Here is a 113,428-nt window from a genome sequence, read left to right as displayed (position 1 = left end):
ATCTGGGCATGAAATGGGGAACCGCCCTGCTGGACCCCTCCGTGCAGCCGATTATCGCCACGCTTGCGAATGACGCCAACCCAAACCAGTCGATTGAAGCCCGCTACGCCAATCGCCCGGTATCCTATCAGGACACCGAAACGCTGAAGGTCATCGTGATGATGACCGATGGTCAAAACACCGCACAATATTACATCAAGAACGACTACCGCGAAGGTTTGACGCCGGTTTGGTACAACTCTGAAGAGAATGTATATTCCACCTACGACCCCAACCGGTACGGAAGCGATAAGTATTATTGGCACGATACTGGACAGTGGGAAGACCACCCCTTTGGCAATGGCACCTATGAAGAGACGTATTGCGACGGCAACTTGTATTACGGCAGATGTTATTACGGCTCTTGGAAGACAAGGACCGTCGAAGAACCCGGTGAAGCCCTGCAACTCAGCTATGCAGACCTCTTTGCCGAGACCTCTTTGCGATATCTCTACAGAGACCTCTTTGGCGATTGGATGAGCAACGCCAGTTGGTACTGGTACAACCGCCTCTACAGCTACGTCGGCGACAGCACCAAAGACTCCCGCACATTGGCGGTCTGTGATGCCGCTAAAGAGAAGGGGATTGTGGTCTTCACCATCGGTTTCGAAGCCCCCTGGAGAGGTCAGCAAGTCCTGCAATCCTGTGCGAGCTCCGCGTCCCACTACTATGATGTGGACGGGCTGGAGATCTCCGACGCCTTCGCATCGATCGCCTCTGCGATCCGCCAACTGAGGCTGACAGAATGATCTATCGAACCTCTATACCTGCACTGGTCCAAAAGTTCCGCCGCAACGAGGATGGCAATGCGACCATCGAGTTTGCTATTCTCTTCCCGCTGATGCTGATGGTGCTGTTTGCCGCGGTTGAGTTGGGTATGATCAACTACCGCCAGATCATGCTGGATCGCGCCATGGATATGACGGTGCGAGACATCCGGCTCGGCACCGGTGGCGATATGCAGCATGACGATATCCGCGACACCATTTGTGCCCGCTCGGGTTTTATCAAAATGGCGGAATGCAATGTGTCGCTGAAACTGGAGATGGTGCGTCTGGATCCCTTCAACTGGGGTGGCATTCCGCCACAAGCCGACTGCGTGGATAGCGTCGAGGAAGCCGATCCGTTGATCAACTTCACCAATGGTGGCTCTAACGACCTGATGTTCCTGCGCGCCTGTGCCAGTGTCGATGTGCTCTTCCCGAATTGGGGTCTTGGTGACGCGTTGCAGAAAGACGACGGCGGGCGCGTGAACCTCTACGCGTCCAGTGCCTTTGTTCAGGAGCCTCAGTGACCCATGTTCAGAAAAATCACACATAAGTTACAAGAGTTTCGCCGCAAAGAAGATGGCAATATCGCCCTTGAGGCCGCGCTGTATCTGCCGCTTTTGCTTGGGGTCTTTGCAGCGACCTACACGCTGTTTGACCTGTTCCGGCAGGAAACCGTCAACACCAAAGCCGCCTATACCGTATCGGACCTGATTTCCCGAGAGACGGCCGCGCTGAACGATGACTACATCGACAGTATCTACACGCTGGGCAAGCTGATGGCGCGGGCGGGTTCTGATATGTCGATGCGGGTCTCGGTGATCCGCTGGGATGCGGACGATGATCGCTATTATGTGGATTGGTCGGTGGAACGTGGCGATCAGATGGAGATCTGGACCGACGCCAATGTGACCGCACTCAACAACAAATTGCCCCTCATGCCCGATCAGGAACGGGTCATCGTGGTGGAAACGTGGAATGATGTGGAGCCTGCCTTCAGGCTTGAGGCGATCGGGGTCGGCAAGCGCGAGATCTATAACCTCGTCTTCACCCGCCCCCGCTTTGCATCCCAGGTGGCGTTTGAAGGCTCCGTGGTCAGCGATGGCTCCGTACATGACGACGACGACGACGCCGGCACGTGAGGTGATCTGTTGACGCGGCCTGTTTCGTCGGGCTGAGGCCGCCGCTCCTTATGGAGCGGCGGCCTTGCGTTTCAGTGCCCAGTTTAGCGTTCTGTTTGTGCCCTGTGTGTCCGCCGTAGACCTCCAGCACCAGATGCGGCACCCCGTCAGAGGTCTTTTCCCGACTGTAGCCCTCTGGCCCCACAACGGCCCTGACCCGGTGGCGCAGGTTTGAAAACCGCTCGGATGTGACCACGTCGACAGGGTGATCCAGTTCAAGCTCCACCTGCACCCAACCGGGATGCCCCTCGGCGGGGGTGGCGCGCAGGATACGGGCGGTAAACGGCTGCGACAGGTAGTGGCCGCTCACGTGATCACCCGTTGCATAGCTGCGCGCCTCGGACTGCGCCAATGTGGCGACGCAGGCGTTCCAATCGCGAAACCCCAGCTGCTGTGCGACATGTTCGAGCGCCGCGCTGTGGCTATGTATCTTGCCCGCCTGCGCCTGTTCGTTGCGCCATGCGCGCGCCATTGCCTTGGCCTCAGAGAGGATTGGGAGAGGCTGTCTCATGAGTTGCCCTCCGAAGCGCGGGTGGGGGCTGTATATCGCCGTCGGCCGTGTCTGCGCCGCAGGTCAATCAGCACCGACAGTGTGAGCAACAGCAGCGCCGCCTCCGCCAGGGGGGCGGCCAGCCAGATGCCTGTCTCTCCGAAATATGCCGCCAGCACGAAGGTCAGCGGGATCGAGAAGAGATAGGGTTTTGCCAGCCCCAAGAGCGCCGCTCGCGCCGCATCTCCGATGGCCTGAAAATGCATCGCCACCATCATCAGCGGCCCCGCCAGTACGAACAACCCGCCAAGGATCGGCAGAATGCGCGCAACCTGCGCGATGACGCTGGGGTCCGCAACAAACCAGCTCGCGATCTGCGCCGCACCCAAACTGAGCGTCGCCTGTGTCACCGCGCAGTAGATCAGCGCAATCCAGATGGCGAGCCGGAGGCTTTGACGCGCCCGCAGCCCCTCACCCGCACCATAGAGATTGCCGGTGATGCTTTGCATTGCATGCGACAGCCCCAGAAGCGGCAGGAAGGTGAAGGTCAAAAGCCGGGTGATCACCCCATAGGCGGTGAGGGTCTTTGCGTAATCTGGCGCCTCCACCCATTGCAGCGCCGCCATGATCGCCGCCGACCCCAAGGCGATGCCGATGAAATTGAGGCTTTGTGGCGCGCCGAGCGCCAGCATGCGCCCCCACCCTGCAATGAGGCTCTGTTGCCACAGGATCGCAGGGCGCAGCACGGTATTGCCGCGCAACCGGAACCCGAGGATCAGCGCGAGTGCCAAGGCCTGCGCCAGAGCGGTGCCCAGCGCCGAGCCTGCCACGCCCAGTTCGGCTTTGGCGATCAGCAGGTAGTTGAAGGCGATGTTGGAGAGCGAGACCACAAGGCTCATCAGCGCCATCAGCCCGGCGCGGCCCTCGTTGCGCAGCGCGTCGGAGTTGACCGACAGCACAAACAGCAGCGGCGTACAGCCCACGGTGATGCGCAGATAGGTGTGGCCCATGGCGGCCAGCGTGGCATCGCCCCCGGCAGCGGCCTGCGTCACCGTATCGCCCCAGAGCACAAAGGCCACCATCAGCGCCACCGCAACCGCCAGCGCCAGCCCGTGCGCGCCGGCATAATCCGCCTGCGCCGCTGGCACATCACCCGCACCGAGGTGCCTGGCAAGGCGGCTCGACATGCCGCTGGCCACCAGCGTCGCCAGCGCCACCACCAGCATATAGGCGGGAAACATCAAGGTGACGGCGGCCAGCGCCTCTGGCCCGACGAAATGCCCCAGAAACAGCGCATCGGCCACAGTGAGACACCCGTTCATCCCCATCACAAAGATGATGGGCAAGGCGGTTTTGGCATAGGTCGGACCCAATCGTCCGGTCAAAAAATGGTTGGTGGGGGAAGATGTCATATCCCCGATCTCCTCTTGCAAGAGTCGCGCAAGAACAGGATGGAGCCCGCATTACCACCCGCGCGATATGCGTGGAGGATGACCGATAGACAGAGATGTCCGCAGAACTTCACCAAGGCCAAAGGCCCGCGGGCGGCGGGGGTCTGCTCCCCTGCGCTATCGGATAGGCGGTGTCTTGAGGTGCGTCAAGTCCCGATGATCGCACCATTGGTCGCGTTCCCTCAGCCGCGTTTTTGGTTTAACCAAACAACGGGCGATGATCGTCTGGTTTTGCCTGAGTTATTTTCAGGCATCCGGCCCGCCCATAGCGAATTGAATTTTTCCTTGGTTTTTCGCGATCTACAGAAAGTCGTTATGGACATGCTCTCAAATTTACTTCGGATACTTGCGCCAGCCATTGTGCTGGTTGTTGGCGTATTGGGTCTTGCCGCCCTGAGCGTGTCCATGATCGATCCCGTGGGCTTTGGGTATCTGTTCGGCTTTCCTGCCTTGGCCGGTTTCATCATCATGTGGTTCCGCCCCAAGAATTCATTCAAGACCTTTGGCAAATCGGTTGCATGGTTGTTGTCCATCATGTTGTTGTCTGTGCTTGGCTCTTGGGTCAGTGGCCTTGAGGGGCTGATCTGCATCACGATTGCCCTTATCCCGATCCTGTTTGGCACATTGCTTGGGGGCGTTTTATATCTCTGCTATGACCGCTGGAAACAGCTCTCCAAGAGCACGCTGAGCGTTGCGAGCCTGCCGATATTGGCCATTGCTCTGGCCGACGTCATACCCGCAAATCCTGAAGTTTATCAAATCTCCAACAGCATACTGATAAATGCTCCGCCCGCTGTTGTATTTCAGATGTTGAAATCCATTCCCGACATCTCGCCAGACGAGGTGGAGACGCGCCCCACCCATTTGTTGGGCGTGCCCAAACCGACCGCAGCGGTGTGGGAAGAGGGGGAAAACGGTGCGGTGCGGCATTCCTACTGGAGCGATGAGGTGCATTTCCTTGAACGCATCACCGCATATGATCCTGCCCGCCGCATCGCATGGGATTTTGAGTTCCCCGAGGGCTGGGCCCCGGAGGGCATTGAGGATCAGCATGTCAAAGTTGGCGGACCCTATTTTGATGTCTTGCGCGGCGAGTATCTGCTTGAGGAAAAAGACGGCAAAACGCAGCTGACCCTGACCAGCTGGACCTTTGATGGATCAGGCATGGGGATTTACGCCGAATTTTGGCACAACTTCTTTTTTGACGATTTCCACGACGTGATCTTGCATGTGGTGAAGGCACGCACGGAGCGCGCTTGGTCCGAACAGTCCTAAATTCACCCCGCGTCGCGCTCTACCATCATGGCGGCGAGGATTTCGGTCATGGTCTTGGTCTGTGATCCCGGTGTGACGCCGCCGACGCCGATGCGGCGGCCCAGGCGCCACCACAGACCCGGATACCAGCACTTGTCACCGGCGGTTTTGCTGCGCATCAAAAACCCGTTTGAGGGTTTGAACGCGAAGAACCCGCGATCCAGATGTTGCAGGTCGCTGATACGGATGATCTCGGTGCCGTCAGAGCAGCGCAGCCCCTCGGCGGTCAGTTCAATCCGGTGGGCAGTGGCGTGCCACATGCGATAGCCCATCCAAAGCGCCCCACCCGCGACCAGCAGCAAGAACCCCTGCCACGCCAAACCGGGCGTGCTGATCATCGACAGATAGAGAAGCACCAGCCCCAAACCCACCAGCATGCCCACACCGATCACCCGGCGGGCGGGCGATGCTTCTACGGTGGCGAGGATTTCGCCGCGGTCCATCTGGCTGCTCATCTGTTGTTCTCCCTCAGATCCTTGGCGTCGGGTTAGCGAAAAATGCCGGGATCTAACAGTCCTTTTCGCACCTGCCGCACGGGGATCAGCTGAGCCCCCCCAGATGGGTGCAGGCCCAGAACACCCGCGCCTCATTCGGGCCGGTGCTGCGCACGCCGTGGCGCATGGTGCTGTCGTAATAGGCGCAGTCGCCCGCGCCGAGGATGACGGGTTCGTAATGTTCGACCATCAGTTCCACCTCGCCTTCGAGCACGAACAACAGCTCTTCGCCGTCGTGACGATCAAGATGAGCGGGCACGCTGTCGCCTGCGGCGCTGATGGTGCCGATCAGGGGGATGATCTTCTTGCCGGTGAGCCCGTTGCAGAGCACCTCATACTCATACACCTTGCCCTCGACCGAGCGCCCCTGCCCGGCGCGCGTGACCGTCAGCCGGGTGGTGCTGACCTCGTCTTCTGGCTCAGCGATGAGCTTCTCCAGCCCGACACCATAGCCCCGTGCGAGTCGCAGCAGATTCTCAAAACTCGGGGACACTTTGCCGTTTTCGATCTTGTAAATCGTCGAAACCGCAAGGCCCGTGCGCTCTGCGGCTTGTTCCAGCGTCATCCCAGCGGAACTGCGTAAGCCTTTGACACGCCTGCCGAGTTCAAGCCGGATCTGCTGCTTTTCACTGTCATCCAGCAATGCCGCTTGGACATCGGAGGAAAAGGGAGAGTCTTTTTTTGTTGTTTGGGACATGATTTTTCTTATTTTACCAAAAAATTGCCCATAGGCCGCGTGCCCGAGCTATTTGGATGAAAGTATGCATGACCAGCAGAAGCGTGGCCAGCGAATTGCCGTGATCGGAGCGGGGGTGGTCGGGATGGCCACCGCCTACCACCTCGCGGAACGCGGCCACCACGTGACCGTGATCGAGCGCGCAAAGGCCCCTGCCGAGGGCTGCAGCTTTGCCAATGCGGGGATCATTGCCGTCGGTCATGCCGAGAGCTGGGCCGGACCTGCCGCGCCTGCGCAAATGATACATGCTTTACTGGGCCGTACCCCGAGTGTGAAGATCAGCAAGCTGATGGACCCGCAGCTGTGGCGCTGGGGGCTGGCGTTCTTGCGTCAGTGTTCGGCGCGGGCGCATCGGGAAAATTCCGGCGCGATGGCGTGGCTGGCCCGCCATGGGCGGCAAGAGTTGCAGGCCTTGGAGCAAGCCACTGGGCTTGCTTTTGAGCAGGGGCATGACGGGGCCTATTATCTTTATGGGGAAGAGAGCGCCTTTGCCGCACGCAAGGCGTCGGATCATCTCGAAGGCTTCTCCCCCATGAGCGCCGAAGAACTGACCCAATGGGACCCGGCGCTGAAGGTTTATGGCGACAGGCTGAAAGGCGGGCTGTTGTCCTCGGTCGACAGTAAGGGCGATTGCCGCCGATTCACCAGAGCGCTGGCGCAGTGGCTGGAGCAGAACCGGCAGGTCACGTTCCACTATGGCGCAACGGTCACCGGGTTCGAGCGTGCACAGGGGCGCGTGTCGGCGGTGCAGACCACAAACGGGCCAGTGCCCTGCGATCAGGTGGTGATCGCGGCAGGTGTTGGCACGGTCGCGCTCGGCAAACAGTTAGGCGTGCGCCCGCTGATCTACCCGGTCAAAGGCTATTCGGCGACCTACCCGATACGGGATGGGGCGTATATGCCAGCCCGCCCGCTGGTCGATGAAACCAATCTGATCGCAGTCACCCGGCTGGGATCTTACCTGCGCGTCACCGCCATTGCCGAATTTGCGGGTCACGACAGCAGCCCCAACCCGGAGCGCGCGGCGTATCTGGATGACTATGTGGCGCGCCACTTTGGCTGCGCGGTCGAGTTGGATGCGGTCACACACTGGGCCGGTCTGCGCCCCACCACCCCCAGCGGGCGGCCTTATCTGGGCCGTGTGCGCACCCACAGAAATGTCTGGCTCAACGCCGGTCATGGCCAGCTTGGCTGGACCATGGCAGCGGGCGCAGGACAGCTCCTCGCCGAGCGGCTGCATGGCGCTCAATCTCCCTCATACGGCGTTTCCGAGACAGCCCGCTGGCTGATCGCCGCCTAGGCACGGGCGTTATCCGCCCGGCGCTGCCTCCTCTTCACAGTTAGGATCGCTCAATGAAAATTCTCGACCAGGAACAGACCCGCGCCGCCCTGCCTTATGCGGAATTGATTGATGCATTGGATCAGGGATTTTGCGGCGCGTATGAAGCGCCGCTGCGCCATCACCACTATCTGGAAAACGCCGGAGAAGAAGACGATGTGCTGCTGCTGATGCCGGCATGGCGTGCGGAGGGCTTTGGCGGCATCAAACTGGTCAATGTGGTGCCCGGCAATAGCAAACGTGGCCGCGCGGCGCTGTCGTCGAGCTATGTGTTGTTTGACCGCGAAACCGGCGCGCATTTGCTGCTGGCAGATGGCGGCGAGCTGACAGCGCGGCGCACCGCTGCGGCCTCAGCGCTGGCGGCACGGCGGCTGGCCCGCCCCGAGAGCGCCACGCATCTGATCATAGGCGCCGGGCGCGTGGGCTTTAATCTGGCGCAGGCCTACCGCGAGGTGCTGCCGATGACGCGCACGCTGGTCTATGACATCATGCCGGAAAATGCGGCGCGCACGGTGGCAAACCTGAACGAGATGGGCATTGCCGCCGAGGTCACCGAAAACGTCGAGGCCGCCGCAGCAGAGGCCGATGTGATCTCTTGCGCGACCCTGTCGCAGACACCGGTGCTGCAGGGCGCGTGGCTGCACCCCGGCCAGCACATCGACCTGATCGGCAGCTTTACTCCAACCATGCGCGAAGCGGACGACGCGGTGCTGACCCGTGCCACGGTCTATGTGGACACGATGGATGCGCTGGTGGAAAGCGGCGACATCAAGACCCCGCTGGAAACCGGCGTGCTCGTCGAAAGCGACATTCGCGCTACGCTCAAGGACCTGTGCGAAGGGGATCTGTCCCCGCGCCAGTCGCCAGAGGAAATTACCCTTTTCAAAGGGGTCGGTACCGCGATTGAAGATCTGTCGGCCGCAATACTCGCCTACAGATCCACCAGCTGATCCCAAAGAGACGACAACCGGCACCGGACCCCGCTGCACTCGGTGATGCCCTCATCGAGGCCAGGTCACGGTTCGCCACCCAACAGAGAGGACATGTTTCATGCCATTACAAAAAACGGACGTTCGTCCATCAATCGGTCTGGCGCTGCTGCCGATTGTGCTGACGCTCGGCATCCTTGGGGTGCAGATCTTTTATTTTGGGGATTTCACCCCGCATATCCCGCTGGCCATTGGTATCGCGCTGACGGCCGTCGTGGGCCTGATCGAAGGCCTGAGCTGGGATGAGATCGAAAAAGGCGCATTCCATGTGATCGCGGTCTCCTTTCCCGCCGTCTCGGTTCTGATCCTTGTCGGCATGATCGTCGGCACATGGATCGCCTCGGGTACGGTTCCGACATTGATCTATTACGGGCTGTCGCTGCTGTCGCCGCAGCTGTTTCTGGCTGCGGGCATGATCCTGTGTTCCATCGTCTCATTGGCGCTTGGGACAAGCTGGGGCACCGTGGGCACCGTGGGTCTGGCGCTCATGGGCATTGGCGAAGGCTTTGGCATTCCTGCCTATTGGACCGCAGGCGCGGTGGTTTCGGGGGCCTTCTTTGGCGATAAAATCTCGCCCCTGTCGGACACCACCAACCTTGCGCCCGCCGTGACCGATACGCAGCTGTTTGACCATATCCGCAACATGCTGCCGACCACCGTTCCGGCCATGCTGATTGCGCTGGCGATCTATACGGTGATGGGCTTCAACCTTGGCGAAGGGGAGCCGTCCTTTGAACGGATCGAGAGCTTTAAGACCGCGCTGGATGGCTCCTTTGACATCACGCCCTGGCTCTTGTTGCCCGCGCTTCTGGTGATCGGGCTTGCGATGATGAAGATGCCCGCAATCCCGACGCTGTTCATTGGTGTCGTGGTGGCTTCGCTGATCGCGATCTTTGTGCAGGGCGCATCGGTGCATGACGTCTTTACTTATGCCAACTACGGCTACTCGGTTGAAACCGGGGTGGAGGCGATGGACGCGCTGATGAACCGGGGGGGCATTCAGTCGATGATGTGGACCATCTCGTTGATCCTGATTGCGCTTGGTTTTGGTGGCGCGCTGGAGCGCACAGGCTGTCTGGCCGCGATCATTGAGCTGCTGACCAAGCGGGTGAAGACCATCGCGGGCGTGCAGACCTCGGCGATCCTGTCGTCGATGGCAACCAACACCGTGGCAGGCGACCCCTATCTGTCGATTGCGCTGCCGGGTCGGATGTTCAAGCCGGTCTATGACCGTATCGGCTATTCGCGCCTGAACCTTGCCCGCGCCACCGAAGAAGGCGGCACCATCATTTCGCCGCTGATCCCGTGGAACGCAGGCGGTGCCTTTGTGATCTCGGCGCTGGCGCTGGGGATCTCGGAGGGCAAGATGGAGAACCTTCTCTATATCCCTCTGTCCTTTGCCTGCTGGCTGGCGCCGGTGTTTGGCATCTTCTACGCATGGACGGGTTTCTTCACGCCCACGGCCGAAGAGACCGGCGAGGTCGCACCGGACGCAGCCCAGCGCCCGGCGGAGTAAGCTCTGACAAGATTGCTCCCGGCTATGACCGGGAGCAATCACCCCCTGCGGATTTTGCCCAAATGACGGGCAGCCACGCATTTTTCGAACATCCCCGCCTGACGCTTTGTCTGTGCTGAACGCCTTTGCTGTGATGCGCTCAGGTCTGCCTGTTCGCCTTGTCGTTGAAAAACACGCTTGCCAGCACCGCCCCGTCACGATTTGATGCCTCGACACTGCAGCGAGGAGGAGGCGCGGGCATGGAGGTGATGGAGCGCCCGGAGACAAGCGAGCCTTTGGCGCGCGCGCAGATCCTTGTTGTCGATGACGAGCCGGGGATGCGCAATTTCCTCGTGAAGACGCTGCGCCCGCTGTGCCGGGGCGTCGATGAGGCCGCAACCGCCGCAGAAGCCGAACAATGTCTCGCGCGCCAGCACTACGATGTGATGCTGCTCGATAACATAATGCCCGGCACCAAAGGGCTGGACTGGCTGGCAGAGCGACAGCGCACCGGGGGCTTTACCGAAACCATCATGATCACCGCCTATGCGGATTTTCACATCGCGCTAGAGGCCCTGCGGGCGGGGGCTTCGGATCTGGTCCTCAAACCCTTTCGCTCAAATCAGATCGTCAATTCACTGCGGCGCAGCCTTGAGGTGGCGCAGCTGAAGCGCGAAAATCAGGCGTTGCGCCGGGCGCTGGCGCAATCTGACCCCGGCAGCCGCCGCACAGACCTGATCGGCAGTTCTGCCGCCATTTCAGACGTACGGGCAGTGCTGGAACGGGTGGCGCAGCTCAAGACACCCGTGCTGATCACCGGTGCCTCTGGCACGGGCAAGGAAGTTGCCGCACGCCACCTGCACAAACGCTCTGCCCGCGCGGATGCGCCTTTTGTGGCGATCCATTGCGGCGCGATCCCCACCGAGATGATTGAGGTCGAATTGTTTGGCCATGCCCCCGGTGCCTTTCCCGGTGCGCAGGGTGCGCGCGAGGGGCTGCTGGCCTCCGCGCAGGGCGGTACGGTGTTTCTGGACGATATGGCGGAACTCAGCGCCCATGCGCAAACCGCCCTGTTGCGCGTTCTCGAGGATGGGGTGATCCGCCCGGTCGGATCAGAGCGCGACGTGCAGCTGGATCTGCGCTTTGTGATGTCCTCGGCGCGGTCGCTGCAACATGCGGTTGCAGAAGGCCGGTTCCGTCGCGATCTTCTGTATCGGATCAATGTGGTCGAATTGGACATGCCGCCGCTCAAACTGCGTGGCGCGGATGTGGTGGATCTGGCGGAGCTGTTCCTCTCTGAGATTGCCAGCACCATGGGTGTGCCGCCACTGGAAATCCCTCCCGGCGTGCGCTCGGCCATGTTGCGCTATGACTGGCCCGGCAATATCCGCGAGCTGCGCAATTTTGTGGAACGCGCCCTGATTTTTGGCCGCTTCCCCGCCGCCATTGGTGAAGACCATGGCCATAATGCCGAGATTGCCCCGCTGGAGGATGTGGAGCGCCGCGAGATCCTGCGCGCGCTCGAACTGGTGGGGGGCAATCGCACAGAGGCCGCACGACGGCTAGGTGTGTCGCGCAAGACCATAGACCGCAAATGCGCCACTTGGGGGCTGTGAGTCCTGCATCGCGCGCCCGAACCGCATCTGGGTGCGCTGCGCCCAATCTGCGTATTTCCGACTAAAAACAGCGAAAAAACGCAAAAACTGCAAAACCGGACAAACTAACCCGGTTTTCCCGCAGACACGGCCCACCCGCAGGACAATTTGTCTCAAACTGCGCCATATGACCGCCTCCTAAAGGACAGAAAATATACATAAGCAATTGTTATTGCTAATAAATTATTTGACATCGCAAGTTTCCACCTGCCTTTCTCCCTCTCACATGCGGCCGCGTGCATGAGGAGGCACGACCGCAGAGCGAACAGCCTGAGCTTAGGCCATAAGGGAGGAAACCACATGAGCACCGCACAAGGTGGCGCATTGTCATTTCTGCGCAAGGAACACATCGTCGCAGAGCCGGGATTTAACCGCTGGCGGGTGCCGCCCGCATCCATTGCCATTCATCTCTGCATTGGCTCTGTCTATGCATGGTCGGTCTTCAACCCGCCGCTGACGCGCGAGTTGGGGGTGCTGGCCTCCAGCGCGGAGGACTGGAGCCTCAGCTCGGTGGTCTGGATCTTCTCGGTCGCCATCGTGTTCCTCGGGCTTGCCGCGGCTTTTGCCGGCAAATGGCTCGAAGAGGTCGGCCCCCGCATGGTGGGCGTCGTTGCGGCGTTTCTCTGGGGCGGTGGCTTTATTTTGGGCTCGTTTGGCATCTCCACCCATCAATTGTGGTTGGTCTACATCGGCTATGGCGTGCTGGGTGGCTGCGGTCTGGGCCTTGGCTACGTGTCCCCGGTATCCACGCTGCTGCGCTGGTTCCCGGACCGGCGTGGTATGGCCACCGGCATGGCGATCATGGGCTTTGGCGGCGGCGCAATGATTGCCGCCCCGGTCAAGGGCTGGTTGCTGGGTCTTTATCAAAAAGCACCCGAATTCCTCGGCTCCTCGGACACGGTGCAAACCATCGTCGAGGGCGGTCGTGTCTTTGCAGAGACTGCCACCGGGCGGCTGGAGGTGGTGGTGGCCACTGCCACGCAGGCCGCGAGCTTTGGTGGCGAGGCAGGCGTCTATGTGGTGGGCACCGGCAACACGGGTGCCGCGCAGACTTTCATGACCCTTGGCGTGGTCTATTTCGTGGTGATGATCCTCGCCTCGTTCCAGTACCGCGTCCCTGCAAAAGACTGGAAGCCCGCAGGATGGGACCCCAAGCCCGTGGCCTCCGGCATGGTGTCGCAGAACAACGTCCATATCGACCAGGCCCTGAAGACGCCGCAGTTCTGGCAGCTCTGGGTGATGCTGTGCTTTAACGTGACCGCAGGCATCGGGGTGATCGGCGTGGCCAAGACCATGATGTCAGAGATCTTCGGCTCGGTGATGCCCTTGGTGGTGACGGCAGCGTTTGCATCGACTTACGTGCTGATGATTTCGGTCTTCAACATGGTGGGTCGTTTCTTCTGGGCCTCCACCTCCGATTACATCGGGCGCAAGGCCACCTATATGTGCTTCTTCGTCTTGGGCACGCTGCTCTACCTGTCGATCCCCTATTTCGCGAGCGCAGTGGCCACCAACCCGTCACTGATCTATCTGATCGGCTTTTATGCGGCGACGATGATTATCTTCTCCATGTATGGCGGCGGCTTTGCCACCATTCCGGCCTATCTCGCGGATATGTTCGGCACCATGCATGTGGGCGGCATCCATGGGCGCCTGCTGACCGCGTGGTCCACCGCTGGCGTGCTGGGGCCGCTGGCGATCACATCGCTAAGGCAGATGTCGGTGACCAGCGCAATCGAGGATCTGGCGACCCGCGTCGACCCGGCGGCTTTTGCGGCGAAATTCGGCGCACCGCTGGCGCAACTGGATCAATTGGTTGCGGCCAAGACCGTGACCATCGCCAAGCTGATGGAGATCGCGCCCGCAGGCACCATCGACCCGACGCCTTCGCTTTATAATACCACGATGTATTGCATGGCGGCGCTGCTGGTGGTGGCCTTTGTCGCCAATCTTGTGATGCGCCCGGTACGGGAACATCACCACCATGATGAGCCGGAACTGCAGGTGGTCGCGGGCGAATAACCGCAGACACATGTCACGACCCAACAGGGGCAGGATCATCCTGCCCCTTTTTTATGCAGACCCTTGCGCCTGCCCTGCATTCACGCACAGACCCGGTGAGTCTGCGCAGATTTTACCCAAGGCCCGATCCTCCTATCTATGAGCCACACCCTCTCATCAGGAGAAGTCTCATGTCCCTGCGTCCCATTCTGGAAAAACGCGCCGCACAGCCCACATTGGAGGGCGCAGGTGTGCATCTGCACCGCGCTTTCGGGTTTCAGGACCCAAGCGAGCTTGATCCCTTCCTGTTGTTTGACGATTTCCGCAACGATCACCCGGAGCTCTACCAACAGGGGTTCCCATGGCATCCCCATCGCGGCATCGAGACGATCACCTATGTGCTGGAAGGCTCTGTCGAACATGGCGACAGCCTCGGCAACACCGGCACCCTGGGTGCGGGCGATGTGCAGTGGATGACCGCCGGATCCGGCATCCTGCATCAGGAGATGCCCAGCGGGAACACCAAGGGCCAGATGCACGGCTTTCAGCTCTGGGGCAACCTGCCCGGCAGCCAGAAGATGTGCGCGCCGCGCTATCAGGACGTACAAGGCAAGGACATCCCCGAGGTGATCGACGACGACGGCACCCGTGTGAAGGTGATCGTGGGCGAATTTTGGGGCGAGCGCGGCCCGGTCGACGGTATTGCAGCCGATCCGCAATATCTCGATGTCTATGTGCCTGCAGGCGTGAAGAAAACGTTCAAGATCGACACCTACCGCCGCGCCTTCGCCTATGTCTTTGACGGTCAGGCGGCCTTTGCCGATGCCTCGCGTCCCACCGGCGTGCTGCTGGAAAAAGAGGTCGCAGGCCAGGAGGTCAACATCCGCGACATGTCCGGCGACCGCACGCTGGTGCGCTTTGGCACCGGCGATGAGATCACCGTGCAAGCGGGCCCCGAGGGCGTGCGCTTCCTGCTGATCTCCGGCGCGCCCATCGAGGAACCCGTGGCCTGGCACGGCCCCATCGTGATGAACACGCAGGCCGAGCTGCAAAAGGCCTTTGCCGAACTGCGCAACGGGACATTTATAAGGCCCGCCCACTGACCGGGAAAACCGGTATCTCCTGCCCCTGCGAGCGGCGCGCTGAGGCCGCTCGCCCGAAATACGCCACAACAGGCGCGGATCGGGTCAAGGGGGCCAGAGGCCCCGCCCGGCACGGGCGGCGTGCCCTTGACGCGCCCAACCTCATCACACTTGAAAGCGGCTCCTGAGGGCAGACCTGCCCCTCAGGACCATCTCAGCAGCCTTGTTTTAAAACGCCAGCGCCAGACACTCTGGCCTGTAAACAGCCATCACCTCGCCCCCAGCAGAATAAAAGCGCGTGGAAGCGCTCCGCTTGGCCCCTCTCAGCCGCGCTGCGCATCCCAGATATAGGTGAGTTCACCTGCCTCGCTCGCCTCTCCCGGAACAAAACCGCATTTCTGCAGCACACGGGCAGAGGCGGCGTTGTCCGCCATCACACCACCGGACAGGACCACAAGCTGGCCACGATACAAGTCCTGAAGCGCGCGCAGCATTTCGCTGGCATATCCCTGCCCCCAGGCCGCCCGGACAAAGAGATAACCGAGATGACGCAGGCGATTTCCCGCAGCCCCATGCGACAGGATCAGCAGACCGATGGCGTCACCGCCCCGGGTTGCCAGCACCACGGGCTCTGCCTCCTGCTGCACCCCGTCCAGCAGCGCGCAGCGTGCGGCATCCGTCTCCAGTCCCTGAAAGCAGTCCGGCAGATAGGCAACCACTTCGGGTTCGAACAGCGCTTCGCGATCCTGTGGCGACAGTCGCGCGACGGGAACCGCCCGCAACCGCTCCGACTGCAAGTCCAATAGTGCCATGTGGCCTACACCCCGACCGACTTGCGCACCATGTCCCAATAGAGCGTCTCCACCTCCACCAAAGACAGCCGCCCGCCGTCGCGATACCACGTCAAAACCCCGTTCAGCATCGCAATCACCGCAAGGGCCGCGATCTTGGTGTCGGGCACCTGAAACAGCCCTTGCGCGACGCCAGCCTTCAGGATGCCCTCCAGCTGGTCCTCATAGGCGCGGCGACGGTCTTCGATCTTGGCAAAGTTCTCTTCCGTCAGGTTACGCAGCTCCATATAGGCGATAAAAACCGCATCCGGGCGCTCCAGATTGTAGCGGATGTGAAACCGCACGAACCCCTCAAGCTGCCCCATCACATCGACCGGTACCTCTTCTGCGGCCCATGCGGACAGCAAGCCCTCCATATGCGCCTGCATCAGGTCGAACAGCAGGCTCTGCTTGTCGGCGGTATAATTATAAAGCGCCCCGGCCTGCACCCCGACCGCGCCCGCAATCTGGCGCATGGACACCGCAGCATAGCCGTGCCGGGCGAACAGCTCTTGCGCCGCCGCGCGGATGCGGGGGCCGGTGAATTCGGAATGAGAACCTTGCGTACGTGCCATAGACCCAAGGTATCTGAACATCTGTTCAGATAAAAGCACCATGGCGTGCTGCGCGGATTAACTTGTACCCTTAGGCGCATTTGTGCATCAAGGGCGAAACCTCAGACAGAAGATTTGGGACTTTCATGCCTGCCAGACAGACCGCCTTGATGCGAATGACACCCGCGCCCCGACTGGCGCGCCTGACGGTGCTGTCGGCCTGTGCCCTCCTGAGCGTATCGGCCGCCTGCTCGCGCGTGCCTCAGCTTGAAGACCGCCTGCCTGCGGATTTGCGCAGCCAGCCCTACCCTGAACTGCTGCCGCTGGACACCGCGCTGGCGCAAGAGCCGCTGCCGGAAGAGGAAAGCGCCGAACTCTCGGATGCGCTGGATGCCCGCGCGGACCGGTTGCGCAGACGGGCTGAGGCGCTGCGCCGCCGCCAGCCCTAAGCCTCGCGTTCACCGTGTTGAACATTGCACCACCGGGCCAGAGCCGCTAAGGCGACATCGAACCCATAGACCGTCAAGACAATAAGGACCTCCACTATGACTGAACCGCTTCGACTGGGGATTGCAGGTTTGGGCACGGTCGGCATTGGCGTGGTGAAAATCATTCGCCGCCATGCTGCCCTGTTGGAGGCACGAACTGGTCGTCCGGTGGTCATCACCGCCGTCTCTGCCCGCGACGCCACTAAGGATCGCGGCGTGTCGCTCAAGGATTACGCCTGGGAGACCGACCCGGTCGCACTCGCGACCCGCGATGACGTGGATGTGTTTGTCGAGTTGATGGGCGGCCACGAAGGCCCCGCCAAGCTTGCAACCGAAGCAGCACTTGCCGCAGGCAAGGATGTGGTCACCGCCAACAAGGCGCTTCTGGCCATTCACGGTCAGGCCTTGGCCGAACAGGCCGAGGCCAACGGCCGCGTGATCCGCTTTGAGGCCGCTGTTGCGGGCGGCATCCCGGTGATCAAGTCCCTGACCGAGAGCCTTGCAGGCAATGAAATCACCCGCGTCATGGGCGTGATGAACGGCACCTGCAACTACATCCTGACCCAGATGGAAGCCACGGGCCGGGGCTATAACGCCCTCTTTGAGGAATGCGGCCAGCTTGGTTATCTTGAGGCGGACCCGCTGTTGGATGTGGGCGGTATTGATGCGGGGCACAAACTGGCGCTTCTGGCCTCCATCGCCTTTGGCACCAAACCCGCCTTTGATGATGTAAAGCTCGAAGGCATCCAGCGCATCGCCATTGAGGACATCCGCCACGCCGCCGACATGGGCTACCGGATCAAGCTTTTGGGTGTGGCGCAGCGCTCGGCCCGCGGGCTGGAGCAGCGCATGACCCCCTGTCTGGTGCCTGCGGACTCGCCGCTGGGGCAGCTTGAGGGCGGCACCAATATGGTGGTGATCGAAGGTGATGCCATCGATCAGGTTGTGCTGCGCGGCCCCGGTGCGGGTGAAGGCCCCACCGCAAGTGCCGTGATGGGCGATGTCTTGGACATCGCGCGCGGCTTGCGGATTGCCACCTTTGGCCAGCCCGCAACCACCCTCTCTGAGGAACCCGCCGCCCAGACCGGCCTGCCTGCGCCCTACTACGTGCGTATGGCCTTGCAGGACAAACCCGGCGCGCTGGCCAAAGTGGCCGCAGCCCTCGGCGATGCGGGCGTGTCGATCCACCGGATGCGCCAGTATGACCACGCGACCACTGTCGCGCCGGTGCTGATCGTGACCCACAAATGCACCTCCACCATGCTGGAACAAGCGCTAGAGGCGCTGGCAGCCACTGGCGTGGTCGAAGGCGCGCCCGTGGCGCTGCGCATCGAAGAACTGTGACATTGCTGCCCTAGAATGGGCCTATGCGGACCGGCGGCTGGCAACGCGCCGCTGATCCGCGCAACTGAGACGCAAAAGACGTGTTGTTAGCGACACCACCGCTGCCATGGCCTTGCCCCTCCGGGGGCGGGCGGGCTATGCCGGGTTGGATCGCGCAAGTTTGAGATAGGAATATTGGGAATGACATCGACCACCGCCGACGCGCCGTTTCATGATCGCCTGCTGTCCCTGGGCCTCGCCCGGGTTGCGGAACAGGCCGCTCTGGCCTCTGCCCCGCTGATCGGACGCGGCGACGAGAAGGCCGCAGACCAGGCCGCCGTAAACGCCATGCGCGAGCAGCTGAACCTTCTGGATATCGCTGGCACCGTCGTGATCGGCGAAGGCGAGCGCGACGAGGCGCCGATGCTTTATATCGGCGAGGAAGTGGGCACCGGCAACGGTCCCGGCGTCGATATTGCGCTGGATCCGCTGGAAGGCACCACGCTGACCGCCAAGGACATGCCCAACGCGCTCACCGTGATCGCCATGGGGCCGCGTGGCTCCATGCTGCATGCGCCCGACACCTATATGGACAAGCTGGCGGTGGGTCCGGGTTACCCTGAGGGCGTGGTCTCGCTCGATATGTCCCCGCGCGAACGGGTCGAGGCGCTGGCCAAAGCCAAGGGCTGCGCGCCCTCGGATATCACCGTCTGCATTCTGGAACGCCCCCGCCACGAGGCGATGATCGCCGAGGTGCGCGAAACCGGCGCGTCGATCCGCCTGATCACCGATGGTGATGTCGCGGGTGTCATGCACTGCGCCGAGGCCGAAACCACCGGCATCGACATGTATATGGGTCAAGGCGGCGCGCCTGAAGGTGTGCTGGCGGCGGCCGCGTTGAAATGCATGGGTGGTCAGATCTTTGGCCGTCTGCTGTTCCGCAATGACGATGAAAAAGCCCGCGCCGCCAAGGCCGGTATCACCGATCTGGACCGCATCTATGCCCGTGACGAGATGGTCACGCAGGATGTGATCTTTGCCGCCACTGGCGTCACCGGTGGCTCGCTGCTGCCGCGCATCAAGCGCGAGCCGGGCTGGGTCGAGACCACCACGCTGTTGATGCGCTCCAAGACCGGCTCGGTGCGCCGCATGACCTACCGCACGCCGCTGAGCGCGCATCAGTAATCCTGATCGGACCACGGCGCTTGCAGCTCTGGTCGGGATTTAGGTATTTGGGAAAAGATGAAAGGCCGGGTCCCGCGCGGGTCCGGCCTTTTCTACAAATGATCGGGAGAGTGGATTTGAGTTTTCTGGGTGTTGAGACCTCTCTGACCGGGCGGTCCTGGATCGGTCCCGGTGTGGAGCAGGCCCGTGCTGGTGAACATCTGGCGCAGGAAACCGGCCTGCCCCCGGCGGTCTGTCAGGTGCTAGCACGGCGCGGTGTTCCCGCGCATGAGGCGACAGGGTTTCTCACGCCGCAACTCAAGGAACTGCTGCCCGATCCGCGCCGGATGAAAGACATGGAGACCGCCGCTGCGCGGTTCCTGCAGGCGGTAGAGCAGCGCGAGCGAATTGCGATCTTTGCCGATTACGACGTGGATGGCGGATCTTCGGCGGCGTTGTTGCTGGTCTATCTGCGGCAGATGGGTCAGCAGGCGACGCTCTATATCCCTGACCGGATCGACGAGGGCTATGGCCCCAATGACGAGGCGATGGCGGCGCTGGCGCGCGATCACGACCTGATTGTCTGTGTCGATTGCGGCACGCTCTCGCATGGGCCGATCGCGGCGGCCAAGGGCGCGGATGTGGTGGTGCTGGATCACCACCTCGGCGGCGAGACCCTGCCCGACTGCGTGGCGGTGGTGAACCCCAACCGGCAGGATGAAGACGGCGATCTGGGCTATTTCTGTGCTGCCGGTGTGGTGTTCCTGATGCTGGTGGAGGTGCGCCGTCAAGCCCGTGAAAAGGGACTTGGCGCGGGACCGGATCTGATGGCGATGCTGGATCTGGTGGCCTTGGCGACGGTGGCGGATGTGGCGCCGCTGATTGGGGCCAACCGGGCGCTGGTGCGGCAGGGCCTCAAGGTCATGGGGCGGCGTCAGCGCGCGGGATTGGTGGCGCTGGCGGATGTGAGCCGGATGGATTCGGCACCCTCCACCTATCACCTCGGGTTCCTGCTGGGGCCGCGCGTCAACGCGGGCGGGCGGATCGGCAAGGCGGATCTGGGCGCGCGGCTGTTGTCGACGGATAATCCGCATGAGGCCGCCGCCCTTGCCGAGCGGCTGGATCAACTCAACACCGAGCGGCGCGACATCGAGAACGCCGTGCGCGCCGCCGCCCTGGAGCAGGCCGAGGAGCGCGGTTTTGACGCGCCGCTGGTCTGGGCGGCGGGCGAAGGCTGGCATCCGGGCGTGGTGGGCATCGTGGCCTCGCGCCTGAAAGAAGCCACCGGTCGCCCGGCGATGGTGATCGGGCTTGATGGCGATGAGGGCAAAGGGTCGGGACGCTCGGTGTCCGGCATCGACCTTGGGGCCTCGATCCAGAAGGTCGCGATGGAGGGGCTTTTGCTGAAAGGCGGCGGCCACAAGATGGCGGCGGGCCTCACGGTGGCGCGCGACCAGTTGGAGCCTGCGATGGCGCGGCTGGCGGAACTCTTGGACAAACAGGGCGCGGGCGATCTGGGCCCGGCGGATCTGAAGCTTGACGGGATGCTGATGCCCGGCGCCGCCACGGTGGAGCTGATCGAGCAGATCGAACAGGCCGGGCCGTTTGGGGCCGGGGCCCCTGCCCCGCGCTATGGCTTTCCCGATCTGGCGGTGCGCTTTGCCAAGCGGGTTGGGGAATCACACCTCAAGGTGAGTTTCACCGATGGTATGGGCGGCAATATCGACGCCATCGCCTTTGGCGCGTTTGACACGCCCCTTGGCCCGCGCCTGCTGGAGCATGGCGGCGCGCGCTTTCATGTAGCCGGACGGCTGGAAGTAAACACATGGGGCGGCCGCCAAAGCGCGCAATTGCGCCTAGAGGATGCGGCGGAGGCCTGAGCCTCGCCACATCTGGCGAGGATTTTGCCTGTGGATAAGAATTTTGCGATGCGAGCGTTTTTTTCGCTTGCGGCACCCGGCACAAAACCCTAAACACCCGCTCACACCAAGAGTGCTCCGTTCGTCTATCGGTTAGGACGCCAGGTTTTCAACCTGGAAAGAGGGGTTCGATTCCCCTACGGAGTACCATTTTCTCCTTCCGTAGAAATCTGACACACATCCTGTATGGATGCCGCTATTGCGCTGCTCTGTCTTCAGATGCGGCGCCTAACGCGTTGATATAATTTCGATTATTTGGAAAACCCGCGCTGTCGCAAAAACTTTGCAGTTTGTGCAATTTTCCTCTTGCGCGGCATGGATGGCTTCAGTAAACACCCGCTCACACCAAGTGTGCTCCGTTCGTCTATCGGTTAGGACGCCAGGTTTTCAACCTGGAAAGAGGGGTTCGATTCCCCTACGGAGTACCATTTTTCATTTTGAAAACTGGCACGTTCCACCACTCACGCGCGCATTATTTGCGCACGCGGCGGGGGATTATCCTGTTGAGGAAATCGCTCGCCGCAGGCGTGTGAGCGCCTCTGCCTGCTCCTCCAGATCATTGAGACAGGCCCCCAGAACCACCCCATTATATGCCCCGGAACGTCGGCTATAAGTCGAGAGCGATTCCACCCCCACCCCGCCCGCGCGGGCTGCCGCGGTGATCGCCTGATCGCACAGTTCCGGGCGCAGGTGCAGCACCACCTGCATGCCCGCGTGATGATCCTCCACATGACCCACATCGGCAAAATCCCGGCGCAAGCGGTCGATCAGCGTGCGGTGTCGTTCGGCGTAGGTGCGGCGCACGCGGCGCAGGTGGCGGTAGAACTCGCCGCGTTGCATGAACTCTGCCAGTGCCGCCTGCGGCATGGCGCTGGCCCGCGCGCCCTTCATGCGCATCGCCTGCGCAAGCCGGTCGATCAGCCCCTCGGGCGCCACGATGTAGCCCATCCGCAGGCTGTTGGAGAAGATCTTGGAAAAGCTGCCGATGTAGACGGTGCGCCCCTGCCCGTCGACGCCCGCCAGCGCCGGAATCGGTCGGCCTGCGTAGCGGAACTCCGAATCGTAATCATCCTCAATGATCCAGCCCTGCGACTGCGCCGCCCAGCGCACGAACTCTTGCCGTCGGCCCGCACTCATCGCGCCGCCCAGCGGATATTGATGCGAGGGGGTGAGTACCACCACATCGGTCTCATCCCCAAGCCTCGGCACCTCTGCCCCTTGTACATCCAGCGCCAGATCGCGGGTGCGGCGGCCCTGTGCCTCGGCAAAGCGGCGGATCGGCGGGAAGCCCGGATCCTCGACGCCGACGCGGCCCTCAGCCGAGGCCAGCGCATGCAGGCAAATATCTAGCGCCTCGGTCGCACCAGAGGTCACCAGCACCTGTTCGGGACGTGCCGCGATCCCGCGCCAGTCGCGCACATGGCTGGCGATGGCCTGCCGCAGCTCCGGGTGACCAAAGCGGCCACAGCCCGTCAGCATATCCTCGGGCCGGGTCCGGCACAGGCGCGCGACGCATTTCGCCCAGGCACGATGCGGAAACAGCCGCATATCGGGCTGGCCCGCCTCCAGCAGCAGATCGCCGCGTTCGCTCAGTTTGGGCGCAGGCGCTGCGGACGCGCCCGGTGACAGCTCCACCTCCCCCATGGCGCAGACCGTGTAGCCAGAACCCCGGCGCGACGCGAGATAGCCTTCTGCGACGAGCTGCTCATAGGCGGTGACCACCGTGGCCCGCGCCACCCCCAGATCCCCCGCAAGCGCGCGGGTGGCGGGCAGCCGGGCACCGGTCTCAAGCGCGCCGGAGCGGATACGGCCCCGAAACGAGGCACAGATCTGTTCAAAGATCGGCACATCTGACGTGCGATCCGGCATGAAGGTGGGCGTGTCACCGGGCATGGGATTGGTCCGTTCAGAGTGATCCAAAGTCAAAGCTATGCCCCAGCCAATTTGCACACAAGCAAAGACCGGACACATGGCCCAGCCTTTTGGTCGCGTTCGGCGGGATTGCTACTCGGCCGCGTGATGCCCGCCATAGGCGCGCAGCTCCACGAAGGTCTCGTTATAGCAGGCGCCATCCCCGATATCCGTGCGCACCTCCACCGGGATCAGCGCATTGGCGGTGAGGCCGGTTTCAGAGCTGATGCGCCATGTGCCCTTGGGCGCATAGACCACCCCGCGCTGCATCGCGTCCGAGATTTTCAGACGGAAGGTCACGGCCCCACGGGCATTCGCGACCTCGACCGTGTCGCCCTCCTCAAGCCCGCGCGCGGCGGCGTCCTCGGGGTGGACCTCGATGCTTTCGGGACCGGCAGAGAGCGGTGCGCTGCCGAAGGTCGCGTTGATGCGTTTGTCGGAACTGGGCGTAATCAGCACCAGGGGCAGATCCTGCGGCACCGGATCAAAGCGCGGCACGCCAAAGCCGGTTTCCGCCTCCAGCGCGGCGCTGAAGAGTTCGATCCGGCCGGTTTCCGTGTCCGGCGTCACCGTATCGCACAGGATCAGCGCCGCACCGTCGCTGTTTTGCATTTCCAGCGCCCGGTCGGTGGGCATCTGGCTGGGTGGGCGGCCCTCAAACTGGGGATGGCTGGCATCCATGGCGTCATCCATCAGCTGCACGTCCGAGGCCTGATGGGCAGCTTCGGTATAGCCAAAGCGCGCCGCCAAACGGCGGAAGATTTCCGTATTGGGCAGGCTCTCCCCCACTGGCGCGATCACCGGCTCGGCGCGCTGCACGTAGTTCTGACCATAGGCGGCAAAGATCTCGTCATGTTCAAAATGGGTGGCCGCAGGCAGGATCACGTCGCAATAGGCCATGCTGTCGGTCATCACCACGTCGCAGCCGACGGTGAACATCTCCGGCTGGCTGAGCGCCGCAATCATGCGGGCCTGATCCGGATGGGTGGCCACGGGGTTGTGGTTGTAGATCATCACCGCATTGATCGGCGTGGGCTGGTCCCGGTCCAGCATCAGCCGCGCCACATCGAGGATGTTCACAACCCGTGTATCCGGATCGATCAGGTGGTCGCCTTGCAGCCGTGCCCGGGTCTTGGGTGAGGCAAGGCCGGATTTGGCCACCACCCCGGCCCCCAACCGGCCGTGCTGACCCAGAAGCGCATTGAGCGCCATGGCCGCACGCAGGCCGGACCCACCGGAGCGGCCACGCTCCATCCCGTTGCCGGTGGAGGTCGCGAGCCGCTCTGCCGCCTGCATCCAGTCGGCCAGCTGCAGGATGTCGCGCGGCGCAAGGCCGCAGATTTCTACTGCGTCCTCAATGGAGTATCTGCGCGCCTCGGCCATATAGTCCTCTGCACCATGCACCCACTGCGCGATAAACTCCGCATCAAAGGCCCCGCGCCGCTCCAGTTCTGCGGCGAGCGCATGGGCCAGCACCACATCAGTGCCTGGTTTGACCTGAAGATAAAGGTCAGCCTGCTGCGCGATCTTGATGCGCTTGGGGTCGATCACCACCAACCGCGCGCCCTTGGCCCGCGCCGCCTTCACCACACGAGTCAGATGCAGGTTGGAGACGGTGACATTGTTGCCCCAGACCACGATCAGATCGGCGTGCTGCGCCTGCTCGGGCGGCATGCCGGGCGCATTGCCATAAAGGCTCTCGTAGGCGAGGCTGCGCACCCCGCCGCAGAGCGGGCCCCGGTTCATCCGGGTGGCCCCGAGGCGATAGAAGAACCGCCGATCCAGCGAGCCGCCCGCGAGTTCGCCATGCGGGCCGGCGTAGTTCAGCGGCAGGATGGACTGCGCGCCATGGGTGTCGATTGCGGCGCGAAAGCCCGCCACCACCAGATCCAGCGCCGCATCCCAGCTGATGCGCTCAAACTGATCCGAGCCGCGCGGGCCAACCCGCCGCAACGGATGGGTCAGCCGCGCAGGGCCGTGGACAAAATCGGGATAGGCGCGCGTGACCTTGTTGCAGACCACTCCGGCGGTAAACGGATTGGCGTCAGAGCCGCGCACCGAGGTGATCTGATCGCCCGTGACCTCAACGCTGAGGCTACACGTGTCGGGGCAATCCAACGGGCAGACGCTGGGCAAGACCTGTGTGAGCGCGGGGGATGGGCGTTGGCTGGACATGGCTGTGCTCCATAATGACTTTAATTCTGGCTAAACCAGAATAAGCCCAGCCAGAAGTTCCAATAATGATCAATTCAGGCAGACCAATTATCAGGCTCGCCGTTTAGGAAGCCTGTCTGTTTTAACAGCTCAATATACGCGTTTTATCGGTGTTCGCCTTCAGGCATCAAACGTGGGGATTGGCGAGATTGCCAGCCCCATGACAGCGGCGGTGGCAGGTGCGAGGTGCCGTCAGGCGGATTTGCTGTCCTGCTCGATCAGTTCCATCTCCATCTCGTCCTCAAGACGCGGGGTGTAGAACATATGCTGCGCTTTACCCGCCCGCTTGGAGGCATAAAGCGCGATGTCGGCCTGATGCAGCAGCGTTGCTGGCAGCGGCTGAACCACATCCGTCGAGAGCGTCGTGCCCGCAGACGCGGAGATCCGGCATTCATCGGCACCGTACATGATCGGCTCTTCCAGGCGCGCAATCAGGCGACAGGCAAGATCGTTGAGCCGATTGCGGTCCATAAGGCCCTCGAACACCAGCACAAATTCGTCTCCGCCGATGCGGGCGACCGTATCAGACTTGCGGGTGCATTCGACCATGATCGCAGCCACACGCTGCAAGACCGCATCCCCGGCCGCATGGCCGTAGCTGTCATTCACGGATTTGAAGAAGTCGAGATCGACATTCATCAGCGCAAAATCCCGCCCCCCGCTGATCAGGCGATTGAGCACATGATCCATGGCGCGGCGGTTCTTGAGCCCGGTGAGCGTATCTGTAAAGGCCTGCTCTTCGGCTGCGATCTTGGCCCCTTGCAGACGCAGGTTCAGCTGGCGCGAAGCCTCCATCGCGGCAGATTTCGCCTCAACCAGATAGAGCATCTCAATCGTGAGGTCGGTGGGCGAGAAATCCTGACTGGTCAGGTTGAAATCGCGCACCGCATCCAGAACCGAAATCCCGAAAGATAGGTTGATGAACGCGCCCTGTCCTTCGGGCAGGGGCACCAAGACCCCTTTCATCCGTGTGTGCGGCGCCTCGTTCAGTTGGAAATGCAGCTTGCTGCCCGCGGTTTGCATCAGGTCTGAGACCTGTTTGACCGAGCGCGGGCGCTGCAGGTCCAATACCTCAAGGAACGGTTTTCCGACCCAGCTATCGTCGCCGCGAATCTTGTTCAGTGTTGGGCCGTGGCTCACCACCAGGCCCTCTGCATCAATAATCACATGCATCGGGCACAGTTGATCGGCGAGGCCCGTCAGTTGATCGAAGCTCATCATAATGTATGCGCCCCCAGCTCAAAGGCTCGCCCTTCGCTGAATTCGCTTTCAACGAGGGTGATTGAAATCACATCCGATCCGTCCTGCTTGCCCGTGATATCGAGAATCACCAGCGCGCCGTAATCATCGGCCATCGCCCGCAGCACGCCGGTCATCACCTGCGCATAGCCCAGCACCCCGGGTTGGCAAAGCAGTTGAAACTGTCCGGGAGCCTGTTCGATCAATTCCAGCCCCGGCAAATGCAAATCAGAAACCGCGAGGCGCGCACGGTCCGGAAGATCATCGAGGGAATGCAGGAAATCCACGTAGTTCACGCCGCCAAAGCGCAACAGGCGGCGCAGGGCCTCGACCTGCGGATTGGACACCAGAAACGTGCCCACATCCTCGAGGATTTCATCCAGAGGTCGCTCCAGCTTGGTTTCGACCGCGCGCAGCATACGGGTGGACTGATCTTCGGGGTAGACAAGCATTGCTTCGAACTCGGTAAACCCGAGGCCGCTCTCATCCATAATTTCCATCCAACGCTTGTCACCATAGGTGGTAATGACAAAAGCCTGAACAGCCCTGTTGATCAAACCGTGCATACGGTCGTTTCCCTATTTCACCTCTGCCCCTTCTTAAGCTGACATACTTAAGAAAGCCCAAATATCTGCGTCCAACCCGAAGCCGGATGTCACAAAATCATGTGAAACGGCTCCGAAATCATGCATGTCGCCCATGCAAAACAAAAGCCTGAGGGATATTTCCCACGGCTAAAGAATACCACCAAGACTTGTAGTGTCTACTTGCTGCGTTGCGTTCAGTTACGTTGCCTGCGGATTTCAACAATCCAAAGCTCTGAACTTATGAAAGCCCTACCCCACTCAATCGTATCGGGGCAGACCATACCGCAAGGCGCGGGGCTGCTCCAACCGATTTGTGATCAAATAACGCACATAAGCGCGTAAAATTGCCCATGCCGCGTCCAAATGGTAACAATGGTTAAAAATCCGTGGGCGCGCCACCCTCTTCCTTGCGACGGGCAACAAAGGCCTGCAGCTCTTCGCGGATGCCCTCATCCAGCGCCGGGGCCTCAAATTCATTGATGATCTGCTTGAAGAGCCCGTTTGCGCGCTCGGCCGTCCATGTGCCACCTGCGGCTTCCCACGCCTCATAGTTGTGCCAGTCGCTGAGAAACGGTTGGTAAAAGGCGGTGGCATAGCGGTCCTGCGTGTGCTGAATGCCAAAGAAGTGACCGTCGTTGCCAACCTCCCGGATCGCATCCAACGCAATCTCCTCGGGGCCTGTCGCATTGACCGCCGGGTCCATGTAGCGCTGGATCATCTGCAGGACTTCGCAGTCCATGATGAACTTCTCAGGCGAGGCAATCAGCCCCCCCTCCAACCAGCCTGCGGCATGGTAAACCATATTGGTCCCAGACTGCACCGCCGCCCAGAGCGAATTGGATGTCTCCCACATCGCTTGCCCATCGGGCACATTGGCCGCGCAGACCCCCGACGAGCGCAGCGGCAGGCCGTAGAATCGCGCCATCTGCCCGGTCATTTGAGTCGCGCGCATATATTCAGGAGTGCCAAAAGCAGGCGCGCCGGATTTCATATCAACATTGGAGGTAAACGTCCCGATCGCACAGGGGGTGCCGGGGCGGACATATTGGAACAGGGCAATCGCGCAGAGCGCCTCTGCCAGCGATTGCGCCACCGCGCCCGCCATCGTCACCGGCGCCATTGCACCGGCCAGCGTGAAGGGAGAGACGATCACCGGCTGGCCGCGCCGCACCAGCCGCAACGAGCCGTCAATCATCGGCTCATCATGTTTGAGCGGCGAGGTGGAGTTGATGTTGGTGTACATATGCGGTGTGGCGTCAAACTCCGCATGGCTCAGGCCACCTGCGATCCGCACCATCTCCATCACGTCCTCGACCCGCTCTTTGCCGAGCGAATAGGCGTGCATCACCTTATCGGTGAGGGTGAGTTTGTCATATAGCACATCAAGATGCCGGATCGATGCATGCAGGTCCACGGGTTCTACCGGGTAGCCCCCGGCGAAGTGGATGCAGTTGAAATACTGGGTCAGTTTCAGCAGATTTTGGCAATGTTCGCGGGTGCCGGGGACCTTTTTGTTCAGATCCATATCCCAATAGTTGGGCGGCGACGACACATTGCCAAAGACCATGGAATTGCCGCCGATCCGGATTGTCCGATCTGGGTTGCGCGGTGTCAGAGTGAACTCCGACGGCGCTTTGCCCACCATTTCCATCACAAAATCGCGGTCCATGCGGACCAGTTCGCCGTCGACCTTAACACCCGCCTCTTTAAAGATCTCCAGCGCCTCGTCATTGAGGAACTGGACGCCGATTTCCTCAAGAATACGCATGGCGCCATCGTGGATCGCGGCAATGCCCTCCTCGGTGAGCGGTTCAACCGGGCGATCAATATTGGTCGGAGGCTTCCACGGCATCTGCTCCAATGTGGCGGTTCCGCGTCGGGCGGCTGCGCCTGCCCTGCCACCGCCCCGGCGTCTGCGCGCTTGTGTCTGCGACATGGGGTCCCCTCTCCTGCGACGGATCGTTTCCGGTCCAGATTGGGACGGAAGGCACCAGACACACCTGTCCATTACCGACACAGCATGTCGTTTTTGACCAGCTTGATGCCGCGAAAACGCCCTGCCGCTTATGCGCGCGCCAGCCACTCGGGGATATGGCCAATGTCTGGCAGCACCACGTCGGCCAGATCCGCCAGATCCTCGGCGCGGGCCATACCCGTCAATACGCCAATGGTGCGCATCCCTGCCGCACGTCCGGCGATCAGATCGTGGCGGCTGTCGCCAACCATCGCGGTTGCCTCGGGCGCAACACCGACGTTTGAGCAAAAGGCCAGCAGCGGGTCTGGATCGGGCTTCGCGCCAAAGCCGCTGTCGGCCCCGATCACCATATCAAAGAGATCATAGACCCCTGAACGAGTCAGATGCCGCTGGGCCGAATGCGCCCCATCATTGGTCATCACCCCAAGCTTCAGCCCCATGTCGCGCAGCGCGCTGAGATAGGGGGCGAGCGGTACCGCCTGCGCCAATTCTGCCTCACCCGCCGTGCGGATCAGGAATTGCTCCAGATCGCTCAGTGTCATGTGCGGCAGATGCGGCAGCAGGGCCTCGGCCACCTCTTCATTGGTGCCCGCGATCACCACACTGTCTGGGCGAAACGCCGCCGCGCTCAGATCATACCGCACCGCATCGGCCATCGCCGCAAGGCGCGCCTGATCCCCCGCAGCGAGTTCCGTAAGCATCGCCATCGACCAGCCATTCCATGTGCGGGCAAAGTCAAAAAGCGTGCCATCCTTGTCAAACAGAAGCGCAGAGAGGGTCATGGGACATCCTTGGTCGAAGTATCTGTTATCAGTGCGGTGATCACGTCCAATGGACCTGATCACCCCCGGGCAGCATCGCGCGCGCCTGAACGAGCGAGTCATAGGCCACGCCCTCGTTGTCGCAAAAGGCCACGACCCAAGAATCATCCATCAAGAGAAAGTCGAGCACCGCGCCCAAAAACTCCGGATCATTGACCCGATCCCGCAGATCCGAGATCGATGCACCGCTTGATCCCAGAAACACTGGCAACAGCTCATCGCTGCTGGCCAGCCAACTCAGCGCCTTTAAGCCCAGAACCTCGGCGTGATCGGCGGAAAATGGCATATCAGCCCCCTTGTCGACACTTTTACGTCAATTTGCACTAACCCCGAAAGGGTTTGTTAACCAGTCTCATCAACACTCAATCGCAAGCAAAAGCCGGAACTGAAGGTGTTTTAACGTGCAAGGCACGATCCTGGTCATAGATGGGGTATCCACCAATCGCATCGTTTTAAAGGTGCAACTGACTGCCGCCTGTTTTCAGGTGCTGCAGGCAGACAGCCTGTCGGCTGCGATGGCGTTGATGAAGGACAACCGTCCCGATCTGGTTCTCACCGCCATGAGCCTGCCTGATGGCGACGCCGCCGATGTGAAGCGCGCGCTTGACCGGATGCAGCATGGCGCCGGGGTGCCGGTGATCGCGCTCAGCGCAAACAATGATCGCGGCACACGGATCATGGCCTTGTCGGCTGGCATCGACGAGGTTCTGCCGCAGCCGGTGGACGATATGATCCTGCAGGCCCGCATCCGCAGCCTGTTGCGCATGCGCATGCAAGAGGACGATTTGCACCTGCGCGAAGACGGGGTTGCCGCCTTTGTTATGGCGCCTAAAGACGCGGCTGGCGGGCAAATCAGTCAGTCCGACGCCAGTGTTGCGCTGGTCTGTCATGACCTGCAAACCGCCCATAAATGGAAGGCGCGGCTGGGGGCCAGCGTCGGCTACAGCCTGCGTGCCTATAATGTGGACGCCATTCAGGATCTCATGCGCACGCCGGTGCCGGATGTGATCGTGATCGAACTCAACGAGCAATCCGCAGGCATGGCGCTGCGCTTGCTGGCCGATCTGCGCGCTCGCATCAGCACCCGCGACAGTGTGGTGATTGCAGTGCCCAACCCCGCCGATGCTGGCATCGCCGCCGAAGCGCTGGACCGTGGCGCGCATGATGTATTGCACTGCGGTTTTCAGGTGGATGAGCTGGCGCTGCGCATCAACACTCAGTTGCAACACCAGCACCGCGCCGAGATGATCCGCAACAACCTGCGCGACGGCTACCGCGCGGCGATGCGCGACCCGATGACCGGGCTTTATAACCGCCGCTACGCTCGCCCGTTCCTTGAGCAGGTGACACAGGACGCCCAATGCGCGGGGTCGAATTTTGCGGTGATGGTCGCGGATCTGGACCACTTCAAACATATCAACGACGCGCATGGCCATCCGGTGGGTGACGCGGTGCTCATCGAAGCGGCCCGTCGCTTGCAGGCCGAGCTGCGTGGCTGTGATCTGTTGGCCCGCATCGGCGGTGAGGAATTTATGCTGGTGCTGCCAAACCTGCGCCGCGATGAGGTCACCACCATGGCCAACCGGCTGTGTCGCGCGATCAACGCAGCACCCTTTGTGGTCAAAGGCTGCGCCACGCCGCTGGATGTGACGATCAGCATCGGCGCAATTGTCGGGGGTCAAGGCGAGCGTCAACTGTCCTCAGAGGAATTGTTTTCTGCCGCTGACCGCGCCCTCTATGAGGCCAAGAACGCCGGGCGAAATCAGGCCGTGATCAAAGGCCTGCCGCAAAGCGCGGCGGCCTGATCCGCCCAAACGCCCCCTAGGTAACGCCCAAAGCAACGTGCCCGCGATTAGTTGCGCGGGACCTCGGCTCTCTCGCGTTCGCTGCGGGGTTTGCGGAAGCGGGCCACATGGTCCTTGACCTTCTCGGCAAAGGCGGCGCGCTCCTCGGGTGTCATCTTTTGCAGCTCTGCAATCCAGACCTCATGCATGGTCTTGCGAAACGCCTGCGCCGCGCGTGTTTGCGCCTCAATCCGGGCGCGCAGAGTGTCCACATCCAGCGGATCGCTCTGGATCACCTCCAGCAGATCGTTCAGTTCCGCAAGCCGACGCTCAACAATATCACCATGCTTGCCGCCGGCCATGTCACGCAGGGCGCGGCGCTCATCGCGGTCAAAGCTGCGATACATCACCGCCCCGATGGCATCAGCTGCCGCAGGCGGTGGCGGCGCTTTGTGGCGGCGATGACCGGGGCCATCCTCGCGCAGGGCCGCCCCTGCCATGATGCCAACCACGGCGAGGTTCCCCGCGAGGGACAGCGCAAACACCGCCTTCATCCAGCGGGGCATCCGCGACGCGCGTTTGGGTTCAGGTGTCTGTGTCATTGCAAGTCCTCAGCCAGTACCGTGGCCAGATCAAAAGTTTCGTAAACCTCATAGTCAGAGGTCTCGCTGCCTGTCATCGCCAGCGCCTGCAACCCCGGCGCATCAAGCATCAGGTCCGGCGCATTAATGCCAAACCACAACCCGGTGCAGCTTGCGGCGACCAGACCGCTGACCGCAGGCCAGCCCCCAAGCGCGGCAACAAACAACGCAATCGGCCCCCGACTGGCACGCTCGGGCGCACTCTCAGGCTGCCATTGCGCCTGTTCGGTTGCAGCATCGACAAGGATCGCCTGCATCAACCGATCCGGCACCTCGGGACGGGTCGCGCGCGCCTCTGCAAAGAGCGTATCGAGATCGTCGAACCCATCCCGGTGGTTGTGATGATCAGCCATCTTGATACCCCAATTCCTCGCGACGCCCGGCCAGTGCTTTGGCGAGGGTCCGTTTGCCCCGCGCGGTCAGGCTTTCCACGGCCTCCACGCTGATGTCCATGATCCCGGCGATTTCCGGGTTTGTCAGTTCCTCGATGTGGCGCAGCACCACCGCCTGACGCTGTCGCTCCGGCAAGGTCATCAGCGCCTCTTGCAACGCATCACGCCGCGCGCCCTCCTGCAGGGCCTCCGCCGCCCCTGCCGCCGGGTCTGGCGGTTCGGGGATGGCATCCAGATCCACATGACCGCCGCGCGCCTTGCGCTTGTGGTCGATACAGAGGTTCATCCCCACACGGTAGAGCCAAGTGGTCACCCGCGCCTCGCCCGAGCGCCATTCGGGCGCGATCTTCCACAGCCGGATCATGGCCTCTTGGGTCACATCCTCCGCCTCGGCCCGGCTCCCCAGCACCCGAGTCGCCAGCGACAGCACCCGTGGAGCGAGCCTCTGGGTGAGTTCGACCGCCACGGATGGATCGCCATTGCCAAAGCGGACCAGCAACGCCTCATCGCTGGCCTCGGGATCGGACCGAGACGCCACCTGTCGCGCCTGCAGTCGCTGGCCCGCTTCGCTCATCGATGCTCCCCCCTTTGGCGGGAGCACCGGTTTTGTGGCACGCATATGCACTGTGTCGTTCGGATATGATTTACTCCGATGCCTCGCCGTGACCTTGGCCATGCCGGGGTTTGTCCGGCCCGCCGCGATGATGCTGACGTTTTGTCACCGCTTCAATGATAGCCTGAGCCGTATCGAATTCCGCCTTGGAAATCGAGCCATTGCCATCGGTATCTGCCTTTTCCAGCAAATTGAACGGGCCGCGACGGCTGGGCATTTCTTCTGCGCTCAATGCGCCATCGCCATCCTTGTCAAACCGCTCGATCATGGCAGCCGTGCGTTTTGCAGCGCGTTCCTGCGCCCGAGCGTTGAGTTCATCCGCGCTCAGCACGCCATCTCCATTTTGGTCAGCCTTGGCAAACCGCTCTTGCCCGCGCGCTTCAAGCTCGTCACGAGTCAATGCGCCATCGCCGTTGGCGTCCAGCTGTTCGAATGTCGGCTTTTCGTGCCGTGGCCCGGCCCCTTGCTTTGCCAAAACCTGCGTTCCTGCCGCAGCAGTGGTCAGCGAAAGAAGGGTAGCAATCAGGATCTGTTTCTTCATAACATCGTTCCTTTATTGAGCCTCAGCAGCACCATGCTGCCCGATGTATGAGTAAAACGGCCCGGTCCCCGCTTTCCGTCGCATATTTGTGGATTTTTTCTATGTCCCTTTTGGAAAAGGGCTTTTAGTCAATTTCTCCACACCCGCGTCACCCGGTCACAGCGAAATAAATCTGTGATTTGCATATTTCGGTCTAATATTGAAATTAAGACGACCATTGCCATTCAGATTAAATCACACGGCGCGCATAGGTCACGGAGTATCAGATGACAGACACGCAAGGCCTCACCCCGCAGAAGGCTCCGATCCATGAAGACCGCCCCACCAAACCTGCCCTGTGGAAGGGCTGGCGCGGGCGATGCCCCAAATGCGGCGAAGGCAAGCTGCTGCACAGCTACCTGAAGGTGAATGACAGCTGCTCGAATTGCGGCGAAGAATTCCACCACCACCGCGCCGATGACGGACCGGCTTACCTGACGATTCTGATCGTGGGGCACCTGATGGCGCCCTTGATGCACTATATGGCGTTTGAGTGGCGTCCCTCGCCCTGGGTCATGGCATCTGTGTTCTCGACCGGCTGTCTGGCGGCGTCGCTTTATCTGCTGCCGCATCTCAAAGGTGTGGTGGTCGCCTATCAATGGGCACGCCGGATGCATGGGTTTGACAAAGCGTCAGAGCAAAAGGTATCGGCGGCCTGATCCTGCCTCTTTCCTTTCCATGTTAAAGACGTGACACTGAGGACGGCTCGCAGATTGCGGGCCGTTTTGTTCATTTCGGAGGCCGCAGCGATGACACAGATTGGTGAACGCGAAGCACAGGTCGACAAGACCGCGATTCGCAATGCTGCCACGGTGATCGTGGTGCGCGACGGTGACAGCAATGACCCAAGGGTGCTGATGGGGCAGCGCGGCGCCAAGGCGGCCTTTATGCCCAACAAATTCGTCTTCCCCGGTGGCGCGATGGATGCAGGCGACCGCGAGATCGCCTTGGGCGGTGACATCGCCGAACCCTGCCGGGGCCGCCTGCAGGCGGATGGTGGTGCGGATGTGTGGCGCGCACTTTGTGTGGCGGCCGCGCGCGAGTTGTGGGAGGAAACCGGCCTGATCCTTGGCCAGCGCGGGACATGGGATGACGCGGTGCCTGATGATTGGCAGAGCTTTGCCGCGACGGATCATCTGCCCGATGCCTCGGCGCTGACATTTGTGTTTCGCGCCCTCACCCCGCCCGGACGCCCGCGCCGGTTTGATGCCCGGTTCTTTCTGGTGGAGGCCGAAGCGCTGGTGGGCGATCTCGATGATTTTTCCCGCGCCTCGGACGAGCTGTCGCATCTGCAATGGATCCCGCTCAGTCAGGTGCGCAGCTTTGATCTGCCCTTCATCACCGAAGTGGTGCTGGCAGAGGTCACCGCCAATCTGCGCAGCAAGACCCCGCCGGAAAGCACACCCTTTTTCCGCAATGACGACGAAGAGAGCCTGTTCTTGCGCTTGCACGGCCGTCCAATGTCACGGGCAGACTGAGCGCGACGTTGTACCCGCAGATGAGGGGGCCCTCCCGCGCCCTCGGCTGCGCCCCTTTTATCAAAGGGTCACCGCCAGTCGGTCTTGGGCCCGGCAGCCTGCCCTAAGGGCAGGCTGCGGCACCGCGCGGCACGCGCGGTGCCCGGCCCAACGGGAGCGCTGTGCTTCCCGATAGGGAAGACTGCAGCGACGGGCGGGAGCCTCCCCGACCCTAACGTGTCTCGCTGAGGTGATTTGAATCAGACTCTCAACTTCAAAGAGCGAGGATCAGGGCAAGGATCGACAGCACCAAGAGCGCCATGCCGATGATCTCGCGGCGGGTGACGTCTTCTTTGAAGAACACCAGCGACGCGAGCAGCGACAATAGCAACTCCACCTGCCCCAGCGCTTTGACGTAGGCTGCATTTTGCAAAGTGAAGGCAAGAAACCAGCAAAACGACCCGCCCATGCTGGTCAGCCCCACCCAAACCGCCACCCGGCGCGCGGCCCAAACACGGGCGATCTGGCCCGGATCGCGCAACACCAGCCAGACCAGCATCATCGCGGTCTGCAAACAGACCACCACGCCCAGCGTCACCGCCGCACGCAGCACCGCATCCGGCTCGAGTAATTGCAATGACGCGCCACGGTAACTTACCGCGGAAAAGGCAAAAAGCACCCCCGACCCAAGCCCGAGGAGCGGTGCCCGTCCGGTGAGTTGTCGCCAGACCCCCTTGGGTCCGTCCTTGGTTTTTGAGAGCACCAGCACCGCCGCCAATCCGATCAGGATTGCCAGCCAACCAAGCGAGGAGACCTCATCGCCCAGAACCACCAGCCCGACGATGGCCGTCTGGATCACCTCGGTTTTCTTAAAGGTTATGCCCACCGCAAAATTGCGCTCCTTAAAGAGCGCCACGACGCAGACCGTGGCGAGAATTTGCGACAGGCCTCCGATGGCAGCAAAGCCCCAGAACCGCGCGCTCAGCGCTGGCAATTCAGCCCCGGTGGCCGCCACATAAGCCCAGAGCAGCAACAGGATCAGCGGCGCGGAATAGACGAAACGCGAAAACGTCGCGCCTGCCGCGCTCAGGGTCACGCTGCTCAGCACCTTTTGCAGCATAAAGCGCACGGTCTGAAAACTGGCCGCAGCGAGGGTAACGGGAATCCAGAGAGGCATCGGGCAACCTTTACAGTATACTATCGCATACCGCCCTTATGCGCCTTTACTCGGAGGATTTCCAGAGCGGATGTGGCACCGGATCTTTGGCGCGGAAGGCAAACTGGCGAAACACGCTGGCATAGCTTGGCAGCACATAGCCGTCGTTTCTCTGCTGAAATCTGCTGCGATGCTCATGATAAAGGCGCGGTAGCCGGTGCCACGGTACGCCGGGATAGAGATGATGCACAATATGGAGATTGTTGTTCAGGAACAGAAATCCCAGCACTGCGCCCAATACGCCCCGCCCTTCGACGATCGCGGTCCGGCCATGCATATCGGCGTGGGCGCGATGTTCCAGATAGGTGCGGATCTTGAGCAGCGCGAGCCCCATATAGGCCGCCCCAAGATAGGCGAGCACGGACATCGCGGAAAGACTGACGAGCCACAAAACCAGCGCCGTTCCAACCCCATGCAAGGCCCAGTCCCGCTTGATGCCCGGCACGCCGTTCCGCGCAAGGTGCCAGTCGGTCTTCATGAAACACACCTGCCCGATCAGCGGCCCCAATAGGATCCGCCCCAAAAGCGTATTGTTCACCCGCAAGAGGTTTTGCCGCCACTTCGGCAGGCTTGCCCAGATCCGGGGATCCTGAAAGTTGCTCTCGGGATCATCATATGGATCGGTAAGGTTTTCGTCCCGGTGATGCTCCAGATGCGTGTCGCGAAAGCGGCCATAGGGCACACAGAGATTAAGCGGCAGGAACACCAGCGCCTCGTTCAGGGACCGACTGCGGAACGGGTGGCCATGCAGCACCTCATGACAGAGCGAAGAATGCAGCGCCACCATCAGCCCTGCCCCCACCACCGCCAAGGTTTGCGAGAACTGCGCCAGCCCAAAAACCGCCCCGGCCCAAAGCAGATAGCAGACCACGATCAGCAGGAAGGTCCCCCATTCCGGGTGCTGTGGCAGCGCGGCCTCGGCCTCCGCTGTTGCCGGATCGAGGTCCGGTGCTATCAGTGGCAGGGCCACCGTCTGGTCGCCCAGATCTATGGCGCTCATGTCATGCATGGTGCCGCCCCCAGCGGATGCCAGCCCAGACGCGCTCGTAAATCAGATAGGTTGTGAACCCCAGCGCGGTGTTGATCCCGGCCATCAGGCCCCCTGCGCTGAATGACCCGGTGGCGACAAAACCTACCACGGTCATTGAGATCAGCCCGATCACATTCCACACAACAGCCTTCACGAGGGAGCGCCCGCGCGTTTCCATAAGTCCTCCGATGTTTGATATGCACTCAGGCTAGGCGATCCGCAGGCTGTGCGAAATTCTGTATGTGATTAACAAAACTCATCAGATGTGATATTTGTCACCGCATGAGGGAAAATATCGACAAGCGCCTGCGCGCGACGCAGTTCCGCGACCGCCTGAACCGCGCGCTGCGCGACAGCGGCCTGAGCCAAAGCGCGCTGGCGCGGGCCACTGGCGTGGATCGGTCCACAATCTCGCAGCTCCTGACCGATGAGGGCGCGCGTTTGCCCAATGCGCATGTGGTTGGGGCCTGTGCAACGGCGCTTGGCGTGTCGGCGGACTGGCTGCTCAGCCTGTCGGATCGGCCGGAAAGCGCGGCAGAACTGCTGGCGTCCTCGATTGCCATGACCGAAGCGCCCCGCGCGCTGGTGGATGAACGCATTTATGAATGGCACCGCGAGGCAGCGGGGTTCAAAATCCGCCATGTGCCTGCGACCCTGCCGGATATGCTAAAAACCCGCGCGGTGCTGGAATGGGAATATGCGCCACATTTGGGGCGCACTGCCGATCAGGCCATCGGGGCATCCGAGGATCGGCTGGCATGGATGCGGCAGGCAGGGTCGGATTATGAGATCGCGATGCCGATCTACGAGATCGACAGTTTTGCCAAAGGCGTAGGCTACTACGAGGGGCTGTCTGCCGAGATCAGAATAGAACAGCTGGAGCATCTGGAACGGCTGACAACGCAGCTTTACCCGCGGTTGCGGATTTATCTCTACGATGCCAAACGGCTGTACTCCTCGCCGCTGACGATTTTTGGCCCGCTCTTGTGTGTGTTTTACGCGGGCAGCCACTACATGGCATTTCGCGACCGTGAACGGGTGGAGACCTACACTGGCCATTTTGACCGGCTGGTGCGCGAGGCCGATATCACTGCCCGACAAATGCCCCGGCGCGTCGGCGCATTGAGGGCGCAGATCGGGCAGTGATCCATGTAACCCGGTAGGACCGCCTCGCGCCTCGGGTGGGTGCAAAGCGCCCTCCCCGGGGGGAGGCTCGGGCGCGGTCCGGGCCTTTGGCCCGAACCCTGATCTCGTTGTCGCAGGTGAGTGTGCACATGCATTGACCTGATCGTGGCATGCATCGCCCCAGCACAACGCCTGAATTAGCGCGGTGCCCCAATGGCGCGGCCCAGTCCTTCGGGTGCAGGCAAAGCGGCATGGGCCTCAGCAATCCGTGTCAGATTGGCCTCGATCTGCGCGGCAGGCGGGGCGGAGCGGCGGGTTTTCAGGTCCACATGCAACAGCATATGCTCCGCCGTCGCCAACAGACGCTCTCCCTCATACATCTCGTGCCAGAGGTGCATTTTTTTGCCAGCGCCCATAATGACCCGCGTCCTGACCTGAATGGGGTTGCCCGCATGAACCTCGTCGATGTGGCGAATATGGGTCTCGGCGGTGAAATAGCTGCCGCCAGAGGCGATATACTCGGCATCACAGCCGATGATCTCCATCAGCCGGTCGGTAGATTGCGCAAAGGCATCCAGATAGCGGCTCTCGGTCATATGCCCGTTGTAATCGGTCCAGTCGAGGGGCACCACGCGGCTCTGGGTGAGGATCGGCTGGCTGATATCCGCAACCTCATCGAGACTGCGTGCAAGGCCCGCCTCAGACATGCGCGCCGCATCATGGGCGTTCTGAAGCGCACCTGCGCCCCAATCATTTGCGCCCAGCGCCCGCATCATCCCAACAAGGTTGTCGTCGCGAATACGCTCCAACTCGCGAATGGAATGCTGCCCGGATTGCGCATCGGATTGCCCCGCAATCAGATCAACCAGCGCTTCATTATATTCCGGCACATCCATCAGCTTGGTCCACGGCCAGCTGAGGCACGGCCCAAACTGCGCGAGGAAGTGCTTCATCCCCGCCTCCCCACCGGCGATACGGTAGGTTTCAAACAGACCCATCTGCGCCCAGCGGATGCCAAAGCCATAGCGGATCGCATTGTCGAGCTCTTCGGTGGTGGCAATGCCATCCTTCACAAGCCACAGCGCCTCGCGCCAGACGGCCTCCAGCAGGCGATCCGCCACATGGGCATCAATCTCTTTTTTGAGATGCAGGGGATACATGCCAATCGCGCTGATGATTTCCTTGGCCTTGGCGATCACCTCCGGCGTGTTCACATCGGTGGTGACCACCTCCACCAGCGGCATCAGGTAGACCGGGTTGAACGGGTGCGCGACCACGATCTGCGCGGCGTTTGTGAACCCGTCCTGCAGTTGCGAGGGTTTATAGCCCGAGGTCGATGAGCCAATGACCGCACCCGGCGGCACATGCGCCTGCAATTCGCCGTAAACCTTCTGCTTCAGATCCAGCCGCTCTGGCACGCTTTCCTGCACCCAGTCGACCCCTTGCACGGCCGCCTCGATTGTGGCGTGAAACGTCAGCGTACCTTCTGGCGGCAGGGCCACATTCCCCAGCCCCGGCAGGCTGCGGCGCGCGTTGGCCAGTACGTCGCTGATCTTGCGCTCCGCCTCTGGGTCCGGGTCAAACACCCGTACATCCCAACCATTGAGCAGAAACCGCGCGGCCCAGCCGCCGCCTATCACTCCGCCGCCCAGTACCGCCGCCGTTTTTGTCATATCCCGTTGTCCTCAGTTCTGGGGCACCATTTCCAAGGCCCCGATGTCATATCCATTGTCGCGCAGGACCGATTTCGCCTCGGTCAGTTGCTCTGCGCTGATTTCGGGCGTGCGGGCCAAGATCCAGCCGTGCTTGCCCTTTGGGGTGCCGATCACCGCGACCTCATATTCTGCGTCCACGTTGAGCACCCAATAATCCCCCCAGGTAAACGGCAAGATCCGCAGCCATGGGACGAAATTCACCTCCAGCATGCCCGGCCCTGTGACGCGCGCCACGCCTTCGGCGGTATCAATCGGACCGTTCAGCCCCCCTTTGTGGCAGCTGTTCACCACCTTGATACGATCCTCGGGGAGTGCGCTATATTCTGCGGTGACACCCTCGCACCCCATCTCAAAATTGTTGGGAAAGCGTGCGACTTCGTACCATTTGCCAAGGTAGCGCGAGAGGTCCAGATCCTCCTCCACTGTCAGCGGTACATCCGTGTCGCGATAGCCCCCTGCCTGCGCCGATGTCGAGACGGTCAAAACAGCAAGCGATACAGCGAATGTGGTGCGGACAGCGGATGTGATCATGTTCTGGGCCTCCAGGGGCATGTGCTTCGGGTTCTCACCCGAAACGCCTGTCCCCCGGTGGGAGTTCCCATTTACTTTGCCACCGAAGCCTGTTTCTTCAGCCCCAGCTTCTCGCGCACCTCGGCCGGGGTGATCACCCGCGCACCGAGGTTGGAGATGATGTTACCAGCCCGTTCGACCAGCTGCCAGTTCTCCGCCAGCACGCCCTTGTCCAGATAGAGATTATCCTCCAGCCCCACCCGCACATTGCCGCCCGCCAGCACCGAGGCCGCCACATAGGCCATCTGATCGCGGCCCAGCGAGAACGCCGACCAGTTCCAATCATCAGGCACATTGTTCACCATCGCCATAAAGGTATTGAGATCATTGGGCGCCCCCCAGGGCACCCCCATGCACAGCTGCACCAGCGCGTTCGCCTCCAGGATACCATCCTTCACCAGCTGCTTGGCATACCACAGATGGCCGGTGTCAAAGGCCTCGATTTCCGGCTTCACGCCCAGATCCGTCATCATCTTGCCCATCGCCTGCAACATGCCGGGCGTGTTGGTCATCACGTAGTCAGCCTCGGCAAAGTTCATGGTGCCGCAATCCAGCGTGCAGATCTCCGGCAGGCATTCGGCCACATGGGCCACCCGTTCGCTGGCGCCGATCATGTCGGTGCCCGCCGCATTCACCGGCAGCGGGCTCTCCACCCCGCCAAAGATAATATCGCCGCCCATTCCGGCGGTCAGGTTCAGCACCACATCGGTGTCGCTGTCACGGATACGGTCGGTGACTTCGCGATAGAGCCCAAGGTCGCGCGAGGGCGCGCCGGTTTCAGGATCGCGCACATGGCAATGCACGATCGCCGCCCCGGCCTTGGCCGCCGCGATGGCGCTGTCGGCAATTTCTTTCGGCGAGCGGGGCACATGCGGGCTGCGATCCTGCGTCCCTCCGGAGCCGGTCACGGCGCAGGTGATGAAGACCTCGCGGTTCATGGAAAGCGGCATTTTTGATTTTCCCTCTGATGTACAGGGTTGTGCCACGGGTTATCCCCAGGCTTCTCCCCGGATTCCAATTTGCGCTGACCTTCACTCTCGCTCAGCCTTGGCGGCAAGAGTTTACGCGAAGCGAATCGAAGTTGATGAAATCCGCAAAAAACATCCTCCAGCCGGAGAACCGCCCGCTCAAGACCGCCGTTCTGGTGATGGACGAGTGTAACACACTCTCCTTTGCCGCAGCGGTGGACCCGATGCGTGCTGCCAATCGGCTGGCCGGACGCGCGGCCTTTGACTGGGACTATATCAGCGCCACCGCCGAGGCACCGATGCTCACCTCCGGCCTCACCGTGCCCACCACACCGCTGGCGCGGCTGGATGGCTGTGATCTGCTGATCGTCGTGGCCGGCTTCCAACTGGCCCGTCACGCCACCCCGAGCCTGCTTGCGGGTCTGCGGCGCATCGCAAGCACCGGCGCCACCATTGCCGGGATCGACGGCGGACCGTGGCTCCTGGCCGAAGCCGGGCTGCTGGACGGCCATGCCGCCACCACCCATTGGGAAGACTTGGAGAACTTCTCCGCCCGCTTCCCCGACATTCACTGCCGCACAGATCGCTTCACCGTCTCTGAGGGTCGCATGACCTCCGGCGGGGCGACGCCGGCGATCGAGATGATGCTGCATATCATCGGCGCGCGTCACGGTCATGGCTTTGCCTCTCGGGTGGCAGGCCTGTTCCTTTATGATGGCAGTTCTTCGCCCCAGCGCAGCCAAAGCCGCCTTGGCCATCACAAACACAATGCCCTCACCGCCAAGGCCAATGCGATCATGGAGGCGGCGCTGGATGAGCCCAAGCCTCTGGCGGAAATTGCCGAGGTTCTGGGCACCAGCCCGCGCAGCCTGCAACAGCAATTCCGCCTGCGCCTCAATACAACGCCGCAGGACCACTACCTGCAATTGCGCCTGGCCGAGGCCCGCCGTCTGGTCACCGACACCAACCTGCCCCTGATGGAGATTGCAGTGGCCACCGGCTTCACCTCGCAATCCACCTTCGCCCGCGCCTTCCGCACCGCCCATGGCCTGTCAGCGCGTGAACTCCGGCAGAGCGGGGCAGAGACCGCTTTTGCAAACTACCCGATGATGCAGGCCAACAGCCACGCCAGCCACAGCACCAACTAGCCTCTTCAGCTTTTTATAAATATCTCGGGGGTGAATTGCCCCATTGGGGCAAGAGGGGGCAGCGCCCCCTCCCGTCGTTTAATAGGGCATCGCATGGGCGCGATGGGCACGGTCGATCTGAGCCAGAACCTCCGGCGCCAGCTCCAGATCCGCGCCCTCCAGGATATGCGCCAGCTGGTCCACATCCGTCGCACCAAAGATCGCGGAAGCCATAAAGGGCCGTGTCCGGCACCACGCCAGCGCCATATGCACCGGATCAAGACCGTGATCGGCAGCAATCGCCAGATAGGCCGCCACGGCACTCTCGACCCGATCAGATTGACGTCCCCCCATCTCGGGATTTATCGATTTGCGCGATTTCTCCGGCACCGCACCGCCCTGATATTTGCCGGTCAGATACCCCGCACCCAAGGGCGAGAAGGACAACAGCCCCACATCCTCGTAATGGCTCAGCTCCGCCAGATCGGTATCATAGAGACGGCACAGCAAGGAGTATTCATTCTGGATCGAAGCCACGCGCGGGCCTTTGCCCTCTTCGGCCAGACGCAGCCATTGTGCCGTGCCCCATGCGCTCTCATTCGAGAGGCCAAAGGCGCGGATATTGCCCTTGTCGACCTGCTCCTGCAGCGCGCCAAGACAGTCTTCCATATCCGCAATCACCTGCGCACGATCATAGCTCGATGCGGTCGGATCATAGGTCCAGTTCTTGCGGAACATATAGCTGCCACGGTTGGGCCAATGGAACTGATAGAGGTCGATATAGTCGGTCTTCAGCCGCCTCAGCGAGGCCTCTATCGTTGCGCCGATGGTCTGGGCCGTGATCGGCGCGCCATCGCGTGCGACCGATCCCTCGCCGGAATGTTTGGTAGCAAGAATATACTCGCCCCGCCGTCCGGTTTTTTCATTCCAGCTGCCGATGATCTCTTCGCTGCGCCCCAAGGTCTCCAACCGGATCGGGTTCACCGGATACATCTCTGCAGTATCAACAAAGTTGATCCCCGCTGCCAAGGCCATGTCGATCTGCGCGTGGGCATCCGCCTCGTCGGTCTGGGTGCCATAGGTCATGGTGCCAAGGCACAGATCGGTCACCATCATATCTGTGCGGCCAAGCCGGTTCTTATTCATCTCGCGCTCTCCTGTCATCGTCTTCTGCGCGGACCCTAACCCGCCGCAGGGATGATGCAAGCCGATGTCACCCTCAGCCCACCCTAACATTAACCAATTGGTAGCTTTGTTGCGCGGAAAGGTTGTGTGCCGTGGTATACTGACCTTATCCCCTTCCAAGATACCGGAGGCACTCATGACGTTCATTTCCACCAAAAGTTGTAGCGACCTCGTCGCTGAGGCAGAGAGCGTAATTTCCTACATTTCTGTCGACGATGCGCAGAAATTCCTCGAGACGGGCAACGCAGAGTTTATTGATGTGCGGGTCTATCGGGAACTGGAGAAAACCGGTGTGATACCGGGTGCCCATTCCTGCCCGCGCGGGTTGCTGGAATTCTGGCTCGATCAGGAAAGCCCCTACGCAAGAGAGGTCTTTACCCTCGACAAGATGTTCATCTTCTACTGCGATAACGGCTGGCGTTCGACACTAAGCACCCGGCTCGCTCAGGACATGGGCCTGCAAAACGCCCATTGCCTCAAAGGCGGGCTTGACCGCTGGACGACGGCTCAGGGCCGGGTAACTCCCTACCATTGGTAATCGCAACGCCCCTGAACCACGATAGGGCTGGCGACACTCAATGCGCGCCTGCCCTTCGGTCCCTACACATCAGTGCGCTGGACAGATCCGCCGCGAATACGCGCCGGATTGGCCACATCACATAAAAAACGACCCCGCTTCGTCGAAAATACGACTGCACGGGCCGGACGAATCCCTATGGTCGGCGCTGTTATGCGCACGATCCTCTCATTTGCCGCCCTCTTTTTGTCCGTCATCCTGCTGCAGCTCTCGACCGGGGGCGTTGGGCCACTGGATGCGATCTCTGGCGCGGCAATGGGATTTGACAATCGCCAGATCGGCTTGCTCGGCTCGGCGCATTTCTTTGGCTTTTTTATCGGCTGCTGGTGGGCGCCCCGGTTGATGGGCCGCGTCGGCCATTCCCGCGCTTTTGCAGTCTGCACCGCCCTTGGGGCGATGGGCCTTTTGGCACATACACTCACCGATAACCCCTATGCTTGGGCAGCGATGCGGATTGCATCGGGTCTTTGTGTGGCGGGCTGTTACACGGTGATTGAGGCATGGCTGAACGCCAAGGTCACCAATGAGAACCGCGGCCGTACCTCAGGGCTTTACCGGATCGCCGACACCGGCGCCTCTCTGGCGGCACAGTTGATGATCGCGGTGCTGCCGCCCGCAAATTACATCTCATATAACCTGCTCGCGATCCTATGTTGCGCCACGCTGCTGCCGCTGATGATGACGCGCGCAAGCCAGCCCAAGATACCCTCCGCACCGCGCCTGCGCCCCGGTCTGGCGTGGCGATGCTCGCCCCTTGGGGTGGCGGGGGTCATCGTCTCAGCGCTCAGCGGCGCATCGTTCCGGATGGTGGGGCCAATCTATGGCCAAGAGGTCGGCCTGATGATCGACCAGATCGCCTTTTTCCTTGCAGCCTTTGTTCTGGGTGGCGCGCTTGCGCAATATCCCGTGGGCTGGCTTGCGGATAAATTCGACCGCCGCTGGGTGCTGATATGGCTCTCGGGCGTGTCGATGGTCGCCTGCGCTTTGACCCTGCCCGCAAGTGGCGGTGGCACTTTGGCTATCATGGTTTCAGCCGCCTTCTTTGGCCTGACCACGGTGCCGATTTTTTCGGTCTCAGCCGCGCACGCCAATGATTTTGCCACATCCGAAGAGCGGGTGGAGCTGTCGGCAGCCTTGATGTTTTTCTACGCCACCGGCGCGATTGCAGCCCCTTTGCTGGCCTCTGCCCTCATTGAGGCCTTCGGCCCCGGCGCATTGTTTGCCTTTATCGCGGTGGGGCATGCCGGGCTGATCGTCTTTGGCCTTGCAAGGATGCGCAGCCGCGCCACCCCAACCGAACGCACCCGCTACGTCTATGCGCCGCGCACGTCATTCACGATCGGCAAGATGCTGAAACGCGCCCGTGAGGGGCGGCAGTAAGGGTGCCCAACCTGTCAAAGGCGAGGCAAGCGTGTCTGTCTGAGATGCGGGGTTCTGCTGCCTTTAGCTGCGAAAGCGCCAAGGTGTGCGGTGAGACGGCCACCAGCAAGAAGCACTGGAACCAGACAAGAGAGCATGGCTCTTGGCCCTGTCCACTCAACTGAAATGCTGTGCTTAACAGTGGGAACTAAATATGCGGAGTTTGATCCGTGATTAACGGTGCAAGAATAGCCAAGCTTGAAGCGCGACTGGAAACCTTGGAGGCTGAAAGCGCAGCCAATCGCGCCTTGTGGCTCTGCATCGCAACATCACTTTCGGCAGAAGATCGCAAAGTTTTAGCCATGGCGATTTCGTCGGCAAAGTCCAGTTGGGACTCGAGTGACGATATACCGGAAGGGCACAAAGCTGCTTTGACTCGAGTGACCGAAATGATTGCCGGAGGGGGCAATCTGGCAATTGAGTACGGTCTAGAGTGATGCGAGCGAAGTGAGCCTCTTTGTCAGTTGCTCCAACAAGCGCTTTCGTCAGACTTCTACCTCTTTGACGAAATAATCGTGGTTTATCCCAGCAGTCATCAGCGTCTTTCCAAGGGGGATTTGTGCGTTCCTAGCGCAATTGTAGACCCCTACCGGATCCTTAGTGTTGGGGTCGGCGCTCAACGCATCACGAGCTTGATCGCGTCGATGCTCATCGCGCATGTCTACAATTTGAAAAGGATCATAGAAACGACTGGAGTTTGATCGAAGACAAGAACCGATCAGAGCGTCATCATCTAAGTCTCGGCATATAAGCCTCTCTAGAAAAAGGCGCAAATTGAGGCTTTTGGGAACTCGTAGCTGTTTCATAATGCTGCCATCGTTTGCGTACTGGATGATCAGATACTCAGTCTTCTTAGTCATCGTACCCTCGTCAAGTTTCGGCCCACCAATCTTTGCTAAGAAAAGATAGCTGACATTCGTTCCGAGCGCAGCATCCGACACTTGAACTCAAAGCAGCCAAACCCAAACTCCCGTTCCAGCGCACCCAAAACAAAAAGGGCCAGCGCGCGGCCAGCCCTTTTTCGATGTCTCAGCGCATCAGCGCTTAGTGAACCTCTGAGGTCTTCGCCTCATCCGTTGCCTCCGGGTCGGCGGCGACTTCGGGGGCGATGTCATTACCCTCCAGCATGCCGTTCACCACGCCGGACACGCCATCCTCCATCGAGATCCCCAATTCACGCCCCAGTGTTTTGAGCGCGGGCATTTGCACCGCCATGCCCATGATGGAATCGAGCGCCTGATTGACCACGGGTTTTTCGCCAGAGGCGCCCGCGCTGCTGTAGGCCGCGCCGCCGCCCACGCCACCGACCTGATGGATCTTGATCGAGTCGATTTTCTCGGCCGGTTTCACCATCTCTGCAATGATCGAGGGCATCGCCTCGATGCGAGCGAGGTCAACCTTCATGCGCACCAGTTCCGGCGAGAGCGCATTGTCGGCATCAACCAGCGCGCGTTTACCTTCGGCCTCCGCCAGCATGTCGTTTTTCTTGGCCTCCGCGCGAATATTCAGCGCATCGGCCTCAGCCTGTGCTTCCTCGCGGCGCGCTTCGGCGCGGTCGGCGGCGGCTTCTTTTTCGGCCTGTGCGGCCAGACGAATGCCGGTGGCCTGACGTTCCGCCTCCCGGGCAGCCTCGATCAGAACAATCTGCTTTTGACGCTCGGCCTCGGCCACCTGACGGGCGGTTGCCACGGCTTCGGTTGCTTTGGTCGCTTCGGCGCGGGCCAGATCCGCCGAGGCGCGGGCGCGGCTTTCTTCCTCGGATTTCTGCGCGATGATGACCTGACGTTCCTGCTCCGCCACCTCAAGCTCGCGCTCTTTGGTGATCTCGGCCTCACGGATCTTGCGCTCGCGCTCGATTTCGGCAGAGCGGATGGCTTCCTCTCGGGCGATGCGGGCGCGTTCGGTTTCACGCACCGAGTCCTCGGTCCGGGCAGCGATTTCCGCCTCCTGCGCCACGCGCATGGTTTCCACCTGCTGCATCTGTTCGATACGGGCCTGCTGTTCGTCCTGATCGATCAGCAGCTTCTGGCGTTCCCCTTCCATCGCAGCGCGGCGTACGGCGACCTCTGCCTCCGCATCGATCTGGGCGCGTTCTTTTTTCGAGGTGGCGATCACCTCGGCCAGTTTGCGCATGCCCACCGCGTTAAAGGCGTTGTTTTCATCCAGCGCCTCAAACGGTGTCTGGTCGAGCGCCGTCAGCGAGACAGATTCCAGCGACAGACCGTTTTTCAGCAGATCCTCAGAGACCGCATTCTGCACCTCTTGCACAAAGTCGGCACGGTTTTCATGCAGCCCGTCCATGGTCATCTGTGCGGCCACCGCGCGCAGACCGTCGATGAGCTTGCCTTCGATCATCTCGCGCAGCTGTTCCACATCAAAGGTCCGGTCGCCCAACGTCTGTGCCGCGCGCGAGATGCCTTCTTCGGTCGCCATCACCGAGACGTAGAATTCCACGCCCACATCGACCCGCATACGGTCCTGAGTGATCAGCGCAGCCTCGCCCGAACGCTGCACCTCCAGACGCAGGGTCTTCATGTTGACGGGGCTGATCTCATGCAGCAACGGAACCACAATCGTGCCGCCGTCCATGATGACCTTTTTGCCGCCCGAGCCGGTCTTCACCAAGCTCACCTCGCGGGTGGCACGGCGGTAGAGTCGCCCCAGAACAAGCCCGATCAGGGCCACAAACATCAATATGGTGATCACGCTCACCAGCAGGAATGAAAAGTCCATCCCAATCCTCCTTCAGGTCAAAGTTACGTTTAAATTCAAGGTGGGGCTGCCCCCGCACGGCTCAGTCAGAGAGCGGCACGAGAACATATCGTTCGGCGCGTCGGTCACGGATCACCAGCACCTCGGTGCCTTGAGCAATCTGTTCCTGATCGCTCAGGGGTTCGGCGCGCAGATAATGGGCGTTACCAAAACGGTCCATGACGCGGACCTCGGCGGGGCGCCCGCGGGACGCGGTGCCTTGGGTGATGGTTCCACGGCGGCGGCCGAGGGAGCCTTCGGACAGGGCTTCGGTTTTGGTCTGCGGCAACAGCCGCGCAAAGGCTGCGCCAAAACCGCGTGCAAACCATAGCGCGAACACACCTGCCGGGAGGGAAACCAGCCCAGCCGGGGCAAAGATCTGGAACAGATCCCTGAGGCTGAGTTGCAAGGCCATGCCCGAAAGGCCGAAGGCCATCAACGCAGAGCCGAGCCAGATCAGAAAGGGCATGCGCCCGATGCCAAGCCAGCTGAGCACGCCGCCCCCGCCGGAAATCTCTGGCGCGGTTGCGGGCGCATCGGCCTCCAGACCGTCCAGCCCATCGATGTCGAGCGCATCCAGATCAACGCCATCCAGCGCGTCCAGATCGACGCCGCCAATATCGAGATCCGCATCCAGCTCCACACCGCCGGGACCATCCAGATCAGCGTCGCTGTCCCCGGCCAGAAGGCTGCCCCCCAGCAACAATGCCAGAACTTCCATCCCCACCAATCCAAGCAAAAGCGCCAGCGCCATGGTGAAAGGGGCAAAGGCCCCGTCGAGAAGAAGATCTGTCATTCGCAAATAATATCCACTTTGTATGCCATTGTATGCAACCTATGTGGTCACGCAACCGTGAGGTTTCAAGGGTTTGGGGTTCAAATTCGCCCCCAACCTCTTGCAACCCCGCCAGTGGGTCAAGGTGAAGAGCACCGATTGCACGCCATATTTGCCGCTTTCTTCGCATCGCCGGATAACATGGGGTTTTCGTACCTTCCCGCATGGGATAGATGAGCGGCCAGACAAGCGACGTGGATGGACGATATGGCCCGAATTCTCATCACCTCGGCACTGCCCTATATCAATGGGATCAAGCACCTCGGCAACCTCGTGGGAAGCCAGCTGCCCGCCGATCTCTATGCCCGCTACAACCGGGGACGCGGCAATGAGGTGATGTTCCTCTGCGCCACTGACGAACACGGCACCCCCGCCGAACTGGCTGCAGCCAAGGCGGGCAAACCCGTGGCCGATTATTGCGCCGAGATGCACGAGGTTCAGGCCGACATCGCCAAGCGGTTTGGCCTGTCGTTTGACCATTATGGCCGCTCCTCCAGCCCGCAGAATCACGCGTTGACCCAGCATTTTGCGGGCAAGCTGGAAGAGGCCGGGCTGATCACCGAAGTGTCGGAAAAACAGGTCTATTCCAACGCCGATGGCCGCTTCCTGCCCGACCGCTATATCGAGGGCACATGCCCCAACTGCGGCTTCGAGAAAGCGCGCGGCGATCAGTGCGAGGAATGCACCAAGCAGCTCGATCCGACCGACCTCATCAACCCGCGCTCTGCGATCTCTGGGTCCACCGACCTTGAGGTGCGCGAGACCAAGCACCTGTTCCTGCGCCAATCCGCAATGCGCGATCAGCTGGACCAGTGGATCGACTCCAAGACCGACTGGCCGGTTCTGACCACCTCGATCGCCAAGAAATGGCTGCATGACGGCGACGGTTTGCAGGACCGGGGCATCACCCGTGACCTCGACTGGGGCATCGCGGTCAAAAAAGGCGCCGAGGACTGGCCCGGCATGGAAGGCAAGGTCTTCTACGTCTGGTTCGATGCGCCGATTGAATATATCGCTGCAGCCGGTGAGTGGGCCGAAGCACACGGCAAATCGGATGCGGACTGGGAGCGCTGGTGGCGCACCGACAAGGGCGCGGATGATGTGAAATACGTCCAGTTCATGGGCAAGGATAACGTCCCCTTCCACACCCTGTCCTTCCCTGCGACCCTGCTGGGATCGGGCGAGCCGTGGAAGATGGTGGATCACCTCAAGTCGTTCAACTACCTGAACTATGACGGCGGCCAGTTCTCCACCTCGCAAGGGCGCGGCGTGTTCATGGATCAGGCGCTGGAAATCCTGCCGTCGGATTACTGGCGCTGGTGGCTGCTGTCCCATGCGCCCGAAAGCTCTGATGCGGAGTTCACATGGGAGAACTTCCAGCAATCCGTGAACAAGGATCTGGCGGATGTGCTTGGCAACTTTGTCTCGCGCATCACCAAATTCTGCCGCTCGAAATTTGGCGAGCAGGTGCCCGAGGGTGGCGCATGGGGCGAGCAGGAACAGGCCCTCATTGAGCAGCTCTCCACCCGCATCGGCGCCTATGAGCGCCGAATGGAGACGATGGAGGTACGCAAATCAGCGCAAGAGCTACGCGCGATCTGGGTTGCGGGCAATGAATACCTGCAATCTGCCGCGCCGTGGTCGGTGTTCAAGGAAGACCCCGAGCGCGCCGCTGGTCAGGTGCGTCTGGGTCTCAACCTGATCCGCCTCTATGCGGTGTTGTCGGCACCCTTCATCCCCGATGCCTCTGATCGCCTGTTTGAGGCATTGGGTTCTGAGGATCGTGACTGGCCCGAAGACGTCGCCGCAGCGCTCGCCGCCCTGCCCGCAGGCCATGCCTTTACCGTGCCGGAGGTGCTCTTTGCCAAGATCACCGACGAGCAGCGCGAGGAATGGCAGGCGCGCTTTGCAGGCGGACGCGACGCCTGATCTGCTGCTGCGGATGGTATAAAGATCAAAAGCCGCACCTGAGGGGGCGGCTTTTCTCATTACTTTTGCGCTCGTCCTGACAGGCAAAGACCGGGCCGTCAGCAATCAGGACAATCAGGACAATCAGGCGGCAGTAGCGTCAATCACATGCAATTCTGGCCAGAACTCCAGCCACTTCTTCGCCTTCTTGCGATATGTGACCGGATCGAAGGTCTCATGTTCAGCAGGGCGAACCGTCAAATCCTGTAAATCCCTAAACCCTTGTGGCGCATAGACCTCGTACCCTGCGCGCTCTGTCTTTCGCACGCCAACCATACACGCCTTCGCGAGAAACCGGTCGACGCCTTCAGTGGTGCGAGACAAGGGTTTGTAAGGAATGCCGAATTTCGCCTCATACCACAGATGCACCCGCGCTTGATTGCGAATTTCAATATCCGCATCGACTTCCTCGAACTCCTGTAGTGCCCGTTGAATGGCTGCATCTTCGGCCTCCCATGACAGATCGGAGACGTCGAAATAAAATACATCGTAATCTGTGATGCCAAACTCCGGAGGCCGGCCGGTTTGTTGGTTCCACACGGTTTGAAAAAGACACCCAGCAACCAGCCATGCATCCTTCAGGCCGGTCGCATTCAGACCGTCCAGAACCTGATCCACAACCGGGTTGCCGCGCACAATCGCTAGAAACTCATCTTCCGTCACCGCCAGCCCACCATTTATGCCCGTACCATTGAATGTGAAATTGCGCGCGCGAACCTTGCCTGTCAAAGATATCCGAAAATCAGGACGCCATTGTGACGCCCGCCCTCCTGACCTATTGCAGAAGTCACCGGCAACGGCGAAGGTGCCGTTATGGCAACCGAATTAGAGTTCTCCATTTCTGCGCTGACCACCCCAGCGAGGCGGCACATCCGGGTGTTTCAGGTACATCAGTTCCTTGATCGTTTTGCGATGGGTTTGACGGTTGCCGTTGTCGCGCTGGCGTTGACCGACCGTGGCATGGACCTGTTCCAGATTTCCCTGCTTTTTGGGATCTACTCCATCACCACCATGGCGATGGAACTCCCATTTGGGGGCTTGGCCGATAACATTGGGCGCAAGCCGGTTTTTCTGGCCGCGGTTGTTGCCAGCTTGATCTCCCTCGCCCTGTTTCTTTCAACCCGCGATTTCTATATTCTCGCGCTCTCTTTTGCCTTCATCGGCTTTGGACGTGCGCTGCGGTCGGGCACGCTGGATGCGTGGTTTGTTGAAACCTTCAAAGCAGTTGCGCCCAATGTCGACGTGCAGCCCGCACTTGCCAAAGCGCAGTGGGCCAATGCCATGGGCCTGGCTGTGGGGGCCGTATTGGGAGGCGTTCTGCCCGATCTGTTTGGCCCGGCGGCAGAGAGACTGGGTTTCAGTCCCTATGATGTTTCTTACGCAGCGAGCATGGCTGTGATGCTTGGCGTGTTCGTCTACACCCTGCGTGTCATTGTTGAAAATCCGCGCCCGCTGCACCTGCAAGCCCTGAAACAAGGGTTTGTCTCCGTGCCGCAGGTGATCAAAGCCGCAGGCCTGCTTGCGCTGCGGCATCCGGCACTCTCGGTGCTTTTGGCCGCTCTGGCCTTGTTCCTGATGGCGACTAACCCGGTCGAGGTGATTTGGCCCACGCATGCAAAACCGATGCTGGACGAAGGCTATGCAAATACGCTCATTGGTGTGCTGACTGCGGCCTATTTCTTTTCTATCGCCTTTGGGGCATCGCTCTCCCCTCGCATCAGTCGGATTTTCAAACGGCGACATGCCACGACGCTTGCGGCGGCGTTTGCAGGGTTGGCCGTGGTTCAGGTCGCACTGGCGCTCCAAGGCGGCATCATCGGCTTTGTTGTGGTTTTTATCCTCTATTCCGTTTGCCTTGGGATTACCGAGACACCCGCCAGCAGCATTTTGCACAGATGCGTCGAAGACCACCAGCGCTCGACCATGCTGTCTCTGAGGTCGCTGATGCAGCAACTTGGCGGCGCGTTGGGGATGGTCTTTGCGGGTGCTGTCGCTGAGATTTACTCCACGCCCACGGCATGGATGATCGGCGCGGTGTTTCTGTTTGTCGCCGTGTTTCTGATCTCTGTGCTCGCAAGGCGGCTCACCGCAGAGGTTGAATAACGGCCCCGCAAGCGCAGATTGCCCCATCAAACCCCACCCCTTGGGGCAGGGTTTGATCGCCGTAGCGCCGCCTGTCAGAGCAGGATTTCTCCCCCCTCCCCCGGCAAGAGCAGCTTCCAGTCGGGCCTCAACGCAGTATGCAAGCGCTGCATCACCTCTGGCCCTTCGCGAAAGAGGGAATAGGTTGTGTGGTGCACCGGCAGAACGGAGCGCGCGCCCACCTGTGCGGTGAAATCCATCGCCTGCCCCCCATCCATGGAAATCTGCCCCAGCGCCCCCTCACCGCCGACCGCACCGATATGTGGAATAAACAGATCCGGGGTGTCCTGCTGGGCCAGCGCCTGCGCCACCGGCTCGGCATGGAACGTATCGCCCGCCCAATACAGGCGCTGCACCTGCGCGCCACGGCGGGCCTCGATCATATAGCCGTTGCCAAGACCCAGCACCGCCGAGATTTGCGGGTTGAGCGAATGCACCGCAGGCAAGGCAGTGATCCGGACCTCACCACTGGGACCGTTGAACACACGCGTCGCCCCGTGCCGCAAGGCCTGTGCGCCATAGCCCAGCTGCCGCAGGTGCTCCGTGTCATGCTCCGGTGCCAGCAAGGGCAGGCTGCGGTCCAGCCAGGCTTGGGCCTTCTGGTCGAAATGATCCTCGTGCAGGTGGCTCAAGAGCACCAGATCCGGGCTGCTGTGCGTCAGCCCCGGAAAGGGCGTCAGCCGGGCGTGGATCTTGATGTTCGGGCCTTTGGCAAGGTCAAACATCTCATTGGGGTCCCCCATCACAAAGGCCTCTTCCCCCTCGCCAAGGCAGGGATCGGTGAGAATACGCAGGCCTGCGGCTTCGATCTCCATCATCGCGCCCCCCAGCCAACGCACCGACAGGGGGGCCGTCGCACTGCGCACGGTGGCGGGCAACAGGCTCGCTGCGGCAACCGCAACACCGGATTTTAGAAAGCTACGTCTGTTCATCTGCTTCTCCACTTCTGATGAAGCGGATGTAACCCCTCGCATATGGCGAAATAATCGCCATAATACTGCAAACACTAAACGAGATAATCGCGCAATGAACGATCTACAAAACATCGAAACCTTCGCCGAAGTGGCAGGCCAGTTGAGCTTTGCGGGCGCGGCGCGGCGTCTGGGCCTACCGCCCTCGACCGTCACCAGCCGGGTGCGGGCCTTGGAACAGAGCCTCGGCGTGCGCCTCTTGGATCGCACCACCCGCAGCACTGCCCTCACCGCCGAGGGCGCGGTGTTTCTGGAGCGCTGCCAACGGGCCCTGGCCGAGATAGAGGCAGCACGCAGCCTTGTCTCGGCCGATGTCAGCGCCAGCGGGCCGGTGCGGCTGTCGGTGCCGACCGCCCTGCCGATGGACCGGCTGGCCCGTCTCACCCGGGATTTTCTCGCGCGCCACCCAAAAATCCATGTCGACATCACCGTGGAGGATCGCGCCACGGATTTTGTCCGCGACGGGATCGATGTCGCGCTACGTGGCCATCGCCCCGGCGGCGCGGATCTGATTGCGCGGCTCTTGTCGCAGATGCCGGTGCAGCTGGTGGCCCCGCCGGGGCGGCTGCGGGATGAGAGCCTGCCGATCCTCGGCCCCCTCACCCGGCACCTGAACAACAGCCCGCTGCCCGGACAGGCCTATTGCGAATCCTTTGCGCTGGCGCGGGAACTGACGCTGGCCGGTGCCGCCCGCGCCTGTCTGCCACTGTCGCTATGCGAGCAGGATGCCAAAACGGGCTCTGTCGAGATTGCGCCACCGCCACCGGGGGTAGAATCGCAACTGAGGCTATACCTCGTCTATCAGGACCGCCGCCACCAACCGCAGCGCGTACGCCTGTTCATTGACGCACTGGTGGCTGAGTTTTCCTCCCCCTCCGAGCCGGCGCAAAGTCGCTGAGCACGGCGAAATCCTGCGATAAATCCACATCTGCCCTGTTTTCAGCGCCGTAAATCCCCACTTCGGCATTGGATAAGCCAAAGGAAACAGGAGGGTTATTTAATCAATTGACATATCCGACCAAATAAATCAGGTATAAGGCAATCCAGCCAACCTGTGTGTCACACGGGCCAGCCGACAACCTGAACCTTGCGCCCCGCACATGTTGAAACTCTCTGGCCAAACACCAACACATAGTGACCGCGACACAGATCCGCTGCCGTTGTCGGATTTGTGGCACAATGTCCTGTCGGGAGAGTTGCCGCAGCAGAGCTTTTGCTTTGAGTGGCTGTTCGACAAGGTGGAGCAGAAACAGAGGTCTCCCCGATGAGCAACCTGAAACCGATTTCCCAAGAAGACATTGCCGCAGCCGCACAGCCTGAAACCTACCCGACCTACCACGCCGAGGATCTGACCCGCGGCGGTGTGCAGGCGCGCATTCTTCTCAATGGTCAGATCTATTCGCTGCGCATCACCCGCGCAGGCAAGCTGATCCTGACCAAGTAATTCACCCCACGCGCAACAGCGCCACAAATATCAAAGTTCCAGCGAGGATATACTTCATGAAAACGCCGCTTCTCACCGGTGCCGCCATTGCGGCTTTGACCGTAGGCACATCGGCCGCTTTCGCAGCTTCCAAGGCCGATGTTCTGACCAATTACGCAAACATCGCCGAGGCAAAATACGAAGACAGCCTGATCACCGCAAAGGCGCTTCAGGCCGCTGTTGATGCGCTGATCGCGAACCCTTCGGCTGAAAACCTTGAGGCCGCGAAACACGCATGGCTGGCGGCGCGCGTCCCGTATCAGCAGACCGAGGTCTACCGTTTCGGCAATGCCATCGTCGACGACTGGGAAGGCAAAGTGAACGCATGGCCGCTGGATGAAGGCCTGATCGACTATGTGGACGCCTCTTATGGTGGCCCGACCGATGAAAACGCCGCCGCGGCGCTGAACGTGGTTGCCAACCCAGAGTTCACCCTCTCCGGCGAGACAATTGACGCCTCCGACATCACGCCCGAGCTGCTGGCCGAGACCCTGCACGAGGCCGACGGTGTCGAAGCCAATGTGGCCACCGGCTACCACGCCATCGAATTCCTGCTCTGGGGTCAGGATCTGAACGGCACCGAGCATGGCGCGGGCGAGCGCGCATGGACGGACTATGCGGCGGGCGATGACTGTACCAACGGCAATTGTGACCGCCGGGGCGCTTACCTGAAAGCGGCGACCGATCTGCTGGTGTCCGATCTTGAGTGGATCACCGCGCAATGGGCCGAGGGCGGCGAAGCGCGCGAAACCGTGCTTTCGGACGAGGACGCAGGCATCACCACGATCCTGACCGGCATGGGTTCGCTGTCTTATGGCGAACAAGCGGGCGAGCGGATGCGTCTTGGCCTGATGCTGAACGACCCCGAGGAAGAGCACGATTGCTTCTCCGACAACACCCACAACAGCCACTACTACGATGGTCTGGGCATCCAGAACGTCTACTTGGGCGAATATGTGCGGGTGAACGGCGATCTGGTGTCCGGTCCAGCGCTGGCCGATCTGGTCGAAGCTGCGGATTCTGAACTGAACGCGGAACTGACCGGCAAACTCTCCACCACCATGATGAAGCTAGGCCGCATCAAGACGGCTGCTGAGGCAGGCTTCTCCTATGACCAGATGCTTGCGCAGGGCAGCGATGCCGGCGAAGCACTGGTCATGGGCGGCGTGGACGCACTGGTGGATCAGACCCGCTCCATCGAGCGCGCGGTCGCCGCACTGGAGCTGGACGGCGTCGCCATTGAAGGTTCTGACTCCCTCGACAACCCTACGGCGGTTTTTGAATAAGTCAGCACAGGTCCCCGATCTGACAGGAGTCGCGCCCCCGTGTGCGGCTCCTTTTTTGTGCACGCCAATCTTCACAATATGCGGCGCTCACGATTTCCTGAGCAAATCTGTCTCATTTATCCTTGAAAACTTATTCTTTTGCTCAGATATTGAGGCGAGCAAGTAGCCTATAGAATCTCTTGGGATAACAGCCCCGCCATGATCATCTGCCACTGCACTGCGATCTCGGATCACGACATCCATTCGGCCATCGACTGGATGCGCGCCTCTGACCCGCAAACCATTATAACTCCTGGGAAAATTTATCGCGCCCTCGGCAAGAAGGCGGATTGTGGCGGTTGCATGTCGCTCTTTCTGGACACCATGCGCTCCAACGCTAAGGTTAGTGTACCTGCACATCTGCAGAACCTGCGTATAGCCATTTCTCCGGAGAGCAATTATGAAGGGCGACCCCAAAGTCATCGAATATCTCAACAAGGCGCTTAGGAGCGAGTTGACGGCAGTCAGCCAGTACTGGCTGCATTATCGCCTGCAACAGGATTGGGGCCTCGGCCACATGGCCAAGAAGAGCCGCGAGGAAAGCATCGAAGAGATGAACCACGCGGACAAGCTGATCGACCGGATCATCTTCCTCGAGGGACATCCAAACCTGCAAACGCTCGACCCGCTGCGCATCGGCCAGACGCCCAAGGAAACCTTGGAATGCGATTTGGCCGCAGAACAAGAGGCCCGCGCCCTCTACAAGGAAGCGGCAGAGTACTGTAGGACCAATGGTGACTTCGTCTCTGAGGAGCTGTTCAAAGAGCTGCTGGCCGACGAAGAAGGCCATATCGATTTCCTGGAGACCCAGCTTGAACTGCACGACCGCGTTGGCGAAGAAAAATACGCGCAACTCAACGCCTCCAAGATGGACGAAGCCGAGTAACACGGTCTTTCTGCTGAGTGCGGCCCTCACTCTGGTGCTGGCCGCACCGCTTCATGCAACCGACCGTGCCGCCCCTCCCGCCCCGGATGGTCTGTCGGAGCCGCATCTCTCCTTTCTACCCCGCACCAAGGACGAAACCAGCCGCATTGCGCGCGTCACCGCCCCTGCGCGCGATTTCACCGCGCCCGAACCATTCGAGGAAAACCCCGCCGGGGCCGCCACCCTGCCCGTTCGCAACGACCGCGAGGCTTTCAGCACGCCGCCCGTGAACCTGACGTTTGAGCAGGGTCTGGAGTTTCGGCTGGGCGAGGCCTTGTTTGACAAGCTCTGGGTGTTTTCGCCATCCTCGACCCGCGCGTCTGATGGGCTGGGTCCGGTTTACAACGCCCGTGCCTGCCAACGCTGCCACATCCGCGACGGGCGGGGACATCTACCCGAGGGGCCGGACTATCGCTCCGCCTCGACCTTTCTGCGCGTCTCCATCCCCGGTCCGGTGCCCCCTATGTTGCGCGCCATTCCCGACTATATCGGGATGTCGCCAGAGCCGACCTATGGCTGGCAATTGCAGGATTTCTCCAGCCCCGGCGTCAATCCCGAATACCGCCTGTCGGTGACCTACACCGAGGAAGAAATCACCCTGAATGGCGGCGAGGTGGTCCGCCTGCGCAAGCCCTCGTTTGAAGCCACCGCGCTGAAATACGGCCCGCTGCATGCCAAGGCGATGCTCTCGCCGCGCGTGGCCCCGGCGATGATTGGCCTTGGCCTGTTAGAGGCGATCCCGGCAGCTGATATCCTCGCCCTTGCCGACCCCGACGATCAGAACGGCGATGGCATATCAGGGCGGCCAAACCTTGTGTGGTCCAAGGAATTTGGTCAAGTGATGCTGGGGCGCTTTGGCCTCAAGGCGGGCACCGCCACCATCCACGAGCAATCCGCAGCGGCGTTTTCCGGCGATATCGGCATCTCGACACCATTGTTTCCGCAGCCCTATGGCGATTGCACAGCCTTGCAGGACGCCTGCCGCAGCGCGCCGCACGGCGACGGCGACGTGCGCGTGACCGAAATTGACCAGCCCAATATGGATCTGGTCACCTTCTACAGCCGCAATGTCTCGGTGCCTGCCCGCCGCGATCTGGACGCGCCCGAAGTGCTGCGCGGCAAATCCGTGTTCTATGACAGTGGCTGTGCCAGTTGCCACCGGCCCAAATTTGTCACCCACCGCCTGCTGGACCGCCCGGAGCAGAGCTTTCAGCTCATCTGGCCCTATTCCGATCTGCTGTTGCACGACATGGGCGAGGGCCTTGCCGACAACCGACCCGAAGCGCGTGCCACAGGGCGCGAATGGCGCACCGCACCGCTTTGGGGGATTGGCTTGACCCAGCAGGTCTCAACCCGTGCCACCTTCCTGCATGATGGCCGCGCCCGCACTTTGCTGGAAGCCATCCTCTGGCATGGTGGCGAGGCACAAGCCGCCCGCGACACTGTTGTCGCCTTGCCCCCCGATGATCGCGCCGCCCTTATCACCTTTCTGGAGTCTCTTTAATGTCTGTCTTGTCTCGACTGGCGTCCACCGCCTGCGCCCTTGTTGCTCTCACCGGACTGGCGCGCGCCGATGCGCTCACGGATGCGGTCATCGACCAGCATATCCTGCCCACCTACGCGCGTCTGGCCACCGAGACTGCCGAATTTGCGACCCTTACAGAAAGTGACTGCGCCCCCACATCAGAGGCCGTGCGCACCGCTTGGGGTGAGGCCTTTGACGCATGGGTTGCGGCAAGCCACCTGCGTTTCGGCCCCTCCGAGGCCGACAATCGCGCCTTTGCCATCGCGTTCTGGCCCGACAGCCGTTCCAAGACCCCAAAGGCCCTGCGCAGCCTGCTGTTGGACAGTGACCCGGTGGTCAACACGCCCGAGGACTTCGCCACCGCCTCGGTCGCGGTACGCGGGTTTTATGCGCTGGAGTACCTCTTTTATGACCCTGACTATGCAGATCTGGCCTCCCCGGACTATGCCTGCGCTTTTGTCAAAGCGGTCGCGCAAGATTTGTCGCGCAACAGCACGGCGATTTTGACCGATTGGCAAGAGGACTACGCTGACAAACTGCGCCACCCCGATGACCGTTACCGCAGCGATGAAGAGGCGCATCAGGAGCTGTTCAAGGCGCTCACCACCGGGCTGGAGATCCTCGCCGATATGCGCCTTGGCCGCCCGCTTGGCACATTTGACAGCCCGCGCCCCAATCGCGCCGAGGCGCGCCGCTCCGGCCGTTCCTTGCGCCATGTGCAGATCCAGCTGGATAGCCTGCGCCAACTGGCACAACTCCTGTCCGAAGGCGATCAGGACCTCTCGCAACATCTGACACAGCTGTTCGACAAGGCCGACCGCCACGCCGCGAACCTTGCCGACGACCCCAGCTTTGACGGGGTGAGTGATCCACAAAAACGCTTTTTGTTGGAGACACTGCAACAGGATGTGCGTGAGATCAAAGAAATCGCCGCACTAGACCTTGGCCCCACGCTGGGGGTGGAGGCCGGGTTCAACGCACTAGACGGCGACTGACCCAACACTTCACAACCCGTTCCGATCAAAGACAGGAGTTCACAAATGCCCTCTCGACGCGGCTTCATCGCAGGCCTGATGGCCAGCAGCATGGCCCCTTCTGCCACTTGGGCAGACGCGGGCGCGCCCGCCTATCTCTCTGCGGGCAAGGACGAACTGGGACTGTTTGTGGTCGCGGGGCTCTCTGCCACGGGCGAGGTGCTGTTTCGCCATTCCCTGCCGGATCGGGGCCATGCCGCCAGCGCCCACCCCACACGGCCCGAAGCGGTGGCCTTTGCCCGCCGTCCCGGTCGATTTGCCGATGTCATCGACTGCCGCAGCGGCGCGCAACTGGCGCGGCTGGAGCCACCGGAGGGGCATCATTTCTACGGTCATGGCGTGTTCTCCCCCGAGGGCGAGGTGATGTACACGACCGAGAATGCCTTCGAGAGCAGCGAAGGCATGATTGGCGTCTGGAACGCCCGCGATTATCGCCGCATCGGCCAGTTTCCCTCCGGCGGCATCGGCCCGCATGAGATGCTTCTGCGTCGCGACGCCCCCGGTCTGGTGGTCGCCAATGGCGGCATCGAGACCCACCCGGATACCGGCCGCGCCAAGCTCAACATCCCCTTTATGCGCCCAAACCTCAGCTATCTGAGCCTGTCGGGCGAGATACAGGAGCAGATGGAACTGCCTTCGGATCTGCATAAAAACTCCATCCGCCATATCGCCGTGCGCAGCGATGGCACCGTGGGGTTTGCCATGCAGTGGCAGGGCGATCTGGGCGCGGACGTGCCCATCGTGGGCTTGCATCACCCCGGCGACGCGCCGCGCCTGATGGCAGCGGACGATCCGCGCCTGCGCAACCTTAATGGCTATGGCGGCTCCATTGCGTTTTCTGGCGATGAGACGCAGATCGCCGTGACCTCGCCCCGTGGCGGCATGGTGCAGGTAATGGACTGCGCCAGCGGTGCTTTGCTGGCCGAACATGCGCTCCTGGATGTTTGCGGCCTTGCGACCCTGCGCGAAGGTTTCCTCGCCAGCACCGGAACGGGTGCCGTGGCGCGGATCGGCACAGAAGTGGAGCACCTCACCACCGCGCCGCTGGCATGGGACAATCACCTCATTTCACTGCTCTGAGCCTCTCTGTCCGGCCACAAGGCCAAAAGCGCCGCCAGTTTCGGCCCAATCCCCTCCGCACCCGTGCGAGGGGTTTTCTTTTTCGCGTACAATCGCATCAAAACGAAAACTTCACATGACAAAACAAGCGATGTGGCCTATATGCATCCATGAAAAGGAAAGCTCATGGATGCAAACGACCGCCAAAACGAAATCCTCTCCCTGCTCACGCAGCAGGATCGTGTCGAGGTTGAAGTCCTCGCGCGCCGCTTTGGTGTCTCGTTGCAGACCGTGCGCACCGACCTGCGCGATCTGTCTGCCCGTGGCCAACTGAGCCGCGTCCATGGCGGTGCCGTGCGCATCAGCTCCGCCGCCAATCGCGGCTATGCCGAGCGCCGTAGCCTCAATGCCAGCGGCAAACGCGCGATGGCCGCACTGGCCTCCGATGTGATCCCTGAAAACTGTTCCATCGCGCTCAACATCGGCACCTCTACTGAACAGGTGGCGCGTGCTCTTTCCGGTCACAAGGGCCTGACGGTCCTCTCCAACAATATCAACATTATCAATATAATGATGGGTATGGAGGCGCGTGATCTGATCCTTGTGGGTGGCACCATCCGCCAAAGCGACGGCGCTATTGTCGGCGAAGAGGCGGTGGACTTCATCAACCGCTACAAGGTCGACTACGCCGTCATCGGCGCCTCCGCCATGGATGCAGACGGTGCAATCCTTGATCACGACGCCCGCGAAGTCTCCGTCGCCCGCGCCATCCTCAGAAATGCCCGCACGCGCATCCTGATGTGCGACTGCAGCAAATTCGACCGCTCCGCCCCCGTGCGCATCTGCGCCCTCGCGGAGCTGGATTTTGTCATCACAGACCGCCCTGTTCCGGCAGAGTTTGCCGAGGCCGCAGCCGCTTCCGGCACCCGAATCCTGATCGCAGACGGCGCTCCCGAAACCGAAAGCAGCGAAAATGACTGATACGCCCAAGACCTCCGACATCACCGATCTGTTCATCATCGGCGGCGGCATCAACGGTTGCGGCATCGCCCGCGACGCCGCCGGTCGCGGCCTCTCCGTGACATTGGCCGAAATGAACGACCTCGCCTCCGCCACTTCCTCGGCCTCTACCAAATTGTTCCACGGCGGCCTGCGCTATCTGGAGTATTTCGAATTCCGTCTGGTGCGCGAGGCCCTGATCGAACGCGAGGTGCTGCTGCGCGCCATGCCGCATATCTCATGGCCGATGCGCTTCGTGCTGCCCTTCCACAAGGACATGCGGTTCGACAACACCACGCCGACCTCCAAACTGCTGACCACCGTCATGCCATGGATGAAAGGCCGCCGCCCTGCATGGCTGATCCGGCTGGGTCTTTTTATGTACGACACGCTCGGCAAACGCGGCATCCTGCCCGGCACCGCAACCGTGGATCTGACCACGGATGAGGCAGGCAAGCCTTTGAACTCCAAATTTAAAAAAGCGTTTGAATATTCCGACTGCTGGGTCGAAGACGCGCGCCTCGTGGTGCTCAACGCCCGCGATGCCGAGGCCCGCGGTGCAGAGATCATGACCCGCACCGAGGTTGTAAATGCCACCCGCCACGCGGATCACTGGGAGATCCACCTGAAGGATCTCGCAACCGGTGAAGAAACCACCCGCCGCGCCAAAATGCTGGTCAACGCGGGCGGTCCCTGGGTGGCCGATGTGCTGCGCCAGAAGCTCGGCCAAAACAGCCGCGAAAACGTGCGCCTCGTGCGCGGCAGCCATATCGTGGTGCCAAAACTCTACGACCACGGGCGCTGCTACTTCTTTCAGGGGCAGGACGGGCGCATCATCTTTGCCATTCCTTACGAGGAGGATTTCACCCTCATCGGCACCACCGACGCTGATCACCCCGATCCCGAGACCAAACCCATCTGCACCGAGGAAGAGCAGGATTATCTGGTCAAATTCGCGTCGAACTATTTTGACACACCCGTGACCCGCGACCAGATTGTCTGGACCTATTCCGGCGTGCGGCCCCTTTATGATGACGGCGCCAGCTCCGCCTCCGCCGCGACACGCGAATATGTCTTGACGCTCGACAAGACACAGGCCCCGCTCCTCAATGTGTTTGGCGGCAAGATCACCACCTACCGCAAACTGGCCGAGGCGGCGCTGGACAAAATCAACGAGGTCTTCCCCAGCCTGCCTTCGGAATGGACCGCAGGTGTACCCCTGCCCGGCGGCGATTTCCCGGTCGAAGATGTCACACGCTTGCGCGAAAAACTCGCCGCCGACTATCCCTTCCTGTCGGCCTACGCCACCCGCCGCCTGATCCGCGCCTATGGCACCGAGGCCTGGGCCATTCTGGGCGACGCCAAGGCGCAGAGCGATCTGGGCGAGAGCTTCGGCGCGACCATCACGGCCCGCGAACTTGACTGGGCGATTGCCCGCGAATGGGTGCGGACGGGCGAGGATTTCCTGTGGCGGCGCACAAAACTCGGCCTGCGTCTGGACCCTGATGCGCGCACCGCGGTCGACGCTTATATCAAATCCCGCGTCACCGACTAACAAAACAGAACGACAAAAGAGAGGGGCACAGCGCCCCTGCCTCTTCTAACTCAAAATATCCCGGAGCGCGAGGCAGCGCCTCGCATCCCCGCTCACGACACACGCTGAGGTTTCAGAACTCCACGCCTTTCTGAGCCTTGATGCCAGCCCGGAACGGGTGCTTCACCTGCGCCATCTCGGTCACAAGATCGGCGATCTCGATCAGCTCTTCCTTCGCGTTGCGCCCGGTCAGCACCACATGGGTCATCGGCGGTTTGTGCTCGACGAGGAACTCCAGAACCTCCTGCAAATCCAGATACTCATAGCGCAGCGCGATGTTGATCTCATCGAGCAGCACCATGGTGTTCTTCTCATCGAGGATCATCTCCTTGGCCTTTTCCCAGCCCGCGCGGGCCGCTGCAATATCGCGGGCCTTGTCCTGAGTTTCCCACGTAAACCCCTCGCCCATCGCGTAGAACTGGCACAGATCCGAGAAATTCTCCTCGATCAACGTCCGCTCGCCAGTCTGCCACGCGCCCTTGATGAACTGCACCACCGCCGAGGGCATGCCATGGGCGATGCAGCGCATGATCATGCCGAATCCCGAGGACGACTTGCCCTTGCCGGGGCCAGTGTGAACGATGATCAAACCCTTTTCGCCATCTTTGGTTTTCATCATCCGATCACGGGCGGCCTTTTTCTTGGCCATCTTTGAGGCATGGCGTGCCGCTTCTTCGTCCGAGATGTCGGTTTCGCTACTTGCGCTGGTCTGATCGCTCACGGGGTCGCTCCTGCTGTTTGGCCCCATGTCTTGACAAAGAGTGCCCCCATGGCGCAAGGGATTTTCGTTGGTTCCCGAAGGTGACACCCTTCGGGCGAAGAGGGAATGTGACAAGGCACGCCGCAGCGCGCCCCAAGCACAGCCGCCCCCGCGACCGTGACCGGAGAGGTCTCCCGACGCCACTGGCGCACCCCTAGGGGCGGCACCGGGAAGGCGGGACGACCGTCAGCACCCAACCCGGGTCTGGCATCCGCAAGCCGGGAGACCTGCCAGCGCGTGTGAAACCGGCGGACGGGGTGTGCCGCGACCGGTTGAGGGCCTGCCACACATGGCACGCGCCCCCATCTGGCCTGCCCCGCCTCGCCGCTGAGGAGGAGAAAAGGCCGCATGGGAGAGACCCCTAGCCAGAGCCCGGAGCCGGTCGTCCTGACCGTCTGCACCACCTGTCGCCAGACCGGCAGCGATCCCGAAGCCATGCGCCCCGGCCGCATCCTTGCAGACCGTCTTGCGGGCAGCGCGCTGCCCGAGGGCGTCACCGTGCGCGGGGTCGAGTGCCTCTCGGCCTGCTCGCGGTCCTGCACGCTACATCTCTCCGGTGGCCCTGCGCGCTGGAGCTATATCTACGGCGATCTCGACCCGGATGCCCATCTTGAGGATATCCTCACCGGTGCTGCGGCTTATGCGGCGACCGAGGATGGTTTTGTGCCATGGCGCGAGCGCCCGGTGGTGTTTCGCAAACAATCGATCGCCCGCATCCCGCCCGTCTCCATGCCAAGCGTCGCGCTAACCCCGACGCCCGCCCCCGAGCGTCACGACTCTTCCAGTGACACCCCAGACACGCCTGCCACCGAGCTTGCGCAGGATTGACCCGAAAGGCCCATTTCACATGACCACATTGAACAAGATCCCCGTCACCGTCATCACCGGCTTTCTGGGGGCTGGCAAAACCACTCTGATCCGTCACCTGATGCAAAACCCGCAGGGCAAGCGCCTCGCCGTGGTGGTGAATGAGTTTGGCACCGCCGGTGTCGATGGCGACATCCTGAAATCCTGCGCCGACGAGAGCTGCCCGGCGGAGAACATCATGGAACTCGCCAATGGCTGCATCTGCTGCACCGTGGCCGATGATTTCATCCCCACCATCGAGAGCCTGATGGCGCTGCCCGAGCCGCCCGAGCATATCGTCATTGAAACCTCCGGTCTGGCACTGCCGAAACCGTTGCTCAAAGCCTTTGACTGGCCCGCGATCCGCTCGCGCATCACCGTGGACGGGGTGATCGCCCTGGCCGATGCCGAGGCCGTCGCCAAGGGCCAGTTCGCGCCGGATCTGGACGCCGTGCAGGCCCAGCGCGAGGCGGACGACAGCCTTGACCATGAAACACCACTATCCGAGGTCTTTGAGGATCAGATTTCCTGCGCGGACATCGTTCTGTTGTCCAAGGCCGATCTGGCCGGTGAGGCTGGCGTCGAGAAAGCCCGCGCAGTGATCGAATCTGAGGCCCCGCGCAAGCTGCCGATCCTGCCGATGACCGAGGGCGTGATTGACCCCCGCGTGATCCTTGGCCTGGGGGCCGCTGCAGAAGACGACCTTGATGCCCGCCCCAGCCACCACGACGGCCATCACGATCACGAACATGACGATTTTGAGTCCATCGTGGTCGAAATGGGCGAAGTCTCCGACCCCGAAGACCTGCAAAAACGGATCATCGAGATGGCCCGCGCCCGCAACATCCTGCGGGTGAAGGGCTATGTGGCCGTGGAAGGAAAACCGATGCGAATGCTGGTACAAGCGGTGGGCGAGCGCCTGCGCGCGCAATACGACCAACCCTGGGGCGCACAGGAGCGCAAGACCCAGCTGGTGGTGATCGCCGAGCATGATAACATCGACACAGCAGGCATCCACGCCGATCTCGGGACCTGAGTTTCTATGCGGGCGAAGTGGAAACACATCGTTTTCGTCCGGCCGAGAGGCCGGACAGCCCCCGACCGCCCCCCCGGGCGGGGGCTTCTCCCCCACCCGCGGTCCGGGGCTATCCTCGGCGTGTCCAAACGGAGCTAACCTCATGCACGTCGTCTTCCGCGAAAGCCACGGGCTCGGAGAAACAGACACCCCCTATGACGTCGGGCAGACCCCCGGCGATCTGGTGGTGCTGTCCTTTTCCGACAGCGACCTGGGCGCCTTTGCGGCGGGCTGGCACCGCGCGGACGGCAAACTTCCCTCCACTCGGCTTGCCAATTTGGTGGCGCTCAAACACCCGCTCTCCGTCGATGTCTACGCCGAACAGACGCTGGAGGGCGCAAAGGGTGTCTTGGTCCGGCTGATCGGTGGCGAGAGCTACTGGTCCTACGGTCTGGCCACGCTTCAGGATCTGGCCCGGCGCAAAGGCATCGCGCTGGCGATCCTGCCCGCTGACGGTCAAGAAGATCCGCGCCTTGATGAGCTGTCCACCCTGCCGGTTTCCACCCTGCGCCGCCTTCAGGCGCTGTGCGATGCGGGCGGTGCTGTCGCCGCGCAAGCGGCACTGGCGCAGCTGGCGCTGGCCTCTGGCCTCTATGCCAGCCCGGTGATCGGCAAGAAAACCGTGCCGGATTTCGGGTTCTACGACCCCGACCGGGGCGCGCTGGACGCCCTGTCCGAGATCGACAAACCCTTGGTGCTGGTCAGTTTTTATCGCTCTTATCTGACCTCAGCCGACACCGCCCCTGTGGATGCGATGATCCGTAGCCTGCGGGCGCGCGGGTATGCCGCCTATGGCGTTTTCGCACCGAGCCTCAAGGTCCCCGAGGCGGTCGACTGGCTACGCGCGGAACTGCCCGCCCTGAACCCCGCCGCGCTCATCAACGCCACCGCCTTTTCCGCGCAGGGGCGCGATGGCAGCGCCTCCCCGCTGAGCCTCACGGGCTGTCCGGTGTTTCAGGTGGCGCTGTCTACGGCCCGGCGCAAGGATTGGGATCTGGCGGATCGCGGCCTGTCGCCTGCGGATCTGGCCATGCATGTGGTCCTGCCAGAGGTGGACGGTCGGCTGTTTGCCGGGGTTGTCAGCTTCAAATCCCCCACCAAGCGCGACCCCGATCTGGAATATTCCCGTTTCACCCACCGCGCCGATCCAGAACGGGTGGAGGCGGCGCTGGATCGCATCGAGGCACATTTGCGGCTCGCCCGCAAAGCGCCTGTCGACAAACGCCTCGCGCTGGTGCTCTCGACCTATCCGGGGCGCGATTACAACCTCGCTCACGCGGTGGGGCTGGACGCACTGGCTTCAACGTCCGAGATTCTGCGCGCCCTTGCGACCGAGGGCTATGCCGTCACGGCCGAGGCAGACCTTGGCGCGCGCCTCTCGGATGAGACGCTGACATGGCCGCTCTCGGAGTATCTCGCAGCCCTCGCCCACCTGCCCGCCCGCTTGCGCGCGGATCTCACCGCGGCTTGGGGCGCGCCCGAGCAGGACCCCGCGATCAGGGACGGCCTCGTGCATTTTCGCGCGCTGCGTGCGGGCAAGGCGCTGATTGCCCTGCAACCCGAACGCGGTGACGTGCAATCCCGCGATGACGACTATCACGACCTCGACCGCACGCCGCGCCATGGCTATGTCGCCTTCTATCTCTGGCTCCAGAGGCAAACGGATGTGCTGGTGCATGTGGGGGCCCATGGAACGCTGGAGTGGCTGCCGGGCAAAGCGGTGGCACTCTCGGCGCAGTGCTGGCCCGAGGTACTGGCGGGGGATCTGCCGGTGATCTATCCGTTTATCGTCAATGATCCGGGCGAGGCCGCGCAGGCCAAGCGTCGCATCGGTGCTATCACTCTGGGCCACATGCCGCCGCCTCTGGCACAGACCACGCTGCTCGACGGGATGACGCGGCTTGAAAGCCTCCTGGATGAATATTCCACCGCCGACGGGCTCGATCCTGCGCGCCGCGACCGGCTGATCGCCGACATCCGCGCCGAGGCACAGGGCACCGGCGTCGAAGAAGACCTGGGCATCCCCGCCGACGCCTCGGCGGCAGAGGCCATCACCCGCATCGACCGTTTTGTCTGCGACATCAAGGAAAGCCAATACGGCGAGGGTCTGCATATCTTTGGTCAGGGCGAACATGGCGCGGCAGAGTTGCGCGGGGTGCTGGATGCGCTGGCGGGCAAGCTGGTCTCCCCCGGCCCGTCCGGGTCGCCCTACCGGGGGCGCTCGGATGTGATGCCCACGGGGCGCAACCTCTTTACCACCGATCCCCGCGCGGTGCCGTCGCGGGCGGCGCAGGCGCAAGGGGTCAAGCTGGCAGAAGAGTTGCTGCGCCGCCACCTGCAGGACCATGGCGACTGGCCGCGCGGGTTGGTGGTGGATCTCTGGGGCTCTGCCACCATGCGCACGGCGGGCGAGGAATTTGCCATGGCGCTGCATCTTGCGGGTCTCGCCCCACAATGGGACGCAGGATCCGAGCGTGTTTCGGGCTTTGAGATCATCCCGCTGACCCTTCTGGGCCGTCCGCGCATCGACGTGACGCTTCGGGTCTCCGGCCTGTTTCGCGACGTGTTTCCCGGCCTTGCCCAGATGTTCGAGGCCGCCGCCGCCGCGCTGAGTGCCCGCGAAGAGGACCCAGGCGACAACCCCTACCTCAAGACCACGCCGCGTGTCTTTGGCCCCAAGCCCGGGCTATATGGCCTTGGCATGACCCAACATCTCGATGACTACTCCGAAGAGGCCCGCGCGGCAGCGGGCGAGGCTTGGCTTGCGGCCTCATCGCATGCGATTGACGCAAAAGGGGACATCCACGAGGCGCGCGCCGCGCTTGAGGATCGCTTGCACAGCGCAGACAGCTTTGTACATCTGCAAGATCTGGCGGAGACGGATGTTCTGGTCGCCTCAGATTACGCCGCCCATGAGGCCGGTTTTGCCGCCGCGATGAAGCGTCTGGGCGCTGAGGCCCCGGCGCTTTATCACATGGACGCCACCCGTCTGGACCGCCCGCAGGCGCGCAGCTTGCAGGAGGAAATCGCCCGCGTCACCCGCGCCCGTGCCTCTGACCCGCATTGGGCGACCTCAATGATGAACCACGGTTTTCGCGGCGCGGCAGAGATTGCGGCAACGCTGGATCACATGGCGGCCTTTGCGCATCTGGCCCAAGTGGTGCCCGCGCATCTGTTTGACCTATACTTCGAGGCCACACTGGGGCGCGACGATCTGGTGGCGTTTCTGGAGCGTGAAAACCCCGCCGCCCTTCAGGCCATGCGGGATCGGTTCAACGCTCTGCGCGACGCAGGGCTTTGGGTGACGCGGCGCAATTCGATCCTTGCCACACTTGAGGGCGCAGCATGAGCTCCGCCCCTAAGGTCTATGGCTGGTGCCCCGGCGCGCTAAGGCCGATGATGTCCGGCGACGGGCTGGTGGTGCGCATCCGCGCGCCACTGGGGCGGCTCACGTCTGAGCAGGCCAAGGCCGTCGCGGATCTCTCCATGCGCTACGGCAACGGCATTCTTGATCTCTCGGCGCGGGCGAACTTGCAACTGCGCGGCGTCCGCGAGGACAGCCATCCCGCCCTGATCGCAGCGCTTCAGGATCTCGGGCTGGTGGAACAGGACGCACACGCCGAGGCACGCCGCAATATCCTCATGACGCCCTTCTGGGCGGAAGGAGACCGCAGCCACCAGATCGCCTTGGCGTTGACAGAGGGCCTCGCACAGGCAGAGGACTTGCCCCTGCCCGGCAAGTTCGGCTTTGCCGTGGACGCAGGTCCGGCCCCTGTGTTGCAGGGCACCGCTGCCGATATCCGCATTGAGGGTGCAGGCGACAGGCTGACCTTGCGCGCAGACGGTGCCGATGTGGCGCTGGAGCTGTGCAAAGACGATGCCGCAGCCGAGGCGCTGACCCTCGCGCGCTGGTTCCTTGACCAAGGCGGCGCGTCGGAGGGTCGGGGCAGGATGCACGCCCTGCTCACGCGCCGCGCAGCCCCCGCGTCGCATACCGCAGATGTCGCAAGGGGCGCTTCCCAGCCCGCCCCCGGCCAGACCCGCAGCGGCGCATTGGTTGCGCTGGAGTTTGGCCAGATCAGCGCCGAGACCTTCGCCGCGCTTGCCGATCTCGGCCCGCTGCGCCTCACCCCCTGGCGGATGCTGCTGATCGAGAACGCCCAAGACATCGCGCCCCTGCCCGGCCTGATCCACAGCGCAACGGATCCGCGCCTGCGGGTGAGCGCGTGCACCGGCGCACCCGGGTGCCTGCAGGCGCTCTCTGAAACCCGCGCGCTGGCCCGCGACCTCGCCCCGCATCTGCCGGAGGGCACCAGCCTGCACGTCTCGGGCTGCGCCAAGGGCTGCGCCCATCCCAAACCTGCCGATGTGACCTTGACCGCCACCGGCGCCGACCGCTTTGACCTTGTTCGCAATGGCCGCGCAAACGACCGCCCCTTGCGTTCTGATCTCTCTGCGCGCACCCTGCGCGCTGCGCCGCACCTTCTGACGAAAGACACCTGACATGCTGCACACCTATGAGACCGATGGCGCCAAGATCTATGCCGAGAGCTTTGCCACCATCCGCAACGAGGCCAACCTCGCCCGCTTCACCAAAGACGAGGAGGTGGTGGCCGTGCGCATGATCCACGCCGCGGGCATGGTGGGGCTGGAGGAACATGTGCAATTCTCAGAAGGGATGGCCGAAACCGCCCGCGCGGCACTGGCGAAAGGCGCACCGATCCTCTGTGATGCTTATATGGTCTCCGAGGGGATCACCCGACCGCGCCTGCCTGCCGACAATGAGGTGATCTGCACCCTGCGTGACCCCAAAGTGCCGGAAATGGCCCGCGAGATGGGCAACACCCGCTCGGCGGCCGCGCTGGAACTCTGGCGTCCGAAACTCGACGGGGCCGTGGTTGCGATCGGCAATGCCCCCACCGCGCTGTTTCATCTGCTGAACATGCTCAAGGACCCTGCCTGTCCGCGCCCTGCCGCAATCATCGGCTGCCCTGTGGGCTTTGTCGGCGCACGTGAATCCAAGGAGGCGCTGATGGAGGATCTCCCGGTGCCCGCAATGATCGTCAAAGGCCGCCTTGGGGGCTCTGCCATCACGGTTGCGGCAGTGAATGCGCTGGCATCGTGGAAAGAATGACCATGAACGCGCCCAAAACCGGCAAAGTCATCTGCGCAGGCCTCGGCCCCGGCGATCCGGACCTGATGAGCGTCAAAAGCTGGCGCGCGCTGCAAGGCGCGACCCATGTGGCCTATTTCCGCAAGGCAGGCCGCGCAGGGCAAGCCCGCGCCATCGTCGAAGGCATCCTGCCCGCAGGCGTCACCGAATACCCGATGGAATATCCGGTCACCACCGAGATCCATTTCTCCGACCCCGAGTATAACCGCCAATTGGCCGCGTTTTATGACCAATGGGCCGACACATTGGCCGAGATTGCGGCGACGGACACGGTGGTGGTGCTCTGCGAGGGCGATCCCTTCCTTTATGGGTCGTTCATGCATCTGCACACCCGCCTTGAAGGCCGCGCGGAGGTCGAAATCATCCCCGGCATCACCGGCATGTCCGGCTGTTGGACCGCCACCGGCCAGCCGATCACCTGGGGCGATGATGTTCTGACGGTTGCGATGGCAACCCTCTCCGAAGAAGAGCTGACCAAACGCATCTCTGAGACTGACGCGCTGGTCGTCATGAAAATCGGCCGCAACCTGCCCAAGCTGCGCCGCGCGCTTGAGGCTGCAGGCCGCCTTGAGGACGCATGGTTGGTGGAGCGCGGCACCATGCCGACCCAGACGGTGCAAAAGCTCACCGAGATCACCGGCGATGTGCCCTATTTCTCCATCGTGCTCTTGCACGGGCAAGGACGCCGCCCATGAGTGATGCGCAAAAAGGCTGGGTGGTGATCGCGGGGCTTGGCCCCGGTGACGAGCGCATGGTGATCCCCGAGGTGCAGGAGGTTCTGGCCGAGGCCACAGATGTGGTTGGCTATATCCCCTATGTGGCGCGCATCGCGCCGCGCGCGGGCCTGACCCTCCATGCCAGCGACAACCGAGTTGAGGTGGACCGCGCCGCGCAGGCCCTGCAGATGGCGGCAGAGGGCAAACGCGTGGTGGTGGTTTCCTCCGGCGATCCGGGGGTTTTTGCCATGGCATCGGCGGTATTTGAAGCACTGGAAGACGGGTCGAAGGCGCAGCCCGCGTGGCTCGACCTAGACATCCGGGTGCTGCCCGGCATCACCGCCATGCTGGCTGCCGCAGCGGCGATCGGCGCGCCTCTGGGCCATGATTTTGCGGCGATCAACCTCAGCGACAATCTGAAACCATGGGAGCTGATCGAACGCCGGTTGCAGCTTGTGGGTGAGGCCGGTCTGGCGATGGCCTTTTACAACCCGCGCTCCAAATCCCGCCCGCATCAGTTTGCCCGCGCTCTGGACGTGCTGCGCGCTGCCTGTGGCGCGGACACCCTGATTACCTTCGCCCGTGATGTTACCAAACCCGGGCAGGAGATCCTCACCGTACCGCTCAAGGATGCCCGGCCAGAGATGGCCGACATGCGCACCGTGGTGATCGTTGGCAATCGCGACACGCGGCGCGTGGGGTCTTATGTCTATACGCCGCGCTTTGCGCCCGGTCATCAACCCGGTCATCAAACCGGGCCGATCCCGACCGACAAGGACACCTAGGCGCCGTGCTCCAGCCAGCGCATCACCTCCGCGACAGTGCCCCGCACCGGGCGTGCGGGCACCTTGGGCCGGTCGATCATCACGACCGGCAAGGAGAGAGAGCGCGCGGCACTCAGCTTGGCCTCGGCACCTGCGCCACCGGCGTTTTTGGCCACGATATGCGTGATCTTGTGCTGGCGCATCAGGGCCTCATCGCCGGTCGCTTCAAACGGTCCCCGCGCCACGATGACTTTGGCATCGGGCAAAGACAGCGGTGCCTCCGGCGCATCCACCAGCCGCAGCAGATAGTGGTTTTTGGGCTTTGCCGCGAACTCCGCCACATGTTGCTTGCCGATGGCCAGAAACACCCGTGCGCCGGCCTCCGGCAGGGCGGCGACTGCGCCCGCCATATCCGCCACATGGACCCAGTGATCGCCCGGGTTCGACTGCCACGCAGGCCTCTCAAAGGCCACCAGCCCCACCCCAGCCTCAGCGCAGGCCCGCACCGCGTTGGTGCTCATCTGCGCGGCAAAGGGATGGGTGGCATCGACCACATGGGTGATCCCCTCGCGGCGCAAATAGTCGACCAATCCAGACACGCCCCCAAACCCGCCGATACGGCAGGGCAACGGCTGCTGCGCCGGGCGCGCGGTGCGGCCTGCGTAGGAAAACACCGCCTGACGCCCGGCCACCGGATCGTCCGAAACCCAGGCTTGCGCCAAATGCGCCGCCAGATGCGAAGCTTCGGTGGTGCCGCCCAGAAGCAGGAGCTTGGTCATGTCTGATCCTCTGACAAAGGGCGGTGCGCGCCCATGGCTGACCCTGATCGGGCTGGGGGAAAATGGCCCCGAAGGGCTGTCGGATGCAAGCCGTGCAGCACTCCGAGTCGCAGAAATCATCATCGGCGGGCCGCGTCATCTGGAACTGGTCGATGCAGGCGCACGCGGGCAGGCCTGGCCCGTACCGTTTTCCACTGTACCGGTGCTGGCCGCACGCGGTCGCGCGACGGTGGTGCTGGCGTCCGGCGATCCCTTCTGGCACGGCGCAGGCGGCAGCCTGCTGCGCGATCTGGACCGCTGCGAATGGACGTCCCACCCGGCGCCCTCCTGCTTTGCGCTGGCCGCCAATGCGCTGGGGTGGAAACTTGAGGACACGCTCTGCCTAGGCCTTCATGCCGCGCCCTTCGCGCGCCTGCGCCCGGTTTTGGGCCGTAGCACGCAAGCGATCTGCACCCTGCGTGATGGCGCGGCGGCGGCGGAACTGGCTGCCTATCTATGCGAGATCGGCTTTGGCACCAGCGCGATCACCGTGCTGGAGCGCCTTGGCGGACCAAAGGAGCGCATCCGCACGACCACCGCCCAAGGGTTTGACCTCACCGACATAGACGCCCCCGTGGTGGCGGCACTCACGGCATCAGGCACGGGCCTGCCGCAGGCATCCGGCCTTGAGGATGCACTCTTTGCCAATGACGGGCAGATCACCAAACGCCCCATCCGCGCGCTGACGCTCTCGGCCCTTGCCCCGCGCGTGGGCGAACATCTGTGGGATATTGGCGGCGGATCGGGATCTGTCTCGGTGGAGTGGTGCCTTGCGGCCCGAGGGGCCACGGCAACCACATTTGAGGCCCGCGCCGATCGGCTGGAGAATATTCGCCGCAATGCCGCGGCTTTTGGCCTTTCGCATCGCATGACAGCCCTTGAGGGCCGCGCGCCGGAGGTACTGGAGGGTCGTTCCCCGCCCGATTGCGTATTTATCGGCGGCGGAGGGTCGCAGGCCCTCATCGACCACCTCTGGCAGATCCTGCCCGCAGGCACGCGCCTTGTCGCCAATGGTGTGACACTGGAAACCGAGATCCTGTTGATGCAGGCTCATGCCACTCATGGCGGTCATCTGCTCAAAGCGGAAATCGCCGAAGCTGGCCCCTTAGGGTCCATGCGCGGCTGGGAACGTGCCCGCCCCGTGATCCAGTGGAGCGTCACCCGATGATGATTGCAGGCTTTGGCTTTTCCAACCGCGCCACCGAGGCAAGCCTTGCGGAGGCTTACAATGCGCTGCAAAGGCGCCCGGATCGGGTGGTGACCCTGCGTGCCAAGGCCGACAGCCCCGTGTTTCGCGCTTTTGCGCTGGCACAAAACCTCACGGTCGAGACCCTTGATGAGGACCAGATCACCGGGGTCGCGACCCCCACCCTTTCGCCGCGCATCCATGCGCGGTTCAACACCGGATCGGTGGCCGAAGCCTGCGCCCTTGTGGCAGCGGGCGCAGGCGCGCGGCTGATCCAGAGACGATTTGTGACCACGGACGGGCTTGCCACCGTGGCGCTTGCGGAGATGATAGAGAGATGACCGTTCATTTCATTGGTGCCGGACCGGGTGCCGCCGACCTGATTACCCTGCGCGGGCGCGACCTGATCGCGGCCTGTCCGGTGTGCCTTTATGCCGGCTCTCTGGTGCCCGAGGCGCTGCTCAGCCATTGCCCCGAGGGGGCCAGGATCATCAACACCGCGCCGCTGTCGCTGGATGAAATCATGGCAGAGATCGCCAGTGCTCACGCCGCCGGCCACGACATCGCGCGGCTTCACTCCGGGGATCTGTCGGTCTGGTCCGCCATGGGCGAACAGCTGCGCCGCCTGCGCGATCTGAATATCCCCTATGACATCACCCCCGGTGTGCCTGCCTTTGCGGCTGGTGCGGCGGCGCTGGGGACCGAGCTTACCCTGCCCGGCGTGGCACAATCGCTGGTGCTCACGCGCACCTCGGGGCGCGCCTCGGCGATGCCCGAAGGCGAGACGCTGGAGAATTTCGCCGCCACCGGCGCAACGCTTGCGATCCACCTGTCGGTGCATGTGCTGGACGATGTGGTGGCGCGGCTGACGCCCGCCTATGGCGCGGAGTGTCCGGTGGCCATCGTCTGGCGCGCCAGTTGGCCGGATCAGAAGATCGTCAAGGCAACGCTTGGGTCCATTATCGAGGCAACCGAGGGCGCGCGCGGGCGCACCGCGCTGATCCTCGTGGGCCATGCCCTGGGCGCAGAGGATTTCGCCGAAAGCTGCCTTTATGGCGCGGATTATGACCGCCGTTATCGTCCGCAAAGTGCCGACAGCCCGTGGTCGGAATGGAGCGAAGGCGATGACTGATCACGCGATGCATCACGCCAAGATCAGCGCCCGAGTCTGGGTGGGGGCGCAAGCGACACGAGCGAATGAGGATTGGCACATATGACCCATTTCCCCAAAGGCCTGATGATCTCCGCGCCCTCCTCCGGCACAGGCAAGACCACCGTCATGCTGGGCCTGCTGCGCGCGCTCAAGGACGATGGTCTGACCGTGCAGCCCTTCAAGAGCGGACCGGATTATATCGACCCCGCGTTTCACTTTGCGGCCGCCGGACGAGCGTCCTTCAACCTTGATACATGGGCGATGGACAGTGCGCTGCTTGATGCTGTCGCCACCCAGGCCCAAGGCGCTGATATCTGCGTCGGTGAAGGGTCGATGGGCCTCTTTGACGGGGTCGCCACGCGCGGCCAGTCTGGCTTTGGCTCCTCGGCAGAGACCGCGCTCAGGATGGGCTGGCCGGTGGTGCTGGTGATCGACGTGGGCGGACAAGCACAATCCGCCGCCGCCACCGCGCTGGGGTTCAAGATGTACAACCCCGATTTGCCCTTTGCGGGCGTGATCCTGAACCGGGTGGCCAGCCCTCGGCACGAGCGGCTCACCCGGCTCGGGATGGAGCGCGCGGGCGTCAAGGTGCTTGGCTCCCTGCCCCGGCGCGGTGATCTGACCCTGCCCGAACGCCATCTTGGCCTCATTCAGGCGGTGGAGCACCCGGACCTTGAGGCCGCGATTGCGGGCTATGCCGCCTTTTTGCGCGAAAACGTCGATCTCGACGCAATCCAAGCGGCGGCCAGCACCGCTGCCGCACCCACGCCGCGCGCCCTGCCACACCCGCCTGCGCAGCGCATCGCATTGGCGCGCGATGCTGCGTTTTCCTTTACCTACCCGCATCTGTTGGAAGGCTGGCGTGCCGCCGGGGCCGAGATCCTGCCGTTCTCGCCCCTGAAGGATGAGGCCCCCGCCACCGACGCCGATCTGGTATGGCTGCCCGGCGGCTATCCGGAGCTGCATGGTGCCACACTTGCCGCTGCCGAAAACTGGCGCAAAGGCATGGCAAAACATGCTGAGACCAAACCCGTGCATGGCGAGTGCGGCGGCTATATGGCGCTGGGGGAGGCCCTGATCGACAAGGAAGGCACCCGGCACCAGATGGCGGGGCTCCTCGGGCTTGTCACATCGTATGAGAAGCGCAAATTCCACCTCGGCTATCGCCGTGCGGAATTGCAGGCCCCGATGCCGGGCTTTGACAATGGTGCCTATTTGCGCGGGCATGAGTTCCATTACTCGACCATTCTGGATGAACCCGACGCACCGCTGGCGCGCGTCATGGACGCTGACGGCAATCCGGTCCCCGAAACCGGATCCATCAAGGGTCATGTCACCGGCACCTTTTTCCACCTGATCACCGGAGAGCACGCATGAGCGGGTTTGTCAGCTTTGTCTCCTCCGGGCCGGGTGATCCGGACCTGCTGACGGTAAAGGCCGTCAAACGTCTGGAAGCGGCGGATGCGGTGCTGTTTGACGACCTGTCCTCGGGTCCGATCCTGTCGCATGCGCGCGAGGATGCGGATCTGGTGGGCGTGGGCAAACGCGCGGGCCGCCCCTCGCCCAAACAGGACCACGTGAGCCAGCTTCTGGTGGATTATGCCCAATCCGGTGCCCATGTGGTGCGGTTGAAATCCGGGGATTCCGGCGTCTTTGGCCGCCTTGAGGAAGAGATGATCGCACTGCGCACCGCTGGCATCAAATATGAGATCATCCCCGGGGTTACCGCCGCCTCTGCCGCCGCCGCCGCTGCGGGAATTCCGCTGACCCGGCGGCTGACCGCGCGCCGGTTGCAGTTCATCACCGGCCATGACGTGACCGGCGGCCTGCCGGATCACATGAACCTTGCGGCCCTTGCCGACCCTGAGGCAACCACCGTGGTCTATATGGGCAAGCGCACCTTTGCGGCGCTGCTGTCCCTGCTGCTGGAGGCGGGCCTGCCGCAAGACACACCTGCACTGGTGGCGCTTGGGGTCTCGACGCCCGCGCAAGAGCTGCACCGGGTGACGGTGGCCACCCTGCCCGAGCTGTTGGAGGCGATCACATCGCCTGCGCCGGTACTGATCCTATATGGGCCACTGGCAGAAGAAGACGCCCCCGCCCCGGCATGACACAGCCCATGATCTCGCTCTGCCGTACCTGCCGCGACGCAGACCCTACGCTGACCGACCAACTGGCGGCGGCGCTGCGCGCGGCGGGGCTTAAGGCAGAGGTGCAGGGGGTCGATTGCATGTCAGGCTGTACCCGTCCGCAGACCCTCGCCGTGCGCCAGAGCGGCAAGACTGCTTATCTCTTTGGCGAGATCACCACGGCGGACCTGCCAGATATCATCACCTTTTTGCGGCTCTATGACGCCAGCGCCGACGGCACGCTGAGCGATGCGCGCCCACTGGGCGATCTGCGCTTTAAGGCGATCGCACGCATCCCTGCGACCTTGGGCCAGACCGCAACACCACCAGATCAATCGCAGGGCTAGATGACGGGAACGCGCGCCGCAAAGGCGGTTTCATGCTTGACCGATCAGACCCCGACACCGCAATATCACCGCTATACGGTGTCCCAGAGCGCACAGCGCCGGGACTGAAACGGGAATGAGGAACGGCGGACCCAATCGCGGCGCCCGAGCCTCAACCGCCCCCGCGACTGTGAGCGGAGAGCGACATTCAGCATCCACTGGCCCTGCGCCGGGAAGGAGAATGATCGCCGCGACCCGCAAGTCAGGAGACCGGCCGTATCAAACGAGGACAGTTAATGTGCCGTCGGGTGTGACGGTACGGAGGACGACTAATGACGACCAAGACGATCAAATCGACCGCCTCTGCCGGCAGCATCATCCCGGTGCTCTTTGCCGTGGTTCTGGGGCTGGGGATCATCACCGTGACGGGCCATGTCCAGGCCTCGACCCTGCATGATGCGGCGCATGACGTGCGCCACGCCACCGGCTTCCCCTGCCACTAAGCAGATGTTTGGACGCATTCTGACCAGCGCGCTGTTCGCTGGTGCTGCAGCGGGGCTGATTGCCGCCCTTCTGCAGCTTTTCTTCGTGCAACCTGTGCTGTTGCATGCTGAGCTATATGAATCCGGCGAGCTGGTGCATTTTGGCGGTGAGGCCGTTTCCGCCCACCCCGATTTGCCCGGCCTGTTTGATGAGCCGATGCGCAATCTGCTCAGCATTCTGTTCACCATGCTGACCTACACTGGCTATGCGCTGGTGATGGTGGCCTTGATGTCTCAGGCTGAGCGGCAGGGCCATGAGATCACCGCCCGGCATGGAATCATCTGGGGGCTTGCGGGCTTTGTCGCGTTTCACTTCGCTCCCGGTCTGACACTGGCGCCAGAAGTACCCGGCGTCGCTGCCGCAGATGTGGGCGCGCGGCAGGTCTGGTGGGTTGCCACAGTCGCCAGTGCAGGGGTTGCCATGTGGCTGATCGCCTTTGGCGGCAATCTGGTGGCCTATGTGATCGCCGCATTGTTGCTGATGGCCCCGCATGTGATTGGCGCGCCAGAGCCTGATAGCTTTACCGGTCCGGTACCCACTGAAATTGGGGCGCTTTTTGCGGCGCGTGCCTTTGGGATTGGCATGGCGGCATGGGTCTTGCTTGGAGCGTTCTGCGCCTATTTCTGGCAGTCAGAGACCGCACACGCAGAGACCACCGCATAAGCTGACGCCTTTTGCCCCCGCCGCTGCAACAGGTGTCGCGGCGGGGGTTTTAACACAGGGCGGCCCCTTCGCCGTTCTCACGAGAGCTCCTCTAACATATTGAGATCACATGTCCCGTTCGCTTGCGCTTTTTGCCATTGGCCTTGTTTTTGGGGGTGGTATCGGCTTTGTCACCGCTGCCGGAAATGGTGTGGCCTTTGAAGGTCACGACCATAGTAATCCCGCGCATCATGGCGGCACCACCGGGATGATGGCGCACGATCATTCTGCCATGGTGAACACCCCCGCGGGTGACGACGCCCCAAGGGTCGAAATCAGCGTCACGCCCGATGCAATGTCAGGTTGGAACCTGCAGGTGGAAACGCAAAATTTCCGTTTTGCCCCAGAACATGCCTCAGGCGCGGATCAACCCGGCGAGGGCCACGCCCATGTCTATGTAAACGATGAGAAAATCGCGCGGCTCTATGGCGCATGGATGCATATCCCTGCTCTTCCCAAAGGCGGCGCAGAGGTCAAAGTCTCGCTCAACTCCAACAGCCACGGCATGATCGCGGTCGATGGCGTCCCGGTCGAGGCGACACTCTGGGTCGGCAGTCAGTAACCCTGCCCTCTTGACCTCTCTCCCAGAGGCCCCCATTGCGGTCAGACCACTAGAACGAACGGAGAGCGCCCATGCTCCAGCTTTGCCTGATCGGTATCGGCACCGGCAACCCCAAGCATCTGACGCTGGAGGCGGTCGAGGCGATCCGCGCGCAGGATCTGATCTTGATCCCCCATAAGGGCGCTGGCAAAGACGATCTTGCAGGCCTGAGGCAAGCAATCTGTGCGGAAGTGCTGACCGGGGTAGCGCATCCGCCTAAGATTGTTGAGTTTGACCTGCCCGTGCGTGATCCAGCCACAGCAGACTATCGTCAGCGCGTGGACAACTGGCACGATGCTATCGCGCAGGTCTGGCAGGCTACGCTGGCGGCACATCTGCCCGAGGGCGGACAGGCAGGGTTTCTGGTCTGGGGCGATCCTTCGCTCTATGACAGCACCATGCGCATCGCCGAGCGCCTGAAGACGCGGATGGAGATGCAGATGCGAGTGATCCCCGGCATCACCTCAATTCAAGCGCTGACGGCGGCGCATGGCGTACCGCTCAATCACATCGGCGCACCGGTGCAGATCACCACCGGCCGCCGCCTGCGTGATACGGGCTGGCCTATGGGCTGCGACACGCTGGTGATTATGCTGGATGGCGAATGTTCCTTTCAGAGCATTGCGGCCCCCGAACACGTGATGATCCACTGGTCCGCCTATGCGGGTATGGCCAATGAGATCAATATCGCGGGGCGGTTGTCTGAGGTGCAGGAAGAGATCCTCGCCACCCGCGCCCGTGCCCGCGCGGAACATGGCTGGATCATGGATATCTACCTACTGGAACGGTTAGGCTGACCACTGGCTGCCCTTATCACCGGCGATGCATGACATCGGCTCGGGTGGGCTCCCGCCCGTCGCGCCCGCATTAAAAATGCGTCCCGCTCCCGTTGGGCGTCGCGCCGGACCTGACGGTCCGGCGCTGCAGCCTGTCCAAAGGACAGGCTGCCCGGCCCAACCCCAAGGGGAGACTTGCGTCAGCAAGGGTCCGCGCGGGGGCGGGAGTGCCACCCTGCCTGCAGCATGCCCTCAGCACTCACATCTCTATGGCCCGCAGTCACCTCTCTTGCTCTGACAACGCCTTTGCCCAAGCCTCAGACCATGCGCCAAATGGGTGCAGCAGCTGATATAAGTCCTTTCCCATAGCCGTCAGGCCATAGCCTGCATCATCGCGCGTGACCAAACCGCTCTGAGACAACTCTTTGATTCTCTTATTCAACACCGTTGGCGAAACCTGTTCGCAGCGATCCTGAAGCTGACGAAATGTCATTGGTCCGGACGACAATTGCCAAATAATCCCCAGCGCCCAGCTGCGTCCCATCAGGTCAAAAAGAGCCATGATCGGCTTGCCGGTTTTTGACCCCCGAACGGGGCTGCCGGGTTTGGGTACCCCTGCTGACATGACACGTCCCTTCCTTCGAATCATTGCTACTATTTGTGTAGCGAGCTATTGCTACTAGAATAGTAGCGCCCAATTGGAGCCCTGTCATGATCCTCCTTCCCATTCTCGCAGCCTTGGGCGCATCGGCTGGCTGGGCGACCGGCGTCGTGTTGGCGCATGGTCCAGCCCGCCAATTGGGCGCGTTTGAGTTCACCCGCATTCAGCTGATCGCCTGCTCCGCCATTCTCGCTGCTCTGTGCAGCGGACTGGGGTATTGGAGCACTGTAGCATGGGCGTATTGGCCCGCCTTTGGCATGAGCATCTGTATCGGCATCGTCCTAGGCAATCTGGCAATGATCGAATGTCTGCGCAGAGGGGGACCAAGACGCACCGAGCTGTTGCTGTCCCTCAAAGCGCCCCTTGTTGCGGGGATGGCCCTTATCTGGCTCGGTGAAACCCCGAGCGCTGCAGATCTGCTCGGAGCGGGAGTCACACTCTGCGGTGTGGGACTTGCGGTGGGGTTCGGCGGCAAGGAGAGGGCCGCCACAGAGGCAAAAGACGGAACCCTCTGGACGGTCGTATTGCTGGGTCTCGCAGCGACAGCCTGTCAGGGGTTCGGCTTTCTGGTAATGAAACCGGCGATGCTTGCGGGGACAGAACCGCTTGCGGCCTCTGCAATCCGGCTGCTGGGGGCCGCGTTCGTGATCTCGATTGTTGCACTCTGGCCGAGACGCAGGCACGCGGCACATCCAGACATGACGCCGGCCCTGCTAGGGCGCACGATCTTGCCGGGCTTTATCGGGTATGGCGTGTCATCAACCCTGCTGCTTTATGCGTTCGCCAATTTCGACGCAGGCGTTGCGGCGGTGCTGGGATCACTATCGCCCGTGCTGGTACTGCCTATTCTCTGGCTCAAGGACGGAACAAGACCACACCCGACCGCCATCATCGGTGCAGCGCTTGCGGTCGCGGGGACCGCCATAATCGTTCTGTGCTGAGGTGCCCGGCCGCCCCTCGTCGAGGTCGCAGCCGGACGCGCGCCGGATTTAAGTCACCCGCGAGCGCACTTGGTATTTGGGATCTTTCCAGCTCTCGCTCTTCATCACGTCCTCAAGGATCTCTGCGGCGCGCACGACATCCGCCTGATCCAGATAGAGCGGCGTGAAACCAAAACGCATGATGTTGGGCGCGCGGAAATCACCGATCACACCACGATCAATCAGCGCCTGCACAACCGCGTAGCCGTCCGCAAAAGCAAAGGACACTTGCGAGCCGCGCACATCTGCTTCGCGCGGGGAGGCAAGGGTCAGATCCGGGCAACGGGCCTCGACTTCTGCGATAAATGTCTCGCAAAGCGCCACAGACGCGCCGCGTATTTCCTCCATGGAGACCCCCTCCCAGACATCCAATGCGGTGTCGAGAATCGACAGTTGCACAATGGGAGGCGTGCCAACGCGCAGGCGCTCGGTTGTCATGGCGGGACGGTAGTCGGGTTCCATCGCAAAGGGTGCGTCATGACCAAGCCAGCCCGAGAGCGCAGGCTCCACCTCCAGAACGATGTCGGGGCGGGCATAGATAAAGGCAGGCGCGCCGGGACCGCCGTTGAAATACTTGTAGGTACAGCCCACCGCGAATTCTGCATTACAGGCCGTCAGATCTACCGGCAAAGCGCCCGCGCTATGGGCCAGATCCCAGATCATCACCGCACCGTTTTGATGCGCGCGTGCCGTGATATCCACCATGTCGTGGCGGCGACCGGAACGATAGTCCACCTCCGTCAGCATCACCACAGCCACGTCGTCGGTGATCGCATCGGCGACCTCTTCGGGGGCGACGGTGCGCAGCTCATAATCCTTGCCGATGGTCGAAATCAGCCCCTGCGCCATGTAGAGGTCGGTCGGAAAGTTGCCAGTGTCCGACAGGATCACCCGGCGTTCCGGGCGCATTTTCAGCGCCGCCGCCAGAGCCTGATAGACTTTGATCGAGAGCGTATCGCCTGTGGCCACGCTGCCCGGTGCAGCCCCGATAAAGCCTGCAATCCGGTCGCCCACTTTTTGCGGCAGGGCCATCCAGTCAGCTGTGTTCCACGCCTTAATGAGCTGGGTGCCCCATTCCTGCGTGAGGGTTTTGACAGCCCGCTCCGCTGCGCCCTTGGGCAGGGGGCCGAGTGAGTTTCCGTCGAGGTAGATCATGCCCTCTGGGATGTCGAAGAGGTGTTTTTTGGGCAGGTTGGTCATGTCAGAGATCGCCTCTCAGGGTCCAGAGTTCGGGGAAGAGCTCAACGCTCAGCATGCGACGCAGATATTGCACGCCAGACGTGCCACCGGTGCCGCGCTTAAAACCGATGACGCGCTCAACCGTGGTCACATGGTTGAAACGCCAGCGGCGGAAATAGTCCTCAAGGTCAACCAGCTTTTCGGCCAGTTCGTAGAGCGTCCAATAGGTGTCGATGTCATTATACACTTTGAGCCAGCGCGCCTGAATATCGTCATCAAGGGCATGCGGCGCATCCGGCACCGGCGCGGGCAGATGATCGGTGTGGCCATCCACGGTCTGGAACAGGTAGCGATTTACCTCATCATAGAAACTGGGGCGGGCCAGTTCTGTGCTCAACATCGCGTGGACCTCTGGCACATGTTCATGCGGGCGCAGCATGTTTGGGTTGCGATTGCCCAGCACATATTCAATCAGCCGGTATTGATGGGACTGGAAGCCCGAGGATGGCCCCAAAGCCTCGCGAAAGCGGGTGTAATCCGCCGGGGTCATGGTGCGTAGAACGTCCCAGGCGCTGTTCAATTGTTCAAAGATCCGGCTCACACGGGCGAGCATCTTGAACATCTCGGCGGTCTGGCCCTGTTGCAGGGCGGTGCGGGCGGCCTGCAATTCATGCAGCGCAAGCTTCATCCACAATTCGCTGGTCTGATGCTGGATGATAAAGAGCATCTCGTCATGGGCATCGCTCTTGCAATGCTGCTGATCCAGAAGCGCATCCAGATGCAGGTAATCGCCATAAGACATCGCATCGGCAAAGCCCATCTTTGCCCCCTCTTGTCCGGGATTATAGGCTGAATCGCTCATGATGGACCTCTCGTGCAATATGCGGGCGGCCCTCTCGGAGGGCTGCATGGGCCAGACGGTATTGCGCCATCGCCAGTGACGCAAGGAAAAAGCTTTAAGCTTAAAAGATGCGACGTCATCGCCTGCATACGACCGCAGGCGATGACGCCTCAACTCTGGAATATCGTTAAATAATCTGAAACAACCCTGAGAAGACCCCAAAGCGGATAGCAATTCCCATGACAGCGTCATACTGTCAGCCCGTGGCATCGTTACTTCGCAATGCCAAGTTCAGGAGAGAGGCGTATGGCCAAGGCAGAGCTGCCAGTGATCATTGGAATAGCGGCATCCGCAGGTGGCTTGGAAGCGACCACGTCGCTGGTGAAAAATCTCCCCGCCAAGGCCAATGCCAGCTATGTGGTGGCGCAGCATATGTCGCCCACGCACAAGAGCCTGTTGTGGTCGCTGATCGGGCGCGAGACCGAACTGCCGGTCATCGAACTGAAGAACGAAGACCTCACCCCACAGCCCGACACCATCTACATCGCGCCGCCCAATTTCGATGTCATCATGGACAACGGAAAAATTAGCCTGCGAGAACCCAGCGGCCACCCCGGCACGCCCAAACCACTGGCCGATCGTCTGTTCAAAAGCCTCGCGGATGAATGCGGCGAGCGTTGCGTGGGGATTGTCCTGTCTGGCACTGGCAGCGATGGCAGCTACGGCATCCGCGCCATTCGTGAGGCGGGCGGCGTGACCATTGCCCAAGAAGCAGGCACCGCGAAATACGAGGGCATGCCGTCTTCGGCCATTCACACCGGTTGCATCGATCTGACCATGTCACCGGATATGATCGGGCAGCAGCTCACCGGGATTTTGGCAAGTCCGCGTGATTTTGCAGAACTCAAGAGCTTTACCGGCAATCCCAGCAAGCTGCTCGATCTCTATCATATTCTTCTGGCGCGGACCGGGGTGGACTTTCGTGAGTATAAAGAAACCACCATCAACCGGCGCATTGCCCGCAGAATGGTTGCGCAGGATATCGACGTCTATGACGATTACGTAGAATTCTGTCGTGAGACTCCATCAGAGGTGGATGCGCTCTATAAAGACATGATGATCTCGGTCACGCGCTTTTTCCGCGATCAATCCCAGTTCAACCAGCTCACCAAGGTCATCCAGACCATGGTTGACGAAAATCAGGATCGTCAGCTCCGGGTGTGGGTCGCAGGCAGTGCCACCGGCGAAGAAGTCTATTCCCTCGCCATTCTCTTTGCAGAGGCCATGGGTGGGTTAGAAGCGATCCGCAAAGAACGCATCCAGATATTTGCAACCGACATCGACACTCAGGCACTGGAGGTGGCGCGCCGCGGGGTTTACCCGCTCTCGGCTGCCAATGACGTGCCGCGCCACTATGTGGATGATTATCTTCACATCAGTGGCGACACGCTGGAAGTCGACAAACATCTGCGCGCGGTGGTGCTGTTTTCCCGGCACAACATTATTCAGGACCCGCCCTTCATCAACATGGATATGATCAGCCTGCGCAATCTGCTGATCTATTTTGGCTCCTCGCTGCAGGAAAAAGTCCTGTCGCGGATGGCCTATGCCTTGGTGCCCAATGGCAAGCTGTTTCTTGGCTCGTCCGAGACCGTGGGGGCCATGCATGGGCATTTCGAAACCCAGTCCCTGCCCGACAAGATCTATTCCAAACGAGGGCTGCGCCAAAGCGTGCAGGCAACGGCGAATTTCCTGCCGCTTACGACCCTACATCGCGGCACACAGACACAAACCCGCAACTCATCGAATACCCAGACGTTCGATATGTTCGAGACCCTGATCCGGGTTTTGGCTCCAAACGGATTTATCGCCACCCGCGATAATGTCATCATTCGCATCATCGGTGATATTTCCGACGTCACCGAACTCAACGAAAACAGCGCCTTGCTGAGGCTTTCGACCAAGATCCTCAAATCCGATCTTCGCCCGGAAGCCGGCAGCCTCATCACCCTGTGCCTGCGCAGCCAAACCGCGCGTTCTGGCCGTTGGCACAACATTGAGGGCGCCGATTTCGATCAACTGCGGCTGACCTGCTACCCCCTGTTGATGGAAGGTGACGGAGAGGACCACGTCCTGTTCTCGGTCGAAAAGCGCGAGGCGCAGCCGCGAAATCTCGCCTCAGAAGAGATGACCAATCAGGACCGCATGATGTATATGCGTCAGATCGAGGATGAAATCGCCTCGACCCGCGAAGCATTGCAACAAACGATCGAAGAGCTGCAAACCTCGAACGAGGAGCTGCAATCGGTGAACGAGGAAATGCAGGCCACCAACGAGGAACTGCAAGCCACCAATGAGGAATTGGAGACCTCCAACGAGGAATTGCAGGCCACCAACGAAGAACTGATCACCGTCAATGAAGAGATGCAGATCAACTCCACCGAGTTGCAGCAGCTCTCTATTGAGTTGGCCGCCATCCTTGAGGCGACCCCCTACCCGACATTGGTGGTCGACCCCGCTTTGCAAATCCGGCATGGCTCGGCCGCGGCGATCCGCTATTTTGGCCTCTCGGAGTTGCCACAAAGCGGCACCCATGTCAGCGCCTGCGTGGACGCAAACGGGATGCCCCATCTGGTGCCCAAAGTAGCCGAGTGTTTCCGACATCGTGAAAGCGAAACGCTGGAGTTCGATGATGGCAATGGGGCCAAAACCCTTACGTTTACGCCGATTTTCAAAGGGATCACGCAGGACATCATCGGCGTCATCGTGACCGTGCTCTAGGCGCCGGGTTGAGGCGTTAGCTCTTTCGTCGAATCGCCAGCCTCTCCCTTCCGAGCGTTGCGCAGCGTGGTACACGCTGCGACTCAGCCATGCGCGGCAGAAAACACGCGTCGTGCTGAAAATTCGTGCCCTCGCTCATAATGGCGAGGGGGAGTTTCACAAAAAGCAATTGGCTCAAGCCAAGCTGTCAATAAAGCATCATTAATTTAATTACACCCAGCATTGGCTGGGAATAGCGGCACGATTATTCCATTCTGTCCAGTCTTGTATTAACAAACGCAACCTTTAGGGTATTAATATCGCGCTTTTTAAATCTGATGGTGATCCCCGTGTATGAGGTAAGTGAATACGCCAGCAACATGCTGACCGTTGAAATTCGTGAAGCGGCAGGGGGTAGAGACCAAACCGTTGCAGCGGTTTCCCTACATTCAGACCAATTGAAAAACACGCTGCATTTTTCAGGACGGCGCAGTATTGCAGATGTTTTTCACCCGGATTTTGCTGACTATCTTCAAAACCTTATCGCCCGCGCGATTGATGCACCGATGGTGCTGACAGATCCCGATGTCATCCAGTCCTTTGGCGGCGCAGTGCTGGCGCGGATGCGCATGCTGGTCAACAAAGCGATGGATGGAGGACGCCACATCACCGTCCGGTTCACCTATTTCATCGGAGCGATGTCGCGGCTGTTTCAACGCGACGAGTTTGGTCACCATATGCCGCTGCCTCACCGCGAACGCGCTGCTGTGCAAGCGCTCGACAGCATTTGCACACCACTCGCAAATATCGCGACGCATCTCGATCGTATTCTGGAAAACCGCAGTGCAACTGAATCCGTGCGCTCACGTCTGCGCAAGATCGAGGATGAAACCGTCGAATTGAAGTTCTACACCGAGTTGCTGCGCCGCTACGTGGATGATTGCGCCCGTGATCGCGCCAGTGATGAGGATGAGCATCTGCTCACCGCAGAAGAAGGTCGGCTCAGCACCGCGATCGAGGAGGTGGAGCGCATGATGCACGACAAAAACCCGTCCTCCACCGCGCGACCGACCGCAGCGATAGAATCCTAGTCACAGGGCGAGATCTGGTGGCCAGAGGTCTGAGGAACAGTCCTACCCTTCACTCTCGACGCGTGCCCAATCTCTATCCAGACGCATCAGGTTTTGCTTTAGCGCCTCAAAACTACGCGGCTTTGAGAAATAAAACCCTTGCAGAATATCGCAGCCAATTTCGCCAAGAGTTTTTGCTTTTTCGATAGTATCGACCCCTTCGGCAATGATCTTCACATCCAATGTATGCGCCAGATCCACAACCGAAGCGACCATACGCTCAGCCCGTTCACTTTTACCAAGTGGGAAAATAATATTTCTGTCTATTTTCAAGGCATCAGGTTCGATATTCAAAACGCCATTGATTGAAGCATGTCCCGAGCCAAAATCATCCACGTCGATCTGAAAACCCATATCTTTTAACGCATCAATACAGAAAATAAGCGCTTCACCCTCATCTTCGCAGGAAATAGATTCCAGAATTTCAAATGCGAAGTTCTCACGGTGATCGGGGATGCGGGCGCGCACGCTCTCGATAAAACTGGGCTGCATGATGCGTGGCGCGCTGACATTAAAGGCCACGCGCGGCACAAGGATACCCTCTGCCCGCAGGCTGTTCATCTGCGCCACTGCGGTGTCGAAAATGCAACCGTCCAATTCTGCCTCAAGCCCCAGCTGCTTTGCGATGCCGAGGAATTTGTCCGGTGTCAGTACCCCAAGGTCAGGATGTTCCCAACGTGCGAGCACCTCAACCCCTGCCAATTGCCAACTGCGGGCGTCATGTTGCGTGTGATAATACGGCGTAATTTCACCCTGCTCGATCGCATAGGGTAAACGGTCCGACAGGGCGCGCTCTTCCAACGCTTGCGCCCGCATTTCCGGGGTGAACACCTCCACCGCGGCGCGCCCCGACGCTTTGGCGCGGTAGAGCGCGGCATCGGCATTGCTCAAGAGTTCACTGGCGCTGATCGTGCCCGGCTCCCCATGGGCTACACCAAAACTGGCACCGAAATTGCAGCGTTTATTGCCCCATGCCACCGGTTGCAGCACGGCCTCCAGCACCCGCTGCGCCAGCGTTTCAGCCTGCCGCAGCGTGGTGCCAGACCGGCACAGAACGACAAATTCATCGCCGCCCACCCGCGCAGGAACATCACCCGCCTTGGTATGCGCGCGGAGCACATCAGCCACATGGCAGAGCACATAATCCCCGGCTTCATGCCCAAGGATGTCATTGATTTTCTTGAACCGATCCAGATCGATACGCACCAGCGCCACGGACTCGGTTTCCAGCCTGCGTGCCAGTTCACGGTCCAGATGACGACGGTTGGGCAACCGCGTGAGCGGGTCGCTGAGGGATTGCTGCTCCAGCCGATCTTTTGCTTCTTGCAGGGCCTCCGCCGCACAGCGTTGCTCGCGCTCATTGCGCACCAATTCCGTGATGCAGGTGCGTGTCACCACCTTGTCGCCAAAATCTGTCTCGTTGACACGAGAAATAATGTGACGATCGCCGGAAAGCTCCAGCTGGGTTTCTGTGCGATAATCATGGCTCAGGACGCGCTGATTATAATTATCGACGTAATCCTGCGGCGACATCCCGTTGAGCGCATAATGCCCAGCCGCCACCGCATCTGCGAGGATTTCCGGTAAGGTCATACCGGGGATCACCTTATCAGGACAGCTGTGGCTGAGTTCACGGTACGTATCGTTACAGGTCAGCAGGCGGTTTTCCTCGTCAAAGATGGCAAAGCCATCTTTTGATGCTCCCATCGCAGCCGTCACGCGCTGTGACATCCGGTTCAACTGGCGCGCCTGATCGCTGTGCAGATGCCACGCCCGCGCCATCTGGCGCGCGAGAAACACAAAGAACATCACCAGACAGAGGCTGATCAGCGCGGTGCCGCCTTTGACCACGCGCACCAGACGCTCCTCCACCAGATCGACATAGGGCCGAAACGAAAGGCTCAATTCCTGCAGGCGCTTGACACCATCCGTGAGCTTTACGTTGAGGGCAAACGGGCTGCTTGATCCGTCGGTGGTGGCGGTCTCGCCTCGCATCATCGACAGCAGCAACTCATCCGTGTGGATCGCCTCAGCGAGCCCTTTTTCGCAGAGTTCAAACGCCGGCGCGGCCCCCAGCAACCGAAAGCCCTGACGCTCGATGCCGGAGAGGTTGTTGATACACCAACGCGCCTGCTCACTTGCATATTCCAAAATGCCGTGCAGCTCGCGGGCAGGTCCCTGACCAAGCGCCGGGTTTTGTTGCAAAATTTCGAGCGACCGATGCATCAGCCCCAGATGCACCAAGTTTCGCGCGCGGTATTCGCTCGCCAGTGTCAGGTAGCGATAGCCCAGAAAGGACACACCAACCTGCAATGCCAAAATCAGCGCGAAAAACACAAGCGCCTGTCTCAGGCTCATCAAACTGGTCTCCCCGACCGCAACCATTCCCACATCGCTCTGACAGTAAGGCTATTTGTTTTCGGAAAACCTAATGTGCGGCAGAGATTAATGTCGTGGTTAATGCAGTATTTTCATGCCGGTGCAAGCTGTCCGGTTACGCGCTTGCCTTTACCGTGCTTTTCAGGGCTCATACGCCGCGAAACCACTGAACAGACGACAGGAGCGAGCATGAAAGCAGTTTTCAACACCGCACGCGGCACCGCGCGGGACACTTTGGTGCTGAAGGAAACCGACACCCCTGCCCCCGGTCCCGGAGAGGTTTTGGTCGCCATGCGTGCCTCAGGGGTGAACCCATCTGATGTGAAGTTGCGCTCTGGTGCGCAGGGGCCAATGATTGCGGAACAGGTCTTGGTCCATAACGATGGTGCAGGTGTCATCGAGGCGGTTGGCGACGGCGTCGGCCCAGCGCGGATCGGCCAGCGCGTCTGGCTCTATAATGTGAACCGTTCCGTTGACGGCATGGGTCAGGGGCCACTGGGTACGGCTGCGCAATACGCCATTGTGCCCGCGCATCTGGCGGTAGAGCTACCGGAAGCGGCCAGTTTTGAGGCGGGCGCCTGCATTGGTGTGCCTGCCATGACCGCGCATCGTGCGTTGATGTGGGCCGGGGCAGTCGCAGGCAAAACTGTACTGGTGACCGGCGGTGCTGGCGCGGTCGGCCACAGCGCCATTCAGATCGCCAAAGCCAAGGGCGCGCGGGTGATTGCCACCGTTTCCTCTGAGGCCAAGGCCGAGATCGCGCGCGACGCGGGCGCGGATGAGGTACTGAACTACAAGAACGCGCCTTTGGCCGATCAGTTGACGCAGCTGCTGGGTGCAGGCGGCATCGATCATGTGGTTGATGTGGATATTGCCGCACATATGGAGATTTATCCGCAGATCCTAAAGCTCAATGGCTCGGTTGGGGCCTATGCGTCGGCCAGTGACCTGACGCCCGCCCTGCCCTTCTATCCGCTGGCGTTCCGCAACATCCAGATACAGCCGGTCTTTGTGTATTCCATGAGCGACGCGGCCAAGGCTGAGGCCATCGCCGACATCAACGCGCTTTTGTCGGCAGGACAGCTTGCCCCGCGCATTGATCGCAGCTTTGCCCTTGAAGACATCGCCGCCGCGCATGAAGCGGTTGAGGCGGGTATTTTGGTCGGCAATGCCATCCTGAAGATCTGATCAGCGCGTTCGTCCTCGAACCAGATCGCTAGACTGGCCGTGTAAACAAAAAGGGGCCCCGTATCATCGCAGGATCATCACATGATCATCACGGGGCCCTTCTTATATCATCTCAGTCCGTTCACCTCGGGGTGAGATCAGCTGATATGCGCGGTGGCCTCGATCTCGACCAGCGCGCGATCCTCTACCAGCCCCGCAACGATCAGCATCGACATGGCCGGGAAATGCTTGCCAAAAACGTCACGGTAGGCCGCGCCCACTTCGGCCTGATGGGCGAGGTATTCCTGTTTGTCGATCACGAACCACGTCAGCCGGGTCACATCCGCGGGTTTACCCCCGGCAGCCTCAACAATGGCGCGAATGTTTTTCAACGCCTGCCGCATCTGGCCAACGAAATCATCCGATACAAATTCCTTGTTCTCGTCCCAGCCGATCTGGCCGCCAATATGCAGCACGCCGTCATGGGTCAGCATACCATTGGCATAGCCTTTGGCCGGAGCCCAACCTTCGGGGTGAATGGTTTGATGGGTCATGTCTGCCCTTTCATGTCTTTCTCAATTTTCGTTCTAATTGACGCAGGCCACGGCGCGGGGCGTCCCTGCGCGTTGATATGCACCAAGGTCGTCTCTGTCGCAAAACGCAGCTCTTCGCCGCAGGTTGCGGTCATTTCATAGGCAAGCGAGGTCTTCCCGATCCGCGTGACCACAAGGCGCAGCACCAGTTGGTCGCCATGGCGGCTGGGGGCGGAAAACCGCGTCTGGATATTGGCGGTAGGCACGCCTGCCGTTTGATGCATGTCCTCAAACGGCCAGCCCAGAACATCGGCAAACCAGCCCTCGACGCAATCGTTCATCATCTCGAAATAGCGCGGAAAAAAGACGATCCCCGCCGGGTCGCAATGTTTGAAAAGCACTTTCTGTGGCATCTCATACATGGCTCACACCCCCACGTAACGCTCTGAAATCTCTGGGGTCAGGGCCGTCATGGCCCCGCTCCAGACGGTCTTGCCTCGCTCCAGCACCACCGCACGATCACAGACCTGCTCCAGTTCCGCCAAAGTCTTGTCGATCACCAGAATCGCCATATCGGTGTCCTGTTTCAGCCGGTTGATCGCAGACCAGATTTCCTGACGGATGATGGGCGCAAGCCCCTCTGTCGCCTCATCCAGAATGAGCAAGCGCGGGTTGGTCATCAGGGCGCGGCCGATCGCCAGCATCTGCTGCTCACCGCCCGAGAGCGACGCCGAAAGCTGGCTTTGGCGTTCACCCAGACGCGGGAACAGTTGCGTGACGCGGCCCATGTCCCAGTCACCGGGGCGGCTGGTGGCAAGAAGGTTCTCCGACACCGTAAGATCGCGAAAACAGCGCCGACCTTCTGGCACCAGACCAAGGCCCAGACGCGCGGCCTTATGACTTGGCAGTGCGTGCAGGTTCTGGCCCGCAAACTCCAGCGTGCCGCCTGCGGTGATCATGCGGCAGATCGCCTTGACGGTGGTGGATTTGCCCATGCCGTTGCGGCCCATAAGCGCCACCACCTCGCCCGGATTGATGTCGAGATCGACACCAAACAGCGCCTGACTCACACCATAGGATGCGGTGAGGGATTTGACGGACAAAAGACTCATGCGCTTTCTCCCAGATAGGCTTCGCGCACGCGCGGATCGCTGCGGATCTGATCGACGCTGCCAGTGGCGATGACCTCGCCGTAGACCAGCACGCTGATCCGATCCGCGAGCGCAAAGACCGCGTCCATGTCATGTTCCACCAAGAGGATCGGGGCCTCCTGGCGAAGGCTATCAAGGAAACCGGTAAGGTTTTTCGACCCCTCTGCACCAAGGCCTGCCATTGGTTCATCCATCACAAAGGCCTTGGGCGCGAGCGTGAGCGCCACGGCAACCTCCAGCTGGCGGCGCTGGCCGTGGCTCAGGTCGGCGCAGCGCTTGGTCATGTGCTCGGCGAGGCCAACCCGTTCCAGCGCCGCTTCGGCTCGGGCACGCAAAGACCTGTCACCAAGGGCCGCCGACCAGAACCGCCACGGCCTGCCGCTGGCGCCCATGGCGCCGAGGGTGGCGTTCTCCAGCACCGTGTCTTCCATCGCCAGCGCTGAGATCTGAAAGGTCCGCCCCAGACCGGCCCGCGCCCGCTGATCGGTGCTGAGGGTGGTCACATCCTGACCCATCAGCTCTACGCGACCTGCATCCGGCGCAAGTGAGCCGCAAATCTGGCCTATCAACGTGGATTTGCCTGCCCCGTTGGGGCCGATGATGGCGTGGATTTCACCGGGGCGCAGATCAATCGAGATATCATTACTGGCCTTCAGCGCGCCGAAGGATTTGGTGATGCCATATGTGGCGAGGATCGTCTCAGTCATGGGTCGCCTCCTTGCCTGCCACCAGCCCGGTGATGCCACCGCGCGCAAAGAGCACGACCGTCAGAAGGATCAGCCCAAGGAAGATGTGCCAGAACTCGGTGATGCCGCCGAGGAAATGTTCCAACGCCACAAAGGTCACAGCCCCTGCAACAGGCCCAAACAGCCGCCCTACCCCGCCGAGGATCACAAGGATCATGATCTCGCCCGAGAACTGCCAGCTGAACATCGTCGGACTGACAAAGCGGTTGAGATCGGCAAAGAGCGCCCCCGCAAGACCGGTAATGACGCCGGAAATCACAAAGGCCACCAGTTTCAGACGCATCGGGTCCATGCCCACCGCCTCAACCCGCGCTGGCACCTGACGCGCCGCGTTCAGGGCCAGACCAAAGGGAGAGCGGCGCAGGCGCGCGGTAAAGATCAGCACCACCACAAGGATCGCAAGACACAGCCCGTAGAACTGGATCGGGGCCAATGTGTTGAGACCCGGAAAATCGTTGCGGATATAGATCGACATGCCGTCTTCGCCGCCATAGGTGCTCCACGAGATTGCGAAGTAGTAAAACATCTGACCAAAGGCGAGCGTGATCATGATGAAATAGGCCCCGGTGGTGCGCAGGCTCAGGATACCAATGACCAATGCCGCCAGCGCCGAGACCACGATGGCCAGAAGCCAGATCACCGGCATGAACTTGGTGCCCTCGATCAGGAACGGCCATTCCATCAATGGGGTGTAGCTTTGGGCGTGATGGGCAAGAATGCCCATGGCGTAGCCGCCAATCCCAAAGAATACAGCGTGGCCAAGGCTCACCAGACCGCCGATGCCCAGCGCGATGTTCAGGCCCGCCGCCGCAAGGGCAAGGATCACCGCACGGGTCGCCAGCGTGATAGTAAAGGGCTCATCCGTCATCACCGCCCATGCAGGCACGGCAATGAGACCCAGCAGCAGGGCTGCGTTAAAGAGTGTTTCTCGGCTCATGCGCGCGCTCCGAACAGGCCAGAGGGACGCCAGATCAACACAAGGCTCATCAGGATATAGATCGACATCGAGGCAATCGACGATCCGGCAGAGGTGGCAGGGGCTGCGTCCATAAAGAGTTTCAGCACTTCGGGCAGGAAGATCCCGACCAATGTGTCCGTAAGCCCCACCAGCAATGCGCCGATAAACGCGCCCTTGATGGACCCGATCCCACCGATGACGATCACCACGAAGGCCAGGATCAGCACCGGCTCGCCCATGCCCACCTGCACCGACTGGATCGCGCCCACCAATGCACCTGCGAGGCCAGCCAGGGCCGCCCCCAGCGCAAAGACCAGCGTGTAGAGTTTTGAGATATCGACGCCCAGCGCCGCGATCATCTCGCGATCGTTTTCGCCCGCGCGGATCTGGATGCCGATCCGGGTGCGCTCAATCAGGAGCCACAGGCCAAACGCCACCAGCAGCCCCACGCCAATCAGCGCCAAACGATACAAAGGATACTGGATACCGCCGGGCAGCGTCACAGGCCCCGACAAGGCATCGGGAATGTCCAGAAACAGCGGAAAAGACCCAAAGACCCAGCGTGTGCCTTCGGAAAAGATCAAAATGAGCGCGAACGTCGCCAAGACCTGATCGAGATGGTCACTGTCATAAAGCCTGCGGATCACCGCGACCTCAATCACAGCCCCCGCAAGCGCCGCTGCCGCAAGGGCCGCGATCAGCGCCAGCACAAACGACCCGGTGACACCCGCCACAGCCGCCGCCGCAAAGGCCCCAACCATATAGAGCGAGCCATGGGCGAGGTTGATAAGCCCCATGACGCCAAAGATCAGCGTCAGCCCTGCCGCCATGAGAAAGAGCATGACGCCGGATTGCAGCCCGTTCAGCACCTGCTCGATGATAAGTATCGTGGACATATGTCTTCTTTCAGGTGTGTCCCGGCCCGCTGATTCTGCAGGCCGGGCGCGCCTCACTTACATCTTGCACTCGTCCACATAGGCGTTTGCATGATCCTCAAGAGCGGTGCCGACGATCTTGTTGGTAAAGACGTCGCCTTCCTTGATGACCTCACGCACATAGACGTTCTGGATCGGGTGATTGTTGGCGGCAAAGGAGAACTCGCCCCGCACAGAGGCAAAATCCGCCTCCTTCAGAGCCGCAGCAAAGGCCGCGTCATCATTCACATCTGCCTTGTCGATGGCCGACAACAGCAGGTTCGCAGTGTCATAGCCCTGCGCCGCGTAGATCGACGGCAGGCGGTCGTATTTCTGCTGGAAGGCCGCGACAAAGGCCGCGTTGGCCTCATTGTCCAGATCCTTGGACCATGTGGAGGAGTTCTTGACCCCCACGGCCGCCTCACCCACCGCTTGCAGGATACCCTGATCAAAGCTGAAGGCCGGGCCAACCACGGGCAGATCGACGCCACTGTCGGCATATTGCTTCAAGAAGGAAATCCCCATGCCGCCGGGCAGGAAGAAGAACACGCTGTCTGCGCCAGACGCGCGGATCTGCGCGATTTCAGCCGCGTAATCCGTCTGCCCCAGCTTGGTGTAGACCTCACCTGCCAGATCGCCCTCGTAAAACCGCTTGAACCCGGTGAGGCTGTCGATACCCGCTGGATAATTCGGCGCGAGGATAAAGGTGTTCTTGAACCCAGCTTGGGTTGCATAAGCACCCGCACCTTCATGGAGGTTATCGTTCTGATACGACACCGAGAAATAGTTGGCGTTGCACCCCTTGCCCGCCAGTTGCGCGGGCGCGGCGTTGGTTGAGAGGTAAAACAACCCCTGCGCGGTAGCCGCAGGCACCACGGCCATGGCGAGGTTTGACCAGACGATACCGGTCAGCACGTCGACCTTTTCTGATTGGATCATCTTATCCGCAAGCTGCACCGCGATATCGGGCTTGCGCTGATCGTCCTCGATGACCACCTCGACATCATCACGGTTGGCCTCTTCCATCGCCAGCATGAACCCGTCGCGCGTGTCGATACCAAGGCTCGCACCGCCGCCCGAAAGCGTGGTGATCATCCCGACTTTGACATCCGCCATCGCTCCGCCCGCGGCCAGCGCCGCGGCCGCTGTGGCCAACATTAGCTTCTTCATGATCAAACTCCCTGTTTGTGGTTGGTTTGTTTTATTATTCAACGAAGCCGGAACCGCTGGATCTTGCCGGTCTGCGTCTTGGGCAAACTGTCGGCAAAGATGATGCTGCGGGGATATTTATAGGGGGCGATGGTCGCCTTCACATGGGTCTGCAAGTCTTTGATGAGCGTGTCTGAGGGCGTAAATTTTGCATTCAGCACCACATGGGCCTGCACGATATGGCCGCGCTCCTCATCGGGGGCACCGATCACCGCGCATTCAGACACGGCCTCATGCGCCAGCAATGCCGCCTCCACTTCGGGACCTGCGATATTGTAGCCAGCCGAGACGATCATATCGTCGTTGCGGGCGGCAAAGTGGAAATAGCCATCCGCGTCGCGGATAAAACTGTCGCCGGTGATGTTCCAGCCATCGGTGACATACCCGGCCTGACGGTCGTCGTTCAGATAGCGGCACCCGGTCGGCCCGCGCACCGCAAGGCGGCCAACTTCGCCATCAGGCACAGTGTGGCCTTCGTCATCGACCACCTTGGCCTCATAGCCCCCCACGGGTTTGCCAGTACAGGCCGGGCGGTGGTCGTCAAAGCGGTTGGAGATAAAGATATGCAACATCTCGGTCGCGCCGATCCCATCCAGCATCGGCTTGCCGGTCTTGGCCATCCAATCGTCATAGACGGGTTTGGGCAGGGTCTCCCCGGCGGAGACGGCAGCACGCAAACTGCTGAGATCCGCCCCCTCTTCCATTGCGGCGAGCATCACCCGATAGGCGGTCGGCGCGGTAAAGCACACGGTCGCACGGTATTTCTCGATGATCTCGATCATATTGGGCGGGGTGGCCTGTTCCAAAAGCGTCGCGGTTGCCCCGAACCGTAGCGGGAAAATCGCCAAACCGCCAAGCCCGAAGGTAAAGGCAAGTGGCGGAGAGCCAACAAAAATATCCTCAGGCACCACATTGAGCACATCGCGGGCATAGCCGTCGGCAATGATCAATAGATCGCGGTGGAAATGCATGGTCGCCTTGGGCTCGCCGGTCGACCCGGAGGTGAACCCCAAAAGCGCCACATCATCGCGCCCGGTCTGCACCGCCTCAAAGCGCACCGGCTTTTCCAGCGCCAGCCTGTCGAGTTCGGCGTCGTGGTTGGAGGTCCCGTCAAAGCCCACGACGCGCTCAAGCACGTTACACTCTGCCGCGCAGTTCTCCATCTCCTCCATCAGGCGGGTATCGCAGAGGGCAAACTGGATCTGTGCCTTCTCGACATATTTCTTCAGTTCTGCGGCGCGCAGCATCGGCATGGTGTTGACCACCACCGCGCCCGCCTTGGTGGCGGCCAGCCAGCAAGCCACCATCGCCGGATTATTGGCGGACCGGATCAGGATGCGGTTGCCCGGTTTGACGCCCAGATCCTCCACCAGCGCATGCGCCAGCCGGTTGGTCCAGTCGGCAAGCTCCTTGTAGGTGCGCTGCCGCCCGTTGCCGATCAGTGCAGTACGGTCGCCAAAGCCCCGCTCCACCATGGCGTCCGTCAGTTCCACGCCCGCGTTCAGATGATCCGGGTAGTCAAACCCATCCAGCAGGAAATCCGGCCATTGTTCCAGCGGCGGCAGCGCGTCGCGGGTGAATGTGTCGGTATGTGCGGTTGCACCCAGTTTCATGACTTGCCCTCCATCGCCATCATGGCTTGCCGCGCGATCACCACGCGCTGCACGTCACTGGCCCCTTCATAAATCCGCAAGGCTCTGATTTCGCGATAGAGTTTTTCGACCATCGCACCGGAACGCACGCCCTCACCGCCAAAGAGCTGCACCGCCTTGTCGATCACAACCTGCGCCGCCTCGGTCGAGAACAGCTTGGCCATCGCCGCCTCGCGCGTCACTCGCGCAGCACCGCTGTCCTTGGTCCATGCCGCGCGGTAGACCAATAGGGCCGCCGCATCCACATCCAGCGCCATATCGGCAATATGCCCCTGCACCATCTGCAAATCAAAGAGCGGCGCACCCTGCACATGACGCTCTGTGACACGCCGCAAGGCCTCGTCCAATGCGCGACGCGCAAAGCCCAGCGCCGCCGCCGCCACGGTAGAGCGGAACACATCCAGCACCGACATGGCAATGCGGAACCCCTGCCCCGGCGCGCCGATCATGGCACTTGCGGGGATACGCACATCCGTAAACCGCAAGGTTGCCAGCGGATGCGGCGCGATGGTCTCCAGCCGCTCGACCACCTCAAATCCGTCCAGATCCGGCGTCACAATAAAGGCCGAGAGCCCCTTGGCGCCCGGCGCCTCTCCGGTGCGGGCAAACAGCGTATAGACATCGGCGATCCCACCATTGGAGATCCAGGTCTTTTCACCATTCAGCACAAAGTCATCGCCATCGCGCACCGCCGTCATGGTGGAGTTTGCCACATCCGACCCCGATTGCGGCTCCGTGAGCGCAAAAGCGGCAATCGCCGCACCGCTGCGGGTCTTGGGCAGCCACGCCGCCTTCTGCGCATCGGTCCCGAATAGCGAAATCGCCCCGGTGCCAAGCCCCTGCATGGCAAAGGCAAAATCCGCCAGCCCATCGTTGCGGGCCAGGATCTCACGCGACAGGCACAGCCTGCGCACATCAAGGCGCTCGCCGCCCTCTCCCTCGCCCGTGGGCCGCAAAACGCCTGCCGCGCCAAGGTCGGCCACCAGCTTGCGACAGGCTGCATCAGTGTCACTGTGATCAATCGCCAGCCCAGCCGCCACCGCCTCGACCTGCGCCGCCCAGTCGCGATGCTCTTGGTCAAAAAAGGGCCAATTCAGAAAACTCTGGTCCGCCACGTTATCTTCCCCGTTGTTTTCATCTTCTTGTTAAATATCCTCGCCGAAGGCGAAATCCGGCGCTCTCAGTCGCCTTCAAACACTGGCCGCTCTTTGGCGACAAAAGCCTCATAGGCGCGGCGGAAATCATTGCCCTGCATGCAGATCGCCTGCGCCTGCGCCTCGGCCTCGATGGCCTGTTCAAGGCTCATGGACCATTCCTGCGCCAGCATGGTCTTGGTCATGCCATTGGCAAACGTCGGCCCCTGAACGATGCGCTCCGCCATCTTCATGGCGTCCGCCTCCAGCGCGTCGCCCGCCACCACGCGGTTGAAAAACCCCCAGCGTTCGCCTTCCTCGGCGCCCAGCGACCGGCCCATATAGAGCAGCTCCGCCGCGCGGCCCTGACCGATGATCCGAGGCAGCATGGCGCAGGCCCCCATGTCACAGCCCGCAAGGCCCACACGGTTGAACAGAAAGGCCACCTTGGCCTCGGGTGCGGCAATGCGCAGATCGCTGGCCATGGCCATGATCGCACCGGCCCCGGCACAGATGCCATTCACCGCCGCAATCACCGGCTTGGTGCAATTGAGCATCGCCTTCACCAGATCCCCGGTCATGCGGGTGAAGGCCAAAAGCTCCTTCATGTTCATCTTGGTAAGCGGGCCGATGATGTCATGCACATCGCCGCCAGAGGAAAAATTGCCGCCATTGGGCACGATCACCACCGCATGCACCTCGTCCGAATAGGGCAGCGCCCGGAACCAGTCGCGCAGCTCGGCGTAGCTGTCAAAAGTCAGCGGGTTTTTACGCTCTGGCCGGTTCAGTGAAATGCGGGCAATGCCGCCCTCGATGGTGCAATTGAAATGGGTTGTGTCGTGCAGGCTCATGTGAGGTCGTCCTTAGAAGTCTGGTTTGCGCCTATGGGCTGGATCTGATCCAGAAGCGCGCTCATATCCGTGATGTCATCTGCGCCAAGGCCCGCCATCATCTCATCGATCCAGGCCTCATGCTCGGCGGCAAGGCGGGCAAACTCTGCCTCACCCGCAGGGGTCAGTCGCGCCACCTGCGCACGGCGATCTCCGGGCACCGCAACCCGCAGCGCGAGGCCATCGTCGGTCAGCCGATCCACGATGCCAGTCACGTTGCCGTTTGAGACGCGCAGAAACTGCGACAGCTGGCTCATCTTGAGGCCCTCGGGATTGCGCGACAGGGCCGACATCACATCAAAACGCGGCAGCGTGGTATTGTGGCGATCGCGCAAGCGGCGGCGCAGCTCGGCCTCTATACTGCCAGAGGTCTTCAAGAGTTTCAGCCACAGACGCAGACGGGCCTTGGAGGCCACATCGTGGACCTCTGCGCGCGGGTTTGCGCTGCTCATATCTCGCCTCCCGTCAGGGCCAAGGCATGGCCGTTGACCGAGGCCGCACCGCTCGACGCCAACCACAGCGCCGCATCCGCAACTTCCTCCGGCTGCACAAAACGCCCTTGCGGATTGTCCGCCTTGAGCGCACCCGCCGCATCCTCGGCGCTCATGCCCGTCTTGGCGCGGATATTGTCGATGCTGCGTTGAAGCATCGGCGTTTCCACAAACCCCGGACAGATTGCATTCACGGTAATGCCGGTACGGGCCAGCTCCTTAGCCAGACCGCGGGTCAGCCCCACCACCGCGTGTTTTGCCGCGCAATAGGCGCTGACATAAGGGTAGCCTTTGAGCCCGGCGGTCGAGGCCACGGCAATCATCCGGCCGCGTCCTGCGTCCTTCATGCCCGGCAGCACCGCCTGCCAGAGGTTCACCACGCCGTTGAGGTTCACCGCCATCATGGCATTCAGCATCTCTGGCTGCATCTTGGCAAAAGGCACGCTTTCAGCGGCACCCGCATTGGCAAGGGCCACGCTCACCGGCCCGCGTGCAGCCGCCGCGCGCGCCACCGCGGATGTCACGCTCGCCGCATCGGTCACATCGCAGACCTCATGGGGAAGCCCCTGCTCAACAAGAGTTTTCTCTGTGCGCCCCATCAGGGTGACCGTGGCACCCGCAGCGGCAAAAGCCTGCGCGCAGGCCGCCCCCACCCCCGTGCCACCGCCGGTAATCAGGACGTGTTCTTGGCTCAGATCTCTGCTCATGCGCGCAAGCTCTCCGCTTCTTTGTCCGCCAGCCGCCAGCTTTGATCGCGGCCCGCCTGATAAGGCAACGGCCAATCCGGCGCGGCGCGGTCGCCAATCTTGGTGCCCTCACGCAGAGTCCAGTAGGGATCGGCCAGATGCGGGCGACCCACGGCCACCAGATCAGCCCGGCCCGCCATCAGGATCGAGTTGGCGTGATCGGCCTCAAAGATATTGCCCACCGCCATGGTGCAGATCCCGGCCTCATTGCGGATCTGGTCAGAGAACGGCGTCTGGAACATGCGACCATAGACGGGGTTGGCATCGATGGTGGTCTGACCGGCAGACACGTCGATCAGATCCGCCCCCGCCTCCCAGAAGGCACGGGCAATCTTGACCGCCTCATCCGGGGTAACCCCATCCTCACCCACCCAGTCATTGGCCGAGATGCGCACCGACATCGGTTTGCCCTCGGGCAAGACCGCACGCATGGCGGCAAAGACCTCCAGCGGGTAGCGCAGACGGTTTTCAAGGCTACCGCCGTATTCATCGCCGCGCTGGTTGGAGACCGGCGACAGGAACGAAGAGATCAGATAGCCATGGGCCGCGTGCAGCTCGATCATGTCAAAGCCTGCGCGGTCCGCCATCTCAGCGGCGCTCACAAATTGATCGCGCACCTCGTCCATCTCTGCGCGGGTGATTTCGCGCGGGGTGGCGTTTTGACCCGACCACGGAATGGCGGAGGCACTGACGATATCCCAGTTGCCCTCTGGCAGCGGCGCATCCATCTCGTCCCAACCGAGCTGGGTGGAGCCTTTGCGCCCCGAATGGCCGATCTGGCAGCAGATCTTGGCATCCGTCTGCGTATGTACGAAATCGGCAATGCGAGACCATGCGGCCTCATGTTCCGGCGCATATAGCCCCGGACAGCCCGGGGTGATCCGGCCCTCTGGCGACACGCAAGTCATCTCGGTGTAGACCAGCCCCGCACCGCCCTTGGCGCGTTCGCCGTAGTGCACCAGATGCCAGTCGGTGGGGCAGCCGTCCTCGGCCTTGTACTGCGCCATGGGCGAGACCACGATGCGGCTCTTGAGGTCCATGTCGCGCAGGCGGAAGGGCGCAAACATCGGCGCGCGCAGCGGCGCATCCTCAGGCGCACCGGCCTGAGTCATGAACCAGCGTTCCGCGCTCTCAAGCCAGTCCTTGTCGCGTTCGCGCAGGTTTTCATGGCTGATGCGCTGGCTGCGGGTCAGCATCGAGTAATTCAGCTGCACTGGATCAAGATCAAGATAGCGTTCGACCCGCTCGAACCACTCCATCGAGTTGCGCGCCGCCGATTGCAGGCGCAGCACCTCAAGACGGCGCTGTTCTTCGTAGTCCTCAAAGGCGCTTTGCAGGTCAGGCTTTTCATGCAGCAGGTCGGCCAGCGCGATGGCGGATTCCAGCGCCAGTTTCGATCCCGACCCGATGGAGAAATGCGCCGTTGCTGCCGCATCGCCCATCAGCACCACATTTTCATGGCTCCATTTTTCGCACAGAACTCTTGGGAAACGAATCCAGGCCGAGCCACGAATGTGATTGGCATTGGTCATCAGTGCGTGACCGCCCAGATGATCCTTAAAGATCTGTTCGCAGACCTTGATGCTCTCCTGCTGGCTCATGGAGCCAAAGCCAAAGGCATCAAAGGTCTCTTGCGTGCATTCCACGATAAAGGTCGCAGTGTCGTCATCGAACTGGTAGGCATGCGCCCAGACCCAGCCGTGCTCGGTTTCCTCAAAGATGAAGGTGAATGCATCCTTGAAGGTCTGGTGGGTGCCCAGCCAGACAAAGTTACACAGGCGCGTGTCCACATCCGGTTTGAACGTCTCAGCATAAAGGCTACGCGTGCGGGAATTGAGCCCATCGCTCGCAACAACCAGATCGTAGTCCTTGCGATAGTCCTCGGCACTTTTTGCTTCGGTCTCGAACTGCAAGTCGACGCCCAATTCGCGTGCGCGCTCTTGCAACAGGATCAACAGTTGCTTGCGTCCAATGCCGCAGAACCCATGGCCCGAGGACACCTGCCGGGTGCCTTTGAAATGCAGTGCCACGTCGTCCCAATAGGCAAAATGCGCCCGGATCGACTGCGCACTTGTGGCGTCATTGGCGGCAAGATTGTCGAGCGTTTCATCCGACAGCACCACACCCCAGCCAAAGGTGTCATCGGCGCGGTTGCGCTCGATCACCGTGACCTCGTGACCGGGATCGCGCAGCTTCATCGAGATCGCGAAATACAGGCCCGCAGGCCCCCCTCCCAAGCATGCAATGCGCATCTGATCCTCATCCCCAATTCGGTTATTGATGGGAGAAGGTTCTGCGCATCTCAAAACAATTTCAAGCTTGAAATTTCTATTTTTAAAGTATTAACTGTGACGCCGCGTCAAATGCCCTCGGACACGCGCCCATCACCATGCAGCTTAATGCGTTGTTTTTAATGCCTATAACCTGTGACATCGCAATCAAAGCAACGCTCTGATTGCGATACGCCCCCCCCCTTTCAGCCCCCCATAGGTTTCACATGCTGGGCACCATACGGCGCGGGCTTTCTCCACCACTTCTCCGAGTCGCGTGGTGCGCCGTGCTCTACCAGACCCCGGTTTCAGAGAGCATCGGCCATGAACTTGCAAGCGGCGCAGGCCCCGGAAGCGCGTGGTCACAATACCAGATCTCCTCAGGCTGCACGTCCACGATCCGCTCTGCGCCCTGAAAGCGCGCCACACGGTCGGGGGTCCAATCAACCGTCGCCAATCCGGTGAGAAAGATCCCGGCCCCGCTGCTGAAATCGGGGATAAACAGCCCAACGCGCCCGTCGGCCTCGATATTGCCAAGCGTGTTGAAGAAGCGGTTGCCCGAAAAATCCGGAAACGACAGCGAACCATCGGCGTTGATCGTCAGAAATCCGGGTCGCCCGCCGCGATGCGAGGCATCGATGCCATCGGCTGGATCGTCCGACATCTCCGCCGCGCGCGAGGCGATAAAGAAGGTATCGGCCTGCGCCACCAAGGCGCGGCTGCGCGTGTCCCAATCGGGCAGTGCGGTCGCCACCGGCGCGGGCGGATTGGCGGGCCACAGCAGATCGCGTGTCTGGATATACTGCGGACAATTGCCAAAGCTCAGGTCCACGGCGATCTCGAACCCCTCGCTATTGACCGCACGGATCGTGCCATTCATCCGGTTGCGACGACGGCTGGACAGCTCCATGCCAACCACGCCCACTTTCGCACCGGGCCGCACGTCGAGCCAGAGCGTATCGCCCAGCACTGGCCGCGCGCCCACCGCAAGACGCCGGGGATCGCGTGCACGCAGGAACCCAACCTCGCCCACCGCGGGCGTCGCCCAAACCTGTCCGCGCGCATCCAGCAGGCCGAGGAACAGCACCGGCAGGCTCTCGAAGAAATCACGGTGCTGTTGCGGCATTTCCGGACGGATGGCATGGGCCACCCGCTCTCGGTAACTCTCTGCCACACCGGCCCGGCGTTGCAGGATCAGCTCACCTGCGTGAAAGACATGGTTTGCACGGGACATACGGGCGCTCCTCAGGCGATTTCGGGAATGGGGGAGGCCTGCATCGGCACAAAGCCCTTGATGCCCTGCACCCGGTCGATCCATGCCCGCACCAGAGGATAGTCCGCAAGGCTCACGCCCCCTTCCGGCGCATGGGCGATATAGGCGTAGGCCGCGACATCGGCGATCGTGGGGCTGTCGCCCACAAGGAAATCCCGCCCCGTGATCATCCCTTCCATCAGACCAAGGAACGCGTGGCTGGCATCGCGGGCAACACTCGTCTCGGGCGTATCTCCCGCGCCGATCAATGTACGCCACCGCGCGCGTGAGGGGCCGGTTGCCACATGCGACACCGTCAGCGACAACCAGCGCTGCACCTCGGCGGCAGATTTGGGCGCGGTCGGCAGCCAGTCGGTCCCCGCACCATAGGCCTGCACCAGATAGACAAGGATCGCATTGGAATCCGCAACCAGAGTGCCGTTGTCGTCGATCACCGGCACCTGACCGAACAGGTTGAGCTCTAAGAACTCCGGCGCTTTATGCGCGCCCTTCAGCAGATCGACCTCAATCAGCTCATACGGCAGATCCAGGATCGACAGCATCATCTCCACCCGGTGGCAGTGACCAGAGAGCGGGTGGCGGTAGAATTTGATCGGGGCAGCGTTGGCGGGGAAATCGGGGGTCATCTGGTTTTCCTCCGGGGTCAAAGGCCAAGATCGCTCAGGCTTGGGTGGTCGTCAGGGCGACGTCCCAGCGGCCAGTGGAACTTGCGATCCGCATCAGAAATGGGATGTTCGTTGATGGAGGCATGGCGTTCTTCCATCAGGCCGTTTTCATCAAACTGCCAGTTTTCGTTGCCATAGGCGCGGAACCAATGGCCGCTGTCGTCACGATATTCATAGGCGTAGCGCACCGCGATCCGGTTGCCGGCATAGGCCCAAAGCTCCTTGATCAGCCGATACTCCAGCTCGCGCGCCCATTTGCGGGTCAGAAAGGCCTCGATCTCGGTCCGGCCCACGGGAAACTCGGCGCGGTTGCGCCAGCGGCTGTCGGGCGTATAGGCCAGCGTCACCTTGGCGGCGTCCCGGCTGTTCCAGCCATCCTCGGCAAGGCGTACTTTCTCGATCGCGCTTTCACGGGTGAAGGGCGGCAGCGGTGGGCGGGGCGTGAGGGTCATTTTGGTCTCCAGTTGTGGCGCGGTGGTCAGCGCCTCTGGTGACAGAGATAAATCACCCCGTTGCGTAAAATAATACGACATGAAAGAAAGAGATAATTTCAGGTTTCGATAGCAATCAGGACAAAATCCATGGACCGCGTTCAAAGCATGCAGGTGTTTGTCGCCGTGGCGGAGGAAGAGGGCTTTGCCGCCGGGGCCCGCCGGGTGGGCCTGAGTGCGCCATCGGCCACACGGGCGATCAACAGCTTGGAGGCGCAACTGGGCGCGCGGCTTTTTACCCGCACCACCCGGCGCTTGCATCTGACCGATGTGGGACGGCGCTATCTGGACGATGTGCGCCATATCCTGACCTCCTTGCAGGCCGCCGATGATGCGGCGCGCGGGGCGGCCAGCGCGCCGGTGGGACTGCTGCGGCTGACCTGCCCCAATGAGTTCGGGCGGATTTATATCCTGCCGATCCTGCTGGACTATCTCGATCAATACCCGGAGATGCGGGCCGAACTGGTGCTGTTGGACCGGGTGGTGAATATCGTCGAAGAGGGCTTTGATGTGGCCCTGCGGATCGGGCATCTGCCCTCCTCGACGCTGTCAGCGGTCAAAGTCGGCGCGGTGCGCCGGGTGGTCTGTGCTGCGCCCTCCTACCTGGAGAGCTACGGCACGCCAGAGGTTCCAGCAGACCTTGCTGCGCATCGCATTGTGGCGATCAACGCGGTCTCTTCCGCAACGGAGTGGAGGTTTGGCACCGACCAACAAGACGCGGTGCGCATCACGCCGCAGCTCTGTGTCAGTACCGTTGCGGCCGGGCTGGACGCTGCGCGCGCGGGCTGGGGCATCTGCCGGATGCTGTCCTATCAGGCTGGACGCGATGTGGCGGCGGGACATCTCGCCTGCCTGCTGGAGGAGTTTGAGCCAGACAGCATGCCAATCCATCTGGTCCATGCAGAAGGGCGGCGCGCACCGGCGAAGGTACGCAGCTTTATCGATTTTGCCTGCGACCGGCTGCGCGCGGACCCCGTCCTTCAGGCATTATCATCCAGCAAGGGCTGTGGGCTGAGCGCTTAAAAATCCAAGCCCAAGTCGACTGTGCGCGCCGAATGCGTGAGCGCCCCCGAGGAGATATAATCCACGCCTGTAGCGGCAATTGCCGCCACCGTGTCGCGTTTGACGTTGCCGCTGGCCTCCAGCGCCAGACGTCCGGCGTTGATCTGGACTGCCTCGCGCAGCTGATCCGGCGTCATATTGTCCAAGAGCACCACAGAGGCACCGCCGACTTCTAGGACCTCGCGCAGCTGATCCAGCGTGTCCACTTCGATTTCCACCGCCATCATATGGCTGGCATGCGCCTTGGTGGCGTCCAGCACCGCGCGGATACCGCCCGCAGCGGCGATGTGGTTATCCTTGATGAGGATCGCATCCGAAAGCGAATAGCGGTGATTGAACCCACCGCCATGCAGCACTGCGAGCTTTTCCACCATGCGCAGGCCGGGCGTGGTCTTGCGGGTGCAAGTGATGCGCGCCTCAGTGCCGCGCGTCTCAGCCACCATGGCCGCTGTCAGGGTTGCGATCCCGGTCAAGCGGCCCGCAAAGTTCAGCGCCACCCGTTCGCCCATCAGGATCGAGGCAGCCTTTCCCTCGATCTCCATCAGCACATCGCCGGGCTGACAGGCGGCCCCATCTGCAACGAGGGTGTTCACCCGCAGGTTCGCATCGACCAACCGGAACGCAAGTGCAGCCACCTGCATGCCAGAGACCACGGCCTCCTCGCGGGCGCGCAGGCGGGCGGAATAGGTCACATCGTCCGGGATCACCGCGCGGGTGGTCACATCGCCAAAAGAGCCCAGGTCTTCCATCAGGGCGGATTTGACCAGGGGCTCGAGGATCAGGTCAGGCAAAGTGGCAAAGCTCATGGGGTCTCCGGGTGGGATAAAGGCGCTTCAAGCAAGCTGTCGCGCAGGGTTTTCGCCGCATCCCACGTCAGACGGGAGCGGTGCGCGAGCGCGGGCAAGGTTTCGGGGAAATCAGACCGCTCATGCGCGCCACGGCTTTCTTCGCGCAGCAATGCGGCGGCGGCGATCATGGTGGCGGCGATGCAGATGTTTTGAAAGCTCTCGCAGGTGGGTTGCTTGGCAGTAAGAGCCGCAATCTCGCGCAGCGCTGTGCGCAGCCCATCCGCGTTGCGCACAACACCAACGTTGCGGGTCATGCATTGGCGCAGGGATGCGACAAGCGCAGGATCAGCGCCCTCGCCGCCGGGGGTCAACTCAAGATGAACCGGCGCGGCCTCGTGGGGTGCATCCTGCCCTCGCGCAATATCCTCTGCCGCGCGACGGGCATAGACCAGCGCCTCCAAGAGACCATTCGAGGCCAGACGATTGGCACCATGCAGCCCCGTCGAGGCACATTCGCCACAGGCCCAAAGCCCCGTAATCGAACTGCGCCCGTCCAGATCTGTAGCGATGCCGCCCATATGGTAATGCGCGGCGGCGGCCACCGGGATCGGCTCCTGCGTCGGGTCGATGCCATTGCGCGCGCAGGCACTGCTGACCGCCGGGAACAGCGTGGTGATGTCCGCGCCGATTGCAGCCCGCGTATCCAGAAGCGGGCGTTTGCCCGCCTGCGACTGCGCAAAGATCGCCCGCGCCACCACATCGCGCGGCGCAAGCTCCGCGTCGGGATGTTCGTCCAGCATGAACCGCGCACCGGTGGCATTGACAAGGATCGCGCCCTCACCGCGCAGCGCCTCGGTGGCCAAGGGGGCCGGGTCTTCGCCCACATCCATCGCCGTGGGGTGGAACTGTACGAACTCCGCATCAGCGATCTCGGCTCCGGCACGAGCGGCCATGCCCAGCGCCTGCCCCCGGATGCGGGGCGGGTTGGTGGTGATCGCGTAAAGCCCGGCGCTGCCGCCCCCGGCCATCAAAACCGCACTGCCGCGCAGCAATACCGCGGCTGATCCTTCAGGCGCGGAAGAAATGAGCCGCACGCCCGTCACAGTGCCATCGCGGACCTCTAACCCCTCGGCCAACACCCCTTCGATCACCTGAATCGAGGGCGTCGCGCGGACCCGTTCGATCAACGCGCGCATGATCTCGGCCCCGGCCTGATCGCCCTTGACCCGCACCACGCGGGCAAAACTATGCGCCGCCTCGCGCGACATCACATAGCCGCCGTCCTCGGTCCGGTCAAAAGGCGCGCCAAGCGTGGTGAGATCGAGGATATGCTCGCGTGCCTCACGGGTGACCAATGCGGCGACCTCGGCATCCACAGTACCTGCCCCGGCGCGGGTGGTATCAATGGCATGCGCTTCGGGGCTGTCGCTCACGTCCATCGCGGCGGCCACACCGCCCTGCGCCCAAGCCGAGCTTGCCCCCTGCCCCAATGGATCAGGGGAGATCATCACCACCGGGCGCGGCGCCAGCGTCAGCGCCGCATAAAGCGCCCCCAGCCCCGCACCGATGATGACGATGCGGTTGCTTTGGATGTCCTGAGAGCTTTCCATACGGCGCTTAGATGCCCAGCTTGCGCGACAGGTCGATCATCGCCTGCACCGCGTGACGGGCCTTTGCGGCCATCTCGGCCTCAACCTCAACCTGACCTTCCATGGAGTGCAGCGACCACAGGACCTTTTCCAGCGTGATCTTCTTCATATAGGGGCACATGTTGCAGGGGCCGACAAACTCGACCTCTGGCAGCTCATCCGCGATGTTGGACGCCATCGAGCATTCGGTAATCAGCAGTGCCTTTTCCGGTTTTTCATCCGTTACATATTTCAAGATGCCGCTGGTGGAGCCGGAGAAATCGGCCTCCGCCACCACATCCGGCGGGCATTCCGGATGGGCGATCAGACGGGTGCCGGGGTTCCATTCGCGGAAATCGCGCAGATCCTGGGCAGAGTATTGCTCGTGTACGATGCAGGAGCCTTCCCACCAGACCACGTTTTTATGCGGCACATCGCGGGCTACGTTCTGCGCCAGATACTGGTCCGGCGTCATGATGACCGTATCGCTCTCCATCGCGCCAACAATCTGCGCCGCGTTGGAGGAGGTGCAGCAAATGTCAGAGGCCGCTTTCACTTCGGCAGTGGTGTTCACGTAGGATACCACCGGCGCACCGGGATAGCGGCGGCGCATCTCCTCGACCCCCTCGGCGGTGATCGATTCCGCAAGGCTGCAGCCTGCTTCCATGTCGGGCATCAGCACCGTTTTGGAAGGGCTAAGGATCTTGGAGGTTTCGGCCATGAAATGCACGCCGCATTGCACGATCACATCCGCCTCGACCTCGGTGGCCTTTATCGCCAGTTGCAGGCTGTCGCCGACAAAATCGGAAATGCCGTGGAAAATCTCGGGCGTCATGTAGTTATGGCCAAGGATCACCGCGTTGCGCTTGGCCTTCAGCTCATTGATCGCCTTGACGTATGGCGCATAGAGCACCCAATCGACGGGCGACACCACGCGGGACATGCGCTGATAGACATCAGACATGGACTCGGCGAGTTCGGGGTTCGGAGTGAGATCGTAGTGCTGGGACAATGCGCTGCGCAGCACGGGAATATCGAGCGACATGGCTGGGTTTTCCCCTCGTATGGTCGCGGGCCGCCTGAAGATCGTAACGG

General features: G+C 61.6%; 110 protein-coding genes, 2 tRNA genes and 2 riboswitches (1 of these 114 only partly in view). Of the genes, 58 read left to right on the top strand and 54 right to left on the bottom strand.

Annotated features, from left to right (window positions below):
* The 3 genes in view from QNI81_RS03190 to QNI81_RS03180 are tightly spaced (at most 3 nt apart) and all read left to right on the top strand, a layout consistent with a single transcriptional unit that may run on beyond the window.
* Positions 1-788, top strand: partial view of a TadE/TadG family type IV pilus assembly protein gene (locus tag QNI81_RS03190; protein ID WP_283967346.1) — the end only. Its footprint begins 964 nt before the window's first position; 788 of the gene's 1,752 nt are visible here — the last part of the coding sequence; the start codon falls outside the window, past its left edge; the stop codon is at positions 786-788.
* Complete coding sequence (locus QNI81_RS03185) at positions 785-1,333, top strand: TadE/TadG family type IV pilus assembly protein (RefSeq protein WP_168577455.1); 549 nt, start codon at positions 785-787, stop codon at positions 1,331-1,333. Before QNI81_RS03190 ends, QNI81_RS03185 begins: the two co-directional genes overlap by 4 nt.
* Before the next feature lie 3 nt (positions 1,334-1,336).
* The gene (locus QNI81_RS03180; protein ID WP_168577454.1) at positions 1,337-1,948 is read left to right on the top strand and encodes a TadE/TadG family type IV pilus assembly protein; all 612 of its coding nucleotides are present in this window, start codon (positions 1,337-1,339) and stop codon (positions 1,946-1,948) included.
* On the opposite strand, the gene QNI81_RS03175 is transcribed toward QNI81_RS03180, so the two are convergent.
* Complete coding sequence (locus QNI81_RS03175) at positions 1,902-2,498, bottom strand: glyoxalase superfamily protein (RefSeq protein ID WP_283967345.1); 597 nt, start codon at positions 2,496-2,498, stop codon at positions 1,902-1,904. The two genes, QNI81_RS03180 and QNI81_RS03175, sit on opposite strands and share 47 nt — an antisense overlap.
* Positions 2,495-3,889 (bottom strand): MATE family efflux transporter, encoded by a 1,395-nt coding sequence (locus tag QNI81_RS03170; protein WP_283967344.1) that lies wholly within the window; start codon positions 3,887-3,889, stop codon positions 2,495-2,497. The genes QNI81_RS03175 and QNI81_RS03170 overlap by 4 nt, the downstream gene beginning before the upstream one ends.
* 354 nt (positions 3,890-4,243) lie before the next feature.
* On the opposite strand from QNI81_RS03170, the gene QNI81_RS03165 reads away from it, so the two are divergent.
* On the top strand, positions 4,244-5,203 hold the full coding sequence (locus tag QNI81_RS03165) for an SRPBCC family protein (protein ID WP_283967343.1): 960 nt from the start codon (positions 4,244-4,246) through the stop codon (positions 5,201-5,203).
* A gap of 2 nt (positions 5,204-5,205) precedes the next feature.
* On the opposite strand, the gene QNI81_RS03160 is transcribed toward QNI81_RS03165, so the two are convergent.
* A complete protein-coding gene (locus QNI81_RS03160) occupies positions 5,206-5,697 on the bottom strand; it encodes a hypothetical protein (protein ID WP_165810803.1) in 492 nt (163 codons plus the stop codon).
* Between the two features lie 85 nt (positions 5,698-5,782).
* A complete protein-coding gene (locus tag QNI81_RS03155) occupies positions 5,783-6,433 on the bottom strand; it encodes a helix-turn-helix domain-containing protein (RefSeq protein WP_009177141.1) in 651 nt (216 codons plus the stop codon).
* Positions 6,434-6,497: 64 nt separating this feature from the next.
* Between QNI81_RS03155 and QNI81_RS03150 the strand changes: the two genes are divergently transcribed.
* The 6 genes from QNI81_RS03150 (at position 6,498) to QNI81_RS03125 (ending at position 15,054) form a co-directional block, all read left to right on the top strand.
* The gene (locus QNI81_RS03150) at positions 6,498-7,772 is read left to right on the top strand and encodes an FAD-dependent oxidoreductase (RefSeq protein ID WP_283967342.1); all 1,275 of its coding nucleotides are present in this window, start codon (positions 6,498-6,500) and stop codon (positions 7,770-7,772) included.
* A 53-nt stretch (positions 7,773-7,825) separates the two neighbouring features.
* Positions 7,826-8,761, top strand: coding sequence for a bifunctional Delta(1)-pyrroline-2-carboxylate/Delta(1)-piperideine-2-carboxylate reductase (gene lhpI / locus QNI81_RS03145; RefSeq protein WP_168577450.1), 936 nt, complete (start codon positions 7,826-7,828; stop codon positions 8,759-8,761).
* 100 nt (positions 8,762-8,861) lie between these two features.
* Positions 8,862-10,316 (top strand): Na+/H+ antiporter NhaC, encoded by a 1,455-nt coding sequence (gene nhaC / locus QNI81_RS03140; RefSeq protein ID WP_005644081.1) that lies wholly within the window; start codon positions 8,862-8,864, stop codon positions 10,314-10,316.
* A 239-nt stretch (positions 10,317-10,555) separates the two neighbouring features.
* The gene (locus tag QNI81_RS03135) at positions 10,556-11,911 is read left to right on the top strand and encodes a sigma-54-dependent transcriptional regulator (protein ID WP_283967341.1); all 1,356 of its coding nucleotides are present in this window, start codon (positions 10,556-10,558) and stop codon (positions 11,909-11,911) included.
* 339 nt (positions 11,912-12,250) lie between these two features.
* Entirely contained in the window at positions 12,251-13,972 is a 1,722-nt protein-coding gene (locus QNI81_RS03130; RefSeq protein WP_216014415.1) for an OFA family MFS transporter, read from the top strand.
* A gap of 170 nt (positions 13,973-14,142) precedes the next feature.
* The gene (locus QNI81_RS03125; protein ID WP_283967340.1) at positions 14,143-15,054 is read left to right on the top strand and encodes a pirin family protein; all 912 of its coding nucleotides are present in this window, start codon (positions 14,143-14,145) and stop codon (positions 15,052-15,054) included.
* Between the two features lie 302 nt (positions 15,055-15,356).
* Here the strand turns inward: QNI81_RS03125 and QNI81_RS03120 are convergent, their stop codons facing one another.
* The gene (locus QNI81_RS03120) at positions 15,357-15,845 is read right to left on the bottom strand and encodes a GNAT family N-acetyltransferase (protein WP_283967339.1); all 489 of its coding nucleotides are present in this window, start codon (positions 15,843-15,845) and stop codon (positions 15,357-15,359) included.
* A gap of 5 nt (positions 15,846-15,850) precedes the next feature.
* Complete coding sequence (locus QNI81_RS03115; RefSeq protein ID WP_046002414.1) at positions 15,851-16,438, bottom strand: TetR/AcrR family transcriptional regulator; 588 nt, start codon at positions 16,436-16,438, stop codon at positions 15,851-15,853.
* A 125-nt stretch (positions 16,439-16,563) separates the two neighbouring features.
* Here QNI81_RS03115 and QNI81_RS03110 point away from each other — a divergent pair, with 125 nt between their 5' ends.
* The 6 genes from QNI81_RS03110 to QNI81_RS03085 all read left to right on the top strand — a co-directional run bounded on the left by QNI81_RS03110 (position 16,564) and on the right by QNI81_RS03085 (position 21,739).
* Entirely contained in the window at positions 16,564-16,866 is a 303-nt protein-coding gene (locus QNI81_RS03110) for a hypothetical protein (RefSeq protein ID WP_165810808.1), read from the top strand.
* A gap of 96 nt (positions 16,867-16,962) precedes the next feature.
* Positions 16,963-18,249, top strand: a complete 1,287-nt coding sequence (locus QNI81_RS03105; protein ID WP_046002412.1) for a homoserine dehydrogenase — start codon at positions 16,963-16,965, stop codon at positions 18,247-18,249.
* A gap of 180 nt (positions 18,250-18,429) precedes the next feature.
* Positions 18,430-19,413 carry a class II fructose-bisphosphatase gene (glpX, locus tag QNI81_RS03100; RefSeq protein ID WP_283967338.1) on the top strand — a complete coding sequence of 328 codons (984 nt, stop codon included), beginning with the start codon at positions 18,430-18,432 and terminating at the stop codon, positions 19,411-19,413.
* A gap of 116 nt (positions 19,414-19,529) precedes the next feature.
* On the top strand, positions 19,530-21,272 hold the full coding sequence (gene recJ, locus QNI81_RS03095; RefSeq protein WP_283967852.1) for a single-stranded-DNA-specific exonuclease RecJ: 1,743 nt from the start codon (positions 19,530-19,532) through the stop codon (positions 21,270-21,272).
* Between the two features lie 114 nt (positions 21,273-21,386).
* Positions 21,387-21,461, top strand: a tRNA-Glu gene (locus QNI81_RS03090).
* 203 nt (positions 21,462-21,664) lie between these two features.
* Positions 21,665-21,739, top strand: a tRNA-Glu gene (locus QNI81_RS03085).
* 67 nt (positions 21,740-21,806) lie between these two features.
* Here the strand turns inward: QNI81_RS03085 and pdxR are convergent.
* From pdxR to QNI81_RS03050, 7 genes are all read right to left on the bottom strand, one after another.
* The gene (pdxR, locus tag QNI81_RS03080) at positions 21,807-23,204 is read right to left on the bottom strand and encodes a MocR-like pyridoxine biosynthesis transcription factor PdxR (RefSeq protein ID WP_283967337.1); all 1,398 of its coding nucleotides are present in this window, start codon (positions 23,202-23,204) and stop codon (positions 21,807-21,809) included.
* 111 nt (positions 23,205-23,315) lie between these two features.
* Positions 23,316-25,397, bottom strand: a complete 2,082-nt coding sequence (locus tag QNI81_RS03075) for a molybdopterin-containing oxidoreductase family protein (RefSeq protein ID WP_283967336.1) — start codon at positions 25,395-25,397, stop codon at positions 23,316-23,318.
* 231 nt (positions 25,398-25,628) lie between these two features.
* A complete protein-coding gene (locus QNI81_RS03070) occupies positions 25,629-26,657 on the bottom strand; it encodes a diguanylate cyclase domain-containing protein (RefSeq protein WP_283967335.1) in 1,029 nt (342 codons plus the stop codon).
* Entirely contained in the window at positions 26,654-27,241 is a 588-nt protein-coding gene (locus QNI81_RS03065; RefSeq protein WP_009177014.1) for a heme NO-binding domain-containing protein, read from the bottom strand. The genes QNI81_RS03070 and QNI81_RS03065 overlap by 4 nt, the downstream gene beginning before the upstream one ends.
* 397 nt (positions 27,242-27,638) lie before the next feature.
* Positions 27,639-29,198: a trimethylamine methyltransferase family protein gene (locus QNI81_RS03060; protein WP_165810812.1), complete on the bottom strand. Its 1,560-nt coding sequence runs from the start codon at positions 29,196-29,198 to the stop codon at positions 27,639-27,641.
* A gap of 128 nt (positions 29,199-29,326) precedes the next feature.
* A complete protein-coding gene (locus QNI81_RS03055) occupies positions 29,327-30,019 on the bottom strand; it encodes an HAD family hydrolase (RefSeq protein WP_126136483.1) in 693 nt (230 codons plus the stop codon).
* Positions 30,020-30,059: 40 nt separating this feature from the next.
* Positions 30,060-30,344, bottom strand: a complete 285-nt coding sequence (locus tag QNI81_RS03050) for a DUF3572 domain-containing protein (protein WP_126136482.1) — start codon at positions 30,342-30,344, stop codon at positions 30,060-30,062.
* A gap of 115 nt (positions 30,345-30,459) precedes the next feature.
* Here QNI81_RS03050 and QNI81_RS03045 point away from each other — a divergent pair, with 115 nt between their 5' ends.
* Positions 30,460-31,863, top strand: a complete 1,404-nt coding sequence (locus QNI81_RS03045) for a diguanylate cyclase (RefSeq protein WP_283967334.1) — start codon at positions 30,460-30,462, stop codon at positions 31,861-31,863.
* Positions 31,864-31,910: 47 nt separating this feature from the next.
* Here the strand turns inward: QNI81_RS03045 and QNI81_RS03040 are convergent, their stop codons facing one another.
* The 4 genes from QNI81_RS03040 to QNI81_RS03025 form a co-directional block, all read right to left on the bottom strand.
* Entirely contained in the window at positions 31,911-32,444 is a 534-nt protein-coding gene (locus QNI81_RS03040; RefSeq protein ID WP_283967333.1) for a periplasmic heavy metal sensor, read from the bottom strand.
* On the bottom strand, positions 32,441-32,836 hold the full coding sequence (locus QNI81_RS03035; RefSeq protein ID WP_283967332.1) for a hypothetical protein: 396 nt from the start codon (positions 32,834-32,836) through the stop codon (positions 32,441-32,443). The genes QNI81_RS03040 and QNI81_RS03035 overlap by 4 nt, the downstream gene beginning before the upstream one ends.
* Positions 32,829-33,449 carry an RNA polymerase sigma factor gene (locus tag QNI81_RS03030; protein ID WP_283967331.1) on the bottom strand — a complete coding sequence of 207 codons (621 nt, stop codon included), beginning with the start codon at positions 33,447-33,449 and terminating at the stop codon, positions 32,829-32,831. Before QNI81_RS03030 ends, QNI81_RS03035 begins: the two co-directional genes overlap by 8 nt.
* 70 nt (positions 33,450-33,519) lie before the next feature.
* Positions 33,520-34,029, bottom strand: coding sequence for an EF-hand domain-containing protein (locus QNI81_RS03025; protein ID WP_065326452.1), 510 nt, complete (start codon positions 34,027-34,029; stop codon positions 33,520-33,522).
* 266 nt (positions 34,030-34,295) lie between these two features.
* Between QNI81_RS03025 and QNI81_RS03020 the strand changes: the two genes are divergently transcribed.
* A complete protein-coding gene (locus QNI81_RS03020) occupies positions 34,296-34,727 on the top strand; it encodes a DUF983 domain-containing protein (protein WP_283967330.1) in 432 nt (143 codons plus the stop codon).
* A 90-nt stretch (positions 34,728-34,817) separates the two neighbouring features.
* Positions 34,818-35,546, top strand: a complete 729-nt coding sequence (locus tag QNI81_RS03015; RefSeq protein ID WP_283967329.1) for an NUDIX hydrolase — start codon at positions 34,818-34,820, stop codon at positions 35,544-35,546.
* Between the two features lie 253 nt (positions 35,547-35,799).
* Here the strand turns inward: QNI81_RS03015 and QNI81_RS03010 are convergent, their stop codons facing one another.
* From QNI81_RS03010 to QNI81_RS03000, 3 genes are read right to left on the bottom strand one after another with little or no spacing between them, the layout of a single operon-like run.
* Entirely contained in the window at positions 35,800-36,702 is a 903-nt protein-coding gene (locus QNI81_RS03010) for an EamA family transporter (RefSeq protein ID WP_283967328.1), read from the bottom strand.
* Positions 36,703-36,748: 46 nt separating this feature from the next.
* Positions 36,749-37,750 (bottom strand): fatty acid desaturase, encoded by a 1,002-nt coding sequence (locus tag QNI81_RS03005; RefSeq protein WP_283967327.1) that lies wholly within the window; start codon positions 37,748-37,750, stop codon positions 36,749-36,751.
* Complete coding sequence (locus tag QNI81_RS03000) at positions 37,743-37,949, bottom strand: DUF2061 domain-containing protein (protein ID WP_005658022.1); 207 nt, start codon at positions 37,947-37,949, stop codon at positions 37,743-37,745. The genes QNI81_RS03005 and QNI81_RS03000 overlap by 8 nt, the downstream gene beginning before the upstream one ends.
* 104 nt (positions 37,950-38,053) lie before the next feature.
* Between QNI81_RS03000 and QNI81_RS02995 the strand changes: the two genes are divergently transcribed.
* Positions 38,054-38,917 carry a helix-turn-helix domain-containing protein gene (locus QNI81_RS02995; RefSeq protein ID WP_283967326.1) on the top strand — a complete coding sequence of 288 codons (864 nt, stop codon included), beginning with the start codon at positions 38,054-38,056 and terminating at the stop codon, positions 38,915-38,917.
* Positions 38,918-39,093: 176 nt separating this feature from the next.
* On the opposite strand, the gene QNI81_RS02990 is transcribed toward QNI81_RS02995, so the two are convergent.
* The 3 genes from QNI81_RS02990 to bcoG form a co-directional block, all read right to left on the bottom strand.
* Positions 39,094-40,569, bottom strand: coding sequence for a carnitine 3-dehydrogenase (locus tag QNI81_RS02990; RefSeq protein WP_283967325.1), 1,476 nt, complete (start codon positions 40,567-40,569; stop codon positions 39,094-39,096).
* A gap of 12 nt (positions 40,570-40,581) precedes the next feature.
* Positions 40,582-41,142 carry a lipocalin family protein gene (locus QNI81_RS02985; RefSeq protein WP_065326538.1) on the bottom strand — a complete coding sequence of 187 codons (561 nt, stop codon included), beginning with the start codon at positions 41,140-41,142 and terminating at the stop codon, positions 40,582-40,584.
* Between the two features lie 71 nt (positions 41,143-41,213).
* On the bottom strand, positions 41,214-42,131 hold the full coding sequence (bcoG, locus tag QNI81_RS02980) for a 3-dehydrocarnitine:acetyl-CoA trimethylamine transferase BcoG (RefSeq protein WP_283967324.1): 918 nt from the start codon (positions 42,129-42,131) through the stop codon (positions 41,214-41,216).
* 134 nt (positions 42,132-42,265) lie between these two features.
* Here bcoG and QNI81_RS02975 point away from each other — a divergent pair, with 134 nt between their 5' ends.
* Positions 42,266-43,297 (top strand): GlxA family transcriptional regulator, encoded by a 1,032-nt coding sequence (locus tag QNI81_RS02975; RefSeq protein ID WP_283967323.1) that lies wholly within the window; start codon positions 42,266-42,268, stop codon positions 43,295-43,297.
* A 78-nt stretch (positions 43,298-43,375) separates the two neighbouring features.
* Here the strand turns inward: QNI81_RS02975 and QNI81_RS02970 are convergent, their stop codons facing one another.
* Positions 43,376-44,422: an aldo/keto reductase gene (locus QNI81_RS02970; protein WP_283967322.1), complete on the bottom strand. Its 1,047-nt coding sequence runs from the start codon at positions 44,420-44,422 to the stop codon at positions 43,376-43,378.
* Between the two features lie 175 nt (positions 44,423-44,597).
* Here QNI81_RS02970 and QNI81_RS02965 point away from each other — a divergent pair, with 175 nt between their 5' ends.
* The 3 genes from QNI81_RS02965 (at position 44,598) to QNI81_RS02955 (ending at position 46,894) form a co-directional block, all read left to right on the top strand.
* Positions 44,598-44,999, top strand: a complete 402-nt coding sequence (locus QNI81_RS02965) for a rhodanese-like domain-containing protein (protein ID WP_005638506.1) — start codon at positions 44,598-44,600, stop codon at positions 44,997-44,999.
* 192 nt (positions 45,000-45,191) lie between these two features.
* Entirely contained in the window at positions 45,192-46,418 is a 1,227-nt protein-coding gene (locus tag QNI81_RS02960; RefSeq protein ID WP_283967851.1) for an MFS transporter, read from the top strand.
* Positions 46,419-46,627: 209 nt separating this feature from the next.
* A complete protein-coding gene (locus QNI81_RS02955; RefSeq protein ID WP_283967321.1) occupies positions 46,628-46,894 on the top strand; it encodes a hypothetical protein in 267 nt (88 codons plus the stop codon).
* 48 nt (positions 46,895-46,942) lie between these two features.
* On the opposite strand, the gene QNI81_RS02950 is transcribed toward QNI81_RS02955, so the two are convergent.
* From QNI81_RS02950 to QNI81_RS02940, 3 genes are all read right to left on the bottom strand, one after another.
* Positions 46,943-47,317, bottom strand: a complete 375-nt coding sequence (locus QNI81_RS02950; protein WP_283967320.1) for a hypothetical protein — start codon at positions 47,315-47,317, stop codon at positions 46,943-46,945.
* A gap of 184 nt (positions 47,318-47,501) precedes the next feature.
* Complete coding sequence (locus QNI81_RS02945) at positions 47,502-49,190, bottom strand: flotillin family protein (RefSeq protein ID WP_283967319.1); 1,689 nt, start codon at positions 49,188-49,190, stop codon at positions 47,502-47,504.
* Positions 49,191-49,251: 61 nt separating this feature from the next.
* A complete protein-coding gene (locus tag QNI81_RS02940) occupies positions 49,252-50,004 on the bottom strand; it encodes an OB-fold-containig protein (RefSeq protein ID WP_283967318.1) in 753 nt (250 codons plus the stop codon).
* A 246-nt stretch (positions 50,005-50,250) separates the two neighbouring features.
* Between QNI81_RS02940 and metG the strand changes: the two genes are divergently transcribed.
* Positions 50,251-51,972: a methionine--tRNA ligase gene (metG, locus tag QNI81_RS02935; protein WP_283967317.1), complete on the top strand. Its 1,722-nt coding sequence runs from the start codon at positions 50,251-50,253 to the stop codon at positions 51,970-51,972.
* A gap of 123 nt (positions 51,973-52,095) precedes the next feature.
* Here the strand turns inward: metG and QNI81_RS02930 are convergent, their stop codons facing one another.
* The gene (locus tag QNI81_RS02930; protein ID WP_283967316.1) at positions 52,096-52,740 is read right to left on the bottom strand and encodes a nucleotidyltransferase family protein; all 645 of its coding nucleotides are present in this window, start codon (positions 52,738-52,740) and stop codon (positions 52,096-52,098) included.
* Positions 52,741-52,824: 84 nt separating this feature from the next.
* Here QNI81_RS02930 and QNI81_RS02925 point away from each other — a divergent pair, with 84 nt between their 5' ends.
* Positions 52,825-54,114 carry an MFS transporter gene (locus tag QNI81_RS02925; RefSeq protein ID WP_283967315.1) on the top strand — a complete coding sequence of 430 codons (1,290 nt, stop codon included), beginning with the start codon at positions 52,825-52,827 and terminating at the stop codon, positions 54,112-54,114.
* Positions 54,115-54,188: 74 nt separating this feature from the next.
* On the opposite strand, the gene QNI81_RS02920 is transcribed toward QNI81_RS02925, so the two are convergent.
* Entirely contained in the window at positions 54,189-55,085 is an 897-nt protein-coding gene (locus QNI81_RS02920) for an MBL fold metallo-hydrolase (protein WP_283967314.1), read from the bottom strand.
* Positions 55,086-55,179: 94 nt separating this feature from the next.
* Between QNI81_RS02920 and QNI81_RS02915 the strand changes: the two genes are divergently transcribed.
* The 10 genes from QNI81_RS02915 (at position 55,180) to glpD (ending at position 65,029) form a co-directional block, all read left to right on the top strand.
* Complete coding sequence (locus tag QNI81_RS02915) at positions 55,180-56,022, top strand: LysR family transcriptional regulator (RefSeq protein WP_283967313.1); 843 nt, start codon at positions 55,180-55,182, stop codon at positions 56,020-56,022.
* Positions 56,023-56,388: 366 nt separating this feature from the next.
* Complete coding sequence (hemP, locus tag QNI81_RS02910) at positions 56,389-56,568, top strand: hemin uptake protein HemP (protein ID WP_005628449.1); 180 nt, start codon at positions 56,389-56,391, stop codon at positions 56,566-56,568.
* Positions 56,569-56,624: 56 nt separating this feature from the next.
* Positions 56,625-57,893: an imelysin family protein gene (locus QNI81_RS02905; protein WP_283967312.1), complete on the top strand. Its 1,269-nt coding sequence runs from the start codon at positions 56,625-56,627 to the stop codon at positions 57,891-57,893.
* A 198-nt stretch (positions 57,894-58,091) separates the two neighbouring features.
* Entirely contained in the window at positions 58,092-58,379 is a 288-nt protein-coding gene (locus QNI81_RS02900; RefSeq protein ID WP_283967311.1) for a (2Fe-2S)-binding protein, read from the top strand.
* Positions 58,333-58,818, top strand: coding sequence for a bacterioferritin (bfr, locus tag QNI81_RS02895; RefSeq protein WP_005628455.1), 486 nt, complete (start codon positions 58,333-58,335; stop codon positions 58,816-58,818). Before QNI81_RS02900 ends, bfr begins: the two co-directional genes overlap by 47 nt.
* A gap of 34 nt (positions 58,819-58,852) precedes the next feature.
* Positions 58,853-60,361: a di-heme oxidoreductase family protein gene (locus QNI81_RS02890; RefSeq protein ID WP_283967310.1), complete on the top strand. Its 1,509-nt coding sequence runs from the start codon at positions 58,853-58,855 to the stop codon at positions 60,359-60,361.
* Complete coding sequence (locus QNI81_RS02885) at positions 60,361-61,377, top strand: imelysin family protein (RefSeq protein WP_283967309.1); 1,017 nt, start codon at positions 60,361-60,363, stop codon at positions 61,375-61,377. The genes QNI81_RS02890 and QNI81_RS02885 overlap by 1 nt, the downstream gene beginning before the upstream one ends.
* A gap of 45 nt (positions 61,378-61,422) precedes the next feature.
* Positions 61,423-62,496, top strand: coding sequence for a DUF1513 domain-containing protein (locus tag QNI81_RS02880; protein WP_283967308.1), 1,074 nt, complete (start codon positions 61,423-61,425; stop codon positions 62,494-62,496).
* Between the two features lie 165 nt (positions 62,497-62,661).
* Positions 62,662-63,456, top strand: a complete 795-nt coding sequence (locus QNI81_RS02875) for a DeoR/GlpR family DNA-binding transcription regulator (protein ID WP_283967307.1) — start codon at positions 62,662-62,664, stop codon at positions 63,454-63,456.
* Positions 63,449-65,029: a glycerol-3-phosphate dehydrogenase gene (gene glpD / locus QNI81_RS02870; RefSeq protein ID WP_283967306.1), complete on the top strand. Its 1,581-nt coding sequence runs from the start codon at positions 63,449-63,451 to the stop codon at positions 65,027-65,029. The genes QNI81_RS02875 and glpD overlap by 8 nt, the downstream gene beginning before the upstream one ends.
* A 112-nt stretch (positions 65,030-65,141) precedes the next feature.
* Here glpD and cobO read toward each other — a convergent pair whose 3' ends face one another.
* Positions 65,142-65,816 carry a cob(I)yrinic acid a,c-diamide adenosyltransferase gene (gene cobO, locus QNI81_RS02865; RefSeq protein ID WP_065333189.1) on the bottom strand — a complete coding sequence of 225 codons (675 nt, stop codon included), beginning with the start codon at positions 65,814-65,816 and terminating at the stop codon, positions 65,142-65,144.
* A 24-nt stretch (positions 65,817-65,840) separates the two neighbouring features.
* Positions 65,841-66,077: riboswitch (cobalamin riboswitch) on the top strand.
* 99 nt (positions 66,078-66,176) lie between these two features.
* Here cobO and QNI81_RS02860 point away from each other — a divergent pair.
* The 7 genes from QNI81_RS02860 to cobJ all read left to right on the top strand — a co-directional run bounded on the left by QNI81_RS02860 (position 66,177) and on the right by cobJ (position 74,423).
* On the top strand, positions 66,177-66,656 hold the full coding sequence (locus QNI81_RS02860) for a DUF1636 family protein (protein WP_283967305.1): 480 nt from the start codon (positions 66,177-66,179) through the stop codon (positions 66,654-66,656).
* Between the two features lie 19 nt (positions 66,657-66,675).
* Positions 66,676-67,710 (top strand): cobalamin biosynthesis protein CobW, encoded by a 1,035-nt coding sequence (cobW, locus tag QNI81_RS02855; RefSeq protein ID WP_283967304.1) that lies wholly within the window; start codon positions 66,676-66,678, stop codon positions 67,708-67,710.
* Between the two features lie 142 nt (positions 67,711-67,852).
* A complete protein-coding gene (cobN, locus tag QNI81_RS02850; protein WP_283967303.1) occupies positions 67,853-71,098 on the top strand; it encodes a cobaltochelatase subunit CobN in 3,246 nt (1,081 codons plus the stop codon).
* Positions 71,095-72,252, top strand: coding sequence for a precorrin-3B synthase (gene cobG / locus QNI81_RS02845; RefSeq protein WP_283967302.1), 1,158 nt, complete (start codon positions 71,095-71,097; stop codon positions 72,250-72,252). The genes cobN and cobG overlap by 4 nt, the downstream gene beginning before the upstream one ends.
* Position 72,253: 1 nt before the next feature.
* Positions 72,254-72,883 (top strand): precorrin-8X methylmutase, encoded by a 630-nt coding sequence (locus QNI81_RS02840; protein WP_283967301.1) that lies wholly within the window; start codon positions 72,254-72,256, stop codon positions 72,881-72,883.
* A 2-nt stretch (positions 72,884-72,885) separates the two neighbouring features.
* Positions 72,886-73,617, top strand: a complete 732-nt coding sequence (locus QNI81_RS02835) for a precorrin-2 C(20)-methyltransferase (RefSeq protein WP_502999240.1) — start codon at positions 72,886-72,888, stop codon at positions 73,615-73,617.
* Positions 73,614-74,423 (top strand): precorrin-3B C(17)-methyltransferase, encoded by an 810-nt coding sequence (gene cobJ / locus QNI81_RS02830; protein WP_283967299.1) that lies wholly within the window; start codon positions 73,614-73,616, stop codon positions 74,421-74,423. The genes QNI81_RS02835 and cobJ overlap by 4 nt, the downstream gene beginning before the upstream one ends.
* On the opposite strand, the gene QNI81_RS02825 is transcribed toward cobJ, so the two are convergent.
* Positions 74,420-75,181 (bottom strand): cobalt-precorrin-6A reductase, encoded by a 762-nt coding sequence (locus QNI81_RS02825; protein WP_283967298.1) that lies wholly within the window; start codon positions 75,179-75,181, stop codon positions 74,420-74,422. The two genes, cobJ and QNI81_RS02825, sit on opposite strands and share 4 nt — an antisense overlap.
* Between QNI81_RS02825 and cbiE the strand changes: the two genes are divergently transcribed.
* The 10 genes from cbiE to cobF all read left to right on the top strand — a co-directional run bounded on the left by cbiE (position 75,180) and on the right by cobF (position 82,657).
* Positions 75,180-76,388, top strand: a complete 1,209-nt coding sequence (gene cbiE / locus QNI81_RS02820) for a precorrin-6y C5,15-methyltransferase (decarboxylating) subunit CbiE (RefSeq protein ID WP_283967297.1) — start codon at positions 75,180-75,182, stop codon at positions 76,386-76,388. The genes QNI81_RS02825 and cbiE overlap by 2 nt on opposite strands.
* Positions 76,385-76,747 (top strand): cobalamin biosynthesis protein, encoded by a 363-nt coding sequence (locus QNI81_RS02815; RefSeq protein WP_283967296.1) that lies wholly within the window; start codon positions 76,385-76,387, stop codon positions 76,745-76,747. Before cbiE ends, QNI81_RS02815 begins: the two co-directional genes overlap by 4 nt.
* Positions 76,744-77,538 carry a precorrin-4 C(11)-methyltransferase gene (gene cobM / locus QNI81_RS02810; protein WP_168576916.1) on the top strand — a complete coding sequence of 265 codons (795 nt, stop codon included), beginning with the start codon at positions 76,744-76,746 and terminating at the stop codon, positions 77,536-77,538. The genes QNI81_RS02815 and cobM overlap by 4 nt, the downstream gene beginning before the upstream one ends.
* An 81-nt stretch (positions 77,539-77,619) precedes the next feature.
* Positions 77,620-78,936 (top strand): cobyrinic acid a,c-diamide synthase CobB, encoded by a 1,317-nt coding sequence (locus tag QNI81_RS02805; RefSeq protein WP_283967295.1) that lies wholly within the window; start codon positions 77,620-77,622, stop codon positions 78,934-78,936.
* Entirely contained in the window at positions 78,933-79,670 is a 738-nt protein-coding gene (gene cobA, locus QNI81_RS02800) for a uroporphyrinogen-III C-methyltransferase (protein ID WP_065329702.1), read from the top strand. Before QNI81_RS02805 ends, cobA begins: the two co-directional genes overlap by 4 nt.
* Complete coding sequence (locus QNI81_RS02795) at positions 79,667-80,035, top strand: DUF1636 family protein (protein WP_283967294.1); 369 nt, start codon at positions 79,667-79,669, stop codon at positions 80,033-80,035. Before cobA ends, QNI81_RS02795 begins: the two co-directional genes overlap by 4 nt.
* 61 nt (positions 80,036-80,096) lie before the next feature.
* A riboswitch (cobalamin riboswitch) is annotated at positions 80,097-80,307 on the top strand.
* Between the two features lie 39 nt (positions 80,308-80,346).
* Positions 80,347-80,517, top strand: a complete 171-nt coding sequence (locus QNI81_RS02790; RefSeq protein WP_005625666.1) for a CbtB domain-containing protein — start codon at positions 80,347-80,349, stop codon at positions 80,515-80,517.
* A 4-nt stretch (positions 80,518-80,521) separates the two neighbouring features.
* Entirely contained in the window at positions 80,522-81,220 is a 699-nt protein-coding gene (locus QNI81_RS02785) for a CbtA family protein (RefSeq protein WP_283967293.1), read from the top strand.
* A gap of 109 nt (positions 81,221-81,329) precedes the next feature.
* Positions 81,330-81,821, top strand: coding sequence for a hypothetical protein (locus QNI81_RS02780; protein ID WP_283967292.1), 492 nt, complete (start codon positions 81,330-81,332; stop codon positions 81,819-81,821).
* Between the two features lie 71 nt (positions 81,822-81,892).
* Positions 81,893-82,657, top strand: coding sequence for a precorrin-6A synthase (deacetylating) (gene cobF, locus QNI81_RS02775; RefSeq protein WP_283967291.1), 765 nt, complete (start codon positions 81,893-81,895; stop codon positions 82,655-82,657).
* Positions 82,658-82,916: 259 nt separating this feature from the next.
* Here the strand turns inward: cobF and QNI81_RS02770 are convergent, their stop codons facing one another.
* Positions 82,917-83,261 (bottom strand): winged helix-turn-helix transcriptional regulator, encoded by a 345-nt coding sequence (locus tag QNI81_RS02770; RefSeq protein ID WP_283967290.1) that lies wholly within the window; start codon positions 83,259-83,261, stop codon positions 82,917-82,919.
* Positions 83,262-83,347: 86 nt separating this feature from the next.
* Between QNI81_RS02770 and QNI81_RS02765 the strand changes: the two genes are divergently transcribed.
* Complete coding sequence (locus QNI81_RS02765) at positions 83,348-84,238, top strand: DMT family transporter (protein WP_283967289.1); 891 nt, start codon at positions 83,348-83,350, stop codon at positions 84,236-84,238.
* Positions 84,239-84,286: 48 nt separating this feature from the next.
* Here QNI81_RS02765 and kynU read toward each other — a convergent pair whose 3' ends face one another.
* Both kynU and QNI81_RS02755 read right to left on the bottom strand, forming a co-directional pair.
* Positions 84,287-85,477: a kynureninase gene (gene kynU, locus QNI81_RS02760; RefSeq protein WP_168576925.1), complete on the bottom strand. Its 1,191-nt coding sequence runs from the start codon at positions 85,475-85,477 to the stop codon at positions 84,287-84,289.
* Position 85,478: 1 nt separating this feature from the next.
* Complete coding sequence (locus QNI81_RS02755) at positions 85,479-86,318, bottom strand: tryptophan 2,3-dioxygenase (RefSeq protein WP_283967288.1); 840 nt, start codon at positions 86,316-86,318, stop codon at positions 85,479-85,481.
* Positions 86,319-86,603: 285 nt separating this feature from the next.
* Here QNI81_RS02755 and QNI81_RS02750 point away from each other — a divergent pair, with 285 nt between their 5' ends.
* Together QNI81_RS02750 and QNI81_RS02745 are read left to right on the top strand one after the other, a co-directional pair.
* Positions 86,604-89,078, top strand: coding sequence for a chemotaxis protein CheB (locus QNI81_RS02750; protein ID WP_283967287.1), 2,475 nt, complete (start codon positions 86,604-86,606; stop codon positions 89,076-89,078).
* A 329-nt stretch (positions 89,079-89,407) separates the two neighbouring features.
* A complete protein-coding gene (locus tag QNI81_RS02745) occupies positions 89,408-90,148 on the top strand; it encodes a hypothetical protein (protein ID WP_283967286.1) in 741 nt (246 codons plus the stop codon).
* Positions 90,149-90,190: 42 nt separating this feature from the next.
* On the opposite strand, the gene QNI81_RS02740 is transcribed toward QNI81_RS02745, so the two are convergent.
* A complete protein-coding gene (locus tag QNI81_RS02740; RefSeq protein WP_283967285.1) occupies positions 90,191-92,545 on the bottom strand; it encodes a putative bifunctional diguanylate cyclase/phosphodiesterase in 2,355 nt (784 codons plus the stop codon).
* Positions 92,546-92,755: 210 nt separating this feature from the next.
* Between QNI81_RS02740 and QNI81_RS02735 the strand changes: the two genes are divergently transcribed.
* A complete protein-coding gene (locus QNI81_RS02735; RefSeq protein ID WP_283967284.1) occupies positions 92,756-93,754 on the top strand; it encodes an NADPH:quinone reductase in 999 nt (332 codons plus the stop codon).
* Between the two features lie 137 nt (positions 93,755-93,891).
* On the opposite strand, the gene QNI81_RS02730 is transcribed toward QNI81_RS02735, so the two are convergent.
* The 16 genes from QNI81_RS02730 to QNI81_RS02655 form a co-directional block, all read right to left on the bottom strand.
* Positions 93,892-94,287 (bottom strand): RidA family protein, encoded by a 396-nt coding sequence (locus QNI81_RS02730; protein ID WP_005668931.1) that lies wholly within the window; start codon positions 94,285-94,287, stop codon positions 93,892-93,894.
* Positions 94,284-94,688 (bottom strand): acyl-CoA thioesterase, encoded by a 405-nt coding sequence (locus QNI81_RS02725; protein ID WP_005668934.1) that lies wholly within the window; start codon positions 94,686-94,688, stop codon positions 94,284-94,286. Before QNI81_RS02725 ends, QNI81_RS02730 begins: the two co-directional genes overlap by 4 nt.
* A 3-nt stretch (positions 94,689-94,691) precedes the next feature.
* A complete protein-coding gene (locus tag QNI81_RS02720; RefSeq protein WP_283967283.1) occupies positions 94,692-95,378 on the bottom strand; it encodes an ABC transporter ATP-binding protein in 687 nt (228 codons plus the stop codon).
* Positions 95,375-96,124: an ABC transporter ATP-binding protein gene (locus QNI81_RS02715; protein WP_283967282.1), complete on the bottom strand. Its 750-nt coding sequence runs from the start codon at positions 96,122-96,124 to the stop codon at positions 95,375-95,377. Before QNI81_RS02715 ends, QNI81_RS02720 begins: the two co-directional genes overlap by 4 nt.
* The gene (locus QNI81_RS02710; protein WP_283967281.1) at positions 96,117-97,100 is read right to left on the bottom strand and encodes a branched-chain amino acid ABC transporter permease; all 984 of its coding nucleotides are present in this window, start codon (positions 97,098-97,100) and stop codon (positions 96,117-96,119) included. Before QNI81_RS02710 ends, QNI81_RS02715 begins: the two co-directional genes overlap by 8 nt.
* Positions 97,097-98,017, bottom strand: coding sequence for a branched-chain amino acid ABC transporter permease (locus tag QNI81_RS02705; protein WP_065326402.1), 921 nt, complete (start codon positions 98,015-98,017; stop codon positions 97,097-97,099). The genes QNI81_RS02710 and QNI81_RS02705 overlap by 4 nt, the downstream gene beginning before the upstream one ends.
* A gap of 57 nt (positions 98,018-98,074) precedes the next feature.
* Positions 98,075-99,205: an ABC transporter substrate-binding protein gene (locus tag QNI81_RS02700; RefSeq protein WP_110364428.1), complete on the bottom strand. Its 1,131-nt coding sequence runs from the start codon at positions 99,203-99,205 to the stop codon at positions 98,075-98,077.
* 38 nt (positions 99,206-99,243) lie between these two features.
* Positions 99,244-100,857 (bottom strand): benzoate-CoA ligase family protein, encoded by a 1,614-nt coding sequence (locus tag QNI81_RS02695; RefSeq protein ID WP_283967280.1) that lies wholly within the window; start codon positions 100,855-100,857, stop codon positions 99,244-99,246.
* The gene (locus tag QNI81_RS02690) at positions 100,854-102,011 is read right to left on the bottom strand and encodes an acyl-CoA dehydrogenase family protein (RefSeq protein ID WP_283967279.1); all 1,158 of its coding nucleotides are present in this window, start codon (positions 102,009-102,011) and stop codon (positions 100,854-100,856) included. Before QNI81_RS02690 ends, QNI81_RS02695 begins: the two co-directional genes overlap by 4 nt.
* A gap of 65 nt (positions 102,012-102,076) precedes the next feature.
* Complete coding sequence (locus QNI81_RS02685) at positions 102,077-102,880, bottom strand: enoyl-CoA hydratase family protein (protein WP_283967278.1); 804 nt, start codon at positions 102,878-102,880, stop codon at positions 102,077-102,079.
* On the bottom strand, positions 102,877-103,371 hold the full coding sequence (locus QNI81_RS02680) for a MarR family winged helix-turn-helix transcriptional regulator (RefSeq protein WP_283967277.1): 495 nt from the start codon (positions 103,369-103,371) through the stop codon (positions 102,877-102,879). The genes QNI81_RS02685 and QNI81_RS02680 overlap by 4 nt, the downstream gene beginning before the upstream one ends.
* Positions 103,368-104,117 carry an SDR family NAD(P)-dependent oxidoreductase gene (locus tag QNI81_RS02675; protein WP_283967276.1) on the bottom strand — a complete coding sequence of 250 codons (750 nt, stop codon included), beginning with the start codon at positions 104,115-104,117 and terminating at the stop codon, positions 103,368-103,370. Before QNI81_RS02675 ends, QNI81_RS02680 begins: the two co-directional genes overlap by 4 nt.
* A complete protein-coding gene (locus QNI81_RS02670) occupies positions 104,114-106,408 on the bottom strand; it encodes a bifunctional salicylyl-CoA 5-hydroxylase/oxidoreductase (protein WP_283967275.1) in 2,295 nt (764 codons plus the stop codon). Before QNI81_RS02670 ends, QNI81_RS02675 begins: the two co-directional genes overlap by 4 nt.
* Before the next feature lie 310 nt (positions 106,409-106,718).
* Positions 106,719-107,660, bottom strand: a complete 942-nt coding sequence (locus QNI81_RS02665; protein WP_283967274.1) for a pyridoxamine 5'-phosphate oxidase family protein — start codon at positions 107,658-107,660, stop codon at positions 106,719-106,721.
* A gap of 11 nt (positions 107,661-107,671) precedes the next feature.
* Positions 107,672-108,325, bottom strand: a complete 654-nt coding sequence (locus QNI81_RS02660; protein WP_283967273.1) for a glutathione S-transferase family protein — start codon at positions 108,323-108,325, stop codon at positions 107,672-107,674.
* 17 nt (positions 108,326-108,342) lie between these two features.
* Positions 108,343-108,816 (bottom strand): nuclear transport factor 2 family protein, encoded by a 474-nt coding sequence (locus tag QNI81_RS02655; RefSeq protein WP_283967272.1) that lies wholly within the window; start codon positions 108,814-108,816, stop codon positions 108,343-108,345.
* Positions 108,817-108,945: 129 nt separating this feature from the next.
* Here QNI81_RS02655 and QNI81_RS02650 point away from each other — a divergent pair, with 129 nt between their 5' ends.
* Positions 108,946-109,878: a LysR family transcriptional regulator gene (locus tag QNI81_RS02650; protein WP_283967271.1), complete on the top strand. Its 933-nt coding sequence runs from the start codon at positions 108,946-108,948 to the stop codon at positions 109,876-109,878.
* Here the strand turns inward: QNI81_RS02650 and nadC are convergent.
* The 3 genes from nadC to nadA are packed head-to-tail and all read right to left on the bottom strand — an operon-like array spanning position 109,875 to position 113,378.
* Entirely contained in the window at positions 109,875-110,723 is an 849-nt protein-coding gene (gene nadC, locus QNI81_RS02645; protein ID WP_283967270.1) for a carboxylating nicotinate-nucleotide diphosphorylase, read from the bottom strand. The genes QNI81_RS02650 and nadC overlap by 4 nt on opposite strands.
* On the bottom strand, positions 110,720-112,315 hold the full coding sequence (locus QNI81_RS02640; RefSeq protein ID WP_283967269.1) for an L-aspartate oxidase: 1,596 nt from the start codon (positions 112,313-112,315) through the stop codon (positions 110,720-110,722). The genes nadC and QNI81_RS02640 overlap by 4 nt, the downstream gene beginning before the upstream one ends.
* 7 nt (positions 112,316-112,322) lie before the next feature.
* On the bottom strand, positions 112,323-113,378 hold the full coding sequence (gene nadA, locus QNI81_RS02635; RefSeq protein ID WP_283967268.1) for a quinolinate synthase NadA: 1,056 nt from the start codon (positions 113,376-113,378) through the stop codon (positions 112,323-112,325).
* Between the last annotated feature and the right edge of the window lie 50 nt (positions 113,379-113,428).

The sequence above is a fragment of the Tritonibacter sp. AK171 genome (assembly GCF_030127025.1).
In the GTDB taxonomy this organism is placed as follows: domain Bacteria; phylum Pseudomonadota; class Alphaproteobacteria; order Rhodobacterales; family Rhodobacteraceae; genus Epibacterium; species Epibacterium mobile.
This window is presented reverse-complemented; position numbering and strand designations above follow the sequence as displayed.

Bases quoted from the DNA above. Each gene is read 5' to 3' on its own strand.
- QNI81_RS03185 (WP_168577455.1), top strand. From the start codon at position 785: ATGATCTATCGAACCTCTATACCTGCACTGGTCCAAAAGTTCCGCCGC.
- QNI81_RS03180 (WP_168577454.1), top strand. From the start codon at position 1,337: ATGTTCAGAAAAATCACACATAAGTTACAAGAGTTTCGCCGCAAAGAA.
- QNI81_RS03175 (WP_283967345.1), bottom strand. From the start codon at position 2,498: ATGAGACAGCCTCTCCCAATCCTCTCTGAGGCCAAGGCAATGGCGCGC.
- QNI81_RS03170 (WP_283967344.1), bottom strand. From the start codon at position 3,889: ATGACATCTTCCCCCACCAACCATTTTTTGACCGGACGATTGGGTCCG.
- QNI81_RS03165 (WP_283967343.1), top strand. From the start codon at position 4,244: ATGGACATGCTCTCAAATTTACTTCGGATACTTGCGCCAGCCATTGTG.
- QNI81_RS03160 (WP_165810803.1), bottom strand. From the start codon at position 5,697: ATGAGCAGCCAGATGGACCGCGGCGAAATCCTCGCCACCGTAGAAGCA.
- QNI81_RS03155 (WP_009177141.1), bottom strand. From the start codon at position 6,433: ATGTCCCAAACAACAAAAAAAGACTCTCCCTTTTCCTCCGATGTCCAA.
- QNI81_RS03150 (WP_283967342.1), top strand. From the start codon at position 6,498: ATGCATGACCAGCAGAAGCGTGGCCAGCGAATTGCCGTGATCGGAGCG.
- lhpI (WP_168577450.1), top strand. From the start codon at position 7,826: ATGAAAATTCTCGACCAGGAACAGACCCGCGCCGCCCTGCCTTATGCG.
- nhaC (WP_005644081.1), top strand. From the start codon at position 8,862: ATGCCATTACAAAAAACGGACGTTCGTCCATCAATCGGTCTGGCGCTG.
- QNI81_RS03135 (WP_283967341.1), top strand. From the start codon at position 10,556: ATGGAGGTGATGGAGCGCCCGGAGACAAGCGAGCCTTTGGCGCGCGCG.
- QNI81_RS03130 (WP_216014415.1), top strand. From the start codon at position 12,251: ATGAGCACCGCACAAGGTGGCGCATTGTCATTTCTGCGCAAGGAACAC.
- QNI81_RS03125 (WP_283967340.1), top strand. From the start codon at position 14,143: ATGTCCCTGCGTCCCATTCTGGAAAAACGCGCCGCACAGCCCACATTG.
- QNI81_RS03120 (WP_283967339.1), bottom strand. From the start codon at position 15,845: ATGGCACTATTGGACTTGCAGTCGGAGCGGTTGCGGGCGGTTCCCGTC.
- QNI81_RS03115 (WP_046002414.1), bottom strand. From the start codon at position 16,438: ATGGCACGTACGCAAGGTTCTCATTCCGAATTCACCGGCCCCCGCATC.
- QNI81_RS03110 (WP_165810808.1), top strand. From the start codon at position 16,564: ATGCCTGCCAGACAGACCGCCTTGATGCGAATGACACCCGCGCCCCGA.
- QNI81_RS03105 (WP_046002412.1), top strand. From the start codon at position 16,963: ATGACTGAACCGCTTCGACTGGGGATTGCAGGTTTGGGCACGGTCGGC.
- glpX (WP_283967338.1), top strand. From the start codon at position 18,430: ATGACATCGACCACCGCCGACGCGCCGTTTCATGATCGCCTGCTGTCC.
- pdxR (WP_283967337.1), bottom strand. From the start codon at position 23,204: ATGCCCGGTGACACGCCCACCTTCATGCCGGATCGCACGTCAGATGTG.
- QNI81_RS03075 (WP_283967336.1), bottom strand. From the start codon at position 25,397: ATGTCCAGCCAACGCCCATCCCCCGCGCTCACACAGGTCTTGCCCAGC.
- QNI81_RS03070 (WP_283967335.1), bottom strand. From the start codon at position 26,657: ATGATGAGCTTCGATCAACTGACGGGCCTCGCCGATCAACTGTGCCCG.
- QNI81_RS03065 (WP_009177014.1), bottom strand. From the start codon at position 27,241: ATGCACGGTTTGATCAACAGGGCTGTTCAGGCTTTTGTCATTACCACC.
- QNI81_RS03060 (WP_165810812.1), bottom strand. From the start codon at position 29,198: ATGTCGCAGACACAAGCGCGCAGACGCCGGGGCGGTGGCAGGGCAGGC.
- QNI81_RS03055 (WP_126136483.1), bottom strand. From the start codon at position 30,019: ATGACCCTCTCTGCGCTTCTGTTTGACAAGGATGGCACGCTTTTTGAC.
- QNI81_RS03050 (WP_126136482.1), bottom strand. From the start codon at position 30,344: ATGCCATTTTCCGCCGATCACGCCGAGGTTCTGGGCTTAAAGGCGCTG.
- QNI81_RS03040 (WP_283967333.1), bottom strand. From the start codon at position 32,444: ATGACACAGACACCTGAACCCAAACGCGCGTCGCGGATGCCCCGCTGG.
- QNI81_RS03035 (WP_283967332.1), bottom strand. From the start codon at position 32,836: ATGGCTGATCATCACAACCACCGGGATGGGTTCGACGATCTCGATACG.
- QNI81_RS03030 (WP_283967331.1), bottom strand. From the start codon at position 33,449: ATGAGCGAAGCGGGCCAGCGACTGCAGGCGCGACAGGTGGCGTCTCGG.
- QNI81_RS03025 (WP_065326452.1), bottom strand. From the start codon at position 34,029: ATGAAGAAACAGATCCTGATTGCTACCCTTCTTTCGCTGACCACTGCT.
- QNI81_RS03020 (WP_283967330.1), top strand. From the start codon at position 34,296: ATGACAGACACGCAAGGCCTCACCCCGCAGAAGGCTCCGATCCATGAA.
- QNI81_RS03015 (WP_283967329.1), top strand. From the start codon at position 34,818: ATGACACAGATTGGTGAACGCGAAGCACAGGTCGACAAGACCGCGATT.
- QNI81_RS03010 (WP_283967328.1), bottom strand. From the start codon at position 36,702: ATGCCTCTCTGGATTCCCGTTACCCTCGCTGCGGCCAGTTTTCAGACC.
- QNI81_RS03005 (WP_283967327.1), bottom strand. From the start codon at position 37,750: ATGCATGACATGAGCGCCATAGATCTGGGCGACCAGACGGTGGCCCTG.
- QNI81_RS03000 (WP_005658022.1), bottom strand. From the start codon at position 37,949: ATGGAAACGCGCGGGCGCTCCCTCGTGAAGGCTGTTGTGTGGAATGTG.
- QNI81_RS02995 (WP_283967326.1), top strand. From the start codon at position 38,054: ATGAGGGAAAATATCGACAAGCGCCTGCGCGCGACGCAGTTCCGCGAC.
- QNI81_RS02990 (WP_283967325.1), bottom strand. From the start codon at position 40,569: ATGACAAAAACGGCGGCGGTACTGGGCGGCGGAGTGATAGGCGGCGGC.
- QNI81_RS02985 (WP_065326538.1), bottom strand. From the start codon at position 41,142: ATGATCACATCCGCTGTCCGCACCACATTCGCTGTATCGCTTGCTGTT.
- bcoG (WP_283967324.1), bottom strand. From the start codon at position 42,131: ATGCCGCTTTCCATGAACCGCGAGGTCTTCATCACCTGCGCCGTGACC.
- QNI81_RS02975 (WP_283967323.1), top strand. From the start codon at position 42,266: ATGAAATCCGCAAAAAACATCCTCCAGCCGGAGAACCGCCCGCTCAAG.
- QNI81_RS02970 (WP_283967322.1), bottom strand. From the start codon at position 44,422: ATGAATAAGAACCGGCTTGGCCGCACAGATATGATGGTGACCGATCTG.
- QNI81_RS02965 (WP_005638506.1), top strand. From the start codon at position 44,598: ATGACGTTCATTTCCACCAAAAGTTGTAGCGACCTCGTCGCTGAGGCA.
- QNI81_RS02960 (WP_283967851.1), top strand. From the start codon at position 45,192: ATGCGCACGATCCTCTCATTTGCCGCCCTCTTTTTGTCCGTCATCCTG.
- QNI81_RS02950 (WP_283967320.1), bottom strand. From the start codon at position 47,317: ATGACTAAGAAGACTGAGTATCTGATCATCCAGTACGCAAACGATGGC.
- QNI81_RS02945 (WP_283967319.1), bottom strand. From the start codon at position 49,190: ATGGACTTTTCATTCCTGCTGGTGAGCGTGATCACCATATTGATGTTT.
- QNI81_RS02940 (WP_283967318.1), bottom strand. From the start codon at position 50,004: ATGACAGATCTTCTTCTCGACGGGGCCTTTGCCCCTTTCACCATGGCG.
- metG (WP_283967317.1), top strand. From the start codon at position 50,251: ATGGCCCGAATTCTCATCACCTCGGCACTGCCCTATATCAATGGGATC.
- QNI81_RS02925 (WP_283967315.1), top strand. From the start codon at position 52,825: ATGGCAACCGAATTAGAGTTCTCCATTTCTGCGCTGACCACCCCAGCG.
- QNI81_RS02920 (WP_283967314.1), bottom strand. From the start codon at position 55,085: ATGAACAGACGTAGCTTTCTAAAATCCGGTGTTGCGGTTGCCGCAGCG.
- QNI81_RS02915 (WP_283967313.1), top strand. From the start codon at position 55,180: ATGAACGATCTACAAAACATCGAAACCTTCGCCGAAGTGGCAGGCCAG.
- hemP (WP_005628449.1), top strand. From the start codon at position 56,389: ATGAGCAACCTGAAACCGATTTCCCAAGAAGACATTGCCGCAGCCGCA.
- QNI81_RS02905 (WP_283967312.1), top strand. From the start codon at position 56,625: ATGAAAACGCCGCTTCTCACCGGTGCCGCCATTGCGGCTTTGACCGTA.
- QNI81_RS02900 (WP_283967311.1), top strand. From the start codon at position 58,092: ATGATCATCTGCCACTGCACTGCGATCTCGGATCACGACATCCATTCG.
- bfr (WP_005628455.1), top strand. From the start codon at position 58,333: ATGAAGGGCGACCCCAAAGTCATCGAATATCTCAACAAGGCGCTTAGG.
- QNI81_RS02885 (WP_283967309.1), top strand. From the start codon at position 60,361: ATGTCTGTCTTGTCTCGACTGGCGTCCACCGCCTGCGCCCTTGTTGCT.
- QNI81_RS02880 (WP_283967308.1), top strand. From the start codon at position 61,423: ATGCCCTCTCGACGCGGCTTCATCGCAGGCCTGATGGCCAGCAGCATG.
- QNI81_RS02875 (WP_283967307.1), top strand. From the start codon at position 62,662: ATGGATGCAAACGACCGCCAAAACGAAATCCTCTCCCTGCTCACGCAG.
- glpD (WP_283967306.1), top strand. From the start codon at position 63,449: ATGACTGATACGCCCAAGACCTCCGACATCACCGATCTGTTCATCATC.
- cobO (WP_065333189.1), bottom strand. From the start codon at position 65,816: ATGGGGCCAAACAGCAGGAGCGACCCCGTGAGCGATCAGACCAGCGCA.
- QNI81_RS02860 (WP_283967305.1), top strand. From the start codon at position 66,177: ATGGGAGAGACCCCTAGCCAGAGCCCGGAGCCGGTCGTCCTGACCGTC.
- cobW (WP_283967304.1), top strand. From the start codon at position 66,676: ATGACCACATTGAACAAGATCCCCGTCACCGTCATCACCGGCTTTCTG.
- cobN (WP_283967303.1), top strand. From the start codon at position 67,853: ATGCACGTCGTCTTCCGCGAAAGCCACGGGCTCGGAGAAACAGACACC.
- cobG (WP_283967302.1), top strand. From the start codon at position 71,095: ATGAGCTCCGCCCCTAAGGTCTATGGCTGGTGCCCCGGCGCGCTAAGG.
- QNI81_RS02840 (WP_283967301.1), top strand. From the start codon at position 72,254: ATGCTGCACACCTATGAGACCGATGGCGCCAAGATCTATGCCGAGAGC.
- QNI81_RS02835 (WP_502999240.1), top strand. From the start codon at position 72,886: ATGAACGCGCCCAAAACCGGCAAAGTCATCTGCGCAGGCCTCGGCCCC.
- cobJ (WP_283967299.1), top strand. From the start codon at position 73,614: ATGAGTGATGCGCAAAAAGGCTGGGTGGTGATCGCGGGGCTTGGCCCC.
- cbiE (WP_283967297.1), top strand. From the start codon at position 75,180: ATGTCTGATCCTCTGACAAAGGGCGGTGCGCGCCCATGGCTGACCCTG.
- QNI81_RS02825 (WP_283967298.1), bottom strand. From the start codon at position 75,181: ATGACCAAGCTCCTGCTTCTGGGCGGCACCACCGAAGCTTCGCATCTG.
- QNI81_RS02815 (WP_283967296.1), top strand. From the start codon at position 76,385: ATGATGATTGCAGGCTTTGGCTTTTCCAACCGCGCCACCGAGGCAAGC.
- cobM (WP_168576916.1), top strand. From the start codon at position 76,744: ATGACCGTTCATTTCATTGGTGCCGGACCGGGTGCCGCCGACCTGATT.
- QNI81_RS02805 (WP_283967295.1), top strand. From the start codon at position 77,620: ATGACCCATTTCCCCAAAGGCCTGATGATCTCCGCGCCCTCCTCCGGC.
- cobA (WP_065329702.1), top strand. From the start codon at position 78,933: ATGAGCGGGTTTGTCAGCTTTGTCTCCTCCGGGCCGGGTGATCCGGAC.
- QNI81_RS02795 (WP_283967294.1), top strand. From the start codon at position 79,667: ATGACACAGCCCATGATCTCGCTCTGCCGTACCTGCCGCGACGCAGAC.
- QNI81_RS02790 (WP_005625666.1), top strand. From the start codon at position 80,347: ATGACGACCAAGACGATCAAATCGACCGCCTCTGCCGGCAGCATCATC.
- QNI81_RS02785 (WP_283967293.1), top strand. From the start codon at position 80,522: ATGTTTGGACGCATTCTGACCAGCGCGCTGTTCGCTGGTGCTGCAGCG.
- QNI81_RS02780 (WP_283967292.1), top strand. From the start codon at position 81,330: ATGTCCCGTTCGCTTGCGCTTTTTGCCATTGGCCTTGTTTTTGGGGGT.
- cobF (WP_283967291.1), top strand. From the start codon at position 81,893: ATGCTCCAGCTTTGCCTGATCGGTATCGGCACCGGCAACCCCAAGCAT.
- QNI81_RS02770 (WP_283967290.1), bottom strand. From the start codon at position 83,261: ATGTCAGCAGGGGTACCCAAACCCGGCAGCCCCGTTCGGGGGTCAAAA.
- QNI81_RS02765 (WP_283967289.1), top strand. From the start codon at position 83,348: ATGATCCTCCTTCCCATTCTCGCAGCCTTGGGCGCATCGGCTGGCTGG.
- kynU (WP_168576925.1), bottom strand. From the start codon at position 85,477: ATGACCAACCTGCCCAAAAAACACCTCTTCGACATCCCAGAGGGCATG.
- QNI81_RS02755 (WP_283967288.1), bottom strand. From the start codon at position 86,318: ATGAGCGATTCAGCCTATAATCCCGGACAAGAGGGGGCAAAGATGGGC.
- QNI81_RS02750 (WP_283967287.1), top strand. From the start codon at position 86,604: ATGGCCAAGGCAGAGCTGCCAGTGATCATTGGAATAGCGGCATCCGCA.
- QNI81_RS02740 (WP_283967285.1), bottom strand. From the start codon at position 92,545: ATGAGCCTGAGACAGGCGCTTGTGTTTTTCGCGCTGATTTTGGCATTG.
- QNI81_RS02735 (WP_283967284.1), top strand. From the start codon at position 92,756: ATGAAAGCAGTTTTCAACACCGCACGCGGCACCGCGCGGGACACTTTG.
- QNI81_RS02730 (WP_005668931.1), bottom strand. From the start codon at position 94,287: ATGACCCATCAAACCATTCACCCCGAAGGTTGGGCTCCGGCCAAAGGC.
- QNI81_RS02725 (WP_005668934.1), bottom strand. From the start codon at position 94,688: ATGTATGAGATGCCACAGAAAGTGCTTTTCAAACATTGCGACCCGGCG.
- QNI81_RS02720 (WP_283967283.1), bottom strand. From the start codon at position 95,378: ATGAGTCTTTTGTCCGTCAAATCCCTCACCGCATCCTATGGTGTGAGT.
- QNI81_RS02715 (WP_283967282.1), bottom strand. From the start codon at position 96,124: ATGACTGAGACGATCCTCGCCACATATGGCATCACCAAATCCTTCGGC.
- QNI81_RS02710 (WP_283967281.1), bottom strand. From the start codon at position 97,100: ATGAGCCGAGAAACACTCTTTAACGCAGCCCTGCTGCTGGGTCTCATT.
- QNI81_RS02705 (WP_065326402.1), bottom strand. From the start codon at position 98,017: ATGTCCACGATACTTATCATCGAGCAGGTGCTGAACGGGCTGCAATCC.
- QNI81_RS02700 (WP_110364428.1), bottom strand. From the start codon at position 99,205: ATGAAGAAGCTAATGTTGGCCACAGCGGCCGCGGCGCTGGCCGCGGGC.
- QNI81_RS02695 (WP_283967280.1), bottom strand. From the start codon at position 100,857: ATGAAACTGGGTGCAACCGCACATACCGACACATTCACCCGCGACGCG.
- QNI81_RS02685 (WP_283967278.1), bottom strand. From the start codon at position 102,880: ATGAGCCTGCACGACACAACCCATTTCAATTGCACCATCGAGGGCGGC.
- QNI81_RS02680 (WP_283967277.1), bottom strand. From the start codon at position 103,371: ATGAGCAGCGCAAACCCGCGCGCAGAGGTCCACGATGTGGCCTCCAAG.
- QNI81_RS02675 (WP_283967276.1), bottom strand. From the start codon at position 104,117: ATGAGCAGAGATCTGAGCCAAGAACACGTCCTGATTACCGGCGGTGGC.
- QNI81_RS02670 (WP_283967275.1), bottom strand. From the start codon at position 106,408: ATGCGCATTGCATGCTTGGGAGGGGGGCCTGCGGGCCTGTATTTCGCG.
- QNI81_RS02665 (WP_283967274.1), bottom strand. From the start codon at position 107,660: ATGTCCCGTGCAAACCATGTCTTTCACGCAGGTGAGCTGATCCTGCAA.
- QNI81_RS02660 (WP_283967273.1), bottom strand. From the start codon at position 108,325: ATGACCCCCGATTTCCCCGCCAACGCTGCCCCGATCAAATTCTACCGC.
- QNI81_RS02655 (WP_283967272.1), bottom strand. From the start codon at position 108,816: ATGACCCTCACGCCCCGCCCACCGCTGCCGCCCTTCACCCGTGAAAGC.
- QNI81_RS02650 (WP_283967271.1), top strand. From the start codon at position 108,946: ATGGACCGCGTTCAAAGCATGCAGGTGTTTGTCGCCGTGGCGGAGGAA.
- nadC (WP_283967270.1), bottom strand. From the start codon at position 110,723: ATGAGCTTTGCCACTTTGCCTGACCTGATCCTCGAGCCCCTGGTCAAA.
- QNI81_RS02640 (WP_283967269.1), bottom strand. From the start codon at position 112,315: ATGGAAAGCTCTCAGGACATCCAAAGCAACCGCATCGTCATCATCGGT.
- nadA (WP_283967268.1), bottom strand. From the start codon at position 113,378: ATGTCGCTCGATATTCCCGTGCTGCGCAGCGCATTGTCCCAGCACTAC.